Source organism: Streptomyces spiramyceticus (genome assembly GCF_028807635.1).
GTDB classification, from domain to species: domain Bacteria; phylum Actinomycetota; class Actinomycetes; order Streptomycetales; family Streptomycetaceae; genus Streptomyces; species Streptomyces spiramyceticus.
Genome location: NZ_JARBAX010000001.1, coordinates 3,707,501 through 3,820,807 on the forward strand (window position 1 = coordinate 3,707,501; position 113,307 = coordinate 3,820,807).

At 68.4% G+C, this 113,307-nt stretch carries 112 protein-coding genes, 2 rRNA genes and 2 pseudogenes (2 of these 116 only partly in view); 78 read left to right on the top strand and 38 right to left on the bottom strand.

Going from position 1 to position 113,307, the window contains the following annotated elements:
* The 10 genes from PXH83_RS16880 to PXH83_RS16925 form a co-directional block, all read left to right on the top strand.
* Positions 1–1,377 (top strand): 23S ribosomal RNA (locus tag PXH83_RS16880); it begins 1,764 nt to the left of the window's first position.
* Positions 1,378–1,451: 74 nt separating this feature from the next.
* Positions 1,452–1,568: ribosomal RNA gene (gene rrf, locus PXH83_RS16885) — 5S ribosomal RNA — on the top strand.
* A 70-nt stretch (positions 1,569–1,638) separates the two neighbouring features.
* The gene (locus tag PXH83_RS16890; RefSeq protein ID WP_274561227.1) at positions 1,639–2,283 is read left to right on the top strand and encodes an HAD family hydrolase; all 645 of its coding nucleotides are present in this window, start codon (positions 1,639–1,641) and stop codon (positions 2,281–2,283) included.
* A 43-nt stretch (positions 2,284–2,326) separates the two neighbouring features.
* Positions 2,327–3,532, top strand: coding sequence for an MFS transporter (locus tag PXH83_RS16895; protein WP_274561230.1), 1,206 nt, complete (start codon positions 2,327–2,329; stop codon positions 3,530–3,532).
* The gene (locus tag PXH83_RS16900; RefSeq protein WP_274561232.1) at positions 3,501–4,676 is read left to right on the top strand and encodes an acetoin utilization protein AcuC; all 1,176 of its coding nucleotides are present in this window, start codon (positions 3,501–3,503) and stop codon (positions 4,674–4,676) included. Before PXH83_RS16895 ends, PXH83_RS16900 begins: the two co-directional genes overlap by 32 nt.
* A gap of 578 nt (positions 4,677–5,254) precedes the next feature.
* Complete coding sequence (locus tag PXH83_RS16905) at positions 5,255–6,070, top strand: phosphatase (RefSeq protein ID WP_274561234.1); 816 nt, start codon at positions 5,255–5,257, stop codon at positions 6,068–6,070.
* A gap of 128 nt (positions 6,071–6,198) precedes the next feature.
* Positions 6,199–6,408, top strand: a complete 210-nt coding sequence (locus PXH83_RS16910) for a helix-turn-helix domain-containing protein (RefSeq protein WP_051831566.1) — start codon at positions 6,199–6,201, stop codon at positions 6,406–6,408.
* 110 nt (positions 6,409–6,518) lie between these two features.
* Positions 6,519–6,617, top strand: a complete 99-nt coding sequence (locus PXH83_RS16915) for a 30S ribosomal protein bS22 (RefSeq protein ID WP_003948845.1) — start codon at positions 6,519–6,521, stop codon at positions 6,615–6,617.
* A 172-nt stretch (positions 6,618–6,789) separates the two neighbouring features.
* Complete coding sequence (locus PXH83_RS16920; protein ID WP_274561242.1) at positions 6,790–7,830, top strand: NAD-dependent epimerase/dehydratase family protein; 1,041 nt, start codon at positions 6,790–6,792, stop codon at positions 7,828–7,830.
* Position 7,831: 1 nt separating this feature from the next.
* Positions 7,832–8,920 (top strand): lysophospholipid acyltransferase family protein, encoded by a 1,089-nt coding sequence (locus tag PXH83_RS16925; RefSeq protein ID WP_274561244.1) that lies wholly within the window; start codon positions 7,832–7,834, stop codon positions 8,918–8,920.
* Positions 8,921–9,184: 264 nt separating this feature from the next.
* On the opposite strand, the gene PXH83_RS16930 is transcribed toward PXH83_RS16925, so the two are convergent.
* From PXH83_RS16930 to PXH83_RS16940, 3 genes are all read right to left on the bottom strand, one after another.
* A complete protein-coding gene (locus tag PXH83_RS16930) occupies positions 9,185–10,393 on the bottom strand; it encodes a DUF5667 domain-containing protein (protein ID WP_274561247.1) in 1,209 nt (402 codons plus the stop codon).
* A 223-nt stretch (positions 10,394–10,616) separates the two neighbouring features.
* Entirely contained in the window at positions 10,617–11,402 is a 786-nt protein-coding gene (locus PXH83_RS16935; RefSeq protein WP_214920546.1) for an ECF subfamily RNA polymerase sigma factor, BldN family, read from the bottom strand.
* A gap of 363 nt (positions 11,403–11,765) precedes the next feature.
* Positions 11,766–12,728 (bottom strand): HAD family hydrolase, encoded by a 963-nt coding sequence (locus tag PXH83_RS16940; RefSeq protein WP_274561249.1) that lies wholly within the window; start codon positions 12,726–12,728, stop codon positions 11,766–11,768.
* 124 nt (positions 12,729–12,852) lie between these two features.
* On the opposite strand from PXH83_RS16940, the gene PXH83_RS16945 reads away from it, so the two are divergent.
* The 7 genes from PXH83_RS16945 (at position 12,853) to PXH83_RS16975 (ending at position 20,165) form a co-directional block, all read left to right on the top strand.
* A complete protein-coding gene (locus PXH83_RS16945; protein ID WP_274561251.1) occupies positions 12,853–13,128 on the top strand; it encodes a glutaredoxin family protein in 276 nt (91 codons plus the stop codon).
* Positions 13,129–13,400: 272 nt separating this feature from the next.
* Positions 13,401–14,168 (top strand): redox-sensing transcriptional repressor Rex, encoded by a 768-nt coding sequence (locus tag PXH83_RS16950; RefSeq protein ID WP_274561252.1) that lies wholly within the window; start codon positions 13,401–13,403, stop codon positions 14,166–14,168.
* On the top strand, positions 14,165–15,778 hold the full coding sequence (locus PXH83_RS16955; protein WP_274561253.1) for a glutamyl-tRNA reductase: 1,614 nt from the start codon (positions 14,165–14,167) through the stop codon (positions 15,776–15,778). Before PXH83_RS16950 ends, PXH83_RS16955 begins: the two co-directional genes overlap by 4 nt.
* Positions 15,775–16,731 (top strand): hydroxymethylbilane synthase, encoded by a 957-nt coding sequence (gene hemC, locus PXH83_RS16960; RefSeq protein WP_274561255.1) that lies wholly within the window; start codon positions 15,775–15,777, stop codon positions 16,729–16,731. Before PXH83_RS16955 ends, hemC begins: the two co-directional genes overlap by 4 nt.
* Positions 16,728–18,383: a bifunctional uroporphyrinogen-III C-methyltransferase/uroporphyrinogen-III synthase gene (locus PXH83_RS16965; RefSeq protein WP_274561256.1), complete on the top strand. Its 1,656-nt coding sequence runs from the start codon at positions 16,728–16,730 to the stop codon at positions 18,381–18,383. Before hemC ends, PXH83_RS16965 begins: the two co-directional genes overlap by 4 nt.
* A gap of 114 nt (positions 18,384–18,497) precedes the next feature.
* Positions 18,498–19,496, top strand: coding sequence for a porphobilinogen synthase (hemB, locus tag PXH83_RS16970; protein ID WP_274561257.1), 999 nt, complete (start codon positions 18,498–18,500; stop codon positions 19,494–19,496).
* 87 nt (positions 19,497–19,583) lie between these two features.
* On the top strand, positions 19,584–20,165 hold the full coding sequence (locus tag PXH83_RS16975) for a hypothetical protein (protein ID WP_274561258.1): 582 nt from the start codon (positions 19,584–19,586) through the stop codon (positions 20,163–20,165).
* 32 nt (positions 20,166–20,197) lie between these two features.
* Here the strand turns inward: PXH83_RS16975 and PXH83_RS16980 are convergent, their stop codons facing one another.
* The 3 genes from PXH83_RS16980 to PXH83_RS16990 all read right to left on the bottom strand — a co-directional run bounded on the left by PXH83_RS16980 (position 20,198) and on the right by PXH83_RS16990 (position 22,093).
* On the bottom strand, positions 20,198–20,953 hold the full coding sequence (locus PXH83_RS16980; protein ID WP_274561260.1) for an AfsR/SARP family transcriptional regulator: 756 nt from the start codon (positions 20,951–20,953) through the stop codon (positions 20,198–20,200).
* A gap of 82 nt (positions 20,954–21,035) precedes the next feature.
* Entirely contained in the window at positions 21,036–21,272 is a 237-nt protein-coding gene (locus tag PXH83_RS16985) for a DUF397 domain-containing protein (RefSeq protein WP_274561263.1), read from the bottom strand.
* Positions 21,269–22,093: a helix-turn-helix domain-containing protein gene (locus PXH83_RS16990; protein WP_274561265.1), complete on the bottom strand. Its 825-nt coding sequence runs from the start codon at positions 22,091–22,093 to the stop codon at positions 21,269–21,271. The genes PXH83_RS16985 and PXH83_RS16990 overlap by 4 nt, the downstream gene beginning before the upstream one ends.
* A 113-nt stretch (positions 22,094–22,206) precedes the next feature.
* On the opposite strand from PXH83_RS16990, the gene PXH83_RS16995 reads away from it, so the two are divergent.
* Positions 22,207–22,608, top strand: a complete 402-nt coding sequence (locus tag PXH83_RS16995) for an ATP-binding protein (protein ID WP_274561266.1) — start codon at positions 22,207–22,209, stop codon at positions 22,606–22,608.
* Positions 22,609–22,684: 76 nt separating this feature from the next.
* Here PXH83_RS16995 and PXH83_RS32740 read toward each other — a convergent pair.
* Positions 22,685–22,864: pseudogene (locus PXH83_RS32740) on the bottom strand (NAD(P)-dependent oxidoreductase); the annotation flags it as partial.
* A gap of 249 nt (positions 22,865–23,113) precedes the next feature.
* On the opposite strand from PXH83_RS32740, the gene PXH83_RS17005 reads away from it, so the two are divergent.
* A complete protein-coding gene (locus PXH83_RS17005; RefSeq protein ID WP_274561268.1) occupies positions 23,114–23,383 on the top strand; it encodes a DUF1876 domain-containing protein in 270 nt (89 codons plus the stop codon).
* Between the two features lie 98 nt (positions 23,384–23,481).
* Here the strand turns inward: PXH83_RS17005 and argS are convergent, their stop codons facing one another.
* Positions 23,482–25,242: an arginine--tRNA ligase gene (argS, locus tag PXH83_RS17010; protein WP_274561269.1), complete on the bottom strand. Its 1,761-nt coding sequence runs from the start codon at positions 25,240–25,242 to the stop codon at positions 23,482–23,484.
* Between the two features lie 159 nt (positions 25,243–25,401).
* Here argS and lysS point away from each other — a divergent pair, with 159 nt between their 5' ends.
* Positions 25,402–27,141, top strand: a complete 1,740-nt coding sequence (lysS, locus tag PXH83_RS17015; RefSeq protein WP_274561270.1) for a lysine--tRNA ligase — start codon at positions 25,402–25,404, stop codon at positions 27,139–27,141.
* A gap of 70 nt (positions 27,142–27,211) precedes the next feature.
* Here lysS and PXH83_RS17020 read toward each other — a convergent pair whose 3' ends face one another.
* The 3 genes from PXH83_RS17020 to PXH83_RS17030 form a co-directional block, all read right to left on the bottom strand.
* Positions 27,212–28,456 (bottom strand): DUF2637 domain-containing protein, encoded by a 1,245-nt coding sequence (locus PXH83_RS17020; protein ID WP_274561271.1) that lies wholly within the window; start codon positions 28,454–28,456, stop codon positions 27,212–27,214.
* Between the two features lie 159 nt (positions 28,457–28,615).
* Positions 28,616–29,320, bottom strand: a complete 705-nt coding sequence (locus PXH83_RS17025; protein ID WP_274562861.1) for a DUF3558 family protein — start codon at positions 29,318–29,320, stop codon at positions 28,616–28,618.
* Positions 29,321–29,354: 34 nt separating this feature from the next.
* Positions 29,355–30,209 carry a DUF3558 domain-containing protein gene (locus PXH83_RS17030; RefSeq protein WP_274561272.1) on the bottom strand — a complete coding sequence of 285 codons (855 nt, stop codon included), beginning with the start codon at positions 30,207–30,209 and terminating at the stop codon, positions 29,355–29,357.
* Between the two features lie 161 nt (positions 30,210–30,370).
* Between PXH83_RS17030 and PXH83_RS17035 the strand changes: the two genes are divergently transcribed.
* Positions 30,371–31,564 carry an RtcB family protein gene (locus PXH83_RS17035; RefSeq protein WP_274561273.1) on the top strand — a complete coding sequence of 398 codons (1,194 nt, stop codon included), beginning with the start codon at positions 30,371–30,373 and terminating at the stop codon, positions 31,562–31,564.
* Between the two features lie 145 nt (positions 31,565–31,709).
* On the opposite strand, the gene PXH83_RS17040 is transcribed toward PXH83_RS17035, so the two are convergent.
* Positions 31,710–32,048, bottom strand: coding sequence for a hypothetical protein (locus tag PXH83_RS17040; RefSeq protein ID WP_274561274.1), 339 nt, complete (start codon positions 32,046–32,048; stop codon positions 31,710–31,712).
* Positions 32,049–32,294: 246 nt separating this feature from the next.
* On the opposite strand from PXH83_RS17040, the gene PXH83_RS17045 reads away from it, so the two are divergent.
* A complete protein-coding gene (locus PXH83_RS17045; RefSeq protein ID WP_274561275.1) occupies positions 32,295–32,576 on the top strand; it encodes a hypothetical protein in 282 nt (93 codons plus the stop codon).
* Between the two features lie 135 nt (positions 32,577–32,711).
* On the opposite strand, the gene PXH83_RS17050 is transcribed toward PXH83_RS17045, so the two are convergent.
* Together PXH83_RS17050 and PXH83_RS17055 are read right to left on the bottom strand one after the other, a co-directional pair.
* A complete protein-coding gene (locus PXH83_RS17050) occupies positions 32,712–33,470 on the bottom strand; it encodes an SDR family NAD(P)-dependent oxidoreductase (RefSeq protein ID WP_274561276.1) in 759 nt (252 codons plus the stop codon).
* Positions 33,471–33,488: 18 nt separating this feature from the next.
* Positions 33,489–33,842, bottom strand: coding sequence for a YnfA family protein (locus PXH83_RS17055; RefSeq protein ID WP_274561277.1), 354 nt, complete (start codon positions 33,840–33,842; stop codon positions 33,489–33,491).
* A gap of 107 nt (positions 33,843–33,949) precedes the next feature.
* On the opposite strand from PXH83_RS17055, the gene PXH83_RS17060 reads away from it, so the two are divergent.
* Entirely contained in the window at positions 33,950–34,531 is a 582-nt protein-coding gene (locus PXH83_RS17060) for a TetR/AcrR family transcriptional regulator (RefSeq protein WP_274561278.1), read from the top strand.
* 21 nt (positions 34,532–34,552) lie between these two features.
* Here PXH83_RS17060 and PXH83_RS17065 read toward each other — a convergent pair whose 3' ends face one another.
* A complete protein-coding gene (locus tag PXH83_RS17065) occupies positions 34,553–35,296 on the bottom strand; it encodes a Mut7-C RNAse domain-containing protein (RefSeq protein ID WP_274561279.1) in 744 nt (247 codons plus the stop codon).
* Between the two features lie 131 nt (positions 35,297–35,427).
* On the opposite strand from PXH83_RS17065, the gene PXH83_RS17070 reads away from it, so the two are divergent.
* Positions 35,428–35,655: a cold-shock protein gene (locus PXH83_RS17070; RefSeq protein WP_274561280.1), complete on the top strand. Its 228-nt coding sequence runs from the start codon at positions 35,428–35,430 to the stop codon at positions 35,653–35,655.
* A gap of 55 nt (positions 35,656–35,710) precedes the next feature.
* Here PXH83_RS17070 and PXH83_RS17075 read toward each other — a convergent pair whose 3' ends face one another.
* Positions 35,711–36,082, bottom strand: a complete 372-nt coding sequence (locus PXH83_RS17075; protein WP_420803227.1) for a GNAT family N-acetyltransferase — start codon at positions 36,080–36,082, stop codon at positions 35,711–35,713.
* Positions 36,083–36,119: 37 nt separating this feature from the next.
* Between PXH83_RS17075 and PXH83_RS17080 the strand changes: the two genes are divergently transcribed.
* Complete coding sequence (locus PXH83_RS17080; RefSeq protein ID WP_274561281.1) at positions 36,120–36,572, top strand: BlaI/MecI/CopY family transcriptional regulator; 453 nt, start codon at positions 36,120–36,122, stop codon at positions 36,570–36,572.
* Here PXH83_RS17080 and PXH83_RS17085 read toward each other — a convergent pair.
* Positions 36,517–37,173, bottom strand: a complete 657-nt coding sequence (locus PXH83_RS17085; protein ID WP_274562863.1) for a hypothetical protein — start codon at positions 37,171–37,173, stop codon at positions 36,517–36,519. The genes PXH83_RS17080 and PXH83_RS17085 overlap by 56 nt on opposite strands.
* Positions 37,174–37,289: 116 nt before the next feature.
* On the opposite strand from PXH83_RS17085, the gene hemL reads away from it, so the two are divergent.
* From hemL to PXH83_RS17135, 10 genes are all read left to right on the top strand, one after another.
* Complete coding sequence (hemL, locus tag PXH83_RS17090) at positions 37,290–38,612, top strand: glutamate-1-semialdehyde 2,1-aminomutase (RefSeq protein WP_274561282.1); 1,323 nt, start codon at positions 37,290–37,292, stop codon at positions 38,610–38,612.
* Positions 38,609–39,283, top strand: a complete 675-nt coding sequence (locus PXH83_RS17095; protein ID WP_274561283.1) for a histidine phosphatase family protein — start codon at positions 38,609–38,611, stop codon at positions 39,281–39,283. The genes hemL and PXH83_RS17095 overlap by 4 nt, the downstream gene beginning before the upstream one ends.
* A 120-nt stretch (positions 39,284–39,403) precedes the next feature.
* Positions 39,404–40,654, top strand: a complete 1,251-nt coding sequence (locus tag PXH83_RS17100) for a polysaccharide deacetylase family protein (RefSeq protein ID WP_274561284.1) — start codon at positions 39,404–39,406, stop codon at positions 40,652–40,654.
* A 67-nt stretch (positions 40,655–40,721) separates the two neighbouring features.
* Positions 40,722–41,357 carry a TlpA family protein disulfide reductase gene (locus PXH83_RS17105; RefSeq protein WP_274561285.1) on the top strand — a complete coding sequence of 212 codons (636 nt, stop codon included), beginning with the start codon at positions 40,722–40,724 and terminating at the stop codon, positions 41,355–41,357.
* A gap of 4 nt (positions 41,358–41,361) precedes the next feature.
* Positions 41,362–42,129, top strand: coding sequence for a cytochrome c biogenesis CcdA family protein (locus PXH83_RS17110; protein ID WP_274561286.1), 768 nt, complete (start codon positions 41,362–41,364; stop codon positions 42,127–42,129).
* Between the two features lie 5 nt (positions 42,130–42,134).
* Positions 42,135–43,874 (top strand): cytochrome c biogenesis protein ResB, encoded by a 1,740-nt coding sequence (gene resB, locus PXH83_RS17115; RefSeq protein ID WP_274561287.1) that lies wholly within the window; start codon positions 42,135–42,137, stop codon positions 43,872–43,874.
* Positions 43,871–44,953 (top strand): c-type cytochrome biogenesis protein CcsB, encoded by a 1,083-nt coding sequence (gene ccsB / locus PXH83_RS17120; protein ID WP_274561288.1) that lies wholly within the window; start codon positions 43,871–43,873, stop codon positions 44,951–44,953. Before resB ends, ccsB begins: the two co-directional genes overlap by 4 nt.
* A 46-nt stretch (positions 44,954–44,999) precedes the next feature.
* Entirely contained in the window at positions 45,000–45,440 is a 441-nt protein-coding gene (locus tag PXH83_RS17125; RefSeq protein ID WP_274561289.1) for a nucleoside deaminase, read from the top strand.
* Positions 45,441–45,578: 138 nt separating this feature from the next.
* Entirely contained in the window at positions 45,579–47,600 is a 2,022-nt protein-coding gene (locus PXH83_RS17130; RefSeq protein WP_274561290.1) for a hypothetical protein, read from the top strand.
* Positions 47,597–49,144 (top strand): ABC transporter substrate-binding protein, encoded by a 1,548-nt coding sequence (locus PXH83_RS17135; RefSeq protein WP_274561291.1) that lies wholly within the window; start codon positions 47,597–47,599, stop codon positions 49,142–49,144. Before PXH83_RS17130 ends, PXH83_RS17135 begins: the two co-directional genes overlap by 4 nt.
* Here PXH83_RS17135 and PXH83_RS17140 read toward each other — a convergent pair.
* The gene (locus PXH83_RS17140) at positions 49,114–49,638 is read right to left on the bottom strand and encodes an SRPBCC family protein (RefSeq protein WP_274561292.1); all 525 of its coding nucleotides are present in this window, start codon (positions 49,636–49,638) and stop codon (positions 49,114–49,116) included. The genes PXH83_RS17135 and PXH83_RS17140 overlap by 31 nt on opposite strands.
* Before the next feature lie 73 nt (positions 49,639–49,711).
* Complete coding sequence (locus PXH83_RS17145) at positions 49,712–50,125, bottom strand: PLD nuclease N-terminal domain-containing protein (protein WP_274561293.1); 414 nt, start codon at positions 50,123–50,125, stop codon at positions 49,712–49,714.
* An 88-nt stretch (positions 50,126–50,213) separates the two neighbouring features.
* On the opposite strand from PXH83_RS17145, the gene PXH83_RS17150 reads away from it, so the two are divergent.
* From PXH83_RS17150 to asnB, 19 genes are all read left to right on the top strand, one after another.
* Positions 50,214–51,671 (top strand): menaquinone biosynthesis decarboxylase, encoded by a 1,458-nt coding sequence (locus tag PXH83_RS17150; protein ID WP_214920505.1) that lies wholly within the window; start codon positions 50,214–50,216, stop codon positions 51,669–51,671.
* Positions 51,668–52,570 (top strand): menaquinone biosynthesis prenyltransferase MqnP, encoded by a 903-nt coding sequence (gene mqnP / locus PXH83_RS17155; protein WP_274561294.1) that lies wholly within the window; start codon positions 51,668–51,670, stop codon positions 52,568–52,570. Before PXH83_RS17150 ends, mqnP begins: the two co-directional genes overlap by 4 nt.
* A 42-nt stretch (positions 52,571–52,612) precedes the next feature.
* Positions 52,613–53,329 (top strand): UbiX family flavin prenyltransferase, encoded by a 717-nt coding sequence (locus PXH83_RS17160; protein ID WP_420803179.1) that lies wholly within the window; start codon positions 52,613–52,615, stop codon positions 53,327–53,329.
* Between the two features lie 90 nt (positions 53,330–53,419).
* Positions 53,420–53,875, top strand: a complete 456-nt coding sequence (locus PXH83_RS17165; RefSeq protein WP_214920503.1) for an Lrp/AsnC family transcriptional regulator — start codon at positions 53,420–53,422, stop codon at positions 53,873–53,875.
* Between the two features lie 93 nt (positions 53,876–53,968).
* The gene (mqnE, locus tag PXH83_RS17170; protein WP_214920502.1) at positions 53,969–55,132 is read left to right on the top strand and encodes an aminofutalosine synthase MqnE; all 1,164 of its coding nucleotides are present in this window, start codon (positions 53,969–53,971) and stop codon (positions 55,130–55,132) included.
* Positions 55,133–55,180: 48 nt separating this feature from the next.
* Complete coding sequence (locus PXH83_RS17175) at positions 55,181–55,852, top strand: UdgX family uracil-DNA binding protein (RefSeq protein ID WP_274561295.1); 672 nt, start codon at positions 55,181–55,183, stop codon at positions 55,850–55,852.
* 19 nt (positions 55,853–55,871) lie between these two features.
* Positions 55,872–56,396: a GNAT family N-acetyltransferase gene (locus PXH83_RS17180; RefSeq protein ID WP_274561296.1), complete on the top strand. Its 525-nt coding sequence runs from the start codon at positions 55,872–55,874 to the stop codon at positions 56,394–56,396.
* Positions 56,397–56,524: 128 nt separating this feature from the next.
* Positions 56,525–56,779, top strand: a complete 255-nt coding sequence (locus tag PXH83_RS17185; RefSeq protein WP_420803228.1) for a DUF4229 domain-containing protein — start codon at positions 56,525–56,527, stop codon at positions 56,777–56,779.
* A 384-nt stretch (positions 56,780–57,163) separates the two neighbouring features.
* Positions 57,164–58,489 (top strand): dicarboxylate/amino acid:cation symporter, encoded by a 1,326-nt coding sequence (locus tag PXH83_RS17190; protein ID WP_274561298.1) that lies wholly within the window; start codon positions 57,164–57,166, stop codon positions 58,487–58,489.
* A gap of 159 nt (positions 58,490–58,648) precedes the next feature.
* The gene (locus PXH83_RS17195; RefSeq protein ID WP_274561299.1) at positions 58,649–59,296 is read left to right on the top strand and encodes a TetR/AcrR family transcriptional regulator; all 648 of its coding nucleotides are present in this window, start codon (positions 58,649–58,651) and stop codon (positions 59,294–59,296) included.
* A gap of 291 nt (positions 59,297–59,587) precedes the next feature.
* The gene (locus tag PXH83_RS17200) at positions 59,588–60,760 is read left to right on the top strand and encodes a cytochrome P450 (protein ID WP_274561300.1); all 1,173 of its coding nucleotides are present in this window, start codon (positions 59,588–59,590) and stop codon (positions 60,758–60,760) included.
* Complete coding sequence (locus tag PXH83_RS17205) at positions 60,757–61,770, top strand: aspartyl/asparaginyl beta-hydroxylase domain-containing protein (RefSeq protein WP_274561301.1); 1,014 nt, start codon at positions 60,757–60,759, stop codon at positions 61,768–61,770. Before PXH83_RS17200 ends, PXH83_RS17205 begins: the two co-directional genes overlap by 4 nt.
* Positions 61,770–63,020 carry an MFS transporter gene (locus PXH83_RS17210; RefSeq protein ID WP_274561302.1) on the top strand — a complete coding sequence of 417 codons (1,251 nt, stop codon included), beginning with the start codon at positions 61,770–61,772 and terminating at the stop codon, positions 63,018–63,020. Before PXH83_RS17205 ends, PXH83_RS17210 begins: the two co-directional genes overlap by 1 nt.
* A 30-nt stretch (positions 63,021–63,050) precedes the next feature.
* On the top strand, positions 63,051–64,256 hold the full coding sequence (locus PXH83_RS17215; protein WP_274561303.1) for a cytochrome P450: 1,206 nt from the start codon (positions 63,051–63,053) through the stop codon (positions 64,254–64,256).
* A 58-nt stretch (positions 64,257–64,314) separates the two neighbouring features.
* Complete coding sequence (locus PXH83_RS17220) at positions 64,315–65,667, top strand: DUF6002 family protein (RefSeq protein WP_274561304.1); 1,353 nt, start codon at positions 64,315–64,317, stop codon at positions 65,665–65,667.
* The gene (locus PXH83_RS17225; protein ID WP_274561305.1) at positions 65,664–66,815 is read left to right on the top strand and encodes a GNAT family N-acetyltransferase; all 1,152 of its coding nucleotides are present in this window, start codon (positions 65,664–65,666) and stop codon (positions 66,813–66,815) included. Before PXH83_RS17220 ends, PXH83_RS17225 begins: the two co-directional genes overlap by 4 nt.
* Positions 66,816–68,072, top strand: coding sequence for an MFS transporter (locus tag PXH83_RS17230; RefSeq protein WP_274561306.1), 1,257 nt, complete (start codon positions 66,816–66,818; stop codon positions 68,070–68,072).
* The gene (locus tag PXH83_RS17235; RefSeq protein WP_274561307.1) at positions 68,069–68,980 is read left to right on the top strand and encodes an LLM class flavin-dependent oxidoreductase; all 912 of its coding nucleotides are present in this window, start codon (positions 68,069–68,071) and stop codon (positions 68,978–68,980) included. The genes PXH83_RS17230 and PXH83_RS17235 overlap by 4 nt, the downstream gene beginning before the upstream one ends.
* Positions 68,980–70,806: an asparagine synthase (glutamine-hydrolyzing) gene (gene asnB / locus PXH83_RS17240; RefSeq protein WP_274561308.1), complete on the top strand. Its 1,827-nt coding sequence runs from the start codon at positions 68,980–68,982 to the stop codon at positions 70,804–70,806. Before PXH83_RS17235 ends, asnB begins: the two co-directional genes overlap by 1 nt.
* A gap of 74 nt (positions 70,807–70,880) precedes the next feature.
* On the opposite strand, the gene PXH83_RS17245 is transcribed toward asnB, so the two are convergent.
* The 9 genes from PXH83_RS17245 to PXH83_RS17285 all read right to left on the bottom strand — a co-directional run bounded on the left by PXH83_RS17245 (position 70,881) and on the right by PXH83_RS17285 (position 78,669).
* Positions 70,881–71,417, bottom strand: coding sequence for a DUF6817 domain-containing protein (locus PXH83_RS17245; RefSeq protein WP_274561309.1), 537 nt, complete (start codon positions 71,415–71,417; stop codon positions 70,881–70,883).
* 170 nt (positions 71,418–71,587) lie between these two features.
* The gene (locus PXH83_RS17250) at positions 71,588–72,262 is read right to left on the bottom strand and encodes a LuxR C-terminal-related transcriptional regulator (protein WP_274561310.1); all 675 of its coding nucleotides are present in this window, start codon (positions 72,260–72,262) and stop codon (positions 71,588–71,590) included.
* Between the two features lie 295 nt (positions 72,263–72,557).
* Positions 72,558–73,760: a lipase family protein gene (locus PXH83_RS17255; RefSeq protein ID WP_274561311.1), complete on the bottom strand. Its 1,203-nt coding sequence runs from the start codon at positions 73,758–73,760 to the stop codon at positions 72,558–72,560.
* A 170-nt stretch (positions 73,761–73,930) separates the two neighbouring features.
* Complete coding sequence (gene frdD, locus PXH83_RS17260) at positions 73,931–74,281, bottom strand: fumarate reductase subunit FrdD (RefSeq protein WP_274561312.1); 351 nt, start codon at positions 74,279–74,281, stop codon at positions 73,931–73,933.
* Between the two features lie 12 nt (positions 74,282–74,293).
* Positions 74,294–74,704 carry a succinate dehydrogenase/fumarate reductase transmembrane subunit gene (locus tag PXH83_RS17265; RefSeq protein WP_274561313.1) on the bottom strand — a complete coding sequence of 137 codons (411 nt, stop codon included), beginning with the start codon at positions 74,702–74,704 and terminating at the stop codon, positions 74,294–74,296.
* Entirely contained in the window at positions 74,701–75,483 is a 783-nt protein-coding gene (locus PXH83_RS17270) for a succinate dehydrogenase/fumarate reductase iron-sulfur subunit (protein ID WP_274561314.1), read from the bottom strand. Before PXH83_RS17270 ends, PXH83_RS17265 begins: the two co-directional genes overlap by 4 nt.
* Positions 75,480–77,240, bottom strand: coding sequence for a fumarate reductase (quinol) flavoprotein subunit (gene frdA / locus PXH83_RS17275; protein ID WP_274561315.1), 1,761 nt, complete (start codon positions 77,238–77,240; stop codon positions 75,480–75,482). The genes PXH83_RS17270 and frdA overlap by 4 nt, the downstream gene beginning before the upstream one ends.
* A 55-nt stretch (positions 77,241–77,295) precedes the next feature.
* Positions 77,296–77,529, bottom strand: a complete 234-nt coding sequence (locus PXH83_RS17280) for a hypothetical protein (protein WP_214920494.1) — start codon at positions 77,527–77,529, stop codon at positions 77,296–77,298.
* A 108-nt stretch (positions 77,530–77,637) separates the two neighbouring features.
* Complete coding sequence (locus tag PXH83_RS17285) at positions 77,638–78,669, bottom strand: AraC family transcriptional regulator (protein ID WP_274561316.1); 1,032 nt, start codon at positions 78,667–78,669, stop codon at positions 77,638–77,640.
* 95 nt (positions 78,670–78,764) lie between these two features.
* Between PXH83_RS17285 and PXH83_RS17290 the strand changes: the two genes are divergently transcribed.
* Entirely contained in the window at positions 78,765–80,486 is a 1,722-nt protein-coding gene (locus PXH83_RS17290; protein ID WP_274561317.1) for an AMP-dependent synthetase/ligase, read from the top strand.
* A gap of 90 nt (positions 80,487–80,576) precedes the next feature.
* Here the strand turns inward: PXH83_RS17290 and PXH83_RS17295 are convergent, their stop codons facing one another.
* Positions 80,577–80,780 (bottom strand): cold-shock protein, encoded by a 204-nt coding sequence (locus PXH83_RS17295; protein ID WP_214920491.1) that lies wholly within the window; start codon positions 80,778–80,780, stop codon positions 80,577–80,579.
* 338 nt (positions 80,781–81,118) lie between these two features.
* Here PXH83_RS17295 and PXH83_RS17300 point away from each other — a divergent pair, with 338 nt between their 5' ends.
* From PXH83_RS17300 to PXH83_RS17330, 8 genes and pseudogenes are all read left to right on the top strand, one after another.
* Positions 81,119–81,982, top strand: a complete 864-nt coding sequence (locus PXH83_RS17300; protein ID WP_274561318.1) for a menaquinone biosynthetic enzyme MqnA/MqnD family protein — start codon at positions 81,119–81,121, stop codon at positions 81,980–81,982.
* Positions 81,983–82,440: 458 nt separating this feature from the next.
* A complete protein-coding gene (gene mqnC, locus PXH83_RS17305) occupies positions 82,441–83,637 on the top strand; it encodes a cyclic dehypoxanthinyl futalosine synthase (RefSeq protein WP_214920487.1) in 1,197 nt (398 codons plus the stop codon).
* A 7-nt stretch (positions 83,638–83,644) separates the two neighbouring features.
* Positions 83,645–84,226 carry a hypothetical protein gene (locus PXH83_RS17310; RefSeq protein WP_420803180.1) on the top strand — a complete coding sequence of 194 codons (582 nt, stop codon included), beginning with the start codon at positions 83,645–83,647 and terminating at the stop codon, positions 84,224–84,226.
* 93 nt (positions 84,227–84,319) lie between these two features.
* Entirely contained in the window at positions 84,320–85,015 is a 696-nt protein-coding gene (locus tag PXH83_RS17315) for a demethylmenaquinone methyltransferase (protein ID WP_274561319.1), read from the top strand.
* Between the two features lie 15 nt (positions 85,016–85,030).
* A complete protein-coding gene (locus tag PXH83_RS17320) occupies positions 85,031–85,942 on the top strand; it encodes a glutaminase (protein WP_274562866.1) in 912 nt (303 codons plus the stop codon).
* 120 nt (positions 85,943–86,062) lie between these two features.
* Positions 86,063–86,131, top strand: a pseudogene (locus PXH83_RS32490) (zinc-ribbon domain-containing protein); the annotation flags it as partial.
* Positions 86,132–86,185: 54 nt separating this feature from the next.
* The gene (locus tag PXH83_RS17325) at positions 86,186–88,666 is read left to right on the top strand and encodes a hypothetical protein (RefSeq protein WP_274561320.1); all 2,481 of its coding nucleotides are present in this window, start codon (positions 86,186–86,188) and stop codon (positions 88,664–88,666) included.
* Positions 88,667–88,796: 130 nt separating this feature from the next.
* Positions 88,797–90,080, top strand: coding sequence for a geranylgeranyl reductase family protein (locus PXH83_RS17330; RefSeq protein WP_214920484.1), 1,284 nt, complete (start codon positions 88,797–88,799; stop codon positions 90,078–90,080).
* Between the two features lie 42 nt (positions 90,081–90,122).
* Here PXH83_RS17330 and PXH83_RS17335 read toward each other — a convergent pair whose 3' ends face one another.
* The 4 genes from PXH83_RS17335 to PXH83_RS17350 are packed head-to-tail and all read right to left on the bottom strand — an operon-like array spanning position 90,123 to position 91,887.
* Positions 90,123–90,563: a PIN domain-containing protein gene (locus tag PXH83_RS17335; protein WP_274561321.1), complete on the bottom strand. Its 441-nt coding sequence runs from the start codon at positions 90,561–90,563 to the stop codon at positions 90,123–90,125.
* Positions 90,557–90,799, bottom strand: a complete 243-nt coding sequence (locus tag PXH83_RS17340; protein ID WP_274561322.1) for a hypothetical protein — start codon at positions 90,797–90,799, stop codon at positions 90,557–90,559. The genes PXH83_RS17335 and PXH83_RS17340 overlap by 7 nt, the downstream gene beginning before the upstream one ends.
* A 33-nt stretch (positions 90,800–90,832) precedes the next feature.
* The gene (locus PXH83_RS17345; protein ID WP_274561323.1) at positions 90,833–91,051 is read right to left on the bottom strand and encodes a DUF397 domain-containing protein; all 219 of its coding nucleotides are present in this window, start codon (positions 91,049–91,051) and stop codon (positions 90,833–90,835) included.
* Entirely contained in the window at positions 91,048–91,887 is an 840-nt protein-coding gene (locus PXH83_RS17350; RefSeq protein ID WP_274561324.1) for a helix-turn-helix domain-containing protein, read from the bottom strand. The genes PXH83_RS17345 and PXH83_RS17350 overlap by 4 nt, the downstream gene beginning before the upstream one ends.
* Positions 91,888–92,544: 657 nt before the next feature.
* Between PXH83_RS17350 and PXH83_RS17355 the strand changes: the two genes are divergently transcribed.
* A complete protein-coding gene (locus PXH83_RS17355; protein ID WP_274561325.1) occupies positions 92,545–93,291 on the top strand; it encodes a hypothetical protein in 747 nt (248 codons plus the stop codon).
* 268 nt (positions 93,292–93,559) lie between these two features.
* On the opposite strand, the gene PXH83_RS17360 is transcribed toward PXH83_RS17355, so the two are convergent.
* From PXH83_RS17360 to PXH83_RS17380, 5 genes are all read right to left on the bottom strand, one after another.
* Positions 93,560–94,291, bottom strand: a complete 732-nt coding sequence (locus tag PXH83_RS17360; RefSeq protein WP_274561326.1) for an ATP-binding cassette domain-containing protein — start codon at positions 94,289–94,291, stop codon at positions 93,560–93,562.
* Positions 94,288–94,884, bottom strand: a complete 597-nt coding sequence (locus PXH83_RS17365) for a hypothetical protein (protein WP_274561327.1) — start codon at positions 94,882–94,884, stop codon at positions 94,288–94,290. Before PXH83_RS17365 ends, PXH83_RS17360 begins: the two co-directional genes overlap by 4 nt.
* Entirely contained in the window at positions 94,884–96,167 is a 1,284-nt protein-coding gene (locus tag PXH83_RS17370) for a hypothetical protein (RefSeq protein WP_274561328.1), read from the bottom strand. Before PXH83_RS17370 ends, PXH83_RS17365 begins: the two co-directional genes overlap by 1 nt.
* 78 nt (positions 96,168–96,245) lie before the next feature.
* Entirely contained in the window at positions 96,246–96,701 is a 456-nt protein-coding gene (locus PXH83_RS17375; RefSeq protein ID WP_274561329.1) for a molybdopterin-binding domain-containing protein, read from the bottom strand.
* 635 nt (positions 96,702–97,336) lie between these two features.
* Positions 97,337–98,164, bottom strand: coding sequence for a C40 family peptidase (locus PXH83_RS17380; protein ID WP_274561330.1), 828 nt, complete (start codon positions 98,162–98,164; stop codon positions 97,337–97,339).
* 745 nt (positions 98,165–98,909) lie between these two features.
* Here PXH83_RS17380 and PXH83_RS17385 point away from each other — a divergent pair.
* The 14 genes in view from PXH83_RS17385 to nuoN are tightly spaced (at most 32 nt apart) and all read left to right on the top strand, a layout consistent with a single transcriptional unit that may run on beyond the window.
* Positions 98,910–99,269 (top strand): NADH-quinone oxidoreductase subunit A, encoded by a 360-nt coding sequence (locus PXH83_RS17385; RefSeq protein ID WP_003956195.1) that lies wholly within the window; start codon positions 98,910–98,912, stop codon positions 99,267–99,269.
* A gap of 18 nt (positions 99,270–99,287) precedes the next feature.
* Positions 99,288–99,842 (top strand): NuoB/complex I 20 kDa subunit family protein, encoded by a 555-nt coding sequence (locus PXH83_RS17390; protein WP_214920477.1) that lies wholly within the window; start codon positions 99,288–99,290, stop codon positions 99,840–99,842.
* Positions 99,839–100,573 carry an NADH-quinone oxidoreductase subunit C gene (locus PXH83_RS17395; RefSeq protein WP_274561331.1) on the top strand — a complete coding sequence of 245 codons (735 nt, stop codon included), beginning with the start codon at positions 99,839–99,841 and terminating at the stop codon, positions 100,571–100,573. Before PXH83_RS17390 ends, PXH83_RS17395 begins: the two co-directional genes overlap by 4 nt.
* A complete protein-coding gene (locus PXH83_RS17400; protein ID WP_274561332.1) occupies positions 100,570–101,895 on the top strand; it encodes an NADH-quinone oxidoreductase subunit D in 1,326 nt (441 codons plus the stop codon). Before PXH83_RS17395 ends, PXH83_RS17400 begins: the two co-directional genes overlap by 4 nt.
* A 26-nt stretch (positions 101,896–101,921) precedes the next feature.
* On the top strand, positions 101,922–102,737 hold the full coding sequence (nuoE, locus tag PXH83_RS17405) for an NADH-quinone oxidoreductase subunit NuoE (protein WP_274562869.1): 816 nt from the start codon (positions 101,922–101,924) through the stop codon (positions 102,735–102,737).
* Complete coding sequence (gene nuoF / locus PXH83_RS17410) at positions 102,737–104,113, top strand: NADH-quinone oxidoreductase subunit NuoF (RefSeq protein ID WP_274561333.1); 1,377 nt, start codon at positions 102,737–102,739, stop codon at positions 104,111–104,113. The genes nuoE and nuoF overlap by 1 nt, the downstream gene beginning before the upstream one ends.
* Positions 104,110–106,632, top strand: a complete 2,523-nt coding sequence (locus PXH83_RS17415; RefSeq protein ID WP_274561334.1) for an NADH-quinone oxidoreductase subunit G — start codon at positions 104,110–104,112, stop codon at positions 106,630–106,632. The genes nuoF and PXH83_RS17415 overlap by 4 nt, the downstream gene beginning before the upstream one ends.
* Positions 106,633–106,664: 32 nt before the next feature.
* Positions 106,665–107,990 (top strand): NADH-quinone oxidoreductase subunit NuoH, encoded by a 1,326-nt coding sequence (nuoH, locus tag PXH83_RS17420; protein ID WP_274562871.1) that lies wholly within the window; start codon positions 106,665–106,667, stop codon positions 107,988–107,990.
* Entirely contained in the window at positions 107,983–108,633 is a 651-nt protein-coding gene (gene nuoI, locus PXH83_RS17425) for an NADH-quinone oxidoreductase subunit NuoI (protein ID WP_274561335.1), read from the top strand. Before nuoH ends, nuoI begins: the two co-directional genes overlap by 8 nt.
* The gene (locus PXH83_RS17430; protein WP_274561336.1) at positions 108,630–109,451 is read left to right on the top strand and encodes an NADH-quinone oxidoreductase subunit J; all 822 of its coding nucleotides are present in this window, start codon (positions 108,630–108,632) and stop codon (positions 109,449–109,451) included. The genes nuoI and PXH83_RS17430 overlap by 4 nt, the downstream gene beginning before the upstream one ends.
* Positions 109,448–109,747, top strand: a complete 300-nt coding sequence (nuoK, locus tag PXH83_RS17435) for an NADH-quinone oxidoreductase subunit NuoK (RefSeq protein ID WP_214920470.1) — start codon at positions 109,448–109,450, stop codon at positions 109,745–109,747. Before PXH83_RS17430 ends, nuoK begins: the two co-directional genes overlap by 4 nt.
* A 15-nt stretch (positions 109,748–109,762) precedes the next feature.
* Positions 109,763–111,703: an NADH-quinone oxidoreductase subunit L gene (nuoL, locus tag PXH83_RS17440; RefSeq protein WP_274561337.1), complete on the top strand. Its 1,941-nt coding sequence runs from the start codon at positions 109,763–109,765 to the stop codon at positions 111,701–111,703.
* 5 nt (positions 111,704–111,708) lie between these two features.
* Entirely contained in the window at positions 111,709–113,286 is a 1,578-nt protein-coding gene (locus PXH83_RS17445) for an NADH-quinone oxidoreductase subunit M (RefSeq protein ID WP_274561338.1), read from the top strand.
* Positions 113,283–113,307 carry the 5' end (the start) of an NADH-quinone oxidoreductase subunit NuoN gene (gene nuoN, locus PXH83_RS17450; protein WP_274561339.1) on the top strand. Its footprint extends 1,631 nt past the window's final position, so the window shows 25 of its 1,656 coding nt (coding positions 1–25); its start codon is at positions 113,283–113,285; its stop codon lies off the right edge, out of view. Before PXH83_RS17445 ends, nuoN begins: the two co-directional genes overlap by 4 nt.

Sequence of the window (113,307 nt, forward strand, 5' to 3'; positions counted from 1 at the left end):
AGCCGATTGTGGTGAAGTGGATGATCCTATGCTGTCGAGAAAAGCCTCTAGCGAGTTTCATGGCGGCCCGTACCCTAAACCGACTCAGGTGGTCAGGTAGAGAATACCGAGGCGTTCGGGTGAACTATGGTTAAGGAACTCGGCAAAATGCCCCCGTAACTTCGGGAGAAGGGGGGCCATCACTGGTGATCCGTTTTACACGGTGAGCTGGGGGTGGCCGCAGAGACCAGCGAGAAGCGACTGTTTACTAAAAACACAGGTCCGTGCGAAGCCGTAAGGCGATGTATACGGACTGACGCCTGCCCGGTGCTGGAACGTTAAGGGGACCGGTTAGTGCGCTTTCGGGCGTGCGAAGCTGAGAACTTAAGCGCCAGTAAACGGCGGTGGTAACTATAACCATCCTAAGGTAGCGAAATTCCTTGTCGGGTAAGTTCCGACCTGCACGAATGGCGTAACGACTTCTCGACTGTCTCAACCATAGGCCCGGTGAAATTGCACTACGAGTAAAGATGCTCGTTTCGCGCAGAAGGACGGAAAGACCCCGGGACCTTTACTACAGTTTGATATTGGTGTTCGGTTCGGCTTGTGTAGGATAGGTGGGAGACTGTGAAGCATGCACGCCAGTGTGTGTGGAGTCAATCTTGAAATACCACTCTGGTCGTGCTGGATGTCTAACCTCGGTCCGTGATCCGGATCAGGGACAGTGTCTGATGGGTAGTTTAACTGGGGCGGTTGCCTCCTAAAGAGTAACGGAGGCGCCCAAAGGTTCCCTCAGCCTGGTTGGCAATCAGGTGTTGAGTGTAAGTGCACAAGGGAGCTTGACTGTGAGACCGACGGGTCGAGCAGGGACGAAAGTCGGGACTAGTGATCCGGCAGTGGCTTGTGGAAGCGCTGTCGCTCAACGGATAAAAGGTACCCCGGGGATAACAGGCTGATCTTCCCCAAGAGTCCATATCGACGGGATGGTTTGGCACCTCGATGTCGGCTCGTCGCATCCTGGGGCTGGAGTCGGTCCCAAGGGTTGGGCTGTTCGCCCATTAAAGCGGTACGCGAGCTGGGTTTAGAACGTCGTGAGACAGTTCGGTCCCTATCCTCTGCGCGCGTAGGAATATTGAGAAGGGCTGTCCCTAGTACGAGAGGACCGGGACGGACGAACCTCTGGTGTGCCAGTTGTCCTGCCAAGGGCATGGCTGGTTGGCTACGTTCGGAAAGGATAACCGCTGAAAGCATCTAAGCGGGAAGCCTGCTTCGAGATGAGTGTTCCCACCCCCTTTGAGGGGTTAAGGCTCCCAGTAGACGACTGGGTTGATAGGCCAGATGTGGAAGCCCGGTAACGGGTGGAGCTGACTGGTACTAATAGGCCGAGGGCTTGTCCTCAGTTGCTCGCGTCCACTGTGTTAGTTCTGAAGTAACGAACTGTGACGGCACCGGTTTGTTTAACTTCATAGTGTTTCGGTGGTCATAGCGTTAGGGAAACGCCCGGTTACATTCCGAACCCGGAAGCTAAGCCTTTCAGCGCCGATGGTACTGCAGGGGGGACCCTGTGGGAGAGTAGGACGCCGCCGAACAAATATTTATGCCCCGGCCCCTGGACTTATGTCCAGGGGCCGGGGCTTTTTTGCGTTTAAGGTACGGGTCATGCGCTACGACCTCATCATCTTCGACAACGACGGCGTCCTCGTGGACAGCGAGGCGATCTCCAACTCCATCCTCGCCGGCTACCTGAGCGAGCTCGGGCACCCCACCACGTACGAGGACTCTCTCCGCGACTACATGGGTGGTGCCGTGCACCGGATCCACGACCTCGTACTGGAGCGGACCGGGCAGCGGCTCGCCGAGGACTTCGACGACACGCTGCATGCCCGCATCTTCGCCGCGTTCGAGCGGGACCTGAAGCCTGTGCCCGGGGTCGAGGAATTCCTGGGGACGCTGGTTGCGGAAGGGGTTGCGTACTGTGTCGCGTCGTCCGGGAGTCATGAGCGGATCCGGGTCGGGCACCGGGCGACTGGGCTCGACGAGTGGTTCGAGGACAGCTGGATCTTCAGCTCGCAGGACGTCGGGCGGGGGAAGCCGGCGCCGGACCTCTATCTCTACGCCGCGGATCAAATGGGCGTACCGGCGGAGAGGTGTGTCGTCCTGGAGGACAGTCCGCTGGGGATCGAGGCGGCCAGGGCGGTCGGGATGGATGTGTACGCCTTCACGTCGATGATGCCTGTCGACCGGCTCCCCGGGGCGACCGGGTACTTCTCCGACATGGGGCAGCTGCCAGGATTGCTTGCGTGATCTACCTACCCATGGGTAGGTGACGCGCCTACGCTGTGCGGCCATGACAGACGCGCGCCTGCGGCACGGCAGGGCTTCCTTGGGGTTGAGCTTCTTCGCGCAGGGCGTGGCTTTTGCGCTTCTGGTGACTCGGCTGCCTGCCATTCAGGACCGGTACGGGATATCCGACGCATTGCTTCCGGTCTTCCTGGCCGCGGTGCCGATTCTGGCGGGCGTGGGCAGTTTTGGGACCGAGCAGCTGGTGAAGCGGGTCAGGCCCAGCGCGGTCCTGAGGTGGTCCCAGCCGGTGGTGCTGCTGGCGCTGCTCGGGGTCGGGGCCGGCAGCGAGATGTGGCAAGTAGCCGTGGCGCTGGGGGCGTTCGGGCTTTCGGTGGGTGCGCTGGATGCGTCCATGAACATGCTGGGCGTCAGTCTTCAGCGGGCGTACGGGCGCAGCATCATGATCGCGTTTCATGCGGCGTACAGCCTCGGCGGGATCGCGGGGGCCTCGTTCGCTTGGGTCGGGGCGCACTGGGATCTGGCGCTGGTGGTCTCGTATCTGCCGGTGGTGGGGGTGTTGTTGCCGGGCGTGTTCGTCGGTAGTCGGTGGTATGTCGATGGTGGGACTGGGGTCGCTGGGGATGTTGGGGTAGAGGAGCGGGCGGCCCGGGGTGGGTTCAGGCTGCTGTTGCCGTTGTGTCTGGTGATGACGTTTGCGTATATCGGGGACTCGACTGTTTCGAACTGGAGCGCCAAGTATCTGGAGGACGTGCTCGGGTCGTCGGAGCAGACGGCGACCCTTCCGTACAACATTTACATGGTCACAACGCTGGTGGGGCGGGCCGTCGGGGACCTTGGCGTGCGGCGCTTCGGGGCGGTGGGTGTTGTGCGGTGCGGGACGCTTCTTGCTGCTGGTGGGTTTGGTGTGGTGGCAGTGGCGCCGGGGGTCGGGGTGGGGATGCTCGGGTTCACGATGCTCGGTTTCGGGCTTTGTGTGATCGTGCCTCAGACCTTTGCGGCGGCGGGGCGATTGTTCCCGGGGACGCGTGGCAATGCGGCTATTGCTCGGCTCAATGTCTTCAATTACGTGGGGTTCCTGGTCGGAGCGCCCTTGGTGGGGGCGCTCGGGGAGGCCTGGAGCTATCGGGGGGCGATGCTCGTACCGATGGGTCTGGTCTTGGTGACGCTTGTGTACGCCCGGTCGTTCTCGGCGGATGCCGACCGATACGGTGGCGGGCATGAGCGGGCGCGCACTGTTGATGTGGGATGACGCGGTAACCGGATACGACTTCGGGGCGAGTCATCCGATGGATCCCGTCAGACTCGACCTGACCATGGGGCTGATCCGGGCGTACGGGCTCGACCGGGCGGTTGATGTGGTCGCCGCGCCGGCCGCGGGGGACTCGACGCTGCGGCTTGTGCACCGTGAGGAGTACGTGGCGGCGGTGCGGGCGGCTTCGGCGGATCCGCGGGCTGCGGATCAGGCGTATGGGCTGGGGACGGTTGATGACCCTGCGTTTGCCGGGATGCATGAGGCTTCTGCGCTGATCGCCGGGCAGTCGGTGGGGGCGGCGGAGGCGGTCTGGCGGGGCGAGGCGGCCCATGCGGTGAACTTCGCGGGCGGGCTGCACCATGCGATGCCGGGGAGTGCGGCCGGGTTCTGTATTTACAACGACCCGGCGTTGGCGATCGCGCGGCTGCTGGAGCTGGGGGCGGAGCGGGTCGCGTATGTGGACGTGGATGTGCATCACGGGGACGGGGTGCAGGCGGCGTTCTGGGAGGACCCGCGGGTTCTGACGGTGTCGCTCCATGAGCATCCGCAGACGCTGTTTCCGGGAACCGGGTGGCCGGAGGAGACGGGCGCGGCGGGTGCGGGGGAGGGCGGGGCGGTGAATGTGGCGCTGCCTGCGGGGACGGGGGATGCGGGGTGGTTGCGGGCGTTTCATGCGGTTGTGCCGGAGCTGTTGGCGGACTTTCGGCCGCAGGTGCTGGTTACGCAACACGGGGCAGATACGCATTTCGAGGATCCGCTGGCGCATCTGGCTGTTTCGCTGGATGCGCAGCGGGCTGTGCAGGCGGCGTGTCATGAGCTCGCCCATGAGTATGTGGAGGGTGGGCTGTGGGTTGCGCTGGGGGGCGGGGGATATGCCGTCGTGGACGTCGTACCTCGGTCTTGGACGCACCTGGTGGGGATTGCCGCGCATCGGCCAATTGAGCCGGAGTCGGTGATTCCGGCGTCTTGGCGGGACGAGGTGTATGCGCGGACGCGGCAGTTGGGGCCGGCGCGGATGACGGATGGGCGGACGCCGGCGTGGAAGGGCTGGGAGTCGGGGTACGACCCGGCGGACCGTCTCGACCAGGCGGTACGGGCTGCTCGGCGGGCGGCGTTCCCGCTGCGGGGGTTGTTGGCGTAGGGGTGGGGTGCGGGTCGTTGGCTCGGGGGAGCGGGCGGGGCGTGGGTCTGAGCGGTGCAGATGCGCGGTGCGGCGAGCGGCCTGGGCGGTGCGGGAGCGCGGGGCGGTGCGGTTGGGGCCGCTGCGCGGGGCTTCCCCTACCCTTCCCCAAGCTCTCAACTTCGTTCGAGCAGGGGAGACCCCATTCTTCCCGCTGTGACATTTTGCGGCTGCCGCCGCGTGGGGGAGCAAGCCCCCAGGCCCCACGGAGGGGGCCAACGTGGGCTGACGCCCCCACCCCCCGGGTGCGGCGGCTTCGCGCCGTAGGGCCAGGTGGCCCCCTGGATGGGGCAGCTTCGCGCTCGCCGAACCCAGGCCCTGGAGGTGGGGGCGCATTCACGCTGTACGCCGCGCCCAGGCCTCCGGGGAGGGGTGCTTCGCGTCGTACTTCGAGCCTCAGGCCCCGACGTACGGGCGCTTCGCGTGTGCTGCTGCTACGCGTCGCAGGGTGGGGTGCTGATCGGGTGGGGTTACGCCAACTGTGGGGCGTCCTTGGGGTTTTGGTGCGGGGTGGGTGGGGGTGCGGGAGCATCTGGAGGGTGTTGAGTACCGGCGCGCTTCGGGCGCATCTGTTGGCGGCGCGGTTGGCCGGGCCCGTGGCCACCTCCCGGGAGCAGAGCCTGCGGAGCTACCGGCTCTTCGCGGCGCGGGATCCGCGCGTTCTGCTCGGGCTCGATCCCGAACAGGCCTGGGGGGCGCGCGATGTGATGGCGCTTATGGCTGACAAGTGTGGGGTCTCTGGTGATCCGCAATGTGTGTCCGGGGCTGATGTGATCGATCCCGAGCGGACGCTGGCCGGGCTCGATGCGTTCGCGGGGCGGCTGGCCGATGCCGCCGCGCGGCGGGTGCCGGTGTTGTTCGGGACCGGGCATCCGCACCGTTTGCTCGGGTTCTACGCCGGTCTCGCAGACGCCTTGTCGGCGGCGGGGTGCCTTGTCCTCACACCCGCGCAGGGGCGATGTGTCGACATAACGACCCGGTTCGGCGTACGCACGTACAACCTCGACTACGTACGAGGCGTCGCGCTGGTGCGCGAACCCGGCGCGCGAGGTGCCGCGAGTGTGACCGGCGCACATAGCCATTCTCCCCTCCCTGTTCGGGTCGCACTGGCGGCCCTGCGGGAGGGGGAAGGGGCGCTGCCCGGGCTGGTCGTCGGGGACCACGGGTGGGTCTGCGGTGCAGGTCAGTTGGGGTTTGAGGCCATTGGACTGGCCGATACCGATGATCCCGCGCTGTTCGTCGGTGAGGCTGAGGGGCGGGTGTCCGTCGCCGTTCCGCTTGATGACGCCGTGCGGTCTGATTACTACCGCCCGCTTACTCGCTATGTACTCAATCGAGCGTGTCTGTCACGGTAGGCGGCGGATGGTAGCTCCTCTTCCCCACTCGTATCACCCGCCCCTAGTCTGGTGAGTGAGCGCACCGCGACGAAGAGTCACCGGAGGGGAAGCCGGTGGGCGTTGTGGGCGGAAGGTGCAGGTGGGTCATGGCTGCAGAGCAGAGGCCTCTCAATGAGGTCGTGTTCCTGACCGTGGCGGAAGTCGCCACGGTCATGCGAGTGTCGAAGATGACCGTGTACCGCTTGGTGCACAGCGGTCATCTGCCGGCGATCCGGGTGGGCAGGTCATTCCGGGTTCCGGAGCAAGCGGTTCACGACTACCTCCGTGAGTCCTATGTGGGGGTGGAATCGGCCTGACGGCGGCCTCGGATTACGTCCCTCTCTCGGTGGCGGGTAGGCTAGGCCCTCGTAGGTCGTGTGGGCCCAGACGCCCCGCACCGAGTGAAGAGAAGTGAGCGAGGGTAGTCGTGGGCTCTGTTATCAAGAAGCGGCGCAAGCGGATGGCCAAGAAGAAGCACCGCAAGCTGCTCAAGCGCACCCGCGTTCAGCGTCGTAACAAGAAGTAAGCGGCAGCTGTACGTGAAATCGCAGCCCTTCCACCGTCATGGTGGGAGGGCTGCGGTGCGTTCGGGTGGCTCCGTTTGTGTCTGCTGTCACTTCGGGTGCCGTGCGGTCATCACAGCGCAACATCCAACCGCTACGGTGGCGCTAAGGGGTGTCCGAGGGAAGGCGCTGATCTTGGGCAAGGTCGTGCTCGTCACAGGTGTGGCCCGGCAACTGGGAGGCCGGTTCGTACGGCGCGTCCAGCGTGATCCCGACGTGGACCGGGTGGTCGCCGTCGATGCGGTTCCGCCCGAGCATCACCTCGGTGGCGCAGACTTCGTCCAGGCGGACATCCGCCAGCCGGCCATCGCGCGTGTCCTGGCCGAGCACCGTGTCGACACCGTCGTGCACATGGATGTCACGGGTACGCCGCTGGGGACCGGTGGCAGCCGTGCGTCGGTCAAGGAGACCAACGTCATCGGCACCATGCAGCTGCTCGGTGCGTGCCAGAAGTCGCCGACCGTGAAGCGGCTCGTGGGCAAGTCCAGTACGAGTGTGTACGGGTCGGCGCCTCGCGATCCCGCGGTCTTCACCGAGACCACGACGCCCAAGTCACTGCCCAGCGGCGGCTTCGCGAAGGACGCGGTGGAGGTCGAGGGGTATGTACGGGGCTTCGCGCGCCGGCGGCCCGATGTGGCGGTGTGCGTGCTGCGTTTCGCGAACATCCTCGGGCCCAGCGCTGATTCTCCGCTCGCCGAGTACTTCTCGCTGCCGGTGCTGCCGACGGTCTTCGGGTACGACCCGCGGCTGCAGTTCGTGCACGAGGACGACGTCATCGACGTCCTGCGCATCGCCGCGCACGATCCCCGGCGCTCCACGATGAACAGCGGGACCTTCAACATCGCGGGTGACGGCGTCCTACTGCTTTCGCAGTGCTCGCGGCGGCTCGGACGGCCGACCGTGCCGGTGCTGCTGCCCGCTGTGACCTGGGTCGGGACCGCGTTGCGGACCGTCGGGGTGACGGATTTCTCGCCGGAGCAGATTCGGCTGCTCACGCACGGACGGGTCGTCAGGACCTCCCAGATGCGCGAGACCCTGGGTTTTGAGCCGAAGTGCACGACTGCGGAGACGTTCGAGGACTTCGCGCGCAGCCGGGGCGCGGGCCTGCTGCCGCCCGAGGGTATTGCCCGTACCGTCGACCGGCTCTCCACTTTCGTCAGCAAGGAGCGCACCTGACATGGCCGATGCGAAGGTCATTCCCTTCGGTGATGATCCGAGGACGAGGCGGGCCAGGCCCAAGTCCAAGGACGCGGCCGGCCCCGCCAAGGAGCCCAAGGGGAAACGGCCTCCGGGACGCAAGGGGAGCCCGCTGGCGCCCGTACCGGAGCAGCAGTCGGAGGAGCCGGACGTTGCCGTGCCGGCGGAGGCGGGGTCGGCGCCGGAGGGGGCGAAGGTCCGGGAGGGTGTGAGTGCGGCGCGTACGGGCGGCGGGTGGGACCGGCGGATCGCGGGCGGGCTCGCGTTCTTGCGGCGGCGGCTCACCGGGGACTACGAGGTCGACGAGTTCGGGTACGACGAGGAGCTCACCGACAAGGTCCTGATGTCGCTGATCAGGCCCCTGTACGAGAAGTACTTCCGGGTGGAGGTCAAAGGCATCGAGAACATCCCGTCGGAGGGCGGGGCGCTCATCGTCGCCAACCACTCGGGGACGCTGCCGCTGGACGGGCTCATGCTCCAGGCCGCGGTCCACGACAGCCATCCGGCGGGCCGGCATCTTCGGCTGCTCGCCGCTGACCTGGTGTTCATGCTGCCGGTGGTGAACGAGCTGGCCAGGAAGGCGGGGCACACGCTGGCGTGTGCGGAGGACGCGGAGGAGCTACTGGGGCGGGGTGAGCTCGTCGGTGTGATGCCGGAGGGCTTCAAGGGGATCGGGAAGCCGTTCGGCGAGCGGTACAAGCTGCAGCGGTTCGGGCGTGGCGGGTTCGTTTCCACCGCGCTGCGGGCGGGGGCACCGATTGTGCCGTGCTCGATCGTGGGGGCGGAGGAGATCTACCCGATGATCGGCAACGCGAAGACGCTGGCGCGGGTGCTGGGGATTCCGTACTTCCCGATCACGCCTACGTTCCCTTGGCTGGGGCCGTTGGGGGCGGTGCCGCTGCCGACGAAGTGGACGATTCAGTTCGGGGAGCCGATTCCTACGGATGGGTATCCGGCGGAGGCGGCGGAGGACCCGATGCTGATGTTCAACCTGACGGATCAGGTGCGGGAGCAGATCCAGCACACGCTCTACAAGCTGCTGGTGCAGCGGCGGTCCGTGTTCTTCTGACGAAGCCGGGCCGGGGAAGCGGGGGCGGTGGGGCCCGACGGACGGAGTCCGTCGCAGTCGGCCGAAGCCCGCGAGGCCCCTGGGGCCGAGCGGTGCGAGGGTGGCCGGAGGAAGGGGCCAAGCTGCTGGTGCAGCGGCGGTCCGTGTTCTTCTGAGGGCGTTCTTCTGACGGTCTGACACGTCGGCGATCTGACACGTCCGGCAAGGGTGTGGGCCCGGTCTCCGGGGAGAGCGGGCCCACTGTGGTGCGTACTGCGTGCGGTGTTACTGCGCTTCCGTTCCGTCCACGTTCAGGCCCGGGATGATTCCGGGCAGCAGCGGCGGGAGTGTGACGTCGGGAGTCTGGGGATTCAGGGGGTTGTGGTCGGAGGAAGGGGCCGACGGGTGCGCCTCGTGCGACGGCGGGTTCAGCAGGTCGCCTGCGCCGCCGTTCAGGAGGCCGTCGTCCTTGGAGCTGTGGGGTGCGGACGGGCGGGGCTTGCTGTCGCCGCCCGTACGGCCGCCGGAGGACGTTGTCGTGGAGGGGGCGGGGCGGTTCGTGCCCGATGTGCCGCCCGTACGGTCCTGGGTGGAGCCGGGGCGGTCCGTGGTGCTGCGGCCGGACTCCGGTGGGCGGGGGAGCAGCGACTGCAGCGGGGCCACCTCTTGGTCTATGGCGTCGAAGACCGAGCTCACCTGGTTGCCGACGTCGGTCAGTTGGACGGGCAGCCGGCCGCGGAGGCTGCTCCAGGCCTCGCGGTGCGCCTTGGCGAACGACGACAGGGCCTGGATCGGGCCCATCGAGCCGTCTCGTTCGTAGGCCTGGTGGAGAAGGCGGTGGCCCTCGCCGGCGTCGTGCGTCATTCCCCTCAGGGTGCGCCTGACCTCGCCCAGCTGTTCGTGGTCGAGCTCGGACTCGCGGCCGCGTTCCATGAGGCGGCGTGCCTCGTGGAGGCGGGTGGACGCCTGGTCGAGGTAGAGCTCGCCACGGTCGGCGTCGTCGTCGGCCATGCCGCGTTTGACGTCTTCCATGCCGCGCTTCAGCCCGTACAGCGAATCACCCGGCAGCGCGTCGGAACTTGCAGCGGCCACGCCGCTGAAGGCTCCTGCTGCCACACCGACGGTGAGTCCGCCCGCGGCGATGCCCTTCGACCAGCGGGAGCGCGGGCGCAGCTTCCGGAGCGGAGATGCCCGATGGGCGCCACGGCCGTCCGTCCGTTGCTCGGGCACCGTAGGGCCCGCGGACGCACCGCCCTCGGCGACCATTGCTTCCATGGCGGCGATGAGCTGCGCCCGCTGGACGATTTTGACCTCGGGGTCCAACTCCGGTGACGGCAGCTCGCCGAGACCGTTCGCCAGGGCCAGGAGTCTTGTGGACTCTGGCCCTTCGGCCGTTTCTTCGGGCTGATCTGCCGCCGTGCCCTGGGGCGTCTGAGCCTCCAGGGCCTGGGCGAAGGCGTTCGCCCGCCGGTGTGCCGATACGTTCGCGATCACTGGCGGCACCTCCTCTCGTCATGACGATCGACTCCCCTGGGGGTCCGGAAGGTTGCACGCCTTGAGCACATCCACACGATTGAGTGAGTGGCTGCGGACATGGCGTGACCGCAGGGAGCCTGCATCCCGCACAACGAGCGCGTCGGCACTTGGGTTACGCGCGAAAGATGATCCGACCACAGTGTCATGAAGGCGTCACGGACTGTGAGTTGTGGTCGGCCGGTCAGCGGGCATCGTCGGGAAGGAGCCGGGCCAGTGTCCTGACGGCCCGGTACTGGAGGGTCTTGATCGCGCCCTCGTTCTTGCCCATTACGCGGGCGGTCTCGGCGACCGAGAGGCCCTGGAGGAAGCGCAGGGTCACACACTCCTGCTGCTGCGGGTTGAGCTTGCGGACCGCTTCCAGGAGTGCCGCGTTGGAGAGGGATTCGAGGACGGAGTCCTCAGGGCTGCGCTCGACCTCGTTGGCGTCGAGCATTTCGCCGGTGGTCACTTCGAGACGGAACCGGCTCGATTTGAAGTGGTCGGCGACCAGGTTGCGGGCGATAGTGACCAGCCAGGCGCCGAAGTCCCGGCCCTGCCAGGTGAAGGTGGAGATGCGGCGCAGGGCGCGCAGGAACGTCTCGCTTGTGAGGTCTTCCGCGGTCGCCTTTCCGCCGACGCGGTAGTAGATGTAGCGGTAGACCGTGTCGCTGTACTGGTCGTAGAGGCGGCCGAATGCATCGGCCTCGCCGGCCTGAGCGCGTTCGACGAGGTCCATCATGCGGGCGCTGTCGCTGTCGGCGCTGGGCCGGCGGGCGGTGGACGTACCGGTGGCCGAGCCGGCGCCGCGGCTGCGTCTGCCGACTGCCGCACCGCCGTCGGCCAGGGCATAGCAGGGGCCGACAAGTGCAGCAGGGGTGGCAAGGGCGGGGACGGCGTACGCGGTGGGGACGAAGCCGCGCAAGCGGTCGACGACCGTTGCGCGCAGCGTAGCCAGGCCCGAGGCGTCAACCCCGACATGTGGGTACACGGGACTCCCAGAGGCAGAGCTTCCAACACGTTCAGTGCGGGACCGGTCACTCGTCGTGCTGGTGAGTGGGGTCCGGTATGCGTCTGAGGAGAATAACGCTTCGTACAGGCAGTGCTACACCCAGTTGCTCAAATCATCGATTCCGTCGCTTCTGTTACATCTATGCGGCGGATCCGGACACGGATTGTGACCGGTTATTGATCGGATTACTTCGTCTTCTGCTTGAATCCGGGATCTGTTGTGCCCGAGTGGGAGCAACGGGACTGGCGGGAGCCCGGCACGGGTAGGAGCCCAGGATTGCCTGAAGGGGCCCCGCGTGCCTTACGCGTGCCCCTGTGTGTGGCTGATGTTCGAGTTGTGGCCTCAGTGGCGGCGGCGGTGCAGCGCCATCGCGGCCGCCGTGCCGCCGGCGATGGCGCCGAGCCCGGCGGCCGCCGGGATGCCGACCTTGGCGGCCTTGCGGCCGGTCCGGTAGTCGCGCAGGCGCCACTCGCGGGCGCGGGCGTGTTTGCGGAGCTTGGTGTCGGGGTTGATCGCGTACGGGTGTCCGACGAGCGAGAGCATAGGGATGTCGTTGTGCGAATCGCTGTACGCCGCGCAGCGGGCCAGGTCGAGGCCCTCGGCCGCGGCCAGGGCGCGGACCGCCTCGGCCTTGGCGGGCCCGTGCAGCGGCTCGCCCACCAGCTTGCCGGTGTACACGCCGTCGACGGACTCGGCGACCGTGCCCAGCGCGCCGGTCAGGCCCAGGCGTCGGGCGATGATCGTCGCGGTCTCCACCGGGGCGGCCGTGACCAGCCAGACCTTCTGGCCCGCGTCGAGGTGCGCCTCGGCGAGGGCGCGGGTGCCGGGCCAGATGCGCTCGGCCATGTACTCGTCGTAGATCTCCTCGCCGATGGACATCAGCTCGGAGACGCGGTGGCCCTTCACGATGGACAGCGCGCTGTCGCGGGCGTCCTGCATGTGCTCCGGGTCCTCGACGCCGGCCAGCCGGAACCACGCCTGCTGCCAGGCGAAGCGGGCCAGCTCCTGGCGCTGGAAGAACTTCCGCTTGTAGAGGCCGCGGCCGAAGTGGAATATCGCGGCGCCCTGCATCACGGTGTTGTCGAGGTCGAAGAAGGCGGCGGCCCGCTCGTCTCCGACGACCGGGAACTCCGGCTCCCGCTGCCCGCCGTCCTCGTCCTCCCGGCGGTCCTGCCGTTCCAGCTGGTCCAGCTGGTTCTGCTCCTGCGAGGTTTTGCGTGCTGCCTCGGCTGCTGCCTCTCCCGCCAGCACGCTCCGGGCAGTCGCGGAGCGCCTACGGGGGCTGAGCCATCCCAGTGCGGCCATGTCGTGAGCATAGCCAGTTTGTTCGGTACTTCCCGACACGCCGGGATGCGGTGGCGTGAACTCTCGGGGACGCCGGTGTTACACGGGCGAAGGGGGCATGGCCGTACGGGGCCACAATGGCGGGATGAGTCCCTTGCTGCGACGTACTAAGAGGAAGCCCGGCGAGCGGTTGGTCACGCTGGTCGGCAAGCCCGGCTGTCACCTCTGTGACGACGCGCGGGAAGTGATCAGCGAGGTGTGCGGGGAGCTCGGGGTGCCCTGGGAGGAGAAGGACATCACGCAGGACGAGGCGCTGAACCGGGCGTACTGGGAGCAGATCCCGGTCGTCCTGGTCGACGGTGAGCAGCACACCTTCTGGCGCGTGGACGCGGGGAGGCTGCGCAAGGAGCTGGGTGGCTGACCGAAAGACAGCTACCATCATGGGCGATTTGGGCGGTCTCGGGGGCGTGGTCGTGAGGAGTGTGTACGGTTTTGCCCCCTTCGGGTTTTCAACGAGCCCGCGCGGTCCGAGGTTCCGGGATCGAGTGCCCGGTGTGCGTGACCCCGGTCACTTTGCACGGACAAAACGGACACCATCTTTGTGCACGCGTTCACAAAGGCATAGCCTGCTTGCGACGGGGCGGTCCTGGGACATACGGCCGCCTGCAGCCCCGCTCATCCCGCAGGAGCACCGTGGCAACTGGCCGAACACACCGACCGGCGACCCGTAGCCGAGGCATTCCCGAGGCCACCGTCGCCCGCCTTCCGCTGTATCTGCGCGCCCTGACCGCGCTCTCCGAGCGCTCGGTGCCCACGGTCTCCTCCGAGGAGCTCGCGGCCGCCGCCGGGGTCAACTCCGCGAAGCTGCGGAAGGACTTCTCGTACCTCGGGTCCTACGGGACGCGTGGGGTCGGATACGACGTCGAGTACCTCGTGTACCAGATCTCCCGTGAGCTGGGCCTCACTCAGGACTGGCCGGTCGTCATCGTCGGTATCGGTAACCTCGGCGCCGCGCTCGCCAACTACGGCGGCTTCGCCTCCCGTGGTTTCCGTGTCGCCGCGCTGCTCGACGCCGACCCCGCGCTGGCCGGAAAGCCGGTCGCCGGGATGCCGGTGCAGCACACCGACGATCTCGAAAAGATCATCGAGGAGAACGGCGTCTCCATCGGCGTCATCGCGACCCCGGCCGGCGCCGCCCAGCAGGTCAGCGAGCGGCTCATCGCCGCCGGTGTGACCTCGATCCTGAACTTCGCGCCCACCGTGCTGTCCGTGCCGGACGGTGTCGACGTGCGCAAGGTGGACCTGTCCATCGAGCTCCAGATCCTTGCCTTCCACGAGCAGCGCAAGGCCGGCGAGGAAGCCGCGGCCGAGGCGGCGGGCACGCCGCCGGCCATACGTGGTGGTTCGGCCGCGAGCCGGAAGGGACCCGACGGGGACGTCCCCGCCGTGATGCCGGCATGAGTCTTCTGGTTGTCGGGCTGAGTCACCGCAGCGCTCCGGTCAGTGTGCTGGAGCGGGCGTCGCTGGCTGCCGATACGCAGGCCAAGCTCCTGCAGGACACGCTCGCCTCGGAGCCGGCGGTCGAGGCCGCCGTACTCGCGACGTGCAACCGCATCGAGCTGTACGCCGACGTGGACAAGTTCCACGCCGGTGTCGCCGAGCTGTCCACGCTGCTCGCGCAGCACAGCGGCGTCGGGCTCGAAGAGCTCACTCCGTATCTCTATGTGCACTACGAGGACCGGGCCGTCCACCACCTCTTCTCGGTGGCGTGCGGGCTGGACTCGATGGTCGTGGGCGAGGGCCAGATCCTCGGCCAGATCAAGGACGCGCTCGCGCTGGGGCAGGAGCTCCACACCGCGGGCCGGCTCCTCAACGACCTCTTCCAGCAGGCGCTGCGCGTCGGCAAGCGGGCGCACTCCGAGACCGGCATCGACCGGGCCGGGCAGTCGCTCGTCACCTTCGGTCTTGAGCAGCTCGCGGCCGGTGAGCCGGTCGACGAGTGGACGGCGGGCAAGCGCGCGCTGGTGATCGGCGCGGGCTCGATGTCCTCGCTGGCCGCGGCGACGCTCCTACGTACCGGAGTGGCCGAGGTCGTCATCGCCAACCGCACTCAGGCGCGGGCCGAGCGGCTGGCGGAGATCCTCACGGAGTCCGGTGGCGTGGCGCGTGCGGTGCCGATGGCCGATGTGGCACGGGAGCTGACACGAGTCGACATCGCCGTGTCGTGCACCGGTGCGACCGGTCTCGTCCTGACGGCCGAGAGCGTCGCGACGGCGCTCGGCGTGTCGCTCGACGTGGCGACGCGGGATCGTGGCCGGGACCGTGCGGAGACGCCGGTGGCTCATGGTGCTGGTGCGTCGGATGGTGCCGATGTGGCGCCTGGCTGCCCGCTCGACGCCGAGGCCCGGGCCGAGGCCGGTTCCGGTGCCGCCGTGCCGCAGGCCCGGCAGAGCACCGACGCCGGTTCGCTCGAACTGCACGGCGCCTGGGCCGACAACGGCACCGCCGTCATGCAGGGCCGCGTACGCGAGCAGGGCGGCGTACCCCGTCGTGGGCCCACCCGGCTCGCGCTGCTCGACCTCGCCATGCCGCGGGACATCGACGGCGGCGTGCACCGGCTCGACGGTGTACGGCTCGTGGACATCGAGTCGCTGGCCGACGCTTCCGCCGACGCGCCGATGGCCGCCGATGTGGACCAGGTGCGGACCATCGTGTCCGACGAGGTCGCGGCCTTCGGCGCCGCCCAGCGCGCCGCGCAGATCACGCCCACGGTCGTGGCCCTGCGCAGCATGGCCGCCGACGTGGTGACGAACGAGGTCACCCGGCTCGAAGGCCGGCTTCCCGGACTGGACGACAAGCAGCGCGCCGAGATCACGCAGACCGTGCGCCGCGTCGTCGACAAGCTCCTGCACGCGCCCACCGTGCGGGTCAAGCAGCTCGCGAGCGAGCCCGGCGGCGCCGGGTACGCGGACGCGCTGCGCGAACTCTTCGACCTCGACCCGCAGACGGTTGCCGCCGTCAGCCGGGCCGACCTGAACGACACCGACGGTGGGAATCGAGGGCGGGCATGACCAATGCCTTGAAGCTTGGGACCAGGCGCAGCAAGCTCGCCATGGCCCAGTCCGGACACGTCGCCGAGGCGGTGCGCCAGATCACGGGGCGCCCCGTCGAGCTGGTGGAGATCACCACGTTCGGAGACGTCTCGCGCGAGCATCTCGCGCAGATCGGCGGCACCGGTGTGTTCGTCACCGCTCTGCGCGACGCGCTGCTGAGGGGTGAGGTGGACTTCGCCGTGCACTCCCTCAAGGATCTGCCGACCGCGCAGCCGGACGACCTCACGCTGGCCGCCGTGCCGAAGCGGGAGGATCCGCGTGACGTCCTCGTCGCGCGCGACGGGCTCACCTTCACCCAGCTCCCGGCCGGGTCCCGCGTGGGCACCGGATCGCCGCGCCGCATGGCGCAGCTCAATGCGTACGCGCGCAGCCACGGCCTCGACATCGAGACCGTGCCGATCCGCGGCAACATCGACACTCGTGTCGGATTCGTACGGAGCGGGGAACTGGATGCGGTGGTCCTGGCCGCCGCCGGCCTCAACCGCATCGGCAGGGCCGACGAGGTGACCGAGTTCCTCTCGGTCGACATGGTCCTGCCCGCCCCCGGCCAGGGGGCCCTGGCAATCGAGTGCGCCGCCACGAGCGTCGACCTCGCTGCCGCGCTCGCCGAGCTCGACGACCCGCACACGCGGGCCGCCGTGACCGCCGAGCGATCCCTGCTCGCCGCCCTGGAGGCCGGTTGCAGTGCACCTGTGGGTGCACTGGCCGACCTGCTGGCCGACGGACAGGTTGTCAACGAAATGCGCCTGCGGGGTGTCGTCGGCACGACCGACGGTTCCACGCTGGTGCAGCTGTCCACCACCGGTCCCGTACCCACGTCGCACAACGACGCGATCACTCTCGGACGCGAACTCGCGGACGAGATGCTCGCGAAGGGTGCGGCCGGTCTTATGGGGGAGCGAGCACAATGAGCCCCACCTCTGCACCTTCGGCGTTCTCCGTATCAGGACACGTCACATTCCTCGGCGCCGGGCCCGGTGATCCGGGTCTGCTGACCTTGCGTGCCGTCGAGGCGCTGGCGAGCGCGGACGTCCTGATCGCCGAGCCCCATGTGCTCGATGTCGTACGCACTCATGTTAGGGCGGGCGTAAGCACGCCGCAGCTGACGGTGATTGACGATGCGTCAACTGCCGCCGGAATCCCCGCCATCAGGGATGCGGTCAATCTTGTCATGGAGGCCGCGAGGAGCGGCAGGCGGGTCGTCCGTGCGGTCTCCGGCGACCCCGGCCTCGACGGCAACGCCGGCGAGGAGATGCTCGCCTGCGCCGCCGAAGGCATCCCCTTCGAGGTCGTGCCCGGCATCGCGTCGGGCGTCGGCGTGCCCGCGTACGCCGGTGTGCCGCTGCGCGACGGGCGGGGCGCCGATGTGCGCTTCGTGGATGCCCGTACCGCGGACGACAGATGCTGGGCCGAGATCGGGTCCAGCGACGCCACGGCTGTTGTTTCCACGACGCTGGATTCCGTGGCGGCGGCTGCGGGAGAGCTCGTTTCGGCCGGTCGCAAGCCCGATACGCCGATGAGCGTGACGGTGGCCGGTACGACGACCAGGCAGCGCACCTGGAACGCGACCCTCGGCACGGTCGCCCAGGTTCTGAAGCAGGCCAAGGTGCTGCCGTCGCCTGACGGTCACCAGCCCGTCATAGCCGTGGTCGGTGAGCGCAGCGCCGCTGCTCAGCGTGAGCAGTTGTCGTGGTTCGAGTCGAAGCCGCTGTTCGGGTGGCGGGTGCTCGTTCCGCGTACGAAGGAGCAGGCGGCGTCGCTCTCCGACCAGCTCAGGTCTTACGGGGCCGTGCCGCACGAGGTGCCGACGATCGCTGTCGAGCCGCCGCGCACGCCCCAGCAGATGGAGCGGGCAGTCAAGGGGCTCGTCACCGGGCGGTACGAGTGGATCGCTTTCACGAGCGTGAATGCGGTCAAGGCCGTCCGGGAGAAGTTCGAGGAGTACGGGCTCGATGCCCGTGCTTTCGCGGGGATCAAGGTCGCTGCCGTGGGCGAGCAGACGGCCGCCTCGCTGGTCGAGTTCGGTGTGAAGCCGGATCTCGTGCCGAGTGGTGAGCAGTCGGCTGCGGGGCTGCTGGAGGACTGGCCGCCCTACGACCCCGTTTTCGATCCGATCGACCGTGTTTTCCTGCCGCGGGCCGACATCGCGACCGAGACGCTGGTGGCCGGCTTGATCGAGCTCGGGTGGGAGGTCGACGACGTCACCGCCTACCGGACCGTGCGTGCGTCGCCGCCGCCGGCCGATACGCGGGAGGCGATCAAGGGGGGCGGCTTCGATGCGGTGCTGTTCACGTCGTCGAGTACGGTCCGCAACCTCGTGGGCATTGCGGGTAAGCCGCACAACGTGACGGTGATTGCGTGCATTGGTCCTGCGACGGCGAAGACCGCGGAGGAGCACGGGCTCCGGGTCGATGTGCTTTCGCCGGAGCCGTCCGTGCACAAGCTGGCGGAGGCGCTCGCCGAGTTCGGGGCGCAGCGGCGGATGGCGGCGGTTGAGGCGGGGGAGCATGTGACCCGGCCCAGTGAGCGGCGGCCGGGGTCTCGGCGGCGTCGTACTACGTAGGCGTGGTGCGGGTGGGGCGGGGCTGAGGCTCCGCCCCACTGTGCCGACATGTGCCGACGCGTGCCGACGGCGTGACGGTAAAAGGGGTCGCTCCGGCGGCGTAGCGTGTTTGGCATGACTGTGTACGGATCCTTTCCCGGGGCACGGCCCCGTCGGTTGCGCACCACCCCCGCCATGCGGCGCATGGTCGCCGAGACCCGCCTGCATCCGGCCGATCTGATCCTGCCGGCGTTCGTACGTGAGGGGATCAGCGCGCCCGTGGGCATCTCGGCCATGCCGGGCGTCTACCAGCACACCCTCGACACCCTGCGCAAGGCGGCCGTCGAAGCCGTCGAGGCCGGTGTCGCCGGGATCATGCTCTTCGGCGTGCCCGAGGACGCGAAGAAGGACGCCGCGGGGACTGCGGGGACCGATCCCGAGGGGATCCTTCAGGTCGCGCTGCGCGAGGTGCGGGCCGAGGTGGGCGACGACCTGGTCATCATGTCCGACCTCTGCCTCGACGAGTACACCGATCACGGGCACTGCGGTGTCCTGGATGCCGACGGGCGTGTCGACAACGACGCCACCCTGGAGCGGTACGCCGAGATGGCGCAGGTCCAGGCCGACGCGGGCGCGCATGTCGTGGGACCGAGCGGCATGATGGACGGCCAAGTCGGTGTCGTCCGCGATGCGTTGGACACCATCGGCAAGGAGGATGTGGCGATCCTGGCCTATACGGCCAAGTACTCGTCCGCCTTCTACGGGCCCTTCCGCGAGGCGGTCGGTTCCTCGCTGCAGGGTGACCGCAAGACCTACCAGCAGGACCCGGCGAATCTCCGCGAGTCCATGCGCGAGCTCGCGCTGGACCTCGACGAGGGCGCCGACATGGTGATGGTCAAGCCTGCCGGGCCTTACCTGGATGTGCTCGCGAAGGTCGCGGAGGCCGTGGACGTGCCGGTTGCGGCGTACCAGATCAGTGGCGAGTACGCGATGATCGAGGCGGCCGCCGAGCGTGGCTGGATCGACCGCGAGAAGGCGATCATGGAGAGCCTCACCGGGATCAAGCGCGCCGGCGCGAACATGATCCTGACCTACTGGGCGACCGAAGTCGCGCGGGGCCTCGGGCGCGCGTAGACAACGCAAGTACAACGGGCCCACAACAGGCGGCTGCGAGCGTTTCCCGCGTCCTGCACTTCGTAGAGACGTGGGAGGGAAGCTTCTGTGTCACAGCAACGAACTTCCGAGCACCGGGGGACCGCTCGCATCCTCACCGCACTGGTCGGCATCTTCGTCGTCCTCGTCGCGGGTCTGATCAGTGCCAACCCGGCGGCAGCAGTGGCCGGGCCGGACTTCGCGGCCCAGGCGAGGACCGCCGGGCTGAGCGCCGGGCAGACGGAGGGGCTGCAGGCCAGGGTCGATGCGTTCAAGGAGCGTACGGGCGGGGTCCAGACCGCACCCAACAAGATCCTGCTGGGGTCGGGCGCCGAGCTCACGGTCGTCGTGCCGGGTGAGACGTACGCCCGCGATCTGGGCGCGCCCGTGGGTACGCGCGCGCCCTGCGCGTACCTCCGCTTCTGTGCCTACAGCGGCGAGAACTTCACCGGCAGCCAGATCAACATGTACACCTGCCGCAGCTACAACATCCCCTGGACCGGCAATGGTTCGTGGGACAACAACCAGTCGTCCGGTACGCGGGCCAAGATGTACAACGGCTCCGGCAGCCTGATCTACACCACGCCGGGCGCGCGCAGTTACGACAGGTCTGGGAACTGGACCCCCGTCCACTCCGTGCGCAACTGCTAGAAGGGTTCTTTCCCCCGCAGGCCGCCACCTGTTCAGGTGGCGGCCTGTTCGGTTTCGCCTATCAGGATGGAGTGCTGGAGGCGCAGGAGTTCGGGGCACGGCCGCAGCCCCAGTTCCTCGTCCAGGAGCCGGCGGCCGTCGTGGAACACATCGAGTGCCTCGGCCCGGCGGCCCGACCGGCACAGTGCCAGCATGAGCTGGGCGCGGAACCGTTCCTGGAACGGGTTCTCCGCGACCAGCGGACGCAGCCTCGCCACGGCGCTGGTGTCCTGACCGGTCGCGAGGTCGGCGTGCGCCAGCTGCTCACAGGCCGCCAGACGCAGCTCGTGGAGGCGGGTCGCCTCCGTATGGACCATGGGATTGTCGACGTCGCCGTAGGCGGCCGGGCCGTACCAGAGGGAGAGGGCGTCCTGAAGGGCCGCGCCCGCGCGTACGGGGTCGCCTTGCGCGAGCAGGTGCCGTGCGTGTGCGTACGTCGTCTCGAAGCGCTGGGCATCGATCTCGTCCGGGGCTGCGGTCAGGGCGTAGCCGGACGGTGCGGTGGTCAGCCGCTCCTCGCCGAGCGCCTTGCGCAGCTTGTGGACGTGCCAGCGGAGCATGTCGGCGGCGGACGGCGGCGGCTCGGGCGCCCACAGCGCGTCGATGAGCGTGTTCCTCGGCAGCACAGTGTTTGCGCGGCTCAGGAGTACCGCGAGCAGTGCGGCTTGCTTGCCGCCGCACAGCGATATGGGGTGCGGCCCTTCGTGGACGGCGACAGGGCCGAGCACACGGAAGCGCATGGGTCGCATGGGTCCCCCTGTGATGCGGCGGTTTTAGCGTGCCGTGGCGATTCTGCTGCGGCGGGGGGAGCGCTGTCGCGTGCCTTTTGCGTCAGATCAGGGCTTTCGTGAAGGTGGCCCAGGTGGTGGGGGCGAGGGTGAGGGTGGGGCCGTCGGGGATCTTGGAGTCGCGTACGTGGACGGCCGTGGGGTGGGTGGCGACTTCGACGCATGCGCCGCCTTCGTCGCCGCTGTAACTGGACTTGCGCCATGCATAGGCGACTTCAAGGCAGGCGCCGCCTTCGCTGCCGCTGTAGCTGGACTTGAACCACTCAAGTGCGGTGCTCATTGCTCTCCTAGCAGCCGGTCCAACAGGCCCTTCGTTTCCTCGGGGTTGAGGGCCTGCGTTCGCAGCATCGCATATTTCTGCGCCAGGATGCTGACCTCATTTGGGTCAGTGATGAGCTGGCTGCCACGCTGGGTCTCGGTGTAGGCAAGATGCTGATGGTCCGGTGTTTCCAGGAGGATGAACGGGCCGTCGAGTGCGGCATGTGTCTGGCGGCCGAGCGGCATGATCTGGAGCGTGATACCCGGGAGGTCGGCGCACGTGCGGAGGTGGCGGAGGGTTTCCGCGTACACCTCGTCGCCCCCAAGGCGGTCCCGCACGATTGCCTCGGAGATGATGAAGCTGGCAGTCGGGGGGACCGTGCGGTGCAGGATCTCCTGGCGTGCCAGGCGGGCTGTCACCTGGGCATTGATTTCGTCTTCGCACATGATGGGGACCTTGCTGCGGAAGACCGCGCGGGCGTAACTCTGCGTCTGGAGCAGGCCCGGCAGCACCTGGTTCTCGAACCACGAGAGTGCGATCGCCTCGCGCTCCAAGTCCATGTACTGCTCCGCCCACGCCGGAATCAGATCGATCTCCGGCATGTTGTCCACCGCAGTCTCCAGCGCCTGCTTCGTGTCCAGGACCTCGTCCAGCAGCCTGGCCAGATCCGGTTTGAGTGGTCGCCTGCCCTGCTCGACCGAGGCGATCGTCTCCTCGTGGAGGCGGACCCGTTCGGCCAGTCCGCGCTGGGTGAGCCCGGACGCTTCCCGGAAACGGGCCACCAGCGCGCCCACAAGCTTCATCGCCGACGCGTTCTTCCGCTGCCGCTTCCTGGGGTGCATGACTCTCCAACTCCCCATCCCTGTCCGTACGTCACGCCTAAGGAACCCGTACGGAATTGTTGTACGGGTGCGCGAACTACATCACGGTAGTCACAAGGAGTGACGCTCGTACCGTGAACGAGACGAAACAACTTCCCTTGCTGCGCGAGAAGTTCTTCCGGCGAGACCGGCGATCCGTCCCTGCTGCCAGGGCATTCGCACTATGGGCTCTCGAAGACTGGGGCCTCGGTGCCCGCTCGGACGACGTATTGCTGTGCGTGAGCGAGCTCGCCACCAATGCGCTGCTGCATGGGGTTCCGGTGGGGCGAGGCTTCCGGGTGCATCTGCGGTACGGCGACGCTGTGTTGCGTATCGAGGTGCATGACAGCGGGGACGGGTGGCCCCGACTGCGGGAGCCGGACGGGGAGTCGGGGCGGGGGCTGTTGCTCGTCGAGGTGCTGGCCGACAAGTGGGGGGTCGGGGTGCGCGACCCGGGGAAGATCGCCTGGTGCGAGTTCGGGATCAGCTCTGCCTGAGAAGCTCCATGAGGCGCGATAGGCCGTCGGCGGCGTGGCCCTCGGCGACGGAACGGTCGAGCAGGCCCTGGAGGGGCTCGTACAGGGCGGCCAGGCCGGGGTCGGTGCCGACGTACTTGGTGTCGGCCAGGGCGGCGAGGGTTGCCTCGTGGGTTTCGAAGGTGTGCTGCGGGCCGCTGTAGAGGATGTACGCGCCCGGGCCCGCGATCATCTGCGGTACGGCCATGATCCCGCCGTCGAGGTACTCCGCGCCCTGCCCATGAGGCCGAGGCCCAGGACAGAGACCGGGGCGGGGGAGGAAGTGGGCGCGGGCATGGGTGTGCTCCCTGTGGCTGGGTACCAGGATTGGTGTGCCGAGTGGCTCGCTTCCGACTCTTGCCCGGTGCGGAGAAAGCGACAAGTACCTACAATTTTGTGGAGTACACACCTTTTGGTAAGTGACCGGCTGGGAGTGGTGATCAGAGCTCCGGCGGCGCACGCTGGAAGACGTACTGGAGGTGGCGTCATGCACACACTCGTCGGATGGCACGTTGACATGGAGTTCCAGGAGGAGGGTGACAAGACCAGGGCAGCCGCCATGGTGAGGCTCACCGACGGCACGGAATTCCGCGCCCACGGCAACGCCCAGCGTCACCCCTCCGACCCACCGCAGCTGCGGGTCGGTGAAGAGATCGCGGGCGCACGCGCGCTCATGGACCTCGCCTCGCAGATGCTCCGCAAGGCCCACACGGAGATAGACGAAGTCAGGGGCAAACCGTCGAAGCCACTGATCTGAGCTGTTGATCTGAGCCGCTGATCTGAGGCCCGACGCGGAAGGCCCCCGCCGGTACGCACCGGCGGGGGCCTTCCACGTTGTGAATCAGAGGCGCGTGATCAGAGGCGCTCGGGGGTCCGGATGCCGAGGAGTGCCATGCCCTTGTTGAGCGTGCGGGCCGTCAGGTCGCACAGGAAGAGGCGGTTCTCGACCTGCTCCGGAGTCTCGGCCTTGAGGACCGGGCACTCCGAGTAGAACGTCGTGTAGTGCGACGCCAGCTGGTAGAGGTACGCCGCCAGCTTGTGCGGCTCGTACGACGACGCGACCTCGGCCAGCGTCTCCCCGAACTGGTCGAGGTGCAGGCCGAGTGCGCGCTCCGCCGGGGCCAGTTCGAGAGCCGGGTGGGCTGCGGGCTTCCGGTCGCCCGCCTTGCGGAGGATCGACTGGATACGGGCGTACGCGTACTGGAGGTAGACGCTCGTGTCACCGTTCAGGGACACCATCTGGTCCAGATCGAACTTGTAGTCGCGGGACGCCGACGTGGACAGGTCCGCGTACTTGATCGCGCCGATGCCCACCTGCGTGGCGCGCTCGGCGATCTCCTCCTCCGTGAGATCCTGCGCCTTCTCGCGTACAACGGCCGTCGCCCGCTCGATCGCCTCGTCGAGGAGGTCCACCAGGCGCACCGTCTCGCCCTCACGGGTCTTGAACGGCTTGCCGTCCTTGCCGAGGACCGTGCCGAAGGCGAGCTGCACCGCCCGGGTGGTCTCGCCGTTCAGCCAGCCCGCCCGGCGGGCCGTCTCGAAGACCATCCGGAAGTGCAGGGACTGGCGGGCGTCCACGACGTACAGCAGCGTGGTCGCACCGAGGTTCTTGACGCGGTCGCGGACGGCGGAGAGGTCGGTGGCGGCGTAGCCGTAGCCGCCGTTCGACTTCTTCACGATCAGCGGGGTCGGGTTGCCGTCCGGGCCCTTGATGTCGTCGAAGAAGACACACAGCGCGCCCTCGGAGCGGACGGCGACGCCCGACTCCTCCAGGAGGTCGCAGGTCTCGTCGAGCATGTGGTTGTAGCCGGACTCGCCGACGACGTCCTCGTCGTGGATCTCCATGTCGAGCTTGTCGAAGACCGAGTAGAAGTAGATCTTCGACTCGTCGACGAAGCGGTGCCAGAGCTCCAGCGTCTTCTCGTCGCCCGACTGGAGGGCCACGACGCGGTCGCGCGAGCGGGCCTTGAACTCCTCGTCGGAGTCGAAGAGGACACGCGCGGCCTTGTAGAGCCGGTTGAGGTTCGACATGGCCTCCTCGCCGGAGACCTCGCCGCCCTTGTGGTCCAGCTCGTGCGGGTGCTCCATCAGGTACTGGATGAGCATGCCGAACTGGGTGCCCCAGTCGCCGATGTGGTGGCGGCGTACGACCTTCTCGCCCATGAACTCCAGGATCTCGACCACAGCAGCGCCGATCACGGCGGAGCGGAGGTGGCCGACGTGCATCTCCTTGGCGACGTTCGGCTGGGCGTAGTCGATGACGGTCGTGCCGGGCTTCTCGGCCGGGGACACGCCGAGACGGTCGTCGGCGGCGCGGGCCGCGAGGGTCTCGATGATGGCCCGGTCGGTGATCGTGATGTTGAGGAAGCCGGGGCCGGAGACCTCGATGTCCTTGATCACGTCACCGGCGGGGAGCGCGGCGACGACCTGGCCGGCCAGCTCGCGCGGGTTCGCCTTGGCCTTCTTGGCGAGGGCGAGGATCCCGTTGGCCTGGAAGTCGGCCCGGTCGCTTCGGCGCAGCAGCGGGTCGGCGACGCCGGCCTCCGGCAGGGCTGCCGAGAGGGCGTCCGCGACGCGCTGGTTGACGGTCGAAGCGAGGGAATGGACCGAGGCCATGAGCTGCCGTTCCTGTTGAGAGGAAAGTTGATTGGTGGAGTGAGTATTTCATGGGGGGTGGGGGCCAGTCGTCTCGTATAAAGGCAACCCCGGACGTGCTCGTTTCGTCTGGGAGAATGGCTGTTGCCAGCTTTCGGGAATGAAGCAAGAAAGAAGGACGTGCCGACCGTGGCTCAGAGCAGCACCGAGACCGACTGGGTCTCCCGTTTCGCGGACGAGGTCATCGCCGAGTCGGAGCGACGTGCGCCTGGGAAACCGGTCGTCGTCGCGTCCGGTCTTTCCCCGTCGGGCCCCATTCACCTGGGCAATCTCCGCGAGGTCATGACCCCGCACCTCGTCGCGGACGAGGTCAGGCGACGTGGGTACGAGGTCAGGCACCTGATTTCGTGGGACGACTACGACCGGTACCGGAAGGTGCCGGCGGGTGTGCCGGGGATCGACGAGTCGTGGGCCGAGCACATCGGCAAGCCGCTGACGTCGGTGCCCGCACCGGCCGGGTCGGCGTACCCGAACTGGGCCGAGCACTTCAAGGCGGCCATGACGGCGGCGCTCGACGAGCTGGGTGTCGAGTACGACGGGATCAGCCAGACCGAGCAGTACACGAGCGGGGTCTACCGCGAGCAGATCCTGCACGCGATGAAGCACCGTGGCGACATCGACGCCGTGCTCGACCGGTACCGGACGAAGGTCAAGCCCGGCGCCGGCAAGAAGCAGGGGCAGAAGCCGGTCGACGAGGCCGAGCTGGAAGCCGCTGAGGGGTCCGGTGCGGCGGACGAGGACGACGGCAGTGGTGGCGGGGCGGGGTACTTCCCGTACAAGCCGTACTGCAGTGTGTGTGGCAAGGACCTCACTACGGTGACGGCGTACGACGACGAGAGCACTGCTCTGTCGTATGTGTGTGTCTGTGGGCATTCCGAGACCGTGCTGCTGAGCGAGTTCAACGGCGGCAAGCTGGTCTGGAAGGTCGACTGGCCGATGCGCTGGGCGTACGAGGGCGTGATCTTCGAGCCGAGCGGTGTCGACCACTCGTCGCCGGGGTCGTCGTTCGTGGTGGGCGGACAGATCGTGCGCGAGGTCTTCGGCGGTGTGCAGCCGATCGGGCCGATGTATGCGTTCGTGGGGATCAGTGGGATGGCGAAGATGTCTTCGTCGAAGGGCGGTGTGCCTACGCCTGCCGATGCGCTGAAGATCATGGAGGCGCCGCTGCTGCGCTGGCTGTACGCGCGGCGCCGGCCCAACCAGTCCTTCAAGATCGCCTTCGACCAGGAGATCCAGCGGCTGTACGACGAGTGGGACTCACTGGAGAAGAAGGTCGCCGAGGGCACGGTGCTGCCGGCGGACGCTGCGGCGTACTCGCGTGCGGTCAGGACCGCCGCCGGTGAGCTGCCGCGCACGCCGCGGCCGCTGCCGTACCGGACGCTGGCCTCGGTGGCGGACATCACCGCCGGGCACGCGGACCAGGCGCTGCGCATCCTGAGCGAGCTGGACCCGGCGAACCCGGTCTCGTCGCTGGACGAGGTGCGGCCGCGGCTCGACCGTGCGGAGAACTGGATCACCACGCAGGTTCCGGCGGAGCAGCGCACGGTTGTGCGCAGCGAGCCGGACGTCGGGACGCTTGGCTCGCTGGACGAGGCGGGGCGGGAGTCGCTGCGGCTGCTCGTCGAAGGGCTCGACTCGCACTGGTCGCTGGACGGGCTTACGACGCTGGTCTACGGCGTGCCGAAGGTGATGGCGGGACTGGCGCCGGACGCGAAGCCGACGCCGGAGCTGAAGGTTGCGCAGCGGTCGTTCTTTGCGCTGCTGTATCAGCTGCTGGTCGGGCGCGACACCGGGCCACGGCTGCCTACGCTGCTGCTTGCGGTGGGGGCGGAGCGGGTGCGGAAGCTTTTGGGGGCGTAGCTCTTGCGGTGAGGGCCGTCATTCCCGGGTTGCCGGGGTGACGGCCCTTTCGCGTGGTGGGATGCGGGGCTCAGGCAATGTGTTCAGCGTCGAGTTGCTGCTGGTAGCGGACCTGGAAACGCTTGGCGTAGTCGGACAGTTCGTTGAGGGGCGGGGGCTCGGTGCCCAGGTCCTGGATGTACGAGCCGAACGCGCCGGGGGAGGGAACCGTGCCGTAGTCGCCGACGTACCTGCGGAACGCGTCGTAGTACCGCTCCTCGGGCTCGTACTCCTCCTCGTACTGCTCCTCGTACTGTTCCTCCACGGACGCGGCAGGGTTCCGCTCGTGGCGCGGGCCCGGGATGCCGCCCAGCGGACGCGTCCGGCCGGGGCCCGCAGGGACCATCACCGGTGCGGGGTCGGCCTCCGCGTACGGCGGGTCGTACTGCTCCTGCTGCACCTGCGGCGCCGCGAACCAGGGGCTCTCGTGCGCGCCGGGGCCCTCCTGCGGCGGCTCTTCCTGGAGCTCCTGCTCGTGTTGTTCGACGGCCTCCAGCGGTGCTTCCAGCTCCGGCTGCGGGTGCGGCTGGGGCGTCAGTGCCGGTGGGTCCTGTGCCGGCGGTTGCGGAGCGGGCGGCAGTAGTGCCGGTTCTATGCCCGCCGCCGCCAGCCCCGCCGGGGCCGTTTCCGCGAGCGGCACGCCGAAGCGCGCGAGGCGTAGTGGCATCAGCGACTCGACAGGGGCCTTGCGGCGCCAGCCCCGGCCGTACCGGGCCTGTAGCCGCGCCTGATAGATCAGGCGGTCCTGCTCAAGCTTGATGACCTGCTCGTACGAGCGGAGTTCCCACAGCTTCATGCGCCGCCACAGCTTGAACGTCGGCACCGGCGACAGGAGCCAGCGCGTCAGGCGTACGCCCTCCATGTGCCTGTCCGCCGTGATGTCGGCAATCCGGCCGACCGCGTGCCGCGCCGCCTCGACCGAGACCACGAAGAGGATCGGGATGACGGCGTGCATGCCCACGCCCAGCGGGTCCGGCCACGACGCCGCGCCGTTGAAGGCGATCGTCGCGGCCGTCAGCAGCCACGCCGTCTGGCGCAGCAGCGGGAACGGGATCCGCATCCAGGTCAGCAGCAGGTCCAGCGCCAGCAGGACGCAGATGCCCGCGTCGATGCCGATGGGGAAGACGAGCGAGAAGTCGCCGAAGCCCTTCTCCTCCGCGAGTTCGCGGACCGCGGCGTACGAGCCCGCGAAACCGATGGCGGCGATGATCACCGCTCCGGTGACGACAACACCGATCAATATGCGGTGCGTGCGTGTCAACTGCATCGCGGCCACCCGCGATCCCCTCCCGTACGTGGAACCTGGCGGGGGTCAGCCTGGCACATGTGTGCGGGCCGCGTTGCGCGGGTACGGGCGGAGCCCGGCCTTCAAGGGGAAGACCGGGCTCCGGTACGGGCCGGAAATCAGCCGCTACGTACTACTTCCTTCCACGCCCTACTTATTGGCGGCGGCGACCGAGGCCACGACCTCCTTGGCCGCCTTCTGAGCGTCCTTCAGCAGGTCGGCGCCGTCGGGGGACTTGGCGCTCTGGTAGCCGGCGCCGTTGTAGACGAGAGTGGCGACCACGTTCTCGGTACGAGTCACAATCGTGGCGTACTTGAAGTCTGCGTTCGTCTTCCGCAGGTCGTACGTGACGGTCGTCGCCTCGTCGCCGATGCCTGCGGCGGGCGCGTTCTTGACCTTCTTCGCGCCGTCGGTCCCGGTCGTGGCCTCGACCTGCCTCGCGTAGTACTCACCGGCGAGCTTGTCGCCGGAGCCGCGGGTCTGGTCGGAGTCGTACCGCATGAAGGACACGGACAGCCAGCGGTACTGGGACCCCTTCACACCCTTGTTGTCCAGGCCGTTCCAGGAACAGCCGCCGCGCGTGGAGATGTCGTTCGACTTGTCGGCCGTGCCGGACTTGTCCTTCGCCTCCGGCACGAGCGAGTCGACCGTCTTCTGCTTGATCGACTTGCACGGCTGGGGCAGCTTGGAGTAAGCGGCGGGCTTGACGGTCGGCGATGCCGAGGCCGAGGCACTGGCGGACGGGGACGCGTCCTTCTTGCCGTCGGAGTCCGAGGAGCAGCCGGCGGCGACGAGCATCACCGGGACGGCTGCGCAGGCCAGAACGCGAGAGAGTCGCGGGGCTGATCGGTGCATGGTTCCTTCGCTCATGGGGACTGTTCGCTATTCGCTAATCGCTGAACTGCTCGGCGAGGTTGCGGGCCACGGCCTGCGTCTTCTCCTGCAGTTCCTTGCTGTCGGGGACATCGGTGGTGAGCGCGGGGTGTGCGCTGTACTGGACGGTCACGATCACGTTCGAGGTACGGAAGACCACGCTGACGGTACGGCTCTGCGCGGTCGAACCGGAACGGACCAGGACATCATTCAGGAAGGCGGAGTCGCCCAGGCCGGCGAGGGTGCGGGGTTCGAGGCCCTCGGGGGTGGCGGGAGAGCTGCTCGGGGACCCTGATTCGCCCTCTTCGGTCTTCGCGTCGCCGTTTTCGTTGCCCTTCGCGTCGTCCTTTTTGGCCGGCTTGGACGCGGAGGTCGAGGGGGAGGTGCTGGTGCTGGGTGACGAGCCTTCCTCGCCCTCCTCGCTCACTGTGGGGGAGGGAAGGTCGGCCGCCGCCTCCTGCCTCGCGTACACCTCCTTGGCGCGGTCGTCGTCGCTGACGGCGGTGTCGTACGACACGACGCGCTCGAAGTCGACCAGGAGGTGGTGCGTTGCGTCCGGTGAGTCCGCCTTCCAGCGGCATGCGACCCGCCGGTCCGTGTCGTACGTCACGGCGGCCGTACCGGCGTACACCTTCTCGCGCTGCTCCTCGGGCAGCGTCGCGGCGCCGGGGAGCAGGTCGCGCAGCGTGCCCCGGTCGACGGCGCCGCAGGGCTCGCGGAGCGTGCGGTACTTGCCGGGGGCTGCGGCGGCCGTGCTGGTTTCGCCCGCCTTGGAGTCGGCGGTGGAGCCGTCGGTACCGGAGCCGCCGGTGCAGCCGGCGGCGAGCGCCGCGAGGAGCGCGACGCCGGGTACGTACACCTTTCGCTGCACGGTTCCAGGCTCCCTTCGATAGGAAATCGGTTGCCGCTCGATGGCGGCCGGTGGACACAATGTGTATCGCACGCACTGGCAAGAACGCCGGTCCGCTGTCTCTTTCGCGGTCCTTGGTGCCAGATTTGCGGTTCATCGGATTTCGGGGGAATTGAGCAGTTATGTCGTATGTAGAGGTGCCTGGCGCGAAGGTTCCGATCCGGATGTGGGCGGACCCGGCGACGGTCGAGAGCGGCGCGATGGACCAGCTCCGGAACGTGGCCACCCTGCCCTGGATCAAGGGCCTCGCGGTCATGCCGGACGTCCACTACGGCAAGGGCGCGACGGTCGGCTCCGTGATCGCCATGCACGGGGCGGTCTGCCCGGCGGCTGTCGGTGTCGACATCGGCTGCGGCATGTCGGCGGTGAAGACGTCGCTGACGGCGAACGACCTCCCCGGTGATCTTTCGAGGCTGCGGTCGAAGATCGAGCAGGCGATTCCGGTGGGGCGGGGGATGCACGACGACCCGGTCGATCCGGGACGGCTGCACGGCTTCCCGACGGCGGGGTGGGACGACTTCTGGGCACGGTTCGACGGAATCGCGGACGCGGTCAAGTTCCGTCAGGAGCGGGCCGTGAAGCAGATGGGGACGCTCGGATCAGGAAACCACTTCGTCGAGTTCTGTCTCGACGAGTCGGGTTCCGTCTGGCTGATGCTGCACTCCGGCTCCAGGAACATCGGCAAGGAGCTCGCCGACTTCCACATCGGCGAGGCCCAGAAGCTGCCGCACAACCAGGGTCTGATCGACCGTGACCTGGCGGTCTTCATAGCCGACACCCCGCAGATGGCGGCGTACCGGAGCGACCTCTTCTGGGCGCAGGAGTACGCGAAGTACAACCGCTCGATCATGATGGGGCTCTTCCAGGACGTCGTCCGGCGGGAGTTCAGGAAGGCCAAGGTGACCTTCGACTCCGTCATCTCCTGCCACCACAACTACGTGGCGGAGGAGCGGTACGACGGCATGGACCTGCTGGTGACGCGCAAGGGCGCGATCCGGGCGGGCTCCGGCGACTTCGGGATCATTCCGGGGTCCATGGGGACGGGTTCGTACATCGTGAAGGGCCTGGGGAACGAGAAGTCGTTCAACTCGGCCTCGCACGGGGCGGGTCGCAAGATGAGCCGCGGTGCGGCGAAGCGGCGCTTCTCGACGCGGGACCTGGAGGAGCAGACGCGGGGTGTGGAGTGCCGTAAGGACTCGGGCGTCGTGGACGAGATCCCGGGGGCGTACAAGTCGATCGAGAGGGTCATCGACCAGCAGCGGGACCTGGTGGAGGTCGTCGCCAAGCTGAAGCAGGTCATCTGTGTGAAGGGCTGAGAGTCAAGGGCTGAGGCTCTGCTCTTCGTGTGCTGCTCTCCGTGTGATCGTGGCACGCAAACGGCCACCCCTCCACGCGCCCGAGACGGGTGGAGGGGTGGCCGATACCTCTGCGGGCAGGAACTGCCGCGGGTCGGACGAGGTCTCAGCTGACCAGTCCGCCGGTCTTGGCCTGCGTGACCTTGCCGGTGTTGCAGGCCGCGTACTGGTTGCCGATGGTGGCGTGGATGACGCCGCCCATCCAGGGAGCCGCGCAGTTCAGGTCGGCGTATACGAGGGGCGCGCCGTTCTGGTTGATCAGGGCGATCTGCTTGTCGACCTCGACGTCCCCGAACTCACGGCCGAAGTCCTTCGTCTTGCCGTTGCTCTTGCCGTTGCTGTTGCCGTTGCCGTTGCTGCCCCCGTATCCGTCGGCTGCGACGGCAGGGCTGACGGCGCCGAGGATGGCGCCTGCGGCGGCGATGCCAATGAGGAGCTTGCGCATGTGGTGTTCTCTTTCGGTCAGGAGTCGGCCTTGTCGGAAAGAAACCAGGCGTGCCGACGGGTCGCCAGCCTCAACGCGGTGCGCCACCAAACCGTTACTGTCTGTCACTCGGACGGCCCTGTCCTGCGCTTTTCGTCTAGAGCCATCCGAGGGAGATCGCGCCACCGGGCCTGGACAGGCTCGTTGTTGGGGGCAGAGCCGGCTCGAAACCCCGAGGCCTGGCGCTCAATCCAAGGAGAACTCTTCATGCGCAAGCTCCTTATCACCCTCGCCGCCGCCGGCGCCGTGGTCGGCGCCGGTGCCGCCCCGGCCATGGCGGCCAGCGACTTCGGCCGTGAGTTCGGCAACGTCGAAGCGGGGACGCAGTACGCCCTGATCAACCAGAACGGCGCTCCCCTCGTGTACGCCGACCTGAACTGCGCTGCCCCGTGGATGGGCGGCGTCATCCACGGGACCATCGGCAACAACTACGCGGCCTGCAACACCGATGACGTGAAGCAGCTCAAGACCGGCGGTCTGATCAGCTGAAACGCGTCTCATTGATGTGCTCAGCCGTTAGCGGACACGTCCATGCGGCTGACGGTCACTGATCAGATCCAGGACCACATGAAAGTGCGGCGGTGATCATCCACCGCCGCACTTTCGGCTGTTCGGGCTGTTGGGTCAGGTCAGTTCTCGGTGGACCTTTGTGTTGGAGGCCTGGGCGCGTGGGCGGACCACCAGAAGGTCGACGTTGACGTGCGGCGGGCGGGTGACGGCCCAAGCGATGGTCTCCGCCACGTCGTCGGCGGTGAGCGGCTCGGCCACGCCCGCGTAGACCTTCGCGGCCTTCTCGGTGTCGCCGCGGAAGCGCGTCGTCGCGAATTCCTCGGTCTTGACCATGCCGGGGGCGATCTCGATCACGCGGACCGGGGTGCCGACGATCTCCAGGCGGAGCGTCTCGGCGAGGACGTGGGCGCCGTGCTTGGCGGCCACGTAGCCGCCGCCGTTCTCGTACGTGGAGAGGCCCGCCGTGGAGGAGAGGACGACGACCGTGCCGTCGCCGCTCGCGGTGAGGGCTGGGAGCAGGGCCTGGGTGAGGTTGAGGGTGCCGATGACGTTCGTCTCGTACATCTGGCGCCAGTCGGCGGGGTCGCTGGTGGCGACGGGGTCCGCGCCGAGCGCTCCGCCCGCGTTGTTGACGAGTACCGCGAGGGTGCGGAATGCGGTGGCGAATTCGTCGACCGCCGCGCGGTCGGTGACGTCCAGGGCGTACGCCGTCGCCTGATGGCCTGCCGCGGTGAGCTCCGCCTCCAGAGCCTCGATGCGGTCCTTGCGGCGGGCGGTGAGGACGACGCGGTAGCCGGCGGCGGCCAGTTGGCGGGCCGTGGCCGCGCCGATGCCGCTGCTCGCTCCGGTGATGACGGCGATAGGCGTAGACATGGGGCCAGGCTAGCTGGCTCAGCGGGCGCGTGGTGCGTACATGATCAGGGCCATCCCGGCCAGGCAGACCAGGGCTCCGGCGACGTCCCAGCGGTCGGGCCGGTACCCGTCGGCGACCATGCCCCAGGCGATGGAGCCCGCTACGAAGACTCCGCCGTACGCGGCGAGGATGCGGCCGAATTCGCCCTCGGGCTGGAGCGTGGCCACGAATCCGTACGCGCCGAGGGCGGCGACTCCGGCGCCGATCCAGACCCAGCCGCGGCCGTCGTTTCGTGCGTCACCGCCGCGTACGCCTTGCCAGACGAGCCAGGCGCCGCCGATTTCGAGGAGGGCGGCGAGGAGGAAGAGGGCGGCGGAGCGTGCGATGAGCATCCGTTCAGCGTGTCATGGGGTGGTGGGGCGACTGCTGAGCGTTTCTTCCGGCGTTTACTTCTTTCGGGGGGTGGCGCGTCAACGAGTGTTGGCCTACATTTGTTGGCATGACCGATGCTCCCAGCCCGCCCCGCCGCTCCGACGCCACCAAGGCGGCGATCCTCGACGCCGCCCGAGAGCGGTTCGCCGCCGACGGGTACGAGCGTGCCACCATTCGCGCCATCGCGCGCGACGCGGAGATCGACCCCTCGATGGTGATGCGTTACTACGGCAACAAGGAGGGGCTGTTCGCCGCGGCGTCCGAATTCGACCTGCGGATGCCGGACTTGGCGGAGCTGGGCGCGCTGCCGGGCAAGCACGTAGGTGCCGCTCTCGTCAGCCACTTCCTCGACCGCTGGGAAGCGGACGAGGTGCTGACCGCACTGCTGCGTGTCGGGGTCACCAATGCGGCGGGGGCCGAGCGCATGCAGGCGATATTCCGGGAGCAGCTCGGGCCCGTCGCGGCCGGTGTGTGTCCCGATCCCGCCGAGGCGCCGACGCGCGCCGCCCTGGTCGCCTCGCAGATTCTGGGCATGGCGATGGCGCGGTATGTGCTGCGGCTGCCGCCCGCCGTGGAGATGTCGCGGGAAGAGGTGATCTCCTGGCTGGCGCCGACGGTGCAGCGCTATCTGACGGCGGAGCGGCCTTAGGTCGTGTTGCCCTGGCGGGACTCAGCGTGCCTGTGAGGCCGCGTTGCCGAAGGCGCTCACCGCGTCTTCGACGATCTTCTCCAGGTGCGCGTGATGTGCGCCCCGCCAGTACACCCGGTCGCAGGCCGTGCACTGCGCGAAGACGTCGTACGAGCGCTGGGTACCGCCTTCGAGGAAGGCGCTGACGGCTTCCTTGGTCGCGTCCTTGAGGTCGCCGTTGCAGGCGGTGCAGCGCGTCCAGGGGGCCAGTGGGGGTGTGAACCGGCCCAGCACGTCGGCGAGTTGGTCGTCGGGCCGGTCGCTGTAGATGTACGCGCCGGCCCAGAGCTCGCGGCGCCGCAGCAGCCCCCGGTCCCGTGACAGGAGTACGCGCCGGTCGCGTGCGGAGTACGCGGCCAGGGCAGCGTCGCCGACGTCCTCGCTGAAGTACGCCGCGTCGACGCCCAGCAGCCGCAACCGCCGGGCGAGCGTGCCGAGGTGTACGTCGAGGAGGAAGCGCAGCGGGGCGCCCGGCACCTTTTGCGGTCGCTCCTTCGGGCGTACGTCCACGCTCTCGCCGGCCGCCGGGATGTGCGAGAACGGGACCTCGCGGCCGTCGACCACCAGCCGGCCCACCTCGGTGAGCGGGATGCCGAGGGACTCGACGGCGTGGCCGAGCGTCGAGGCCCCGTCGGTGGTCAGCGGCGTACGCCCACCGCGCCGCTCCGCTGCGACGAAGAGGTGCAGTTCGGGGGCGACGCTGAGGTGGATCTCCGGTCCGTTCACGCCGCCAGCATGCCACTGCGGCACCTGCCCCAGCCAGGTCTTTCCGGCGGAGCGGCGGACGAAGGCGGTTGTGTGCCGCTGGTCCGGAAAGGCGCTTGTGCCGACGAGTGGATCTCCGCTCTGATGGCGCCATGGCTACTGGAATCGTGAAGTTCTACAAGGAGGAGAAGGGCTGGGGAGCGATCTCCTCCCCGTCCCTTCCCGACGGCCTCGACGCCTGGGTCCACTTCAGCGCGATAGAGGCCGACGGCTTCCGGGAGCTGAGCGAGGGCGACCGGGTCGAATTCGACTACGAGGAGGCGGAGCAGGACAACTTCCGCTATGTCGCCACGAGGGTGCGCAGGCTCGGGGCCCGCTGACCGGGTTGGCGGCTGACTCGCTGACTCGCTGACCGGCCGGCCGGGAGTTGCGCGGTTACGCGGTCAGGTCGAGTCGCCAGTCGTTGCACCGCATGATGTTGCCTGGCGGAAACTCGAAGTCGCACGGTCCGGCCAGTTCGAAGCCCGCCTTCCCGCACAGCGAGTTCGACGCGGCATTGCCGACCGACGGGAACGCGTGCAGGAACCGGTGCCTGCCCTCCGCCCTCGCCAGCTCGATCGCCGCGGCGGTCGCGCCCGCGGCGATGCCCCGGCCCTGGAACTCGGGCAGCACGCTCCAGCCCGTCTCGTACACCGCCTCGCCGTGCCAGGTCTGATCCCAGAAGCCGATCGTCCCGTTCGGATTCATGGGCGCAATGTAGGCCCCGGGCCGGGCCGCCGGTACGATGCCCCGTCGCCCGAGCGACATGGGCGGCAGTACGGGCAGTACGGGAAGGGGCCGGCGTATGAGCGCGGACAAGGAGACCCCGGGCCGTGAGCCCTGCGAGCCCAGGGAGCCCCGTGCGCGCCGCCGGGCTCAGGGCGCGCTGGAGGCGCAGGTGCTGTCGGTCCTGGGCACGGCGCGGGAACCGGCCACCGCCGCCTGGGTGCAGGCACGCCTCGACGGGGACCTGGCGTACACCACGGTCATCACGATCCTGACCCGCCTCTACGAGAAGGGCGCCGTCACCCGCAGCAGCGCCGGGCGCCCCATCGTGTGGCAGCCGGTGGCGGACAGTGCCGGGCTCACCGCGCTGCGGATGCGACGGCTACTGGACCAGCGGGACGACCGCGACGCGGTGCTGTCCAGCTTCGTGTCCGCGCTGTCGTCGCAGGACGAGGCGCTGCTCAGGTCGCTGCTGCTCAGGGCCACACCAGGCAGTACGGCTGATGCCCCGCCTCGTGCAGTCGGTGGCTGAAGTCCTGCCACTCGTGGAGCAGCTGGTAGACGTTGTACGCGTCCCGCGGCCCTCCGCGGTCCGGGACCGTCGACCAGATGAAGGCCGCGGCGCCCACCGACTCCTCGCCGATGCCGCGCAGCGGATCGACGACCGTCATGGGGAGTTTCACGACGGCGTAGTCGGGGTGGAGTACGACCAGCTCCAGCGGCGGGACCTTGTGGAGAGGTATGCCTTCGATGCCGGTGAGGACCATCGCGGCCACCGTCTCCGGCTTGATTTTGGTGAACATGCCGCCCATGCCGAGCTCGTCACCGCCCAGCTCCTCCGGGCGCATCGAGATGGGCACCTGGGCAGCGGTGGCTCCGTTCGGGGCGCCGAAGTATTTGTAGGTCACCCCCACTCGGCCACTCCTGTTTCCCGTGTCCGACTTCGCCACGTTCGCCACGCGTTCACTCTCGCGCTCGCGTTCGCTCTCGCGTTCCCGCTCACGCCGGTGCCGGCCGCGCTGGGTCCGCTCGGGACCCAGGTCGCGCTGGGTCCGCTCGGAACCCAGGTCGTGCTGGGCCCGCTCGGGACCCAGGTCGTCGGTCCCCTCGCCCAGTCCGCCACCGCGATGCATATCCCCACCCGACCACTCGCGGCACAGGCCGCGCAACCCGATCATCGTGTCAGTGACCTCCCCCACGTCGGCGCCGTGAAACACCAGTCCGCAAGACCGCCCGAGGCTCTGACACCATGGCTTGTGTGAGCTATCCGTACGAATACGACGCCCCAGTTTCGCAGACGCTTTTCGACCGCGCGTCCCTCGTGACCCCTGGGGGTGTGAACTCTCCAGTACGCGCCTTCCGAGCCGTGGGCGGTACGCCCCGGTTCATGGTGTCCGGTGCCGGTCCGTACCTCACCGATGCCGACGGCCGTGAGTACGTCGACCTCGTGTGTTCCTGGGGGCCGATGATTCTCGGCCATTCCCACCCCGAGGTCATCGCCGCCGTCCAGGAGGCCGTCGCGCGCGGCACGTCCTTCGGCACGCCCGGCGAGGGCGAGGTCGCGCTCGCCGAGGAGATCGTCGCCAGGATCGAGCCCGTCGAGCAGGTGCGGCTCGTGTCGAGCGGTACCGAAGCGACGATGTCGGCCATCCGGCTCGCCCGCGGCTTCACCGGCCGGGCGAAGATCGTGAAGTTCGCCGGCTGCTACCACGGGCACGTGGACGCGCTGCTCGCCGCCGCCGGCTCCGGCCTCGCGACCTTCGCGCTGCCCGACACACCCGGCGTGACCGGCGCCCAGGCCGGCGACACGATCGTGCTGCCGTACAACGACATCGAGGCCGTACGCACCGCCTTCGCCGCACACCCCGGCGAGATCGCCTGCGTCATCACCGAGGCGTCGCCGGGCAACATGGGCGTCGTCCCGCCGGCGGACGGCTTCAACGCCGGGCTCAAGGAGGTGTGCGCGGCCAATGGCGCGCTGTACATCTCCGACGAGGTCATGACCGGCTTCCGTACCAGCCGGGCCGGCTGGTACGGCATCGACGGCGTCGCACCCGACCTGATGACTTTCGGCAAGGTCATGGGCGGCGGATTCCCGGCCGCCGCGTTCGGCGGGCGGGCCGACGTCATGGCGTACCTCGCGCCCGTGGGCCCCGTGTACCAGGCCGGAACGCTCTCCGGCAACCCCGTTGCCACAGCCGCCGGTCTCGCTCAGCTGCGTCTCCTCGACGACGCGGCGTACGCGAAGGTCGATGCCGTATCGGCGGAGATCCAGGGGCTCGTCACCGGGGCGCTCACCAAGGAAGGCGTCGCGCACCGGCTCCAGACGGCCGGCAACATGTTCTCCGTCTTCTTCACGGACGACGCCGTGCGGAACTACGACGACGCCAAGAAGCAGGAAGCTTTCCGCTTCACCGCCTTCTTCCACTCGATGCTGGCGAGCGGTGTCTACCTGCCGCCCTCCGCCTTCGAGTCCTGGTTCGTCTCGACCGCCCACGACGAGCAGGCGCTCGCGCGCATCGCCGACGCGCTGCCCGCCGCCGCCCGTGCCGCAGCGGAGGCCACCGCATGAGCGAGATCACCGTCGTCCACCTGATGCGCCACGGCGAGGTGGAGAATCCGGACGGCGTTCTGTACGGGCGCAGGGCCGGGTATCACCTCTCCGAGCTCGGCCGGCAGATGGCCGACCGGGTCGCCGCGCACCTCGAAGGGCGCGACATCACGCACGTCGTCTCGTCCCCGCTGGAGCGCGCCCAGGAGACCGCGGCGCCGATCGCCAAGGCGCACGGGCTCGACATCGTCACCGACGACCGGCTCATCGAGGCGGCCAATGTCTTCGAGGGGAAGACCTTCGGGGTCGGCGACGGCGCGCTGCGCAGGCCCGCCAACTGGAAGCACCTGATGAACCCGTTCCAGCCGTCGTGGGGCGAGCCGTACATCGAGCAGGTCGTACGGATGATGGGCGCCCTCACCGCGGCGCGCGACGCGGCGCGCGGGCACGAGGCCGTGGCCGTCAGCCATCAGCTGCCGATCTGGATCGTGCGGAGCTTCGCCGAGCGCCGGCGGCTGTGGCACGACCCGCGCAGGCGGCAGTGCACGCTCGCCTCGCTCACCAGCTTCACCTTCAAGGACGACAAGATCGTTTCGGTCGGCTATTCGGAGCCCGCCCGTGATCTTGTCCCTGCACATTTGCTCGCCGGTGCGAAGCCCGTGAAGGGTAAAGTCAAGGCATTCGGCGCGTAATTTTCGGCGTACTCCGGGAAAATATGCCGGCTCACCGGAACCTGCGTCTTCGTCACCCCATCTAACCCGTTGCCCATTTGATGTGGGCAACGGGTGTGACGAAATGCGGATGGGGACGGTATGCGCGACATCGGCCGAAGGGGCCTGCTGGGACTGGGACTTGGAGCGGCTGCCGCCGTCGGAATTGCGGGCTGCGGGTCTCCGGGGGCGTCGGACCCCGGGCGTCCGGGTTCCGGCAAGGGCGGCGGTGACGACAACGGCACCCCGCGCCCCAGCAAGACCGGTGACGACATACGACTCATAGGCGACGGCTCCACGGCCGACACCGGCAAGCAGCCGAACCAGCCGGACAAGCCCGTACCGCTGGAGCCCGGTGAGACCCCGCCGCAGTTCGTGATCTTCTCCTGGGACGGGGCGGGCGAGGTCGGCAACGGGCTCTTCCCGCGTTTCCTCAAGCTCGCCAAGGACCACGACGCGGCGATGACCTTCTTCCTCTCCGGGATATATCTGCTCCCCGAGTCGAAGAAGAAGCTCTACAAGCCGCCGAACAACCAGGTCGGCGCCTCCGACATCGGCTATCTCACCGACGGCCACATCAAGGACACGCTCAAGTACGTCCGCCAGGCCTGGCTCGAAGGTCACGAAATAGGCACCCACTTCAACGGGCACTTCTGTGCCGGTTCCGGCACCGTCGGCAACTGGACGCCCGCCCAGTGGGAGAGCGAAGTCGCCCAGGCCAAGTCCTTCGTCACAGAGTGGAAGACGAACAGCGGCTGGACCGACCTCGACCCGCTGCCCTTCGACTACGAGAAGGAACTCGTCGGCGGCCGTACGCCCTGCCTCCTCGGCCAGGACAAGCTGCTCCCGACGGCCAAGAAGCTCGGCTGGCGCTACGACGCGAGCTCGCCCGGCGGCCGTCAGATGTGGCCGGTGAAGCGCAATGGGCTGTGGGATCTGCCACTTCAGGCGGTGCCGTTCCCGGGGCATTCCTTCGAAGTGCTCTCCATGGACTACAACATCCTTGCCAACCAGTCGAAGAATTCGACCAACGGCATGCCGTCGCGATACCCGGGCTGGAAGAAGCAGGCCACCGATGCCTATCTCTCCGGTTTCAAGCGGGCGTACGAAAGCAATCGCGCGCCCTTCTTCATAGGCAATCACTTCGAGCAGTGGAACGGCGGCATCTACATGGACGCCGTCGAGGACGCGTTCAAGGGCATGGCGGGCAAGAAGGACGTACGCCTGGTCTCCTTCCGGCAGTTCTGCGACTGGCTCGACGTGCAGGACCCGAAGGTGCTCGACAAGCTCCGTTCCCTGGAAGTCGGGCAGTCTCCGGCCGGTGGCTGGAAGACGTTCCTTAAGAGCTCTTGACAAGGGGCTTTACGGGCACCAAGGGGGGTGCGGAAGATCCCTGGAACGCTCATGCGAAACTTTTCACATGAGCCTTAGCCGCGCCCCCCGCCGCCGCTCGAACCGCACCCGTCACGCCGCATCGGCAGTCGCCGTCGCGGTCATCGGCGCACTCACGCTTTCGGCGTGCGGAGGCGACGGCAGTCCGTCGTCGGGCTCGGGGTCGGGCTCGGGCGGCGCCAAGTTCGTGACCGGCAGCGGCGGCATCTCCACTGTCGCCAAGGGCGACCGGCGGGACGCCCCGAAGCTCGACGGGAAGACCCTCGAAGGCAAGAAGCTCGACATCGACGACTTCAAGGGCAAGGTCGTCGTCATGAACGTCTGGGGTTCGTGGTGCACGCCCTGCCGGGCCGAGGCGCCGCATTTCGCGAAGGTCGCAAAGGAGACCAAGGACAAGGGAGTCGAGTTCGTCGGGATCAACACCCGCGACGACTCCACGGGTCCCGCGATCAAGTTCGAAGAGGAGTGGGGCGTCGACTATCCCAGCCTCCACGACCCGATCGGCAAGCTGCTTCTCCGCTTTCCCAAGGGCAGTCTGAATCCGCAGCTCGTTCCGTCGACGATTGTGATCGACCGCGATGGCAAGCTCGCGGCGCGCTACGTGGGCGCCGTCAACGCGAAGAGGCTGCACCAGATGATCGACCCGCTGATCGCGGAGAAGTGACCAAGTGAGCGTTCTCGCCGCCGCGATCACCGACCCGAACCCGACGGTTCTGAGCGGTGCCCTGATACTCGCCCTGCCGATCGCCGTCGCCGCCGGCCTCGTCTCGTTCTTCTCGCCGTGCGTGCTGCCGCTCGTGCCCGGCTACCTGTCGTACGTCACCGGAATCAGCGGCACCGACCTGGCGGAGGCCAAGCGCGGCCGTATGGTCGCGGGCGCCTCGCTCTTCGTGCTCGGCTTCACCGCCGTTTTCGTCTCGACCGGGGCGCTGTTCGGCTTCTTCGGCTCGACGCTCCAGGAGCACCAGGAAACGCTCTCCATGGTGCTCGGCGGGCTGATGATTCTCATGGGCGTCTTCTTCATGGGGCTGATGCCCTGGATCACCCAGCGCGAGTTCCGCTTCCACAAGCGGCCGGCGGCCGGTCTGGCGGGAGCGCCCGTACTGGGCGCTCTCTTCGGCATCGGCTGGGCGCCGTGCACCGGCCCGACGCTCGGCGCGGTCCAGACGCTCGCCCTCAACGACGGGAGCGCGGGTCGCGGGGCCATACTGACCGTCGCGTACTGCCTCGGCCTGGGCGTGCCCTTCGTGCTCGCGGCGATGGCGTTCCGGCGGGCGCTCGGTGCGTTCGCCTGGGTCAAGAAGCACTACGTCTGGGTGATGCGCATCGGCGGACTGATGATGATCGCGACCGGCCTCCTGCTCGTCACAGGGGTCTGGAACGGCATCGTCCAGGACATGCAGGGCTGGACCCAAGGCTTCACGGTGGGGATCTGAGTTCCATGAGCAAGACCGAGACGGACCACACGGCCGCCGAGAACGACGAGCGTGAGCTCGGCGAGGCCGGCGCCCAGCTTTCCACCGCCCCCGAGGAGCGGGCGGTCCCCGGCTCCTTCGGCGGCGTGATGCAGCCCGGCGCGGCCGGCCGCATCGCCTGGGCCTGGCGCGAGACGACAGGCTGGGTGCGCTGGTTCTGGCGGCAGCTGACGTCGATGCGGGTCGCGCTGATCCTGCTCTTCCTGCTGTCGCTGGGCGCGATCCCCGGCTCCCTGATCCCGCAGACCGGCGTCGACGAGACGAAGGTCGAGGAGTTCAAGGCGGCGCACGAGACCCTGGCGCCGGTCTACGAAGACCTCGGGCTCTTCGACGTCTACAGCTCGGTGTGGTTCTCCGCGATCTACATCCTGCTGTTCGTCTCGCTCATCGGCTGCATCGTGCCCCGCACCTGGCAGTTCGTCGGCCAGCTCCGCGGCCGCCCGCCGGGCGCCCCGGGCCGCCTGACGCGACTTCCGGCGTACACGACCTGGCGTACGGATGTCGAGCCCGAGCAGGTCCGTGAGGTCGCGCTGGCGATGCTGAAGAAGCGCCGCTTCCGGTCCCACCTGGTCGGTGACGCGGTCGCCGCCGAGAAGGGCTATCTGCGCGAGGCCGGGAACCTGATGTTCCACATCGCGCTCATCGTGATGCTCGTGTCCTTCGCCACCGGGCAGCTCTTCAAGTCCGAGGGCGGCAAGCTGATCGTCCAGGGCAGCGGTTTCGCGAACACCCTCACGCAGTACGACGACTTCAAGTCCGGGTCGCTCTTCGACAGGGACCTCGACCTGGAGCCGTTCAGCTTCACGCTCGACAAGTTCGTCGGGACGTACGAGCGCACCGGCCCCCAGCGGGGCACACCCCGTACCTTCGAGGCCCGGGTGACGTACGCCGAGGGCGCGGACGGCCCGGAGGAGAAGACCACGATCGAGGTGAACCGGCCGCTGGAGGTCGGCGGCTCGAAGGTCTATCTCATCGGGCACGGATACGCGCCGGTCGTCACCGTCAAGGACGGCAGGGGCGAAACGGTCTTCTCGGGCGCGGTGCCTCTGTTGCCCATGGACGCCAACATCACCTCGTCCGGCGCCGTCAAGGTCATGGACGGCTACCGCGACAAGGACGGCAAGAAGGACCAGCTGGGCTTCCAGGCCTTCTTCGTCCCGACGTTCGCGGGTGCGGGCAAGGGCACGATGCTCTCCCAGTACCCGGGTCTGGACTTCCCCGTCCTCGCGCTCAACGCGTACCACGGCAGCCTCGGCGTGAACGCGGGCCTGCCGCAGAACGTGTACCAGCTCGACAAGCGCAAGATGAAGGCGTTCAAGGACGACCAGGGCGTCGACCTCAAGCAGCGGCTGCTGCCCGGCGAGACCATGAAGCTGCCGGACGGCGCGGGCTCCATCACGTTCGAGAAGGACGTGAAGGAGTGGGCGACCTTCCAGATCTCGCAGCAGCCCGGCAACGTACCCGCACTCGTGGGAGCCGTCGCCGCGATCGCGGGCCTGGCCGCATCGCTGTTCATCCAGCGCCGCCGGATCTGGGTCCGGGCCGTACGGGGCAAGGACGGCGTCACCGTCGTCGAGATGGCCGGACTCGGCCGCAGCGAGTCCTCGAAGCTTCCCGAGGAACTGGCCGACCTGGCCGCCACGCTCAATTCACAGGCGCCGACGGCACCTGATCCCGCTGAACCTGTCGAAGGAGTCCGCGCGTGAATCTCGCGGCCGCAACCAACGAGAACCTCGCCCACATCAGCAATGTGCTGATCTATTCGTCGATGGCCGTCTACACGCTGGCCTTCCTCGCCCACATCGCCGAATGGGTCCTCGGCAGCCGCAGCAAGGTCGGCCGTACGGCCGCCGCGCTGACCGCCGACGGTGCGACGGCGAAGGCCGCCCCCGCGGTGACGGTGCGCTCCGGCGGTTCCACGACGGCCCTCGACAAGCCGAAGATCGTCACCCGCTCGGCGGCGGGCACGCGCGATGTGCCCGACGGCCCCGGCGCGGCGGGCGGCACTGAGAAGGGCGACCTCTACGGGCGCATCGCCGTCTCGCTGACCGTCCTCGCCTTCCTGGTCGAGGCGGGCGGTGTGGTGGCCCGCGCCCTGTCGGTGCAGCGCGCGCCGTGGGGCAACATGTACGAGTTCTCGATCACCTTCTCCACGGTGGTCGTCGGCGTGTACCTGGCGATCCTGGCGGCCAAGAAGAACGTCCGCTGGGCGGGCCTGCCGCTGGTCACCACGGTCCTCCTCGACCTCGGTATCGCCACGAAGTGGCTCTACACCGAAAGCGACCAGCTGGTCCCGGCGCTCGACTCGTACTGGCTGTGGATCCACGTCTCCACCGCGATCTTCTGCGGCGCGGTCTTCTACCTCGGCGCCGTCGGCACGCTGCTCTACCTCTTCCGCGACGCGTACGAGGCGAAGCTCGCGGAGGGCCGCGAGCCCGGCAGCTTTGCGACGTCCGTGCTGGAGCGCCTTCCGGCCGCCGCCACGCTCGACAAGTTCTCGTACCGCGTGAACGCCGCCGTCTTCCCGCTGTGGACGTTCACGATCATCGCGGGCGCGATCTGGGCCGGTGACGCGTGGGGCCGCTACTGGGGCTGGGACCCCAAGGAGGTCTGGTCCTTCATCACGTGGGTCGCGTACGCCTGCTACCTGCACGCGCGCGCGACGGCCGGATGGAAGGGCCGCAAGGCGGCCTACCTGGCGCTGTTCGCGTTCGGCTGCTGGCTGTGGAACTACTACGGCGTGAACATCTTCCTGAGCGGCAAGCACTCGTACGCGGGCGTCTGACGCACTGCCCCGGACGATCGCGGACCTCCCTGGCAGGGTGAGACGCATGGATCAGAAGCAGTGGCTGGAGACGGCTCTCGCAGAGGCGCGCGCGGGACTGGCGGAGGGCGGCATCCCGATCGGAGCCGCTCTGTACGGGGCCGACGGCGTGCTTCTGGGCCGTGGGCACAACCGGCGGGTGCAGGACGGGGACCCCTCCATGCACGCGGAGACCGCGGCGTTCCGTGATGCCGGGCGGCAGCGCTCGTACCGGGGTACGACGATGGTGACGACGCTGTCCCCCTGCTGGTACTGCAGCGGCCTGGTGCGGCAGTTCGGGATCTCGCGGGTCGTGATCGGCGAGGCGACGACCTTCCGGGGCGGGCAGGACTGGCTCGCTGAGCACGGGGTGGAGGTCGTGGTGCTCGACGATCCGGAGTGCATCGGCCTGATGCGTGACTTCATCGCGGAGCGGCCCGGTCTGTGGAGCGAGGACATCGGCGACTGAGTCGGGGTTCGCCGACGGCCCCGACCCAAACGTGGTCTCGCCCAAAGAACATTCGAAAGCCCGTGCACGCTTCAACTCACTGTTAGTAAAGTGGTGTTGACGCAGCGACAGCTGTTGATTCGTGGCACGGGAGGTGCTGTGGACAGAGAGCTGTTCGGCCGCGAGGCAGTACTCGACGGTCTCGCGCCACGGCTCATCGGTCTGCCGCCCCGCGGCTTCCAGAAGATCCCCTTCGAGCATCGCGACGACCTCCCGGCCGTCGTTCTCACCGGCGGCCGCGGCATGGGCAAGACCGCTGTCCTGAAACGGCTGCACACCGGATACCGGCAACGTACGCCCGTCGCTCTCATCGACTGCGAAAGGGCCGAGTTCATCGAGCGGCCGCCCGAGCACTCGCTCTCCTGGTCGCCCGTGACCGAGGCCCTGGCCGAGCTGGGCGAGCAGCTCGCGCCCGCCGTGCACGGCGCGGGGGCCGTCGAGTTCCCCCGGCTCGCGGCCGGACTGCTCTCGGTGGCCAGCCTCGGCTGGCGGCCGCACGACGACGAGAACATCCTCGCCGAGGGGCTGCGGCTCGGCCTGCTCGTCGAGCCGGGCTCGCGCTGGCGCAACCAGACCCGCAGCTGGCTGACCAAGGTCGTGTCGAAGTTCGCCGCGATGGCCTCCGGGGTGGGGCCCGGGCTCGACGTGGTCGTGGAGACCACCGTCGAGTCGCTCCTGGACGACCTGTTCAACCGGGGGCAGCGCGCCTCCGCCGACTGGTACAGCAACTACCCCGGCGCCGGCGGCAAGGCCAAGCGCGGCCTCACCCTCCTCGCCCTGCACTTCCGGCGCGGCAGCGAACACCGCATCCGCGCCGAACGCCATCTCCTGGGCGCGCTGCGCGCCGATCTGGACGCCGCGTATCACGGTATGGGACGGCTGCGGAGGGTCGGCCGGCCGCTCGTGCTGCTGGACAACGCACAGGCTCCGCTGGGCCGCCGCCTCGTCGAGCCCGTGCTGCGCGACCGCGCCGACGGCAAGCGCGACCATGTCGTCTTCGTCGCCGCACTGCGCGGGCACGACCACCCCGCCCTGCGCCATGCCGTACGCCGCTCCCTCCCCGAGGTCCGGCACGAGTCGGGGTGGGAGCGCGGCCCGGAGGTCGCGTCGGGCGCACTCGCCGTCGAGCTGACCCCGCTGGAACCCGAGCACGTACGGCAGTTCTTCGACCGCACCGACCCCCGCCAGCTCACACCGCCCCAACTCGCCCGCGCCGTACACCGGCTGACGGGCGGGCGGCCCGTCGGCGTCGATCTGCTGGGGCGCGCGGCCGGGCAGGACGCCCATCCGGAGCGGTTCACCCCGGCGTCCCTGCTCACCGCGCCCGTGACCCTCCGCGAGGACCAGGAAGGGCGCGAAGTGGCCGGTGAGCTCCTCGGGCGGCTCGTGCCCGCCTCCCGCCTGGACTGGCTCACGGTGCTCGCCCCCGCCCACGACGTCCCGTCGGCGGAAGCCCTGGCCGAGTCCCGGCTGCCGGGCGACGAGGGACGTACGGGACTGGCCGCCGTACGCGACATCCGCACCCTCCTCGCCGACGAGCACTGGTCCGCCGCCCCCGGCCGCTTCATAGGCGACCCCTTCCTGCGCACCCTGCTGCTGCACCGGCTCAGATACGGCGACCCCGACTTCGCCCGCTGGCGGGCCGTCCACGAGACGCTGCGCCGCCACTACCGCGACGAGGCCCCCCGCCGCCTCCACCACGAACTGGCCCTCGGGATCACCGAGAACGCGGTGACGTATCTGCGCGAGACCTTCCCGAGCTCCGACGCCCGCGACTGGCTGGACGAGCTGCGCTTCATCGCCTCCGCGCCGCATTTCGACGCCCCGGACGTACGCCGCCCCGTGGCCCTCGGCCGCAGCGAGACAGCGGCCCCGCCGCCGCCCGGCGCGGATGCCGCTCTCCATCTCCGTATCCGCCGGCTGCTGTACGCCGTCTGGCAGCTGACGGATCCACTGGCCCTCCCGGACGACGAGGTGACCGAAAAGATGGGGTACGAGCTGGGCCTCCTGTCGGAGCTGCACAGCTCGGGCAACGAAATCCTCTGGCAGGCCTCCCGCTCCTGGCCGCAGGCCGTGCGCGAGTGGCGTCCCCTGACGACGAGCCCGGGAGGCAGGTCATGAAGGACTGGCTGCGCAGAGTCTTCTGGTTCACACCCCTGCGCAAGGGGCTCACGGTGCTGCTGGTGCTCGCGCTGGCGGCCGTTGCGGCGTACGGCGGCTACCGCATCGCCAACCCCGACCTGACCTGCGCCAAGGGCGTCGAGCGCCCCGAGGAGGGCGCCGAGTGCGTGGGTGTGTCGGGTGACGGGTACGACTTCGGCGTTCCGGCGCTGACGAAGGTCGCGGACGCCATCGACCGCGAGAACAGGACGCTGAAGGCGGGCGAGTACGCGACCGTGGCGGTGCTGCTGCCGCTCACCTCCACCGACGACGGGATGCGCACCAAGATCGTGCACGAGGTGCAGGGCGCCTTCCTGGAGCAGTACCGCGCCAACCACGACTCCAACGACCAGGTCCCCAAGATCCGGCTCGTCCTCGCCAACACCGGCAAGGGCAACGCCCACTGGCGCACGACCGTCGGGCGGCTGAAGACGATGACCGGCGCCCCCGACAACCTCCGCGCCGTCACCGGCGTGGCCACCAGCAGCACCGAGACCAAATCCGCGGTGAAAGAGCTGACCGGCGCCAAGATCCCCGTCGTCGGTACGACCATCACCGCCGACGACATAGCCAACGGGCCCGACGGCGACCCCTATCCCGGCCTCGCCCGCGTCTCCCCGACCAACAGCGACGAGGCGCGCGCCATCGCCCAGTTCGGCAAGGTCGAAGCCGACAAGGCGGTGCTGGTCCAGGACACCCGCTCCGGCGACCACTACACCGTCACCCTCAAGCGCGCCTTCGCGGGCCTCCTCAAGGACGCGCCGTACGAGCCCCAGCTCTTCACCTCACCGCCCGACCCCACCGAGGAAGGCACCACCGCCAACACCTTCCGGCAGATCACCCTGCTGCTCTGCGACACCCGCGCCGAGACCGTCTTCTTCGCCGGACGCCACACCCAGCTCCGCCAGTTCGTGAACGCCCTGGGGCAACGCGGCTGTCAGCACCGGAAGTTCACCGTCCTCACCGGCGACGAGGGCTCCTATCTCGGCGGCGACGACAAGCTCGACAAGAAGGCCCTGGCCCGCAAGGTCACCGTCCGCTACGCCTCACTCGCCCACCCCGACACCTGGCGCCGGTCCGGCGCCCCCACGACGGGCGGCTCCGCCGCGGACTACAGGACCTTCACCGAACTGCTCGACCTTGCAGCCGATCTGGCGGCGGACCCCGCCGTAGGCCCCATCGGCCCGACCTCGCTGACCGACGGGCAGGCGATCATCGCGTACGACGCGATGGCGACGGCCGTGCACGGCATCCGGCAGGCCACGGTGCAGGACGCGAAGCTGCCGGCGATCACCGACGTCGTCACCCAGTGGCCGCAGGTGAAGGGCTCGCTGAAGGTGGCGGGCGCGAGCGGCTGGATCTGCCTGGACAACCACGGGAACCCGTACAACAAGGCGGTCCCGATCGTGGAACTCGCACGCGACGGCAGCCAGCGCTTCGTGGAAATCGCCTGGCCGGAGGGCAAGCCGCCGGCTCAGACCTGCCTGCCGCCCCGGCGCTCGTAGTCGGCGCGCAGTTCCCGCCAGCGGTCCAGGGTCCACGTCGACCAGTTCTTGGGCCGCCCGTCGAGCGCGTCCGCCAGGAACTCGAAGTGGTTGTGCCACCCGGCGAGCGAGTCCAGACGCCGGGCGGCCGGCCCCACGATCTCATTGGTGAACCGGAGGATGGTCGCGTCGGGCGACGGCGCCTCCAGGTGGAAACGGATCCGCCCGTGCAGGATCACCTCGTACTCGGCGACCCGCTCCACGTCCCAGGCGGTGACCTCACCGGCTGCGACGGTGGCGTTGCCTCCTTCGTCGGTGTTCAGCCACCGCAACCGGACCTGGCCCCCGATGTGCGGTTCGAAAACATCAGCGGCGCAGAGCCATTCCTGCAGGCCGGCGGGGCTGGCGACACGGGGCCAGACCTCGGTGACGGGATGCGGCAGCTCAAGCACGAAGCGCAAAACGTGCGTCTCGCCGTGGGTCAGGCTGGTGCCGTGAGCGATCCGGTCGTCCATACCATCCAGCCTCTCGCGCGGCCCGCCCGACCGCACCCGCTACGGGGTCGTCCGGTACGGCCACGCCACCACCTCAGGGCTTCGGAGGCGTCGAGTCCCCGGGACCGCCGGTGCCGTCCTCGCGCCGCTTGAGCTCCTCCTCGCGGCGCCGCAGATCGGCCTCCCAGTCCTTCATCATCGACTCGTCTTTTTCGTTCTCGTCCTTGAGGGACTTGAGGAAGTCGGGGTTGTCGTCGGGCGCGACCCACTCTTGCTTGTGGTTGCGGTGCCATTCGGACGGCGTACTGCCGCCGCGCGCGCCCTTGCGGACCTTGCCGACCGCGAGCCACGCGACTGGGCCGATCAGCACCTCGCCGAAGAGCAGCACGATGATCACCCAGACCACCTTGGGAAGGTGACGCACCTCTTCCTCGGGGGTGTTCAGGCAGTCGATGAAGGCATAGATCCACAACGCCAGAACGAGCAGGAAGGGCAGATACCTGAGCATGAGACGAGCCCCCAGAACGCGTACAGCGGGGGGCCGTACGCGGCCCCGGTGACGGGCCAAGCGTAGTGCGTACCGGATACTGGACCGCATGGCTTACGACGATCTTCGCTCGCTGCTCCGGGCGCTGGAGCGCGAGGGCGACCTCAAGCGCATCAAGGCCGAAGTCGACCCGTACTTGGAGGTCGGGGAGATCGTCGACCGCGTGAACAAGGCGGGCGGCCCGGCGCTTCTCTTCGAGAACGTCAAGGGCTCTTCGATGCCCCTGGCCATGAATGTCTTCGGGACCGACCGCCGCCTCCTCAAGGCGCTGGGGCTGAAGTCGTACGACGACATCAGGGACAAGATCGGCGGCCTGCTGAAGCCGGAACTGCCCCACGGCTTCACCGGCGTACGGGAAGCGTTCGGCAAGCTCGGCTCGATGGCGCACGTACCGCCGAAGAAGGTCAAGTCCGATGCCGCGCCCGTCCAGGAGGTCGTCCTCACCGGCGACGACGTGGACCTCGACAAGCTCCCCGCGCTCTTCACCTGGCCGGAGGACGGCGGTTCCTTCTTCAACCTGGGTCTGACGCACACGAAGGACCCGGAGACCGGCATCAGGAACCTGGGCCTCTACCGGCTCCAGCGCCACGACAGGCGCACGATCGGCATGCACTGGCAGATCCACAAGGACAGCCGCAACCACTACCAGGTGGCCGCCCGCCGGGGCGAGAAGCTGCCGGTCGCGATCGCCTTCGGTGCCCCGCCGGCCGTGACCTACGCGTCGACGGCGCCGCTGCCCGGTGACATCGACGAGTACCTCTTCGCGGGCTTCCTCCAGGGCAAGCGCATCGAGATGGTCGACTGCAAGACGGTGCCGCTCCAGGTCCCGGCGCACGCCGAGGTCGTACTGGAGGGGTGGCTGGAGCCGGGGAAGATGCTCCCGGAGGGCCCCTTCGGCGACCACACCGGTTTCTACACGCCGCAGGAGGACTTCCCGGCGCTGACGATCGACACGGTCACGATGCGGCGGCGGCCGCTGCTCCAGTCGATCGTGGTCGGCCGACCGCCGACCGAGGACGGGCCGCTGGGCCGGGCGACGGAGAGCTTCTTCCTGCCCCTGCTCAAGATCATCGTTCCGGACATCGTGGACTACCACCTGCCCGAGGCGGGCGGCTTCCACAACTGCATCATCGTGGCGATCGACAAGAAGTACCCGAAGCACGCACAGAAGGTCATGCACGCCATCTGGGGCGCGCACATGCTCTCGCTGGAGAAGCTGATCATCGTGGTCGACGCCGACTGCGACGTGCACAACTACCACGAAGTGGCGTGGCGGGCCCTCGGGAACGTCGACTACGCCCGCGACCTGACCGTCGTCGAGGGTCCGGTGGACCACCTCGACCACGCCTCCTACCAGCAGTTCTGGGGCGGCAAGGCGGGCATCGACGCGACGAAGAAGCTGCCCGAGGAGGGCTACACCCGGGACGGGGGCTGGCCGAACATGGTCGAGTCCGACCCGGAGACCTCCGAACGGGTGACCAGGCGCTGGAAGGAGTACGGCCTGTGACCAGTGCCGCCGCCGCAGTCCCGCAGCCCGGCAGGACCAAGGCGTTCCTGCGCCTCGTCATGATCGAGCACTCGGTCTTCGCGCTGCCCTTCGCGTACATCGCCGCGCTCACCGCGATGTTCCAGATGGACCGGAACATTCACTGGGGCAGGCTGCTGCTGGTCACGATCGCCATGGTCGGTCTGCGTACGTTCGCGATGGCGTGCAACCGGATCATCGACCGCGAACTGGACGCCCGTAACCCGCGCACCGCCGGCCGCGAGCTCGTGACCGGCGCCGTCTCGGTGAGGTCGGCCTGGACCGGCGCGCTGATCGCCGTCGTGATCTTCCTCGGCGCCGCAGCGGCGCTCAACCCGCTCTGCCTGGCGCTGGCGCCGATCGCCGTGATCCCGATGGTGGTCTATCCGTACGGGAAGCGCTTCACGAACTTCCCGCACGCGATCCTCGGCTTCGCCCAGGCCATGGGCCCGGTCGGCGCCTGGCTGGCGATCACCGGGGCGTGGTCGTGGGACGCGGTGATCCTCGGCCTCGCGGTCGGCATCTGGATCGGCGGCTTCGACCTGATCTTCGGTAGCCAGGACGTCCAGGCGGACCGCGCCGAGGGCGTGAAGTCGGTCCCGGCCCGGTTCGGAGTCCCTGCCGCGCTGTACGGCGCGCGGGCGTGTCACGCGATGACGACGGTGCTGCTGGTCTGGTACGCGCTGGCGACGGGCGCGGGGATCTTCTTCTGGGTAGGCCTGGTCGTCGTCATCGGCGCCTTCCTCTACGAGCACACGATTGTGACGCCGCACGACCTGTCCCGCCTCAACCGGGCCTTCTTCTCGGTCAACGGCTTCATCGGCATTGCCCTGTTCGTGTGCGCTCTGCTGGATCTCCTGGTTCGCGGGCTGACCGTCTAGGTGACGCAGCCGCTCCCGCGGCGCCCGGATAAGGTCGGGCACGTGGAGTCAGGACATGTACGCGGGCAGCAGCACCAGGAGCAGCGGCAGGAGGCGCCGCGCAGGCCCTGGATTGTCGGTGTTTCCGGCGCGTCGGGTACGCCGTATGCCGCCGCCGTGCTGCGTGGGCTGCTCGATGCGGGGGAGAGCGTCGATCTGGTGGTCAGCCGGGCCTCGCGGCTGACGCTGCTCGACGAGACGGGCATCGCGTTCCGGGACGCGCACTGGCAGGAAGATCTGCGGAACTGGCTGGCGCGGGGCGCGGACGGCAAGCCGGACTCGTTCGACGTCGATGCGGCGTATGTCAGCGACGTGCGGTACTGGGCGGCCGGGGATCTCGCCGCCGGTCCTTCGTCGGGCTCGTACCCGGCCAAGGGCATGCTGATCGTTCCGGCGTCGACGGCGAGTGTGGCCGGGGTGGCGCTGGGGCTGTCGAAGGACCTGCTGCAACGGGTGGCGAGCGTGACGCTCAAGGAGCGGCGCAGGCTCGTGGTCGCGGTGCGGGAGACGCCGCTGAGCGGCCAGACCCTCAAGCACATGGTGGCGCTGGACGAGGCGGGCGCGGTGGTGCTTCCTGCCTCCCCGGCGTTCTACGCGGGCGCGACGCACATCCAGGATCTGGTGGACTTCGTCGCCGGGCGGGTGCTGGACGCGGCGGGGGTGCCGCACGGCCTGTACCGCCGCTGGAAGGGGGAGCTCGGTGGCTCCCGAAAGGACTAATTCTTCGTTTTGCTGGGCGTAAGGCCCTCTGTGCCTTAGATTCTGCATGTAAGCTTGCGCTACTGCTGAACAATGGAATGCTTCAGGCATATGGACGCCGTGGACAGGCAGCTCATCCAGGCCCTCAGGGAGAACGGCAGGGCCTCCTACGCCGAGCTCGGCCGGCTCGTCGGGCTCTCGGGGCCCAGCGTCACCGACCGCATCAACCGTCTGGAGGCGGCCGGAGTCATCACCGGTTACCGCGCGACGGTCGACGCCAAGTCGCTCGGCCTCGGCGTCACCGCACTGATTGGCATCTCGCTCTCGGACGCGGCCGACCACGAGGACGTGGCACGCAGGCTGCGCGACCTCGCGGAGATCGAGGACTGCTGGTTCATCGCGGGCGACGACTCGTACATGCTCAAGGTCCGGGCGGGCGACGTGGACGGCCTGGAGAGGACGATCCGCCGGCTGTCGGGGACGCGGGGCGTGTCGCGCACCCGTACGACGATTGTGCTCTCCACGAAGTGGGAGAACCGGGTCGGGGAATTGCCGGAAGAGGCTTAGCGCGGAGCGCTATGGGGGCCCCACCCGCCCGAAGGGTGGGGGAGTACGGTTGGCGGAGCCTGTTTTACGTAGACATATGGGAGGCGGCCGTACATGGACGCGGGGCTGAAGCGCGAGCTGGAGCAGAAGGTCCGGGGCGGGGAGCGGCTGACCCGCGAGGACGGCATCGCGCTCTACGAGTCCGACGACCTCGCCTGGCTGGGCGGCCTCGCCCACGAGGTGCGTACGCGCAAGAACGGTGACGTCGTCCACTTCAACGTCAACCGCCACCTCAACATGACGAACGTGTGCACCGCGTCGTGCGCGTACTGCTCGTTCCAGCGCAAGCCGGGCGAGAAGGACGCGTACACGATGCGCATCGAGGAGGCCGTCCGGCTGGCCAAGACGATGGAGGGCGAGAACCTCACCGAGCTGCACATCGTCAACGGCCTGCACCCCAACCTGCCCTGGCGCTACTACCCGCGCTCCCTGAGCGAGCTCAAGAAGGCCCTGCCGAACGTCTCCCTCAAGGCGTTCACCGCCACCGAGATCCACCACTTCGAGACCATCTCGGGGCTGTCCGCGTCCGAGATCCTCGACGAGCTGATCGAGGCCGGTCTGGAGTCGCTGACCGGTGGCGGCGCGGAGATCTTCGACTGGGAGGTCCGCCAGCACATCGTCGACCACCGCACCCACTGGGAGGACTGGTCGCGCATCCACCGCCTCGCGCACGAGAAGGGTCTGAAGACCCCGTGCACGATGCTGTACGGACACATCGAGGAGCCGCGCCACCGCGTGGACCACGTGCTCCGGCTGCGTGAACTCCAGGACGAGACCGGCGGATTCCAGGTCTTCATCCCGCTGCGCTACCAGCACGACTTCGAGGACATGAAGGACGGCAAGGTCCGCAACCGCCTCCAGGCGCGTACGACGATGGCGAGCGGCGTCGACGTCCTCAAGACCTTCGCTGTCTCGCGGCTGCTCTTCGACAACGTCCCGCACGTGAAGGTCTTCTGGGTGATGCACGGCGTGCAGACGTCGCAGCTCGCGCTGCAGCACGGCGCCGACGACATGGACGGCTCGGTCGTCGAGTACAAGATCACGCACGACGCGGACAACTACGGCACGCCGAACAAGCTCGGCCGTGACGATCTGCTGGAGCTGATCCGGGACGCGGGCTTCCGCCCGGTCGAGCGGAACACCCGGTACGAGATCATCCGCGAGTACCCGGGGCCGGACGCGGACCGCCGCGAGTCGCCGCAGGCAATGAGGCTCTGACTCCGTTACGGCGTGTTTGCCATGCGGCCCGGGGGGTACCCGCGCCGCATGGCCAGCCGTACCGAGCCTGATGGCGGCCCCGGTACCGCACCCGAGGACGCCTACACCGCCGAGCCCTTCCTCCCCGGCCGCGGCGGTCTCCCCGCACTGCGCAAGGCGGCCGCCGGCTGCCGCGGGTGCCCACTCCACCGCGATGCCACCCAGACCGTCTTCGGCGCCGGAAACGACCACGCCCGGGTCCTGCTCGTCGGCGAGCAGCCGGGCGACCAGGAGGACCGGCAGGGGAAGCCGTTCGTCGGCCCCGCGGGCAAGGTGCTGACCCGGGCACTGGACGAGGCCGGGATCGACCCGGACGACACGTACATCACCAACGCCGTCAAGCACTTCAAGTTCGAGCTCGTCCCTGCACGCGGCAAACGCCGTATCCACAAGGCGCCCAACCTGCGCGAACTGACCGCCTGCCGACCGTGGCTCAACGCCGAAATGCGGCTCGTCGACCCCGACGTCATCATCGCGCTCGGCGCCACCGCCGGGAAGGCGCTGCTCGGCCCCTCGTTCCGGGTGACCAAGCAGCGCGGCATGCTGCTCCCGTACGAGGACCGCGGCGAGAGCGTCGTGGCCACCATCCACCCCTCCGCCGTACTGCGCGCCGACGACCGCGACGCGGTCTACGAGGGCCTGGTGTCCGACCTGCGGATAGCCGCGCAGGCGCTGAGCTGAGCCGTTTATCGTCGAACGCATGCCGCTGACCTTCGAACTCGATCCGCGGATCGAGCCGGCCCTGCGCGACGGCGTCCTCACCCTGTGGACGGACGTGTCCAACGCGGGCGGCGCCGTCGGATTCGTACCGCCCGTGACCGTCGACGACATCCGGCCCGAGTGGGTCGGCCACCTCGCCGCCATGAGCGAGGGCCGTACGCGGCTGCTCGTCGGGTACGACGAGGAGGGCGCCGTCGCCGCCACGACCTTCATCACGCACAACACGCACAGGCTGATGAAGCACTGGGTGTGGCTCTACACGGTGATGGTCCACCCCCGGCATCAGGGCAAGGGATACGGGCAGGACCTGATGGCCGCGACGGAGGCGGCCGTACGCGGCTTCGACGGCATCGAGGCGGTACGGCTGACTTGCCGGGGCGGCACCGGAGTCGACCGTTTCTACGCCTCCTGCGGATACAAGGAGGTCGGCCGCGTGCCCGGCGCGATACGGGTCGCGCCCGGCGACGACCGCGACGACATAGTGATGCTGCTTCCCCTGGGCTGATTCCCTTGGCCTGAGGGCCCTGTGCTTGACTGGTGGTGACCCTTTCGGTTGCCGTTGAGAAGAAGGTCCCCCCTGTGAGCCCCGAGAGCCCCGTGAGCAGCAAGCACGCAACGATTCGCTACACCGCGATGCGCCTGGCCGTCTTCGTCGGCTGCTTCTTCGTCATCTGGGGCCTGGTCCGCTTCGGGATCCTGCCGGCCGGCCTCGGCGACTCCAACCTGCTGTGGGTCCTGATGCTCGCCATCGTCGTCTCCGCGCCGCTGAGTTTCGTGCTGCTGCGCAAGCAGCGTGACGCGATGTCCGAGCGGATCGTCGAGCGCGTGGACCACGCGAAGGCCCGCTTCGAATCGAACCGCAAGCAGGAGGACGGCCTTACGCAGTAGGGCTCCGTAAGGTACGTCACACACTCACGCACACTCAGCGGCACCCCGGTTCCGGACACCCGTCCGTGGCCGGGGTGTTGGCGTTTCCGGGGTGTTTCGTACCCAAGGAAAGCTTTGATGTTCTCAAAGTTCAAGTGTTAACGTGCTCGGCATGAAGACAGCAGCCGCGCACCGCAATCCCATGAGCGTTCCGCTCGTGGCGCGTCTGCATGTCGATCTCTGCCGCTGTGTATCCGCGGCCTGTCGCCGCCACATCTGACAACAGAAGCGACATCACGCAGCGGCGAGGCCACAGCTCGACGTGCAGCTCACGGCCGCCGCACCCCCGTCCCGAATCCCCGTACGCCCTCGTACGCTCGCGTACGTCATCAACGGAGTGTGTCCGTGTCCGCGAACTCCGCGACCACGCCCGCGAAGCAGAACTCTCGCTTCCGGATATCTGAGAAGTTCCCCTTCTGGGCCCAGATCATCACCGGTCTGGTGCTGGGTGTCCTGCTCGGCTGGCTCGCCCGCAGCCAGGACATCAGCTGGCTCAAGACGACGCTGGAGCAGGTCGGCGGCATCTTCGTCCAGCTGCTGAAGCTGGCCGTCGCGCCGCTCGTCTTCTTCGCGATCCTGGTGTCGATCACCAACCTGCGGAAGGTCAACAACGCCGCCAGGCTGGCCTCCCGTACGCTCCTCTGGTTCATGATCACGTCACTCGTCGCGGTCGCCATCGGCCTCGCGATCGGCCTGCTCACCAACCCGGGCGCCGGTACGGGCCTGACGCCGAAGGACGGCAAGAAGCCCGAAGGATCCGGCTCCTGGATCGACTTCCTGACCGGCATCGTGCCGACCGACGTCATCACGCCGTTCACCGAACTGAACGTGCTTCAGATTGTCTTCATGGCCGCCGTCGCCGGTATCGCCGCGCTCCAGCTCGGCGAGAAGGCCGAGCCGATCCTCAAGCTCAGCAACTCCGTTCTGGAGCTGCTCCAGAAGGCCCTGTGGTGGGTCATCCGGCTCGCGCCCATCGGCACGGTCGGCCTCATCGGCTTCGCCATCGCCGACTACGGCTGGAACCTGATCAGCAAGTACGCGACGTTCACCGCCGACGTCTACATCGGCTGCGCCCTGGTGATGTTCGGCGTCTACCCCCTGTTGCTCGCGACCGTCGCCAAGGTCAACCCCGTCCAGTTCTTCAAGGGCGCCTGGCCGGCCATCCAGCTGGCCTTCGTCTCCCGCTCCTCGGTCGGCACCATGCCGGTCACCCAGCGGGTCACCGAGCGCCTCGGTGTGCCGAAGGAGTACGCGTCCTTCGCCGTGCCGTTCGGTGCGACGACCAAGATGGACGGCTGCGCCGCGATCTACCCGGCGCTCGCCGCGATCTTCATCGCGCAGATCTTCGACGTACAGCTCGGCATCCAGGACTACCTGCTGATCGCCTTCGTGTCGGTCATCGGCTCGGCGGCGACCGCCGGTCTGACGGGCGCGACGGTCATGCTGACCCTCACCCTGTCGACGCTCGGCCTTCCGCTGGAGGGCGTGGGTCTGCTGATGGCGATCGACCCGATCCTGGACATGATGCGTACGGCCACGAACGTCGCGGGACAGGCGCTCGTCCCCGTCATCGTCGCGGCCCGCGAGAAGATCCTCGACCACGACGCGTACAACTCGGCCTCGGCTTCCCCCGTCGACGAGAAGACGGCGCCCGTGCCGGTCGCGGCGTAACTGCCTCGCGCTAGCGAGTGCCCCACCCAAGTGCCCCACCGAGTGCCCCCGGACGCCTTGCGTCCGGGGGCACTTCGGCTTCCCCGCGGTGCGCGCACGTAGGCTTAACCGGGTAGTAAGCCGCGTATGCCGCGCGGCGGGGCGGAAGGAACCGGGGACGTGGGTGCGGTGAAGGGCAAGCGGATGCCGCGTGCCGTGCGCGAGCAGCAGATGATGGACGCTGCCGTGCAGACCTTCGGGCAACGGGGTTACCGGGCCGCGTCGATGGACGAGATAGCCGAGCTGGCCGGGGTGTCCAAGCCGCTCGTCTACCTCTACCTGAACTCCAAGGAAGAACTGTTCACGGCCTGCATCCGGCGCGAGGCACGCGCGCTCGTCGAGGCGGTACGGGCCGGGGTCGAGCCGGGCCTGCCCGCCGACCGCCAACTGTGGGACGGCCTAAGGGCGTTCTTCACGCACGCCGCCGAGAACCCGGACGCCTGGTCGGTGCTGCACAACCAGGCACGTACGCACGGAGAGCCGTTCGCCGCCGAGGTCTCGGCGATGCGCGAGGAGATCGTCGCCTTCGTGACGTACCTGATCGGGTCCGCGGCCCGCGAGGCGGCCTGCGATCCCGACCTCGCCGACCGGGAAGTGGCCGGCCTCGCCCATGCGTTGGTGGGCGCCGCGGAGTCGCTGGCCGGCTGGGGCAACGCTACGCCGGGCGTCTCCGCGAAGGAGACGGCCGCGACGCTGATGAACTTCGCCTGGGAGGGCCTTGAGAACCTCATGCGGGGGCAGCGCTGGGCGCCGTCGTCGCGCCCGTAACGTCGTCGTGCCCGTAACGTCGTCGCGCTTGTAACCCGCCCGCGAATCGCACTGATCGAATATCACGGAATCGGTCATCGGCACAAGGGGGGATTCCTCTGCTCCTATCAGCGTTGACTTGATATCGGCAGGATTGCTTCTATGGACGGGTCCTGAAAAGTTGCCTTCTGCCAAAAGGGGAACGTCATGAAGTACTGCTGGTAGCCGTTAGCGGCATCCTGGGGCCGGCTCGAAGAGCCGGCCCCCCTGCCGGTTCCTACGCGTTGAGAACGGCTTGAAAGAAGGCATGGCGTGCTGGAATATGATCCGCTGTCGCCCGCGTTGATAGAAAATCCGTACCCCTTCTATGCAAGACTCCGCGAACGGCAGCCGGTTTTCTGGCACGAGAAGCTCGAATCGTGGGTGTTTACGCGGTACAAGGAATGCGCGGAGATCCTCCGCGACTCCGAGACATTCGCCAGCGACTGGCGACGGGCCGGCTACGAGATGCCGGAAATGGATCACCCGAGCCTGCAGGTGCTTGATCCGCCCGACCATGCGCCGGTCCGCCATCTCTTCATGAGCGCGCTGCACCATCAGGACCTCGACGGCATCGGAGCGCTCGTCGCCGCGGAGTCTGCTGCCTTGTTCGAGAAACTCGCATCGGCCGCGTCTTTCGACTTCGTGGAAGAGGTCGCTCGTCCGGTGACCTTGCACGCTGTGTGCCGCGTCCTCGGGGTGAATGCTCCGGAGACGGATTCGTTCGTCAAGCTCGCCGATGCCGTTGAACGGGGTATGGACGCAGGCCTCGTCCCCGAGGCCCTCCAGCCGGCCATCGCGGCACGTCGGGAGATCGACAACCTGATGGAATCGTGGCTTGTCGATTCCTCGGGCTCCGGCGTACTTGGGCATGCATTACGTGAGAGAAAAGGCCTTGATGTGCCGGAAGGAGTTGTGTGGAGCACGGCCAGGGTGTTGTTCCTGGCCGGTTTCAGTACGACTGTTTCGGCCTCCGTCAATGCCGTGCTGGCTCTGCTGGGGCAGCCGGAATTGTTTGAGCGCATACGCAGTGACCGTCGGCTTCTCGACACCTGCATCGATGAGCTCATCAGGTACGACAGCCCGATCCAGGGGACGAGCAGGGCGTGCGTCGAGGACGTCACCCTCGCAGGCGAACGGATAACGCGCGGCCAGTCGGTGATGGTCCTCATCGGGTCCGCCAACCGTGACCCCGACCAGTTCGCCGCACCGGACGAACTGGTGCCGGACCGTCGGCCCAACCAGCATCTCGCGTTCGGTCGCGGGCCCCATGCGTGTACCGGAAGCATGCTCGCAAAAGTGGTGCTACGAGCGCTGCTCACCAGCCTCCTGGAGCTTCCCGGAACGCCCCGTCCCGCCGGTCCGGTCCATCGCCGGCCCCGGGCAACGCTGCGCTATCCGGAACGGCTTCCCCTCACGTTTCACTCACCAAGGACAGAGACATGAGTGAACTCGAACCCTGGCCGCAGGCCCCCATCCTGGCCTCGCTCCCCGCAACGGCCCAGCTCACACCCCACTTTGATACGGCGGAGCTGCTGGCCGACCTCCAGACGCTGCGCACGACCGAATGGCTGCCGCCACAGATCATCAGCGGCGAAGGACTCCGCCCCGGCGTCGATGTGGACTGGCGGAAGCTCCCGCTGCGCAGCGTGGGGGGAGACCCGGAGCGTACTGATCCGGGCGGTCCTTCACTGGCGGAGTTCGCCGACACCCCATGGCTCGGCAAGGCGCCGCACATGGCCCTGCTGCTGGCGGGCATACCCGCTCCGCTGCGCTGTGTCAGGCTTCAGTCGCTGGGGCCCGGAGCGGAGAGCCCCCTGCACAACGACACCAAGTACGGCCTGCCCTGGGGGATCGTACGGCTGCACGTTCCGCTGATCACGACGCCCGGCGCCACGCTCACCATCGAGCAGGAGACGTACCGATGGCAGCCCGGCGAGTTCTGGTACGCCGACTTCACCCGGCCTCACCTGGTGCGCAATGTCGACGACATCACCCGCGTCCATCTCGTCATCGACTGCGAGCCCACGCCGGAACTGCTGGAGCTCTTCCCTCCCGAGTTCCGTACGCCCGAGGTGCTGGACCACACGCTGCTGTCGCTGCCTGTCCGGCAGGTCACCCCGGCCGGTCTCGCGGCGTACCGCTGCACATTCCCCATGCCTGATTCGTTCACCGAGTTCGACGAGGCCGACGGAGCCTTTCTGACCTCCCCGCGCACCCGGACGGCCGCCGTCGAGGTGCGCGACGGGCAGCTGATTCTGTCTCTCTCCGGAAAGCCCGAGTTCATGCTGGTGCACGTCGGTGCCGGGGAGTTCCGTTTCGCCGGATGGACGACGGAGCGGACGGTCCAGTTCACGAGGGATGCGTACAACAGGCCGAGTGTGACGCTACGTTCGCGTGTGGGCGACCAGATCCGCGCCCTCACCCTGACGGCCGGCCTTCTGGAGTGCATCTGATGTCCACGCGACTCGCCGCACCACGAAGCCTCCTGCACCACCGGGACTTCATGCTGCTGTTCGGAGCCGAGTCGATCAGCGTGGCCGGTACGCAGGTCGGCATGGTGGCCCTGCCTCTCGTGGCGATTCTGACGATGCACGCGGGGGCGTTCGAAGTCGGTCTGCTGACGGCCGCGCAAACGTCCGCGTTCGTACTGATCGGCTTGCCTGCGGGCGTGTGGGTGGACCGGATGCGCCGTCGTCCGGTCCTGATCACCGCCGATCTGGCGCGCGCGGCCCTGCTGTTCACCATTCCGGTCGCCTTCTGGCTCGACGCGCTCACGCTGACTCAGCTGTACGTCGTGGCGCTCGGAGCCAGTATCGGAACAGTGTTCTTCGAGGTGGCGAGCCAGAGCTATCTGCCCACTCTGGTCGACCGGGACCAACTCGTCGACGGCAACGGCAAGCTGGAAACGACACGGGCGGGTGCCCAGGTGGCGGGTCCCAGTGTCGGCGGCTGGCTGGTCGGTCTGGTCACCGCGCCGGTCGCGATCGTCGCCGACGCGATCAGTTACGTGGGGTCCGCGATCTTCCTGAGCCGTATCGGTGCCCAGGAGACGAAGCGTTCGCGCGCGAACCGCCCCGGGCTGTTGCGGGAGATCCGTGACGGGCTCCAGTACGTGTTCGCCGACCGTATTCTCCGGCTGATCGCGCTCCGTTCGGCCGTTGCGAATCTGTCCTATTCGGCCCTCATCGCGGTGCAGGCCCTCTTCCTGGTCAGTGAGGTCGGCCTGTCGCCCAGCGGCTACGGGGCCTCGCTGGCCGCGGGCGCCGTCGGGGGGCTGTGCGGCGGTGCCCTCATCGGGCCGCTGGCCAAGCGGCTCGGTTCTGCCCGGATCATCTGGCTCGGACCTGTGCTGTTCCAGCCGTTCGCCCTGCTGATCCCGCTCACCGACACGGGTGCGAAGGTCGGCTTCTTCATCGTCGGCTCGTTCTTCACCTCGATCGGTGTGGTCATCTACAACGTCAGCCAGATCAGCTTCCGTCAGGCCACCACCGCGGAAGACATGCAGGGCCGGATGAACGCCACCATGCGTTTCCTGGTCTGGGGGACGATGCCGGTCGGCGCCCTGCTCGGCGGCACACTCGGCGAAATGTACGGCGTGCGAGTCGCCCTGTGGTTCGGCGTTCTGGGGCTCGTGCTCTCGATCGTCCCACTGCTCTTCTCTCCTCTGGTCCGCATGCGTGACCTGCCCGCGAGCGCCTCATGACGCATGTACGCAGACGCAGGGAGCCCTGACGTGGCCGATGACCAGGAGCGCTGCCCCGACTTCCCCATGCCCCGGCGATGCCCCCACGCACCTCCTCCCGAGTACGAGGCCCTGCGGGCCGAAGCGCCCCTCGTCCGGGCCCGGTTCCGGCACGGCAGTACGGTCTGGCTGGTGACCCGGCATGCCGAGGCGCAGCAGGTGCTCACCCACCCGCGGATGAGTTCGGACCCCAACAGGCCGGGGCACCCGTTCGCGTCCGTCGCAGGCTCGCCGCGCGGTCAACTGCCCGGCGACTTCATCGACATGGACCCTCCGGAGCACAACCGGTACCGGCGCATGCTCGCCTCGGAGTTCGGTATGCGCCGGACGAGAGACATGCGCCCCGGCATCCGCTCTGTGGTCGACCAGGTTCTGGACACCATGGTGGACGGCGAAGAGGCCGACCTCGTCGAGTCGTTCGCCCTGCCCATCGCGACGCTGGTGATGTGCCAGCTGCTCGGCGTCCCGTACGACGACCGGGATTACTTCCAGGAACAGACCCGCAAGATGGCCAGGGGCTTCGTACACCCCGAAGAGGCCGAGACAGCGTTCAAGGAACTCCGGGGCTACGTAACGGAGTTGGCGTCCAGCGCGGAGCGAGCCCCGGGTGACAATCTCCTTGGCCGGCTTGTCAGGAACCATCAGGAAGCCGGCGACCTGGCCCAGGAGGAACTGGCCGGCATCGCGTTCCTGCTGCTGGTCTCCGGCCATCAGACCACGGCCAACATGCTGCCGCTCGGCGCCTTCACCCTGCTGCGCAACTCCGGTCAGCTCGCCGCGCTGAGAGGCGATCCCACCCTGTGGCCGGGGGCGGTCGAGGAATTGCTGCGCTACCACTCGATCGTCGACTGGGTGGCCCTCGCCCGGGTGGCGACCGACGACGTGGTCATCGGGGACCGGACCGTCCGGGCCGGCGAGGGTGTCTTCGTCCTCGGGGCCTCGGCCAATCACGACGAGCGGGCCTTCGACGAGCCCGGCGCCTTCGATATCCACCGGCAGCGGCGCGGCCATCTGGCATTCGGCTACGGAGTCCACCAGTGCCTGGGCCACAACCTTGCCCGGGCCGAGCTGGAGATCGCGTACCAAGCGCTCTTCGAGAGGCTCCCGGGCCTGCGGATCCTGGGAGACCCCGACGAACTCCCCTTCCGCTACGAGGAGCGGACCTTCGGTCTGTACCGGCTCCCCGTCGCGTGGTGACTGCTCCACCGGCGGCCTCTGCCGCGGCCTTCAATCTCCTACAGCTCCGAGGAGCGGGATGACTACCAGCGTTGCGGACGCGACGATCGCGTCGGTGAATGTCCTCGGCGACCACGGCGAACAGCTCCGGCAGGCGCTGACTGCCACCGCCGGGCTCCGGCCGCCGGGCGCGGGTTTCGAGCCGGCCTTTGCCCTGCCGGAGCCGACGGACCGGCTCGCCGAGTTCTTCGCCGTGACGGACCTTCGGTTTGCCGGACTCGGCACCGTCGGCGACACCCGCCTTGTGCTGCTCGATCTCATGGGCAACCCGGGAACCCGTACGGTCAAGACCCTCGCCTCGCACGTCATCGTGGCCCGCGCGGTACGTCACATCGACAGCACCGGCGAAGCGGTGATGATCCTTACGCCGTCCTCGGCCAACAAGGCCACGGCCCTGCGTGACGCGGTCCTGCGGGCCTACCGCACCGGCCTCGCCACCCCCGGGCAGCTGCGCATTGTGACCGTGGTGCCGGACGCGGCACGCCCGAAGCTCTGGCAGTCCGACCTCGACGACGATCCGTATCTCGCCGCCCGCAACCCCATGTGCGTACTCGACCGGGAGCACCCCGAGCATGTGAAGACGGTCGCCGTCCAGGCGATGGAGGGCCACGAGAGGCTCTTCAACCGGTACGGATTCCGTCTCTGGCACACCCTGGACCTGGACAACTACCGGTGCGCCGATGCCGTCCGGGCCTTCGCGGAAGACGCGGCACTACCGCTGGAGCGTGGTGCCGTCCGGGTCCACGCGCACGCGGTGTCCAGCGCCTTCGGCCTCCTCGGACACCACTTCGGTACGACGCTGTTGCCCGAGCGGCCCGCGCCTCCTCAGTACTTCCTCGTGCAGCATCTGGCCACCCCCGACATGGTGCAGAGCTTGTACGGGACGCCACCGCCGGAGTATCGGGCGGATGCGGCGACCGGGCTGTACCACCAGGACGAGGACCCCCGGTATCCGTACACGACCTTCAGCCCGGCCGAGGAACTGGAGACGACGTTCTACACCCGCACGCCCACCACATCACGCGCCATGAACGAGATCATCCGCGCCAACGGCGGGGGCGGAGTCGTGGTGTCGCTGCACGAATGCCTCACCCGCTACGGCGAGATACGCGCCCTGCTCGCGCGTGGCGGCACCCGGCTGCCTGCGGACCCGAGAGCTCTGCGCGAATGGTCCCTGGCCATGGTGACGGCGGGAGTGCTGAACGGTATCGACCGAGGGCTGATCCGGGCGGACGAGGTCGTCGTCCATGCCTCCGGCTCCTACGGTGAGGGCGACTTCGCACCGCTTCCCGAGCGCTCGGTCCGCGACGTCGGCGGTGCGGAGGATGTGCGCCGCGCTGTCCTCGACGCGGCGGCGGCCGGCACCGGATGAGCGGGCTGACGGCTGAGCCCGGTGCCCTGACAGCGCTGCGCTACCAGTGGACCGCGGGCACCGGGCCGTGGGCCGGTCTGCGGCAGCGTTGGGCCAGTGTTCCCGGGCGCCGGTATCCGCATACCGTGGCCACATCGGCCGACCGGATGCTCACCCTCGCCTACGGGGGCTTCCCGGAAGGGCTCACCTATGTGCTGCCCCATCTGCGTGCTCAGCAGGCGAGTGGCACGGGGAGCGTGAGCACGGCGGACGCGGCGCCGGTCACCTGGAGGCGGATACGCCGCGGCGTGCTCGTACCCGACGCCGACCTCGTGGTTGTCGGCTGCTCCGGGCGGAGGGCGCTCGCGCTGCCCCGCGCCCACTCGGTGGTGCTCCCCTTCCGCGTACACGCGCTGCTGGACGTGGTGAGCGATGCCGACACGATGCGCAGATCCGTATCGCCCAATGAGCGGCGGCAGTTCGCGAACCTGCGGCGCAGGCACGAGTGGACGTGCGAGGCGGGGACACGCGTCGAGGACCTCCGGTTCTTCTACGAGCGGATGCATCTGCCGACCATGGCGACGCGGCACGGCGAGGAGAGCCGCAGTACCGACTGGACGCTCGCTCTGCGCGCCCTCTTCCGGCACGGCGTGCTCCTGTTCATCAACGAGGCGGGCAAACGTGTGGCCGGCGTGCTGTGCCGGACCGAGGACGGGGGCAGGACGCTGCGGATGCGGCTGCTCGGCGTACTGGACGGCGACGAGACGCACTACCGCAGTGGCGCGGCGAAGGCGGTCTACTACCTGACCATCGAGTGGGCGGCGCGGCACGGCGTACGGCGGATCGACTTCGCCGGCGGCGACCCCTTCCCGGGCACGGGCGTCTTCCAGTTCAAACGCCGCTTCCACCCGACGATCGCGCATCCCCAGGACCACTACCGCGACCGTCGCGTGTACGTCCGTGCCGTGCGGGACACCGATGCGATACGTGACTTCCTGGTCGCCACACCGATGCTGACCGTCGACGAGGCCGGCCGGATCGCCGCCACGTACTTCCATGACGCCACGCGCCCCGCCCGGCTTGACGTCCGTGCGGACTGCCCCGGACTCGGCCGCTCGCGCACCGTCGATCTCGACGAGTTCCTCGACCGGCTGCCCGGGGGAGGCTGAGTGCGCCGCGTGCCGTCCAGGCCCGAGTGGGCGACCCTGGCGTGGTGGCGCCGGCCGCTCGGCCCCCTCTACTTCGCCGCGCTGGTCCTGTCCCTGGGGCGGGGCGCCTGGTTCACCTGCTGGGCGATGTTCTTCATCAAGTCGGTCGGCCTGAGCACTGCGCAGTTCGGCTTCGGCATCACCCTGGCCGGCGCGGCGGGCCTGGCTCTCGGTGCCCCGCTCGGCTACCTCGCCGACCGATGGGGGACGCGCGAGACGCTGATGGCGCTCGGGGTCGTGCAGGGACTCGCGATCCTCTCGTACGCGTATGTACGGGACTTCTGGGCGATCGTGGCGGTCACCTGCATCGTGATCGCCGCGGAACGGTCCACGCCCGGCATTCGGATCGCGGTCGTCTCCGGCCTCACCACCGGAGCCGACCGCCTGAACAGCATCTCGACGACCAGGGTGATGACCCAGAGCGGCATCGTGGTCGGCGCGCTCTTCGGCGCACTCGTACTGTCGGCCGACAGCCGGGCCGGTTATCTGGCGCTGATCGTCCTGTACGGGACGGTCAATCTGTTCTCGTCGGCGCTGCTGCTGCGTGTTCCGCATGTGCGGTCGCTGGCCGACCGCAAGGTCAGACGCGGTGTGCTCGTGCTGCGCGACGGGCCGTTCCTGGCCATCACGCTGTTCAACGGCCTGCTCGCCCTGAGCTGGGGAATGCTCGACTCCGGTGTACCGCTGTGGATCACCGCGCACACGGAAGCCCCGACCTGGGTGATGGGCGTGCTCATGGGGTTCAACGCCGTGGTGATCGTGGCGTTCCAGAACCGTGTGAGCCGGGCCGGTGCGACGGTGACGGGGGCCGGGCGGCTCGGGCTGTGGTCGGGCGTGCTGCTGGCGGGCTCCTGTGCGGTCTTCGCCGCCAGTTATCACGGCTCCGGATATTACGTGCTGGTGGTGCTGTTCGTCGCAGCCGCCGTGCATGTCGTCGGCGAGCTGTTCTTCGTGAGCAGCGGTCTCGGGCTCTCCGTCGGGCTGACACCGGACGAGGCACACGGTGAGTACCAGGGCATGTTCGCCAGCGGTCAGGCCGCCGCCATGATGCTCGCTCCCGGGGTGATGGCCGTTGTGCTCGTCGAATGGGGGACGCTCGGCTGGCTCGTTCTCGCGGTGGTCTACCTCGTCGGCGGCGTCGGCACGGTCACCGTCGCCCGGTGGGTCGTGCGCAGCCGGGCGCGGAGCGGCGCCGGAAGCGAACTGGAGGCGGTGTGACGGCACTGGGGATACTCATCCTGCCGGAGCACACGGGCCGGGAGGCCGCCCGGATCTGGAGCGGGGCCGAACAGCTCGGTTTCGACCACGCGTGGACTCCCGACCACCTGTCCTGGCGTTCGCTGAGGGACCGGCCGTGGTTCGACGCCATGACCACCCTGGCCGCCGCTGCCTGCCACACCAGCACCATGGTCCTGGGCACTCTGGTCACCACACCCAACTTCCGCCACCCCGTTCTCACGGCCAAGCAGGCCATGGCCCTGGACCGGATGAGCGAGGGACGGTTCCTGCTCGGCGTGGGGGCGGGCGCGGCAGGGCCCGACGCTGTCGCGCTCGGCGAAGCGGTGCCGGCGCCCGCTCAACGAGCCGCCAGGTTCGCGGAGTTCGTCACGCTGGTCGATCTGCTGCTCCGCCGCCGGGCGACGACCTTCGGCGGCCGGTTCTACCGGGCTGACGATGTGCGGATGGTGCCGGGCTGTGTCCAGCGGCCGAGGCTGCCGCTCGCGGTGGCGGCGACGGGCCCGCGCGGCATGAGGCTGGCAGCGCACCTGGCCGACATGTGGGTGACCATCGGAGACCCCCGGGCGCCGGGGAGTGAGCCGGAGGCCGAGGCATTCGCCACGCTGCGGCGGCAGACGCGCCGGCTCACAGAGGTGTGCGACGAAGCCCAACGCGTGCAGCCGCTCCGCAGAACAGTCAACCTCAGCCGGGTGGTTGCCGATCCGTACGCATCCCCCGAGCGTCTGGCCGATCTGGTCGGGCGCTGCGCCGAACTGGGCTTCACCGACGTGGTGCTGGCCCGCCCGCGGGCAGAGGGCGTCTTCGCGGGTGATCCGCGCGCATTCGAGAGGGCCGTACTGCACGTAAGGGGACTCGAAGACCTGATGGAACAGCGGAGGCGTGCCTGATGTGCGGATTTGTGGGATGGCTCGACTTTGCCCGGGACCTGCGCGGCGAGCAGCACGTGCTCGACGTCATGACCGACACCATGAGCGACCGCGGCCCCGACGGCCGCGGCACCTGGCTGGGACCGCACGCGGCCCTGGGACACCGCCGCCTGGCGGTGATCGACGTGGCGGGCGGGGCACAGCCGATGACCGCCCGCGGCCCCGGCGGGGTCCCGGTGGTGCTGGTGTACGCGGGCGAGATCTACAACTTCCGTGAGTTACGAGCCCAACTCATCGGCAGCGGACACCGGTTCACGACCAGGTCGGACACCGAAGTGCTGCTGCACGCCTATCAGGAATGGGGCGCCGGCTGCGTCGAGCGGCTGCACGGGATGTTCGCCTTCGCGGTGTGGGACGCGGTGCGTGAGGAAATGGTGCTCGCTCGCGACCGATTGGGCATCAAGCCGCTCTACTACGCTCCCCGGTCGCACGGGGTGCTGTTCGCCTCCGAGCCCAAGGGGCTGCTGGCCCACCCCGGCTTCGCGCCGTCCCTGTCCGCCGACGCGCTGCCGGTCCTGCTCAATCCGAGGCTCGCCCTGCCCGGCGAGACGCCCTTCGGAGGGATGCGTGAAGTCAAACCCGGGCATGTCGTACGGATCGACCGGCGGGGATGCCATGAGTATCCGTACTGGCGGCTCGTCAGCCAGGAGCACCCCCACGACCTCGACATGACCGTACGTCACGTCCGTGATCAGCTGGTGGACATCGTCGAGCAGCAGCTGGTCGCCGATGTGCCCAGGTCGGCCATGCTCTCCGGAGGCCTCGACTCCAGCGCTCTGGCGGCGCTGGCCGCGCGCAGCCTGGACCGCGCGGACCAGGGGCCGCTCACCACGTGCTCCGTGCGGTTCGAGGGGGAGGAGCGGGACTTCCGGCCGACCCGGCTGCGGCCCGAGCGCGACGCGCCGTACGCGGCACTCGCGGCTGAGCACATCGGGACGGCCCATACCGACGTCGTGCTGAGCGCGGAACAGTTGGCTGATGCGCTTCCGTACGCCCGCAGGGCACGCGATCTGCCCAGCCTCGGGCAGTTCGACACCTCGATGTACCAGATGTTCGCGGCGATGCGTGAGCACTCGACGGTGGCACTGTCCGGGGAGGCGGCCGACGAGGTGTTCGGCGGCTATCCCTGGTTTCACGACCCCGCCACGGTGTGGGGCGACACCTTCCCCTGGCTCGGCGACGCTCCCCGGCTGGCGGACTGTCTGGCCCCCGAGGTGCGCAAGGCGGTCCGGCCCGCAGAGCTGGAAGCGGACCGGTACGCCACCTTGCGCGCCCAGGTTCCCCGGCTGGCCGGCGAGGGCGGGCTGGAAGCGCGGATGCGGGAAGTGCTGTTCTTCAGCCTGCAGGGTCCCCTCGCGATGCTGCTGGACCGCAAGGACCGTATGAGCATGGCGGTGGGTCTGGAGGTCAGGGTGCCGTTCTGCGACCACCGGCTGCTGGAGTACATGTGGAATGTGCCCTGGTCGATGAAGACCGCGGACGGCAGGGAGAAGGGCGTGTTGCGGATGGCCGTGGCGGACCTGCTCCCGGAGCGGGTGCTCATGCGTCCCAAGTCCGCCTATCCGGCGGTGCACGACCCTGTGCAGGAGGCCGCGGTGCGTGGGGCGGTGAGCGCGCTGCTGCGCGACCCGTCGTCGCCGCTGGCTGAACTGCTCGATGCGGAAAGGGTGTCGGAGCTGGCTGGGCGCAACGGCCGGACGATGACCCATGCGAGTACCGCGCACCTGTTGATTCCGCTGCTGGAGACGGACGCCTGGATGCGGGAGCACCGCCTCCGGGTGTCCTGACCGGAATCGACACCGCCCTGCAGTTTCCCGCAGGGCGGTGTCGATTGCGGTCAGGCGGTCAGGCGGTCAGGCGATCAGGCCAGAACGTTCTGGACTTCGCTCCAGGCGTCTTCGCTGATGGTCGAGCGCATGCGAGTGAAGAGCACCAGGAACTCGGGTCCGTACTTCGCGTGGAACTCCGGATTGTGGCTCGCGATGTCGCATTCGTTCGCGACGCTGATCTCCATCAAGTCCCGGATCTCCTGCTGCGACAGCGTCCGTATCTCACCGGTGAACCGATCGCGCCAGTGGTCCGAGTCGTCGTTGAGATGCGGGTACGTGTACTTGCGGTCCATCGCGCCGTAAAGATAAACGAGCCCTTCGGCAGGCTCACCGATCACCTCGGCAACCCGGGGGCGCTGGTCGAGTTCGAGCATGGAGTACATCGGATCGGGAGACCCGTCGGGCGCGAAGAGCGCGTGCAGAAGTCCCGCCTCCCGGACATCCTCGCGCGCGCCCCATTCTTCGAGTTTCCGCTCAACCCGCAGCAGATGCGACAGAAGTGTGCCCCCGGGATGCTTTACCTCCCCGGCACCGACACTCTCAAGAAGATCGACCGAAGCCTTGCTCATTTCCCCTCCAAGGAGATTGCCTCCAGGGCGGCCGGTGCCTCCTATGGGTGGTCCTGCCGCTCAGCACGCCTGGAACGCTATCCCGTACCGGAGCGGAGGCACGATGCGGGAAAACCCTGAGAGCCAGGGGATTGACAAAGGACTGTCGCGTACGCATTTGCGCGGGTGGACTACGTCCGTCCGATTTCCGCGCTACGGGACCTGCCCACCATCTCGGCGATCTGAGCGCGTGAGCAGATCCCGAGCTTGCCGAAAATGCGCGTCAGATGGGACTCGATCGTCTTGGGGCTGACGGACAGCTCCCGGGCGATCTGCTGGTTCGTGCGGCCGCCGCTCACCAGGTCGGCGATCTGCCGTTCGCGAACGGTGAGCGAGGCGAGTTCCGTGTGGTCGACCGGCCCGGCTTCCTGCTGGTCGACGGCGTTGTTCTTCAATGCTGCGATCGCCCGTGCCGAGTTGGCGAACGTGCCGGCCACCAGACCCTGCTCATTCAGCTTGTCCAGCAGCAGGCCCAGCATCCGCTCCTCCAAGCCCTGCACGGCAGCCTGGGAGCGGAACTGCGAAAGCAGTTTGGGGTCGAGGCCCGGATCCTCCCACTGCCGCCCCAGGGCGTAGATCCACGACAGGCGATCCGACACCGCGAAGGCAGCCTGCTGGTCTGTGAGATCTTCCGCCATTTGGAATATGGATACCAAAGCTAACGAGCCCAGCATCCACTGTCGCGAGACGGGCGTCACGAACACGGCGCGCTCCTCGCCGGAAAGCAGCGCCTCAAGACGATCGCGAACAACCACGGGAAACGGTTTTGATTGATCGTTGTACTGAATTTTTACTGCACGCGCCACATCGTCTGTCGGACATGGCCACAAGTGCGGAGCCATAGAACATCCCCCTACCCCGTTTTGCGGCCGGGATAAGGTCAACCGCCCGCAATTCGAGGAATCCTGACAGACGCTCGGCCAAAATTCAATCCAATATTCAATATCATGCCGAGCCGGGTGTCGGCCTGTGCCGGCGGCTATTTCCTCCTCGTTACGGCTGCGGCTGATTCCCTTCTTGATCACTTAATCCGGAGCGGTGCATTCAGGAGCGAAGGGCGCCCGCGATGCGGGGCCCCTCGCTCCTGTTGCTGGTGACGGGTCAGCAGTTGCCCTGGGTCGGTTTGCCGGCGAAGCGGTCGTTCAGCCAGTCCATTGCCGGGAACGCACCCACCGTCACGCCCCCGATGTGACCGAGCAGCGGATGCGAGCGCCACTGGACCTTTGCGCCCCTGTCGCACCAGTCCGCGCGCAGCTGCTTGCCGACCGCGTACGGGATCAGCTCGTCGATGCCGCCGTGGTAGAGGTAAACGGGGTGGTCAGGGGTGTGCGTGCCGAGCTTCGACTCGCCCAGACGCTGCTGCCAGTCGGGCTCGTCGAGCGGGTTCTTCACGGTGACGTCGGAGATGCTCTGGAAGAGGCCTGCGACGGTGTCGATGGCGACGCAGTTCTTCTTCATGAAGTCGACGTAACCGCGCCCCTTGTCATTGAGGTACTTGTCGAGCTCCAGCTCGGGGAAGGCCGCGTCCTGACCGGTGGCCGCCATGAGGATCAGACCGGCCCCGATGTTGCCGTCGTTGAAGTCCGCGACCTTCATCAGGTCGGCCGGTACGCCGCCGGTCGCCGTCCCCTTGACCTTGAGCTCGGGGGCGTACGAGTCGTGCAGTTCGGCGGCCCAGCTGGAGGCCTGTCCGCCCTGCGAGTAGCCCATGATGCCGACCGGCGAATCCTTGCTGAGCCCCGCCTCCGGGTGGCGGATCGCGGCGCGGGCCGCGTCGAGGACGGCCCGCCCCTCGGCGCGGCCGACCGTGTAGGTGTGGTCGCCGGGGGTGCCGAGGCCCTCGTAGTCGGTGACGGCGACGGCCCAGCCGCGCTGGACGGCCTGGTTGATCAGGCTGGCCTCGACGGTGGTGCCCTTGGGGAAGCCGGCGCTCGGCGCGCACTGGTCCCCGAGCCCGACTGTCCCGACGGCGTACGTGACGAGCGGACGCGGCCCGGTCCTGCCGTCATTGGGCACGATGACGGTGCCGGATACGACGTTGGGGACGCCGTTGGCAGTGGTGGAGCGGTAAGTGATGTGCCACGACTTGGTGTTGGTGGGCTGGCCGGGGAGAGGGTGGAAGGAGGCGGGCGCGGAGCTGACGATGTCGCCCGGGGCGGTGGTGCTGGTGGTGGCGGTCGCGGTCGCGGTTGGGGCGGCGACAGTGGTGAAGGCGAGTGCGGCCAGGGCGGTGAGGGTGGTTAGGGCGGTGAGGCTTGCGGTCAGTCTGTTCCGGTGGTGCTGCTTGCGGCTCATGCGGCTCATGCGGCTCTCCCAATGTGCCAATGGGGGGCTGGGGTCGTTGCCGCGACGGTAGTGACTGACCGGTAGGTATGGGGCTGACCGGGAAGCTCAGCTTTGCTGACCCGGGGTATCAACGCCGGGCGCGGGAGAGGGAACGAAGCAGTCAACGCCCCGGGACGGGGTGAGAGGTCTCAGACGCCGAACAGGACCCACCCCGCCGCGACCGATCCCAGTACCGCGCCTCCGTAGCAGAACACGTTGATCAGCCTGCTCAGCCGTTTGAGCTGCAGGCCGTCGTACAGCGTGTAGCGGAAGCGATGAGCCCAGTGGAAGAGACACAGCACGCACAGCCCGAACAGCACGATTTTGGTGACGGGGTGCCGCAGCACCGACAGGAGGTGCGCATGGTCGGGGAACGAGAGCCAGCCCAGGGGGAAGGCGATGCCGAACAGGAACAGCAGGACGGGGACCAGCAGTGCCGCGGCCATCCCGCCTGCGCTGAACAGCAGCCACAGCAGCGGTTCCGGTGATTTCCTGGCCATCGCGCTACCTCCTCACCCGCTCAGGACCAGCCATGTCACGGCCGCCGTCAGCAGCGCCCACAGCACGTAGTGCAGCCCCACGATGGACCTCGGCCGGACGCGTCGGCCGCGCAGCCGTACGACCATGGCCCGCGGCGCCAGGCCGAACCAGGTCACGGTGTGCAGCAGGACGAAGAGCAGGGCGATCGCGTTCAGCCCGGTCACCCACCCATTGGCGCTCCAGTCCTGGAAGCGCTCGTACGCGTCGCCGCCGTCGGCGACCGCCCCCACCATGAGCAGCAGGAACACCACGAACCAGGCGATGAAGACGCTGCTGAGCTCCCGCAGGACAAAGACGAGGTAGGCGCGGCGATGGAGCCACCAGAAGATGGGGACCGGCTTGCGGTAGAGAGCGGGCCGAGTGGTCCGAGTGGTCCGGTTCATCGCGCACCCCTTGGCCACAGAAGGTCTTTGAGCGACTGCGTGGCGGCCGTCAGCTTGTAGCGCTGGATGGCGCCGGCCGGGTCGACGCCTTTGGGGCAGGCCGTGGTGCATTCGCCGACCAGGGTGCAGGACCAGACGCCCTCGGCGGAGTTCAGCACATCGCGCCGGTCTGCGGCTCCCTCGTCACGCGAATCCAGGTTGTAGCGCTGGGCGAGAGCGATGGCCGCAGGTCCCACGAAGTCGGGGTCGAGCGCGTACACCGGGCAGGCCGCGTAACAGAGCATGCAGTTGATGCACATGCTGTACTGCTTGTACTCGTCCATCTCGTCCGGGGTCTGCAGATACTCGCCCTCGTCGAGCGGCTTTTCCTCGTGCTCGCCCCGGATGATCCAGGGTTTGACCTCGGTCAGCTTGTTCATGAAGTCGCCGATCTCTACGACGAGATCGCGGACGACGGGGAAGTTGGCGAGTGGCTCGACCCGCACCGGCCCGGGCGCGGAGTCGGTCAGGAAGGCCGAGCAGGTCAGCTGGGGCTCGCCGTTGACGGTCATGCCGCAGCTGCCGCAGATGCCCATGCGGCAGGACCAGCGGTAGGAGAGCGTGCCGTCCAGGTGGTCCTTGATGTGGTTGAGCCCGTCGAGGACCGTCCACTCCTTGCGCAGCGGGACCTCGTAGGACTGCCAGGTCGGTTCGCTCTCCTGCTCCGGCCGGTAGCGGGCGACCTGGAGGGTTATCCGGTCGGTCAGGTCGGTCCGGTCCGTCCGGTCGGTGTCCGTCATGGCTCCTGCCTCCCGTACACGCGTTTCCCGGGGGTCCAGCGGTCGATGGTCACCGGGCGGTACTCCACCCGTGGGGTGCCGTCGGGTTCACGGTGGACCAGCGAATGGGCCAGGTACCGCTGGTCGTCCCGCGCGGGGAAGTCGGTGCGCTGGTGCGCGCCACGCGACTCCTCGCGCAGCGTCGCGCTGTGCACGATGGTCCCGGCCACGTCCAGCATGAACGACAGCTCCAGCAGGGCGATCACGTCGGTGTTGAACGTACGGCTGTGATCGTCGACGGCCGCCCCGCCGAACCGCTCCCGCAGTTCCAGCAGTGTCCCGGCCGCCGTGGCCAGGGATCCCGCGTCCCGGTAGATCCCGGCGCCGCGCTCCATCGTGTCCTGCATCGCGGTACGGATGTCCGCGACGCGCTCCCGGCCCTTGCCCTCGGCGTGGTGCGCGACGAGGCGCTCCAGTCGGCGATGCTCGTCGCCGGCCTGTGCGAGAGTCGCGGCGCCGGGGCCGGAACCCGCCGACGCGGCGGCGTACTCGGCGGCCGCCCGCCCGGCGCGGGCACCGAAGACCAGCAGTTCCGGGAGCGAGTTGGAGCCCAGCCGGTTCGCGCCGTTGATGCTGACGCAGGCCACCTCTCCGGCGGCGTACAGGCCGTCGAGACCGGCCGCGCCGTCGATATCGGTGTGGATGCCACCCATCATGTAGTGGACCACGGGCCGCACCGGGATCAACTCCCGGACCGGGTCGATGTTCTGGTACTTCAGGCACAGCTCCCGTACGAAGGGCAGCTTGGCGTCGATGAGTTCCGCGCCGAGATGGCGCAGGTCCAGGTGGACGATCGGCCCGTGCGGCGTGGGGGTGGTTCTCCCCTTGTCGAGCTCGTGCACGAACGCCTGCGACAACCGGTCGCGCGGCCCCAGCTCCATACTGCGCAGCACCGGCCCCGGTTCAGGTTTGCCGAGGTCGTAGTCCTGCAGATAGCGGTAGCCGTCCTTGTTGAGCAGCCTGCCGCCCTCGGCGCGCGCTGCCTCCGTGATGAGGATTCCGGTGAAGGGCAGACCGGTGGGGTGGTACTGGACGAACTCCATGTCTTTCAGCGGTGCGCCGGCCCGGTAGGCCAGCGCCATGCCGTCGCCGGTCTTGATGTTGGCGTTGGTGGTGAACGGGTAGACCCGGCCGCATCCCCCGGTGGACATGATGACGGCGTTGGCGGTGATGGTCTCGACCCTGCCGGTGGCCAGCTCGATCGCCACCACGCCGCGCGCCTTCCCGTCGTCGACGAGCAGGGTGCTGACGAACCACTCGTCGTACCGCACGATGTCCCGGTACGACAGCGCAGTCTGGAACAGGGTGTGCAGGAGGTGGAAGCCGGTCTTGTCGGCGGCGAACCAGGTGCGCATCTTCTTCATGCCGCCGAACGCCCGTACCGCGATGTGCCCGTCCGCCCGGCGGCTCCACGGGCAGCCCCAGTGCTCCAGCCGCCGCAGTTCGAGTGGTGCTTCGCGGACGAAGGCCTCGACGGCGTCCTGATCGCACAGCCAGTCCCCGCCGGACACGGTGTCGTGGGCGTGTTCGTCGAGGGTGTCGTCCGCGCCGGCGACAGCGGCGGCCCCGCCCTCGGCGGAGACCGTGTGGCTGCGCATCGGGTAGACCTTGGAAATGACCGCCACACTGAGCCGTGGATCGGTCTCGGCGACGGCGATGGCCGCGCGCAGCCCGGCGCCTCCGCCGCCGACCACGAGGACGTCATAGGAAGCGGTCATGTCACCACCTTGATGTGCGCGCCCCTGATGTGCACGCCGTGATGCGCGCGCCGGGTCAGCCCTCGTGCTCGCCGCTGTGCTCGTCGTGCACGACCGTGCCGTCGTGGCGGACGGTCCTGATGCGCACGCTGCCGTCATGGAATTCGTGCCGGACCCGACGGCACCCGCACGCGTACGTCACCTCGTCGATGACGAGCCCCGCGGTGTCGTCCTCCTGGTAGCGCAGACCGTCTACGATCCGGCCGCACGGAGCCCGCTCTTCGGTGAAGTCGATGGTGTTGCCGACCATCGCCCACCTCCTCGACGGCTGCGGCCCACGCCGCCTGCGCCTCTTAGCGAGCGTAACGCGGGCAGACTGCCCCCGCAGGGCGGGCGGGCACAGCCCGCAGTGGGCTGGTCACGTCTCCGCAGGCGGACCGACCCCGCCGATCCGGTACGCCCCCGGGGTCGTCCCCGTCCAGCGGCGGAAGGCGCGGTGGAAGGACGTGTCCTCCGAGAAGCCGAGCCTGGCCGCCAGCTCCGCGATCGGTTCGCGGCCCTCCGCCAGGCCCGCTATCGCCGCGTCCCGGCGGACCGCGTCCTTGAGCTGCTGGAACGACGTGGCCTCCTCCTGCAGGCGGCGGCGCAGGGTCGCCGGGCTGACCGCGAGGCGGCCGGCGGTTTCGCCCAGCGAGGGGAGGCGGGGGGAGTTGCGCAGGGACTGGGCCAGGGCGTGGCGGACCTGTTCGGCCACTGTCGTGCCGTACTCGCGGCGGCTGAGCAGCTCGAAGGGGGCGCCGCCCAGCATCGCTTCGAGTGCCGCCTCGTCCCGTATCAGCGGGGCCGTGAGCCAGTGCGCGTCGAAACCGGCGCCCGTGCGGTCGGTGCCGAAGCGGACGGGGCAGCCGAAGAGGGTGCTGTACTCGTCCTTGTGCGGGGGCGGCGGATAGTCGAAGTCGGCCCACCGCAGGGGGATACGGCGGCCGATCAGCCAGCTGCACAGGCGGTGCCAGATGATGACCAGGCACTCGGCCAGGAAACGGTCCTCGTCGCGGTCCAGGTTGTTGCGGACGGTGAACACCGCCTCCGCGCCGCCCGGTTCGCGGTCCAGTGCCAGGTCCGGGCCGCCGGGGAACAGGCCGTAGAACGTGGTGCCGCGCTCGATCGCCGCGCCCAGGTCGCGGCAGCCCAGAGTGGCGTAACACATCATCGCGAAGGTGCCCGGCCTGCTCGGCGCCGAGCCCAGGCCCAGGAACTCGTCCTGCGTGGCCCGGTACAGCGCCCGGAAAAGGCCCGCGAACTGGGCGGCAGTGATGCGTGCGCGGTCGTCGCCCAGCAGCAGCGGCGGGATGTGGCCCGCCTGGAGCAGCGGCACGGTGTCGATGCCACGGCGCTCGGCGCCGCGCAGCACAGCCCGCACATGGTGCACGGTGATCGTCCGCTTCGCCATGGTCAACGACGGTAGCGGGGATGAGCGGCAAGGTCAGTGGTGGTGACGTTTCCCGTCATCCCGCGCGCAGCCCGGTCGTACCTACCTTCGGTCGTATGACTCGACGACGGCCAGAGACGCTCGCGGTGTTCACCGAGTGGGCGGCGGAGCGGTACGGGGATCATCCGGCACTGCGCGCGAAGGGGGCGCCGGCCGTCTCCTACACCCAATTGCGAGACGTGGTCAGAGAGATCGGGTGCGGGCTGATCGGTGCCGGTAGGGGTGTCCGGGCGGGGGACCGGGTGGCGGTTCTGTCCGAGACCCGCATCGAGTGGACGTACGCGCACTTCGCGATCCTCGCCGTGGGCGCCGTCGTCGTGCCCGTCTATCCGACGGCGGGTGACGACGAGCTCGCCTGGGTGCTCGGGGACTCCGGTGCCACGGTCGTCATCTGCGAGAACGCCGACCGGGCGGCGCGCGTGGAGGGCGTGCGCGGCAAGCTGCCGGCCCTGCGGCACGTGCTGCTGATGGACGGGCTGCGGGCGCTGCCGGGGGCTGCGGCTCCGGTGGAGGAGTTCCTGCGGCGGGCCGCGGCCGTCGTGGACGGCGATCTGTCGTCGATCGTCTACACCTCGGGGACCACGGGGCCGCCCAAGGGCTGCCGGCTCACCCACGGCAACCTCGGGGCCGTGCTCGAAGTCAATGCCGGTCTGATCCGGGGCGGGCCGGGGGACCGCACGTATCTCTATCTTCCGCTCGCCCATCTCCTCGCCCAGCTGATCGAGTTCACGACCCTGATGTACGGCGGTGAGCTCTGCTATTTCGGCGGGCGCATCGAGGATGTGCTGAGCGAGCTGGCCGAGGTGCGGCCGACGCACTTGCCGTCCGTACCCCGGCTGTTCGAGAAGATCCACTCCGTGGTGCTGTCGCTCGCCGAATCGCAGGAAGGGGGCCGCGAGCGGTTCGAGGAGGCGGTACGGATCGGGGTCCTGGCGGCGGACGGCGAGCTGCCGGAGGAGTTGCGGGGCGCGTACAAGGAAGCCGACCAGCGGCTGTACGGCCTGGTCAGGGCGGCCTTCGGCGGCGAGCTGCGCTGGGCCCTCACCGGCGCTGCCCCGATCGCCCCGCAGACCATGGACTTCCTGCGGGCCTGCGGCATCCAGGTCTTCGAGGGCTACGGAATGACCGAGTCCGGCGGCGTCATCTCGCTCAACCACCCGGGCGCGGTCCGGTACGGGACGGTCGGGCGCCCCGTAGCGGGATGCGAAGTGCGGATCGGGGACGACGGCGAGGTGCTGGCACGCGGCCCGATGATCTTCCCCGGCTATTACGCGAACGAGGCCGCGACGCGCGAGACGGTCGATTCGCACGGCTGGCTGCACACCGGGGACCTCGGCGCGCTGGACGACGACGGCTACCTCACGATCACCGGCCGCAAGAAGGACCTGATCATCACGTCCTCCGGCAAGAACCTCACGCCGTCGCAGGTGGAACTGGCGATACAGCAGTCACGCTTCGTCTCGCACGCGGTGATGGTGGGTGACCACCGTCCGTATCCCGTCGCGCTGATCACCGTCGACGCCGAGGAAGTCGCGGGATGGGCGGTCCGCGAGGGCCACGACGCCGATGATCACGAGGCGGTGCGCGGCCTCGTTCAGGAGGCGGTCGACGCGGCGAACGCGCAGGTGTCGCGGCCCGCGCGGATACGCGCCTTCGCGGTGCTCGACGAGGATTTCACCGTGGACAGCGGCGTGCTGACGCCGACGCTCAAGGTGCGCCGGAAGGCGGTCGTCGAGCGGTACGCCGCCGAGATCGAGGCGCTGTACGAGGCCGGGTAGGCGTGCGCCGGAAAGGCAGGAGCCCCGTTCCTTGCGGAACGGGGCTCCTTGGGTACTGCTACTTCGACCGCGATCGGTCGTCCCGGGCAACTAGGACGGGACGACGTTCTCCGCCTGCGGGCCCTTCGGGCCCTGCGTGACGTCGAAGGTCACGACCTGGTTCTCCTCAAGCGAGCGGAAACCAGACGCATTGATCGCGGAGTAGTGGACGAAGACATCCGGGCCGCCGCCGTCCTGGGCGATGAAGCCGAAGCCCTTTTCAGCGTTGAACCACTTGACGGTTCCGGTAGCCATAAGCCCTCCTTGGGCCAAAGGGTTGCCCTGCTCCAGAACCTGCTAAGAAGTCTGAAAACTACAAAAGCCTGCGGGGTCACATGCTCCGCAGGCTCTGTACTGCAAGGGAAACCAAACTGCAACTTGCGGCGAGCGTAGCACGCAGTCTCAGGCGAGCGGTAGAGGGAAAGATCACGTCGCCGTGATGTTTCCGGAGGTCTTCCTGGAGGCTTCTCGGACGTCTCCGGGGAGACCCGGGAAAGGGCCAGGGAAGACGCGGGAAGGGGCCCGGGGAGACGCGGGAAGGGCGCGGGCGCCCCGGCGTCGGGCGGCGGCGCCGACAGGTCTAGCCTCACGATGTGGACAATTCAACTGCTGCCGACCACCGTCGCAGCCGGCCACGTGTGGGCCACATCCAGTTCCTGAACTGCCTGCCCCTCTACTGGGGGCTGGCCCGTACCGGAGCTCTCCTCGATTTCGAGCTGTCGAAGGACACCCCTGAGCGGCTCAGCGAGCAGTTGGTACGCGGCGATCTTGACATCGCGCCGGTCACCCTCGTGGAGTTCCTGCGCAATGCCGACGATCTCGTCGCCTTCCCCGACCTCGCGGTCGGCTGCGACGGCCCCGTCATGTCGTGCGTGATCGTGTCCCAGGTGCCGCTGGACCGGCTCGACAAGGCTCGGGTCGCGCTCGGTTCGACGTCCCGTACGTCGGTGCGCCTGGCGCAGCTGCTGCTGGCCGAGCAGTACGGCGTACAGCCCGACTACTACACGTGTCCGCCGGACCTCGGCGTGATGATGCAGGAGGCGGACGCGGCCGTACTGATCGGCGACGCGGCGCTGCGGGCCGCGCTGCACGACGCGCCCCGGCTCGGACTCCAGGTCCATGATCTGGGGCAGATGTGGAAGGACTGGACGGGGTTGCCGTTCGTCTTCGCGGTGTGGGCGGCGCGCAAGGACTACCTCGCGCGGGAGCCGGTCGTCGTGCAGAAGGTCCACGAGGCGTTCCTGGCCTCCCGCGACCTGTCCCTGCTGGAGGTCGCCAAGGTCGCCAAGCAGGCCGCCCGCTGGGAGGTCTTCGACGCGGAGCTGCTGGAGCGCTACTTCACGACGCTGGACTTCCGCTTCGGGGCGGACCAGCTCGCGGGCGTGCGGGAGTTCGCACGGCGGACCGGGCCCACGACCGGATATCCGGCGGACGTCATGGTCGAACTGCTCGCCTGAACCCCGACTCGGCCCGGTCCGGGCGCCCGCCGAGGCGGGGGCTCGTTCCCCCACCGTCCCCACTCGCCCCTACTGTTGACTGCCGCGAGTGCCCGACAGCACTCGACCGCACCCGGCAGTCTGAAACGCGCCGCAAGATCATCTAGCGTCAACATCGAGGAGCTGCGCCAGCAGTCCGCCGAGCTGAAGGCCAAGGCCACCGCCTTGAGCACGAAGGCGAGTACGCAGCGGCCGGCCGCGCCCGCGCCGAGGCGGCCGCGATCGACCGCAGGATCAAGGCGTACATCGACGCCGAGAACAACATGTGCCCCACACCATGTGATCCGTTCCACCGCACGTCGGCGCCGCCCCGGTACGCACCGGAGCGGGCGTTGTGCGTTTCGCCCGGCCGCAGATCGCCCGGGGCCCTGGCGTAGGCTGGCTCGGTCCGCCAGAACCCCGCCGAAAGGGACAACCCGGTGACCGAGAACGCCGACCTGATGTCTGTCCTCGACCGTGCCGCGGAGGGTGGGCGGATCACCCCCGAGGAAGCGCTCGACCTCTACCGGTCCGCGCCCCTGCACGCGCTCGGCCAGGCCGCCGACGCCGTGCGGCGCAGGCGGTACGCCGGTACGGAGCACATCGCGACGTACATCATCGAGCGCAACATCAACTACACGAACTCGTGCGTCACCGCATGCAAGTTCTGCGCGTTCTACGCCGCGCCCAAGAGCGACAAGGTCTGGACCCGCGACCTCGACGACATCCTGCGCCGCTGCGCCGAGACCGTCGAACTGGGCGGCACGCAGATCATGTTCCAGGGCGGCCACCACCCGGACTACGGCGTGGAGTACTACGAAGAGCACTTCGCCGCGATCAAGAAGGCCTTCCCGCAGCTGGTGATCCACTCGCTCGGCGCGTCCGAGGTCGAGCACATGGCGCGGATCTCGGGCGTGAGCGCGGAGGAAGCGATCCGCCGCATCCACGCGGCCGGGCTCGACTCCTTCGCCGGCGCGGGCGCCGAACTGCTGCCCGAGCGGCCGCGCAAGGCCATCGCGCCGCTCAAGGAGTCCGGCGAGCGGTGGCTGGAGATCATGGAGCTGGCGCACCGGCTCGGTGTCGAGTCGACGTCGACCATGCTCATGGGTACGGGCGAGACCAACGCCGAGCGCATCGAGCACCTGCGGATGATCCGCGACGTACAGGACCGGACGGGTGGCTTCCGGGCCTTCATCCCGTACACCTACCAGCCGCAGAACAACGCACTGAAGGGCCGCACGCAGGCCACGCTCTTCGAGTACCTGCGGCTGCTCGCCGTCGCCCGGCTCTTCTTCGACAACATCGCCCACATCCAGGGCTCCTGGCTGACGGTCGGCAAGGAGGTCGGCCAGCTGTCGCTGCACTACGGCGCGGACGACCTCGGGTCGATCATGCTGGAGGAGAACGTCGTCTCGTCCGCCGGGGCCAAGCACCGGTCCAACCGGATGGAGATCATGGATCTCATCCGGAAGTCGGGGCGCGTGCCCGCACAGCGCACCACGACGTACGAGCACATCGTCGTGCACGACGACCCGGCGAACGACCCGGTCGACGACCACGCCGTCTCGCACCTGTCGTCCACGGCGATCGAGGGCGGTACGGCCCACCCCGAGCTGAAGATCCTCAGCGCCAACTGACACGCCTGTGCTGACCATTCACCGGCCGGCGAGCGGGGTCCGCCTCCTCGCGGACCATCCGGACGAGGACGTGACGGACGCCGGGCACGCGGTGGTCGTCGACGGGCGCCGCTTCGCGGCCATCGGTCCGTACGAGGAGCTGTACGCCGCGTACGGCGACCGCGCCCGCATCCGCGAGTGGGACGGCGTGCTCACCCCCGGACGGTACGAACCGGACGCCGTCGCGCTGCTCGAAGCCGCGTACTGGCCCGATCCGCGAGAGGCCGGCGAACTCGGCACCGAGCGTCTGACAGGAACCGCGCTCGACGCCCTCGGCATGACCGGCCCCCGGTGGGGCGCGAGTGCCCGGCGCGGGGTGCAGCGGCTCCTCGCCCGCGGCACCACGGTGCTCGCCGGGCCCTTCACCCGGCCCGAGGTCCGTACGGCCGTCGAGCGCTCCGGCATTCGCTGGTACGAGCCGGCCCCGCGCACACCGCGCCCCAGGGCGCTGACGCCCTCCGGCGTCGCCGACTTCGCGGTCTTCGCCGACGACGGCATGTGCCTGGTCACGGCGCTGGACGGGCGGCTGGTGTACCGGGGGCGGGCGTAGGGGCGGTGCGTCCGGCAGGCGGTACGTCCCACAGGTGGTGCGTCCCGTAGGCGGGACGTACCGCTTCCGGGACGTACTGCTTGAATACGGAGCATGACCCGCGCATCCCTGGACAAGCAGCCGCACGAAGTCGCCTCGATGTTCGACGACGTCGCGGCGAACTACGACCTCACCAACGACGTGCTCTCGCTCGGCCAGAGCCGGCTGTGGCGCAAGGCGGTCGCCGTCGCCGTGGATGCCCGCCCCGGCCAGAAGGTGCTCGATCTGGCCGCCGGTACGGCCACGTCGTCGCTGCCCTTCGCGGCGACCGGGGCGTACGTCGTGCCGTGCGACTTCTCCATCGGCATGCTGAAGGAGGGCAAGAAGCGCCACCCCCACTTCCCCTTTACGGCGGGCGACGCGACGAAGCTGCCCTTCCGCGACGACACCTTCGACGCCGTGACGATCTCCTTCGGGCTGCGGAACGTACAGGACACGGATGCGGCGCTGCGCGAGCTGTACCGGGTGACGAAGCCGGGCGGACGGGTCGTGATCTGCGAGTTCTCGCAGCCGACGTGGGCGCCGTTCCGGACGGTGTACATGGAGTACCTGATGCGGGCGCTGCCGCCGGTCGCGACGGCGGTGTCCTCGAACCCCGACGCGTACGTCTATCTTGCCGAGTCGATCCGCGAGTGGCCCGACCAGCCGGCCCTGGCGGCCCGCCTCCAGCGGGCGGGCTGGTCGAAGGTCGCGTGGCGGAACCTGACGGGCGGCGTGGTGGCGCTGCACCGCGGCACGAAGCCCCAGTAACCCGCCCTCATGGCCATGGACTACCAGGCGCTCCTGGAACAGATCGCGCAGGACGTCTCGCAGCTGATCGGCAGCGGCAGGACGGCCGAGTACATCCCGGCGCTCGCCAAAGTCGACCCGCGCCGCTTCGGCATGGCCGTCGCGGACCTCGACGGCAGTGTGTACGGAGTGGGGGACTGGCAGCGCCCCTTCTCCACCCAGTCGATCACCAAGGTCTTCGCCCTCGCGCTGGCCCTGGCCTCCGGCGGCGACAGCCTCTGGAAGCACGTCGGCCGTGAGCCCTCCGGCAACCCCTTCAACTCGCTCGTCCAGCTGGAGTACGAGAACGGCATCCCGCGCAACCCCTTCATCAACGCGGGCGCGCTCGTCGTCACCGACCGCCTCCAGAGCCTGACCGGCGACGCGAGCAGCGAACTCCTGGACTTCCTGCGGCAGGAGAGCGGCAACCCCGACCTGGCCTTCGACCCGCAGGTCGCCGAGTCGGAGTCCGCGCACGGCGACCGCAATGCGGCCCTGGCCCACTTCATGGCGTCGTACGGCAACATCACCAACCCCGTGCCCACCCTCCTCGACCACTATTTCTGGCAGTGCGCGATCGAGATGAGCTGCGCCGACCTGGCACTCGCGGCCCGTTTCCTGGCCCGCCACGGACTGCGCGCCGACGGCTCCCGGCTGCTGACCCGCAGCGAAGCCAAGCAGATCAATGCCGTGATGCTGACCTGCGGTACGTACGACGCGGCCGGCGAGTTCGCCCACCGGGTCGGGCTGCCGGGCAAGAGCGGAGTGGGCGGCGGGATCGTCGCGGTCGTGCCGGGGCGGTGCACGCTGTGCGTCTGGAGCCCGGGCCTGGACCGGCGCGGGAACTCGGTGGCGGGGGTGGCGGCGCTGGACCGGTTCACGACGCTGACGGGCCTGTCGGTCTTTTAGCTGCGGTGCGCGGTAAGGGAGTTGACGGGAACCGACGGGCAGGGAAGATGAGTCAGTTCACAAGGGAACCGCTCTTCCCACTGACCTTCCCCTCCCCGCTCACCCGCTTCTGGAGCCCCCATGCCGTTGCACTGCCCGAACTGCGGGACGCAGACCCCTGACGAGGCCCGCTTCTGCATGAGTTGCGGGCACGAACGGCCGCAGGCCGGGGCGCCGTTGCCGCCCCCTCCGCCCCCGCCGCCTGTGTACGCTCCGGGGCCCGCGCAGCCTTCTCCCGTCGGGCAGTTCTTCGGGCGTGCGTTCCGGGGCGACTGGGCGTCCGCGGCCAGGGCCGCCGCCTGGCCCGTCGGGATGCTGCTCGTCATGGCGGTGGCGCTGGCCGTCCCGTCGTACGGCCAGGAGGACGGCGAAGTGGTCGTCGGCTGGAGCGACCGGCTGCGCATCGCGCTGGCCCTGCTGCTCCAGGCGTTCGGCGGCGGCTTCGAGGTGGGGGCGGCGGCGTCGTCGCAGTACGGCGGCAGTGGCGGCAGTGGTGGTGGCGACGGCTTCGGCCCCGGTTCTTCTTCCGACATCGCGGCGGCGGGCGGGGCGACGCTCTCCCTGGTACCGCTGACCATCACCGTCCTGTGGGTCGGCGCGGTCCTCATCGGCGCGCGGATGCTGCGCACGCGGATGACGGCGCAGGAGCAGGGGCGTACCGCAGGGCTGGAAGCGGCCGTACGCATCACCGTGCTCGCCACGGCCGGGGTCCTGGTCCTGGGCCTGTTCGCCCAACCGTCGATCGCGGGCGTCGTCGAAGTCTCCTCCTCACCTCTCCTGGCCACCCTCGGCGCGCTGGCGCTCTCGCTCGCGGTCACCGCCGGGGTGCTCCAGCGCGACGACCTCACGCAGTGGATCGCGCAGCGACCGGCGGCGGGTGCGGCCGTAGGCGCGCTCGGAACGGCGGTACGGGCGCTCGGCGCGATCCTCGCGCTCTGCACGCTGGTCGGCTTCATCGTGTACGCGACGGCCGAGGACGTGGACGGCCAGGCGCTGCTGATCGCGCTCCCGATCCTGCCGAACATCGGGCTGATGGTGCTCGGGCTGAGCTGGGGCGTACCGGTGGAGTACGACGTCCAGGGCCGCGTCAGCTACTTCGGCGACGGCATCCAGCACGGCAACTTCGGCCTCTCCGAGCTGGGCGACGTACAGGGCGGCTGGGCGGTGACGGGCGTGCTGGCGCTGGGCGTGGTGTGCGCACTCACACTGGCCCTGTTGACGGCACGACGCTCGGCGGACCGCCGCGAACAGGTGCTGACGGCGGCCTTCTTCCTCGCCATGTACCTGCTCTTCACCGGCTTCACAGGGGTGTCCGCCGATGTCTCGGGAGAGGTGGCGGACCTCGGCGGAGCGGCTGGCGTGGCAGAGGTGTCCCCGAGCGTGCCGGACGCGCTGCTGTTCGGACTGCTGTGGACGGCGGGCGCGGTGCTGGCGGCGCGGTATCTGGGCAGGTGGGTGCGGGTGCCGGGACACCCGGGCGAGCGGGGGCACTTGCTCCTGGCCGGCTATGCCCCGCTGCCGGGCCAGGTTCCGGCGCCGGGCCAGGGCGCGCTGCAGGGCCAGGCTCCGGTCGCCCCCGGCCAGTTCCCGGTCCTGGGCCAGGCTTCGGTGCCCGGCCATGGCACGCTGCCCGGTCAGGCTCCGGCACCCGGTCGGGTCCCCGGTGAGGCTCCGGTCCCCGGTCAGGTGCCGATGCCGGTGCCGGGTGACGTCTCGGCGCCCGGTGAGGCCCCGCTTTTTTCCGGTCAGGCTCCGGCACCCGGTGAAGCTCCGTTTTCAGGTCAGGCTCCGGCCCCCGGTCAGGTTCCGGCCCCTGGTGAGGCCCCGCTCCCCGGTCAGCACGCGCAGCCCGGGCCCGGGTCCGTGCCACTGGAGGCCATGGCGACCGCTACCGCCGCATCCGGGCCGTACACGATGAACCCCGCCGCCGCCCCGGTCCCCGCTCCCGCTCCCGCGCCCGAGCGCAAGAGTCGCGTGCTCCTCTGGGTCGGGACGCTTGCCGCCGCCTTCCTCATCGGGGGCGGCGCCACCGCCGGTGTCCTGGTGCTCCAGGGCGGCGACGCCGAGGACACGTCACGGCAGGCGGCGCGTGACGACAAGCCCGCTGTGGCCGAGAGCAACCGTCCTACCGGCGGCGCGAGCCAGTCCGGTAGTTCGCCGTCCCCCACCCCGTCCGCCTCCCCGTCCGAGCCGTCCGAGTCGCCTTCGGCGCCCGAAACCTCCGCTTCCTCCGGGGGCGTCCCCAAGGGCTTCCGGCAAGTGACGGACAGCGCCGGTTTCTCCCTCGCCATCCCCGAGCTCTGGTCCCGCCAGACCGCCGAAGGCGGGCAGATCACGTACGCCGGTTCCACCGGCATGGAGCACCTGCTCATCGGTGTCGTACCGGACCCTCCGTACGCGTCCTCGTACGAGAATTTCCTCGCCCTGGAGAAGAACGCCAAGGCGAACCAGAAGGACTTCAAGCGCCTGCGCCTGGAGCGGAACACCTTCCAGGGCCGCGCCGGCGCCATCTGGGAGTACACGTACACGGACAAGCAGACCGGCGAGACGCTCCACGCGATCGACCAGGGCTACATCGCCGAGAACGGCACCGACTACTCGATCTACACCAAGGCAAGGGACCGGGACTGGCAGTACGCGCGAAAGACCTTCGACGCGGCCGTGGCCACCTGGTCCCTGAACTGACCGGCCGCGCTCGCGCCACGCACGCACCCCCGCTCGCACCCTTCGGTCCGGTGATCAAAACGTCCCCATAGACTGCCCATGACCTGTGCCGCCACGGCACGCGACGCCGAGTCTTACGGGAGATCCCGCCGTGACCGAGCCCCTCTCCGAGCACACCGCAGATGTGATCGTCGTCGGGGCCGGACCCGCCGGCTCCACCACCGCGTATTACCTGGCGAAGGCCGGACTCGACGTCCTGCTCCTCGAAAAGACCGCGTTCCCGCGCGAGAAGGTCTGCGGCGACGGCCTGACGCCGCGCGCCACCAAGCAGTTGGTCTCCATGGGCATCGACATCTCCGAAGAGGCGGGCTGGCTCCGCAACAAGGGCCTGCGCATCATCGGCGGCGGCGTCCGTCTCCAGCTCGACTGGCCGGACTTGGCCTCGTACCCCGACTACGGCCTCGTCCGCAAGCGCGACGACTTCGACGAGCAGCTCGCCCGCCAGGCGCAGAAGGCGGGCGCCCGCCTGCACGAGCGCTGCAATGTGGGTGAGCCGATCATCGACGCCCGTACGGGCCGGATCACCGGCGTCAACGCCAAGCTGGGCGAGGAGAAGACCCCGGTCACCTTCCACGCCCCGCTGGTCGTCGCGGCCGACGGCAACTCGACCCGCCTCTCCCTCGCGATGGGCCTGCACCGCCGCGAGGACCGCCCGATGGGCGTCGCGGTCCGTACGTACTTCACCTCACCCCGCCACGACGACGACTACCTGGAGTCGTGGCTGGAACTGTGGGACCGGCGGGGCCCGCAGGACCGCCTCCTGCCGGGCTACGGCTGGATCTTCGGCATGGGCGACGGCACGTCCAACGTGGGCCTCGGCATCCTGAACTCCTCCAAGGCGTTCAGGGAGCTGGACTGGCGCGAGGTCCTCAAGGCGTGGTGCGCGTCGATGCCGGAGGACTGGGGTTACACCCCGGAGAACATGACGATGCCGATCCGCGGCGCGGCGCTCCCGATGGCCTTCAACCGCCAGCCGCACTACACCAAGGGCCTGCTGCTGGTGGGTGACGCGGGCGGCCTGGTGAACCCGTTCAACGGCGAGGGCATCGCGTACGCCATGGAGTCGGGCCAGATCGCCGCGGACGTCATCGTCCAGGCAAACGCCCGCGCCACCCCCGCCCAGCGCGAACTCGCCCTCCACAACTACCCGAAGATCCTCAAGGACACGTACGGCGGCTACTACACGCTGGGCCGCGCCTTCGTGAAGCTCATCGGCAACCCGAAGGTCATGAAGATCGCCACCCAGCGCGGCCTGACGCACCCGGTGCTGATGAAGTTCACGCTGAAGATGCTGGCCAACCTGACGGACCCGACGGGCGGCGACGCGATGGACCGCATCATCAATGGCTTGGCGAAGGTCGCGCCGAACTCCTGAGCCGGGCGGCGGCCGGCGGCCCGGCGTACGACTGCTGAGCTCTCAGACGTACACCCTCGGCGAGCCGGGAAGCTCCTCGGCAGCCTTGCACAGCGCCGGGATGTGCGACTTGTCGGATGTAACGAGCAGTACTGGGGGTGTGCAGAGCGCGGCCGTGGCCACCACTAGTGCGTCCACGAGGCATTCGTGTCCGTCAAGGCCCGAGACGTCCAGCAGCTTTGCCGCGGCGTCCGTCACTGCGTCGCTGACCGGCTTCACGTCGAACCGGGACAGCAGGAACTGGAGCCGCTTGGCGGCATCCCCGCTTCGGCGTACCTCCAAGGGCGTCAGGGCGGACAGCGCCACTCGTCTGCCGCTCTGCTGAGCGACCTCGATGCGCGCCCGCATCCCCTCGTCACCGTCGACGTGCAGCGAAAGCCCTTGGGCGTCCAGGACGAGCGTGCCCTCACTCTTGGCCTTGATCTTGAGGCGCTTGCTTACCACTCCTGTTCCGCCTGCCGCCGCGCTTCGGCGGATGCGGGGCCGAACGCCTTGCGGTCAGCGGCCACGACCTCGCGGAGCTTCTGCGCGGCGAGCCACTCCTCCAGGGCTTCGGCCACAACGGAGGAGAAGCCGTTCTTGCCGGTGCGCTCCTCCACTTCCTTGATCAACGATTGCGCCAGCGACACGGATCTCTTGCCGGCCCGCTCGGGGGCCTGGTGGGCTGCGTGGCTGCTCATACCTAAAACGTAACACCGCCGGTAGGAAAAATCTCAGGTGCGACGGACCAGCCGGTCGCCCTTCACCGCGGTCACGAACGACGACCAGGCGGTTGCGTCGAATGCGAGGGCGGGGCCGTGGGGAACCTTGCTGTCGCGGACGGGCGTGACTCCGGGCAGGCCGTCGGCCACCTCGACGCAGCTGCCGCCTTCGGCGTTGCTGTAGCTGGACTTGCGCCACGTGGCGCCGCTCAAGTCGTGCGCGATGCTCATGGTGTGTAGTCCTCCGCCGCCGCCTCGATCAGGGCCAGGGACGCCTCCGGCGACAGCGCGGCGGCCCGGATCAGATCGTATGACCGCTGGTACTTGGCTACCAGCGCGGGGATGTCCAGAAGCTGTCCCGAGTGCTGCCCCTCCGAGTACGCGACGGGCGGCGCGTCCTCGAACGTCATCACGGCGAACATGCCGCCGCTCGCGGCATGGGAACCAGCGGTGAACGGAAGGACCTGGACGAGAATGCGTCCGCGTCGGACCAGGGCGGCGATGTGTGTGAGTTGGCGAGCTATGGCCGCCGGGCCGCCCACCGGCACACGGAGCACGGTTTCGTGGAGAACTGCCCACAACACGGGCTTTGTTGGGTCGTCGAGCAGTCCGGCCCGCGCCGCACGGGCTCGGGCCCACACATCCATGTCCTGGTCGAGGACGAGCGCCGCAGCGGGAGCCATCAGCGCTCGTACGTACTCCTCGGTCTGCAGCAGCCCCGGCACCAGGGTCGGGGCGTACTCGCTGATGGTGAGAGCTTCGGCCTCCAAGGCGGCAGCATCCGCGAAGTAGGCCGGATGCGGACTGCTGTCGATCAACTCCTTGCACATACGAGTAAGGAGCCCGTCCGTCCCCAGCTCGGCGTCGAAGCGCTGGGCGAGGTCCAGTTGGGGCTTGCGGATCGCGGACTCGATCTGGCCGACGTACGTCCCCGAGACGTAGACCCGTTCTCCGAGCTGCTGCTGTGTGAGCGGTACCGCCTCTCGCTGGCGCTTGAGTTCGGAGCCGAAGAACGGCCATCCGACCTTGCCCTGCGAGAAACTCACGCCTTTGTTGGGCTTGTTCACCACTGAACTCCCATGCGTTTCAACGCCGTTGTTGTCCGCTTCCCCCTGTCCATCGTATGCACGCAGCGCAACGATCGGACACGGAAAGCGACATGTTGAACCACGCGCAAGGGACGGCGATGAACGCACCTCGCAGGAGCGAAGCACGGGCGCAGCTCGCGGAGTTGATGGAGGACTACGGAACGGATGGCGTGCTCAGACTCGACGCTACGGGTGAGCCGATGGAGGGGGCCGAGCTGCCGCCCGGGTCGATGGCCTATCCGCCGTGCCGGTGCCCTCGGTGCCGGGGCGGCGCTTGAGCTTCGGGGGGCGAGGGTCGAGACCCTTTTGCTAGGAATGGTGGGTGGGGATCCTTCCCGCCCACCCACCCCTGTGGCGCGCGAACTGGGCTGCGTACCAGCGGAGATGACATCTCGTGATCAGGTCGCGACGCAGTGCTGTTGCCGTGTAGCGTGCGGCACAACGAAACGACCCCCATGCGGTGTTCTCAGCACCACACAGGGGTCTGACCAACAAGATCGAAGTCGAGGCGATCCCGTGGCTGTTCAGCAGCTTAGTCCCGCCGTGCACGCGCCTGCCCACCCGATGGCCAAGCCCGGGTTCGGGAAACGGTCTGCGCCCGATCAGGAACCCCGTCGTGGGCGGGACTTCGCACACTTGCCCAAGCGTGAAGCCGCCATCGCCGGGTACATCGACCGCCTCCCCGACGGCGCCGACATCTCCATCAAGGCGCTGGCCAGGGAGATGGAAGGCTTTGGGCAGTGCGCCATCAGCACCGTTCTGCGGCGGCTTTCCGAGGCCGGGCACCTGCGGCGCGTACGCCGGGACGTGCAGGATGCCGAGGGTGCGCGGTGGGTGTACCGGACGTACTTCACCCGCACCGCCCGGCCCGACGCCTGGTGGGCCGCGTTCCTGTGCGGGGACGTTCCGCAGTCCGGGATGGCCGACCCCTCGCCCGTACAAGAGCCGGAAGCGCGCGGGTACGACGCCCTCGCCCGGCTCGTCCACCGGGATCCGCAACTCGCGCTGTCCGCAGTGGAGTGCGAGGCGCTGGCGGAGCTGGCGGGGGAGTGGTTTCGGCGGGGTGCGACCGAGACGCAGCTCGTGCGCGCCGTCCGCACGATGCTGCCCGACCCCGTCCGGCACCCCTTCGGGTTCGTACAGAACCGGCTGATCAAGCGACTGCCGCCGGAGCTCCCGGCTCCCGTCCAGGGGCAGTACGTCATGGAGTGCACCGATTGCCATGCCCCCGGTACGCCGGAATCGCTGCCGGGCGGCGTGTGCCGCATCTGCCGGGGCGAGCCGTGCGTACCGGCTGACGGCCTTCCGGCGGATGTCGTACGGGGGAGGGCGGCGCGGCTGCGGGACACGCTCCGTACGTACAAGTTCCGCCCGCCGCGCTAGCCCCCGGTTGTCAGACCGCCTCCAGCAGCGCCGTGTAGGCGCCCTCGGCGCTCCTCTTCGCTTCCGGAAGAACTGTCCACAGGCATCAAACCGGTGGATCCGGGTTCAGTGGTCGAGCGGGGCCCGAAACGACCGATGCGGGCCGAGATGATCTCGGTCCGCATCAGAGGGAGGTGAGTGTCCGAGGGGTGAGTTGCCCGCCAACGATACGCTCGTGGTCGCCCAAGGGCGTCTCGACCTTAGCTATGACCGGGCTCGCCCGAACGGGTCAGGCCGACTCGAGTAGGGTCGTATAAGCCCCTTCGGCAGCCCGGCCTTGCACCGTACCGGGCGGAGTGTGGGCGAGGAACTCGCTGGTTGACCCGCTCTGCACGAGACGTCCGCCAACCAGAACAGACACGTGATCGGCCTCTTCGGCGAGGTCGGTCACGTCGTGCGTGGACAGCAGGATGCGGACCTCGTCCTTGACCGCGGCAAGGAGATCGCGGAAAACCCGTCGCTGACGTGGGTCCATGCCGGCCGTGGGTTCATCCAGGAGGAGCACCCGTGCATCGTGGACCAGGGCACAGGCCACACCCACACGCCTCAGTTGGCCGCCCGAGAGCTGGCTGGTGCGGGTGTCGGCGTGCTTCGACATCTCGACGCGGGACAGCGCTCGAGGAGCGTTATCCCAGGCATCGTCCCTGCTCATTCCCTTCAGCCAGCCCACATAAGCGACGTACTCCCGTGCCGTGAGTGAGGGCAGGGGCGTGATGTTCTGCGGCATCCAGGCCACCGTCCGCCGGTAGTCCTTGCTCTTCGCGTCAAGTCCATCCCACGTCACGGTTCCCCGCTGGGGCGCGGTGACGGCAGCGGCCAGCTGCAACATCGTGGACTTGCCGGCCCCGTTCGGTCCGAGAAGGATGGTCAGTCCGTCCGGAAGGCGGTAGTTGAAGTCCTTCAGCACGGCAGCCCGCCGTCGGCCGTAGGCGAAGGTGCAGGAATTGAGAACAAGGGTCATGCGGCTCTCCGTGCGAAGCGGTTCGGTGAAAGGAGGTGGGCACCAACGCCGACGGTGAGCATCAAGAGGGCTCCCACGGAGGCGTACCAGGTGCCAGGCGGTTCGAGGAGTACGGTCCACGGGTAGGGATCGCCGGCCGCCCTCATGCCGAAAAGTACGCCGATCAGCGGCCACAGTGCGGGAACGAGGACTGCGGATCTCCCGAAGAGAGCCCCGCACAACAGGGTGAGGCCGGCGAGGAAGGCTGTGTTGCGGCCCAGTGTCTCGGCCGATGCGGCCCCGGTGGCCATGGCGATCACCTCGCCCACGGCAAGTGCGAGTACCACCACGCCGAGTGTGAGCAGGACGTCGAAGAACCTGACGGGTCGGATTCCGGTGGTCTCGGCAGCGTCCAGCCGAGTGTGCAGACAGTCGAAGAGGACCGAGGTCAGCACGAGCGGAACAAGTGTGACAGCCTGCACGAGCTCAGAGCCGCCGGCCCAGATGGACGGCAGGAAGAGGGGGGTGTCCTGAACAATCGCCGCCAGAAGCGTGAACATCAGGAAGCCCAGGGGCAGCCGAGTGTGGGCGCGGCGGGCACGCAGCCACCACATCACGTTGTATTCCGGTCTTCCTCGCAGGCCTCCGCCACGGTCGTCTCGTACCAGTCCATTTGTTGTGCCCTGCTCAACTGCAGAACCTTTCCTACTTGGTCTTGGAGACGGCTACGTTCCTGGGCCGTGAAATCGGGTTCGGAGCTGAGCCGTATCAAGTAGGTGTCCGCCTGTCCGACTTTGGAGGACACCCAGTAGTACACCAGTCGGGCGGGACCGGTGGCGGGAGGGAAGCACTCGAACCGCACCGCTTCGCGGGCGATCTGGTAGCGAACGGTGCCGGTCGCCTCGCCCACACCGAGTGGGACAGTCCAGTCATCCTCCGTGGTCGGTTCGGGATACCGGAGGCTGAGAGAAGTGTCTGTAATGGAAGTTGGCTCGGCAGGCAGACCGGCGCGACGCAGGGTTTTCAGCGTCGCCTCCGCTTCCTCGGTGAGAGCGGAGATGTGCTCGGCGCTCGCCTCAGGCAGACAGATGCGGGGGGACTGCCCTGCACAGGCGAGTGTGCCATGACCGGTGCTCCGTGGGCCTATGTAGCTCCAGTTGCTGACCAAGGAGAACGATCCGAACGCGCAGGCGAAGACGAGCGCTCCCGCGATGGCTCCTCGTAGCCAGCGAGAAACAGGTGCCCAGAGCAGAGCCATGGCGCAGGCGGTGCCGACGGCGAGCAGGAGGGGAGCCGCGAGGGCGGCGGGGGTGGGCAGTTCGCCGAACATCATCTTTCCGGCGAAGAGGCCGGTGAGGTGCCGGGGCCACGGTGTCTCCAGTCCGGTGGACCAGCCGACGGCCAGGAAGTCGGTGACCGCGATGATCGGCACTACGGCGATGTGCCGAATGGCGGCTCCGACGGCGAATCCGACGATGCCGTGGGCGACGCAGAGCACCAGTGCGAAGGCCATCAGCGTGAGGCCGGGCAGGTCGGGCGCAACCTGCTCTTGGACAAGGGCGCACAGCGTGGGAAGGGTCAGGACCAACCAGGCCAGGGCGACAACGGGAGACAGATGCTGTGCGGCGATGGTGTAGCGGGATCGCACCGCCCCCAGCCTCCAGATTTCGGAGACCCCCAGCTTCCGCGCCTCCCACGCGGCGAGACCCGAGGCAACCGCGAAGGCCACGGGCAGCAGGTTGCGCAGCACCGCGTCGACCACAGTGGCGGAGTAGCCCAGCGGATCGACGCGGAGGTCGTCACCGAGATCGGTGGCGTAGTAGGCGAACACGAGAAGCAGGGCGACAGGCGCGACCCGAAGCGCACTGCTGGATCTGATGAGTGTGAGGGCTTTCACTTCTTGGCTTCCTGGAGCGGTCCGAACAGGGGGCGTGGTGCCTCGCCGACAGCGAGACACCACGCTGCAGAACACTGATCAGGAGTCGGCGAGAGTGGTGTCAACCCCCACGTAGGACGCCCACAGCAGGCAGCAGCTGCTCCCGCCGCCGACGTTGTCGGCCTGGAAGAAGTAGTCCGATTCCTGAGGCAGACCGGTGTACGTGCCCCGGCTCGCGTAGGTCGAGCCGTTGAAGCAGTTGGTGAAGGTCTTCTCACCGTAGAAGTCGTTAGACGACAGCGCGTCGTAGTCCCACAACTCGACACCGGTGGTGTCACTGCCGTACTGCTGGCCGCAACCCTTGAAGATGATCTCCGTGTAGCTCTCGTCCGCCCAGTAGCGGGACTGCCCGTTAGACCCGCCACCGTCCGTCCACGGATCACTGCTGGGGATGCTGCTCGACCAGTTGGCCCAGGCACCAGAGGACAACGCAAGGACGAAGGCTGACGCCATCGCGACCACGGCGGATACACGCTGGGAAGATCTGCCCGACATGCGGGAACTCCGAATCTCCCGCCCGATGCGGCCCCCCACGAGGCCTGTCTTCATCAGGCAAGGCGTGGAAGCTATCGAACAGTTGATCTTGCAGTCAATGCAAAGTAAACATTTAATGTCGAGTGCTCTTCGGGTCAATCTCACCTGGGCTTGGCCTGTTCGTTGCCCCGCAAAGCGGAAGGGGCGGCATTCCGGACTCATCCGGAAAGCTGCCCCTTCGCGCGATCGAGTGCCTCTCGGACGCCGAATCCGAGTGCACGAAGCTGCTCGCGTCCCGTCGACGACATGTCGAGGGTGGCGACGCCGGCTTCGGGTCTTCCTCCCCGTGCTGGGCCAACTCCCCTTATTCCGCTGGGCGTTCATGATCGAACGGAGGCGGTCGTGGAGGAAGCGACCGCGTCAACGGTGACCGTACGGGCGCCCCATCGATCTGGCGGAGGGCCGGACTGGGGATCTCCTGGAGCGACTGCGTGGCCTGACGGATATGTGGAGCCCGGGTCAAGAGATGTCAAGCATCAGGCGCAGTTGCGTGGGACTGGTGAAAATTGCCGACGTACCGGATCAACGCACGACTGAGGGCCGTCGTTCCGGCATTCGGAACGACGGCCCTCAGTCTCAAAGACAGAAAAGACAGATCAGAGAACGCGGACCGCGCCGCTCGCCGGGTAGCCCGACAGGTCCTGGATGACGACGCCCTTGCTGGGGTTGGCGGCATCGAGGTACTGGCCGTCGCCGATGTAGACGCCGACGTGGTACGCGGAACCGGCGCCGCCCCAGTACAGGATGTCGCCGACCTGGAGGTTGGACGTACCCACCTGGGTACCGGCCACCGACTGGTCCTGCGAGACGCGCGGGAGGTCGACGCCGACCGTCCGGTACGCGGCCTGGACGAGGCTGGAGCAGTCCCAGGCGTTGGGGCCGGAGGCGCCCATGACGTACGCGTCGCCGAGCTGTGCCTTGAGGAAGGCGACGACGGTCGCGGCGCTGCCGGTGCCCGTCGAGGAGCCGACGGAGACGCCGGAGTCGTTGGAGGAGGCGCTGAGCGTCGTACGCTCCGCGGCACGCGAGGCGCGCTCCTTCTCGGCCGCTGCTTCAGCGGCCTTCTTCTTGGCGGCCTCTTCGGCCTTCCTCTTGGCTTCGGCCTTGCGCTCGGCCTCCGCCTTTTCCTTCTTGGCGATCTTCGCGGCCTGGGCGGCGGCCTCGTCCTGCTGGGCCTGGAGGTCGTAGGCGTGCGCGACCTGCTGGGTGGCCTCGGCGGAGACGGCGACGGTGTTCGCCAGGTCTGCGGTGAGCGTGGGCATTTCGATCGTGGCGGTCACCGGCTCGGCATTCGCCGGCCCGGCAGCACCGGCCACCGCGATCGTGCTGAGGACGCCACCGGCAACTCCGGCTCGGAGCGCGACCTTCGATGCGCTGCGAGGGCGGGGCTTCCGGTGGCTGGGTATGTGAGCGGTGAGGGACATGGGACAACCGCTATCAGGGGTTTGCGGTTCCCTTCAAGAAAGGTGTGCTGCGCCACAGTTGCGCCGCGTCGGCCCGAATCGGGCTTCTGCCGGGCTTTATTGACGCCGTAACGGGCAATACGGGCATCGGTGATCAAGCCTGTGATCATGGGCTTTCCGCAATACGCCCCAATTGCCCGACGCCTACCACCCGTTCACACCGATGGCCAAGCCCGCTTTTACCGGAGCCGGAATCGAGTGGCGCAGGTCACAGATCGGCAACCTTCTCGATCATGAGGGCTCGTGAAGGCGTGCACGCGTCCACATTCGTCCGCGGACCTCCCCCGGGTAGGTGAGTGGCAGGTGAGTGGCAGGTGAGTGGCAGGTGAATGCGGGTGCCTTTATCACCTCACGGCCGTCCATTGCCAATTTGCTCGTACGTGCCATGGCTTGATAGCGCGGCACCCCCTGCGACCAGCGGTAACGCCTTCGCTTGTCACGTCTCGTAGCCACTCGTGCACTTCGCGTATGAAGATCACCGCTCACCCGACTTAATGATCGTTCGTCGGGTGGTGGAGATCACAAAGGCGTTGTCGCACCCCGTGTCGCAGATCACAGACCGGCAGGCATAGGATGCGAGGCAGCCGGGCTTGTGAACTGCCTCACATATACATGATCTTCGCGTGGCGAAGATCATGGAGGCGGGGTGAGGTGCAGGCCCGGGGTGCGGTCCAACGGTCAAGGACGACTGGAAGGAGCGAGGAGCGTGAATGCCTACGCGCCCATCCTCGTGCTCGGCGCCCTCGGGGCAGGGTTTGCGATCTTTTCCGTGGTCATGGCCACGCTTATCGGCCCAAAGCGCTACAACCGGGCAAAGCTTGAAGCGTACGAGTGCGGCATCGAGCCGACACCCACACCCGCCGGAGGCGGCCGCTTCCCCATCAAGTACTACCTGACGGCGATGCTCTTCATCGTCTTCGACATCGAGATCGTCTTCCTCTATCCCTGGGCCGTCTCTTTCGACGCCCTGGGGCTTTTCGGGCTCGTCGAGATGCTGCTCTTCGTGCTCACCGTGTTCGTTGCCTACGCGTACGTATGGCGGCGCGGCGGCCTGGAATGGGACTGAGGGGCTGAGGGGTCACCAATGGGACTCGAAGAGAAGCTGCCCAGCGGCTTTCTGCTGACCACCGTCGAACAGGCCGCGGGCTGGGTACGGAAGTCCTCCGTCTTCCCCGCGACCTTCGGCCTCGCCTGCTGCGCCATCGAGATGATGACGACCGGGGCCGGCCGCTACGACCTGGCCCGGTTCGGCATGGAGGTCTTCCGCGGCTCACCGCGCCAGGCCGACCTGATGATCGTGGCCGGCCGGGTCAGCCAGAAGATGGCGCCGGTGCTGCGGCAGGTCTACGACCAGATGCCGAACCCCAAGTGGGTTATCTCCATGGGTGTTTGCGCCTCTTCAGGCGGAATGTTCAACAATTACGCAATTGTGCAGGGTGTTGATCACATTGTTCCCGTTGACATCTATTTGCCTGGTTGCCCACCCCGCCCCGAGATGCTGATGGACGCGATTCTCAAGCTCCATCACAAGATCCAGAACTCCAAGCTCGGGGTGAACCAGGAAGAGGCGGCCCGCGAGGCGGAGGAAGCGGCCCTCAAGGCGCTCCCCACCATTGAGATGAAGGGGCTGCTGCGGTGAGCGAGATCAACGAGCCGAACCCCGACAAGGAACTCAGCGCGCAGAATCTGCCCGGCCAGCGCGGTGAACACGGTGAGGAGATTCGCGTCCAGCGGGGCATGTTCGGCGCGAGGAACGGCGGCGACACCTCGGGCTACGGCGGTCTCGTCCGTTCCGTACGCCTGCCGGGGCCCGCGACCCGGCCCTACGGGGGCTGGTTCGACGAGGTCGCCGACGAGCTCGAAGGCGCCCTGGAGGAGCAGGACCTCCTCCCGGCGAACGCCATCGAGAAGACCGTCGTCGACCGCGGCGAGCTCACCTTCCACATCGCGCGCGAACACCTGGTGCAGGTGGCGAAGACGCTGCGCGACGACCCGGCCCTGCGCTTCGAGCTGTGCACGGGCGTCAGCGGCGTCCACTACCTGGGGGACAACGGCCGGGAGCTGCACGCCGTCTACCACCTGCGCTCGATCACCCACAACCGGCTGATCCGCCTCGAAGTGAGCGCCCCGGACAGCGATCCGCACGTCCCCTCGCTGGTCGCGGTCTACCCGACCAACGACTGGCACGAGCGCGAGACGTACGACTTCTTCGGCCTCATCTTCGACGGGCACCCCGCCCTCACCCGGATCATGATGCCGGACGACTGGCAGGGCTTCCCGCAGCGCAAGGACTACCCCCTCGGCGGCATTCCCGTCGAGTACAAGGGCGCCCAGATCCCGGCTCCGGACCAGCGGAGGTCGTACTCGTGACTACCCCATCTGCATCTGCACGCGAGACCACCGAGGGTCCCGTATATACAGTCACCGGCGGCGACTGGGACGAGGTCGTCCAGTCCGCGGCCAAGGCCGACGACGAGCGCATCGTCGTCAACATGGGTCCCCAGCACCCGTCCACGCACGGCGTGCTCCGGCTCATCCTCGAAATCGACGGCGAGACGGTCACCGAGGCCCGCTGTGGCATCGGCTACCTGCACACCGGCATCGAGAAGAACATCGAATTCCGGAACTGGACGCAGGGTACGACCTTCGTCACGCGCATGGATTACCTCATGCCGTTCTTCAACGAGACGGCGTACTGCCTGGGCGTCGAGAAGCTGCTCGGCATCGAGGAGCAGATCCCGGACCGGGCGACGATCACCCGCGTCATGCTGATGGAGCTCAACCGGCTCGCTTCCCACCTGGTGGCCATCGCCACCGGCGGCATGGAGCTCGGCGCCACGACGATCATGATTTACGGATTCCGTGATCGTGAACTCATTCTCGATGCCTTCGAGCTGATCACCGGCCTGCGCATGAACCACGCGTACATCCGCCCCGGCGGCCTCGCCCAGGACCTGCCACCGGGGGCGATGGACCAGCTGCGCGAGCTTGTGAAAACCATGAAGAAGAACCTGCCGGAGTACGACAAGCTCGCCACCGGCAACCCCATCTTCAAGGGCCGCATGCAGGACGTCGGCTACCTCGACCTCACCGGCTGCATGGCGCTGGGCGCGACCGGCCCGATCCTGCGCTCGGCCGGGCTGCCGCACGACCTGCGCAAGAGCAACCCCTACTGCGGTTACGAGACGTACGAGTTCGACGTACCGACCGCCGACACCTGCGACGCCTACGGCCGCTTCCTGATCCGCCTCGAAGAGATGCGGCAGTCGCTGCGCATCGTCGAGCAGTGCCTGGACCGGCTCAGGGAGCCGGGCCCGGTGATGGTCGCCGACAAGAAGATCGCCTGGCCCGCCCAGCTCGCGCTCGGCCCGGACGGCCTCGGCAACTCGCTCGACCACATCAAGAAGATCATGGGCACCTCCATGGAGGCCCTGATCCACCACTTCAAGCTGGTGACCGAGGGCTTCCGGGTCCCGGCCGGCCAGGCGTACACGGCCGTCGAGTCGCCCAAGGGCGAGCTCGGCGTCCATGTCGTGAGCGACGGGGGCACCCGCCCCTACCGGGTCCACTTCCGCGACCCGTCCTTCACCAACCTGCAGGCCATGGCGGCGATGTGCGAGGGCGGCATGTTCGCCGACGTCATCGTTGCCGTCGCGTCCATCGACCCTGTGATGGGAGGCGTCGACCGGTGACAGACGTAACTCGGACGAGTCTCGGCATGCCCCAGCTCCCCGCCCCCGACTACCCCGCCGACGTACGCGCCAGGCTCGACGCGGACGCGCAGGAGGTGATCTCCCGCTACCCCGACAGCCGGTCAGCCCTGCTGCCGCTGCTGCACCTCGTACAGGCGGAGGAGGGGCATGTCACCCGTACCGGCATCCGGTTCTGCGCCGAGTCGCTCGGCCTGACCACCGCCGAGGTCACCGCCGTCTCGACCTTCTACTCGATGTACCGGCGCAAGCCGTCCGGGGACTACCAGGTGGGCGTCTGCACCAACACGCTGTGCGCGGTGATGGGCGGCGACGCCATCTTCGACGAGCTGAAGCAGCACCTGGGCGTCGGCAACAACGAGACGACCGACGACGGCAAGGTCACCCTCGAACACATCGAGTGCAACGCGGCCTGCGACTTCGCCCCCGTGGTGATGGTCAACTGGGAGTTCTTCGACAACCAGACGCCCGAGTCCGCCAAGCGCCTCGTCGACGACCTGCGTGCGGGCCGCCCCGTCGAACCCACCCGCGGCGCCCCCCTGTGTACGTACAAGGACACCGCCCGCATCCTGGCCGGCTTCCCCGACGAGCGCCCCGGCGCCGTCGAGGCGACCGGCGGCGCGGGCCCCGCCTCCCTCATCGGCCTCAGGCTCGCCAAGGGCGAGGGCCCGCAGCACCGTGTGGTGCACCCGCGCGGCGAGGCACCGCAGGACAAGCCGCCCCAGCCCGGCGCCGAGCACCTCAGCTCGCACGACGCACCGCAGCCGACCTCGGCATCCGACCCGGAGCACCCGGCCGGACCGGTCACCGAGGAGGGGGAGTGATGACCTTGTCCACCGAATACGGGAACACCTCCCAGCCGGAGACCGGCGGAGAGATCAGCCCGGAGAAGGTACTCACACCCGTCCTGTCGGCCTTCTGGGACCAGCCCGAATCCTGGACCCTGGAGACCTACCGGCGCCACGAAGGGTACGAAGGCCTGCGCAAGGCCCTCGCCATGTCGCCGGACGACCTCATCGCGTACGTCAAGGACTCCGGGCTGCGCGGCCGTGGCGGCGCGGGCTTCCCCACCGGTATGAAGTGGCAGTTCATTCCGCAGGGCGACGGCAAGCCGCACTATCTCGTTGTCAACGCGGACGAGTCGGAGCCCGGGACCTGCAAGGACATCCCGCTCCTCTTCGCCAACCCGCATTCCCTCATCGAGGGAATGATCATCGCCTGCTACGCGATCCGCTCGCAGCACGCCTTCATCTACCTGCGCGGCGAGGTTGTGCCGGTCCTGCGGCGCCTGCACGAGGCGGTGCGTGAGGCGTACGAGGCCGGATACCTCGGCAAGGACATCCTGGGCAGCGGGCTCGACCTGGAGATCACCGTGCACGCGGGCGCGGGCGCGTACATCTGCGGTGAAGAGACCGCGCTGCTCGACTCGCTCGAAGGCCGGCGCGGCCAGCCCCGGCTTCGTCCCCCCTTCCCTGCGGTCGCGGGTCTTTACGCATGTCCGACTGTTGTTAATAACGTCGAGTCCATCGCGTCCGTTCCCGCGATTCTCAACAAGGGCAAAGACTGGTTCCGTTCGATGGGCAGCGAGAAGTCCCCGGGCTTCACGCTCTACTCGCTGAGCGGCCATGTCACCAACCCCGGCCAGTACGAGGCACCGCTCGGCATCACACTGCGCCAGCTGCTCGACATGAGCGGCGGTATGCGGTCCGGCCACCGGCTCAAGTTCTGGACGCCGGGCGGCTCTTCGACACCGATGTTCACCGACGAGCACCTCGACGTCCCGCTGGACTACGAGGCCGTGGGCGCCGCCGGATCGATGCTCGGCACCAAGGCGCTCCAGTGCTTCGACGAGACGACGTGCGTGGTGCGGGCCGTGACCCGTTGGACCGAGTTCTACGCCCATGAGTCCTGCGGCAAGTGCACACCCTGCCGCGAAGGGACGTACTGGCTGGTCCAGTTGCTCCGCGACATCGAGGCCGGCAAGGGACAGATGTCCGACCTCGACAAGCTCAACGACATCGCCGACAACATCAACGGCAAGTCCTTCTGCGCGCTCGGCGACGGCGCCGCGTCCCCGATCTTCTCCTCGCTCAAGTACTTCCGCGCGGAGTACGAGCAGCACATCACCGGCAAGGGCTGCCCCTTCGACCCGTCCAAGTCGACCGTCTGGGCCGACAGCAATCTGGAGGTGAACGCATGACCGTCACGACAAGTTCTTCCTCCGGGGGCGGCGAGGCGGCAGTGCCGCCCGAAGATCTCGTATCGCTGACGATCGACGGCATCGAGATCTCCGTCCCCAAGGGGACGCTGGTCATCCGTGCCGCCGAGCTGCTCGGCATCGAGATCCCGCGCTTCTGCGACCACCCGCTCCTCGACCCCGCCGGCGCCTGCCGCCAGTGCATCGTCGAGGTCGAGGGCCAGCGCAAGCCGATGGCGTCGTGCACCATCACCTGCACCGACGGCATGGTCGTCAAGTCCCAGCTCACCTCGCCGGTCGCCGAGAAGGCGCAGCGCGGAGTGATGGAACTGCTGCTGATCAACCACCCGCTGGACTGCCCGGTCTGCGACAAGGGCGGCGAGTGCCCCCTGCAGAACCAGGCGATGTCCCACGGCGACGCGGACTCCCGCTTCGACGGCAAGAAGCGGACCTTCGAGAAGCCCGTCCCCCTCTCCACCCAAGTGCTGCTGGACCGGGAGCGGTGCGTGCTGTGTGCGCGCTGCACCCGCTTCTCCCAGCAGATCGCGGGCGACCCGATGATCGAGCTGGTCGAGCGCGGCGCGCTCCAGCAGGTCGGTACGGGCGAGGGCGACCCCTTCGAGTCGTACTTCTCCGGCAACACCATCCAGATCTGCCCGGTGGGCGCGCTGACTTCGGCGGCGTACCGGTTCCGGGCGCGGCCCTTCGACCTGGTGTCCTCGCCGTCCGTCTGCGAGCACTGCGCGGGCGGCTGTGCGACCCGTACGGACAACCGGCGCGGCAAGGTCATGCGGCGTATGGCGGCCGACGACCCCGAGGTCAACGAGGAGTGGATCTGCGACAAGGGGCGCTTCGCCTTCCGCTACGCGCAGCGTCCCGACCGGCTCACCACTCCGCTCGTACGCAGCGAGGCGGGCGTACTCGAACCGGCGAGCTGGCCCGAGGCTCTCGAAGCGGCGGCGAAGGGGCTTTCGGCGGCGCGCGGGCGGGCCGGTGTCCTGACCGGCGGCCGGCTGACCGTCGAAGACGCCTACGCGTATGCCAAGTTCGCCCGTATCGCACTCGACACCAACGACATCGACTTCCGCGCGCGCGTGCACAGCAGCGAGGAGGCCGACTTCCTGGCGTCCCGGGTGGCCGGGCGCGGACGCGACCTCGACAGTACGGGGATGACGTACACGGCGCTGGAGAAGGCGCCCGCCGTCCTGCTCGTCGGCATCGAGTCCGAGGAGGAGGCGCCCGGAGTCTTCCTGCGGCTGCGCAAGGCCAACCGCAAGCACGGCCAGCGCACCTTCGCCATCGCCACCCACGCCACCCGGGGCCTGACGAAGGCGGGCGGCACGCTGCTTCCCGCCGCCCCCGGGACCGAAACCGAGTGGCTGGGCGGGATCGCGGACCGGGCCGGGCTCGACGCCGACGGGACCGCGGCCGCCGAGGCACTGCGCGGCGCGGGCTCCGTGATCGTCGTCGGCGAGCGGCTGGCCGCCGTTCCCGGCGCGTACACCGCCGCCGTACGGGCCGCCACCGCGACCGGCGCCACCCTGGTGTGGATCCCGCGCCGGGCCGGAGAGCGCGGCGCCGTCGAGGCGGGCGCGCTCCCTTCGCTGCTGCCCGGCGGACGCCCCGCAACCGACCCGCGCGCGCGGGAAGAGGTGGCGGCGGCCTGGGGTGTGGCCGAACTGCCGCACCGCTACGGGCGCGACACCGGCCAGATCATCGAGGCCGCGGCCACCGGTGAACTGGCCGCACTGCTCGTCGCGGGCGTCGAGGTCGCGGACCTTCCGGACCCGGCACGGGCGCGTGAAGCACTCGACCAGGCCGGATTCCTGGTCTCCCTGGAGCTTCGGCCCAGCGAGGTCACGGACCGGGCGGACGTTGTCCTTCCGGTCGCCGCCGTCGCCGAGAAGCCCGGCACCTTCCTCAACTGGGAGGGCAGGGCGCGGATGTTCGAGGCCGCGCTCAAGCCGGACCAGATGACGCGCAGCCTCGCCCCCGCCGACCTGCGCGTGCTGCACATGCTGGCCGACGCACTCGCCCGCGCCGGAGGCGCTGACAAGCACAGCCGTCTGGCGCTGCCCGATGTACGGGCCGCACGCCGCGAGATGGACCGCCTCGGTGCCTGGGCCGGACCGTACGCCACCGACCCGGCCGAGTCGGCCCAGCCGCTGCCGCGGCCCGGCGACGGCGAGGCCGTACTCGCGGGCCACCGGCTGCTGCTCGACCAGGGCCGTCTCCAGGACGGCGACGAGGCCCTCGCCGGCACCCGGCACGCGGCGGTCGCCCGGCTCTCCGAGACCACCGCGGCCGACACGGGCGTGAAGGACGGCGACCTGCTCGCCGTCACCGGCCCTGCCGGGACGGTCCAACTGCCGCTCCAGGTCACACCGATGCCGGACCGGGTCGTGTGGCTGCCGCTGAACTCGACGGGCGGTGGCGTCGCCACCGACACCGGCGCGGTCCCCGGACAGCTCGTAAGCATCGGCCCGGCGGCCGAGGCGCCTTCGCGAGGTGAATCCCTGTGAATCAGACGCTCCTCGCTGCCGAGGACCTCTCCATGTTCGGGCGCGACCCGTGGTGGCTCATCGCCATCAAGGCCGTCTTCTGCTTCGCCTTCCTGATGATCACGGTGCTTTTCTCCATCGTGTGGGAGCGCAAGGTCGTCGCCTGGATGCAGCTGCGCATCGGTCCCAACCGGCACGGTCCGTGGGGTCTGCTCCAGTCGCTCGCCGACGGCATCAAGCTGATGCTGAAGGAGGACGTGATCGTCAAGCGCGCGGACAAGGTCGTCTACATCCTGGCGCCGGTCGTCGCGGCGATCCCGGCCTTCATGGCCATCGCGGTCATCCCGTTCGGCCCGGCGGGCAACGAAGTCTCGATCTTCGGCCAGCGCACCACGATGCAGCTCACCGACCTGCCGATCGCGATGCTCTACATCCTCGCGGTCGCCTCCGTCGGCATCTACGGCATCGTGCTCGCCGGCTGGTCGTCCGGATCGACGTACCCGCTGCTCGGCGGCCTCCGCTCCTGCGCGCAGATGATCTCGTACGAGATCGCGATGGGCGCCGCCTTCGCCTCGGTCTTCCTCTACTCCGGGTCGATGTCGACCTCGGCGATCGTGGAGGCGCAGGAGGACCGCTGGTTCATCATCCTGCTGCCGGTGTCCTTCATCATCTACGTCGTCACGATGGTGGGCGAGACGAACCGCGCCCCGTTCGACATGCCGGAGTCCGAGGGCGACCTGGTCGGCGGCTTCAACACCGAGTACTCGTCGATCAAGTTCGCGCTGTTCATGCTGGCCGAGTACGTCAACATGGTCACCGTCTCGGCGGTCTCGGTCACCCTCTTCCTGGGCGGCTGGCGGGCCCCGTACCCCATCTCGGCGTTCTGGGAGGGCGCGAACCACGGCTGGTGGCCGATGCTCTGGTTCGTCGTCAAGGTCCAGTTGCTGCTCTTCTTCTTCATCTGGCTGCGTGGCACGCTGCCACGCGTCCGCTACGACCAGCTGATGAAGCTGGGCTGGAAGGTCCTGATCCCGGTCTCGGTGGTCTGGCTGATGCTGGTCGCCACGGTGCGCGCGATGCGCAACGAGAACATGGAATTCCAGAACATCGTGCTGTACGTCGCCGGGGCGATCATCGCGATCCTGCTCCTCTCCTTCGTCGCCGACATCTTCCGCGACAAGAAGGAGAAGGAGAAGGCGGCGCTGGAGGGCGAGGAACCACCGGCCTTCGACCCCATGGCGGGCGGATTCCCCGTGCCACCACTGCCCGGGCAGTCCTTGCCGCCGGTGCCGCGCAGGCCCTCGCGCCTGGACCGCGAACTGATTGTCAGTGGTGGGCCCGACACTAAGAGTGACGGAAAGGAGGCCGACGATGTCTGACACCTCGACCCCGGGGGAAGCCCCCAGGACCCCCTGGCAGAACCCTGTGGCCGGCTTCGGCGTGACCTTCAAGGCCATGTTCAAGAAGCGGCTGACCGAGCAGTACCCGGAGCAGCAGAAGACCACGGCGCCGCGCTTCCACGGCAGGCACCAGCTCAACCGGCATCCGGACGGTCTTGAGAAGTGCATCGGATGCGAGCTGTGCGCCTGGGCCTGCCCGGCCGACGCGATCTATGTGGAGGGCGCGGACAACACGGAGGAGGAGCGTTACTCCCCGGGCGAGCGGTACGGCCGCGTCTACCAGATCAATTACGCACGCTGCATTCTGTGCGGCCTGTGCATCGAGGCGTGCCCCACCCGCGCGCTGACGATGACCAATGAATTCGAACTGGCCGACAGCAGCCGCGAGTCGCTGATCTATACGAAGGAGCAGCTGCTGGCCGGCCTGGAGGAAGGCATGGTCGACACACCGCACTCGATCTTCCCCGGCATGGACGAGCAGGACTACTACCGGGGCCTGGTGACGGAAGCCGCGCCGGGCACGGAGCGGCAGGTCGCACTGAGCAAGGGCGAGCGGCCGCAGGAAGCGGCGTCGACCTTCGGTGAGGACGAACCGGCGTCGAAGAAGGTGATCGGGGCATGAACGCTCTTGCCGCCTCCGCCACTTCGACCGGCGAGGCCGTTCAGTTCTGGATCCTGGGCACGATCGCCGTCATCGGCGCCCTGGGCACCGTCCTGATGCGGAAGGCCGTGCACAGTGCGCTGTGCCTGGCCGGGACCATGATCGTCCTGGCGGTGTTCTACCTCGCAAACGGTGCGTACTTCCTGGGCGTCGTCCAGATCATCGTCTACACCGGCGCGATCATGATGCTGTTCCTCTTCGTGGTCATGCTCGTCGGCGTCACGGCGGCCGACTCCCTCAAGGAGACGATCAAGGGCCAGCGCTGGATGGCCGTGGGCTGCGGCCTCGGTTTCGGTGTCCTGCTGATCGCGGGAATCGGCCAAGCCTCGCTGTCCACCTTCAACGGACTGGCCAAGGCCAACGCCGCAGGCGGCGGCAATGTCGAGGGGATCGCCGAGCTCCTCTTCACCAAGTACGTATTCGCCTTCGAGCTCACCGGCGCGCTGCTCATCACGGCCACCGTCGGCGCGATGGTGCTCACGCACCGCGAGCGCACCGAACGCGCCAAGACACAGCGGGAGATGTCCGAGGCGCGCGTACGCGGCAAGCACCTGCCGCCGCTGCCCGCACCCGGGGTGTACGCGCGGCACAACGCGGTGGACATCGCGGGCCTGCTGCCGGACGGGACACCGGCCGAGCTCACGGTCATGAAGACCCTGCGCGAGCGCGGCCAGATCCGTGACGTGTCCCGCGAGGCGCTGGCCGACCTCAAGGCGCTGGAGCAGCGCTCCGAGGAGCGGCTCGGCCGTGACCAGGACGAATCGGAGGTCGCGAAGTGAACCCGGTCAACTACCTCTATCTGGCGGCGCTGTTGTTCACCATCGGCGCTTCCGGGGTGCTGATCAGGCGGAACGCGATCGTCGTCTTCATGTGCGTCGAGCTGATGCTCAATGCGTGCAACCTCGCCTTCGTCGCCTTCTCCCGGATGCACGGCAATCTCGACGGCCAGATCGTCGCGTTCTTCACGATGGTCGTCGCTGCCGCCGAGGTCGTGGTGGGGCTCGCGATCATCGTGTCGCTGTTCCGGTCCCGTCACTCGGCCTCGGTCGACGACGCCAGCCTGATGAAGCTGTAAGGGGTCGCAAGAATCGTGGAGAACTTGATTGCGCTGCTCGTCGCAGCGCCTTTGCTCGGAGCCGCGGTACTGCTGTGCGGCGGGCCGCGCCTCGACCGCGTCGGACACTGGCTCGGGACGCTGCTCGCGGGTGCGTCGTTCGTGATCGGCGTGGTGCTGTTCGGCGCCATGCTGGGGTACGACGTCGAAGCGCGGACCATGCGCCAGCATCTGTTCAGCTGGATCCCGGTGGAGGGCTTCCAGGCGGATGTCGCCTTCCAGCTCGACCAGTTGTCGATGACTTTCGTGCTGCTGATCACCGGTGTGGGCTCGCTGATCCACATCTACTCGATCGGCTACATGGAGCACGACGAGCGCCGGCGCCGCTTCTTCGGCTACCTGAACCTCTTCCTCGCGGCGATGCTGCTCCTCGTCGTCGCCGACAACTACCTGCTGCTGTACGTCGGGTGGGAGGGCGTCGGTCTGGCGTCGTACCTGCTCATCGGCTTCTGGCAGCACAAGCCGAGCGCGGCGACGGCGGCCAAGAAGGCCTTCATCGTCAACCGCGTGGGCGACATGGGCCTGTCCATCGCGATCATGCTGATGTTCACCACCTTCGGAACCTTCGCCTTCGGGCCGGTGCTCGAAGCGACGGGGGACACGGGCGAGGGCAAGCTCACCGCCATCGGCCTGATGCTGCTGCTGGCGGCCTGCGGAAAGTCCGCCCAGGTGCCGCTGCAGTCCTGGCTGGGCGACGCGATGGAGGGCCCGACCCCGGTCTCGGCCCTCATCCACGCCGCCACCATGGTGACCGCGGGCGTGTACCTCATCACCCGCTCCGGCGCGATCTTCAACGCCGCGCCCGACGCGCAGTTGGCGGTCGTGGTCGTCGGTGCGGTCACGCTCCTCTTCGGTGCGATCGTCGGTTGTGCGAAGGACGACATCAAGAAGGCGCTGGCCGGTTCGACGATGTCGCAGATCGGCTACATGATCCTGGCGGCGGGCCTCGGCCCCATCGGATACGCCTTCGCGATCATGCACCTCGTGACGCACGGCTTCTTCAAGGCCGGGCTCTTCCTCGGCGCCGGATCGGTCATGCACGGCATGAACGACGAGGTCGACATGAGGAAGTACGGGGGCCTGCGGAAGTACATGCCCATCACCTTCGTGACCTTCGGCCTCGGCTACCTCGCGATCATCGGCTTCCCGGGTCTGTCCGGCTTCTTCTCCAAGGACAAGATCATCGAGGCGGCCTTCGCCAAGGGCGGCACGGAGGGCTGGATCCTCGGCGCGGTGGCCCTGCTGGGCGCGGCCATCACGGCGTTCTACATGACCCGCGTGATGATCCTGACCTTCTTCGGCGAGAAGCGCTGGCAGCCCGCCCCCGACCCGGACAAGGTGCCCGGCGTCGAGCCCGGCATCGAGGCGAAGCCCGGTGAGATGCCGCACCCGCACGAGTCGCCCAAGTCGATGACGATCCCGATGATCGTGCTCGCCTTCGGATCGGTCTTCGCCGGAGGGTTCTTCAGCATCGGCGACCGGTTCGTGACGTGGCTGAAGCCGGTCACCGAGTTCGAGCACGGGCATCCGCCGATCAGCGCCGGGGCGATCACCTCGGCGACCGTCGCGGTGATGGTCATCGGCGTCGCGATCGCGTATCTCCAGTACGGCCGCAGGCCCGTCCCGGTCGTCGCCCCACGCGGCTCCCTGCTCACCCGCGCCGCCCGGCGCGATCTCCTCCAGGACGACTTCAACCATGTCGTGCTGGTCCGAGGCGGCGAGCACCTGACCCGCTCCCTGGTGTACGTCGACCACACCCTGGTCGACGGGGTCGTCAACGGTACGGCGGCCTCGTTCGGCGGGCTCTCCGGCCGGCTGCGCAAGCTGCAGAACGGCTATGCCCGCTCGTACGCGGTCTCGATGTTCGGCGGTACGGCGATCCTCATTGCCGTGACCCTGCTGATGAGGGCGGTCTGATTCCGATGTCTTTTCCTCTTCTGACGGTTACGGCGGCGCTCCCGGCGGTCGGTGCGGTCCTGACCGCCGCCGTCCCTGCCGCCCGCCGCACCGCCGCCAAATGGCTGGCGCTGCTCTTCTCGCTTGCCACGCTGGTACTGGCCGCGATCGTGGTCGTACGGTTCGAGCCGGGCGGCGACCGGTACCAGCTCAATGAATCCCATGCCTGGATCAAGGACTTCGGCGTCAGGTACGAGCTGGGCGTGGACGGCATCGCCGTCGCACTGATCGCGCTGACAGCTGTGCTGATCCCCTTCGTGATCCTGGCCGGCTGGAACGACGCCGATCCTCTGGAGACTAAGAGCTCCCGGTGGCGGCCTACTCAGCGCTTCTTCGCGCTGATCCTGATGGTCGAAGCGATGGTGATCATCTCCTTCGAGGCCACCGACGTCTTCCTCTTCTACATCTTCTTCGAAGCCATGCTCATTCCGATGTACTTCCTCATCGGCGGCTTCGGGGACCGGGCACACGCAGGCGGCGACGAGGCGGCCGCGACCCAGCGGTCGTACGCCGCCGTCAAGTTCCTCCTCTACAACCTGGTCGGCGGGCTCATCATGCTGGCCGCCGTCATCGGGCTGCACGTGGTGGCCGGGACCTTCTCGCTCGCGGAGATCGCCGAGGCGCGCGCCAATGGGTCGCTGGAGATGGCGACCAATACCGAACGGCTGCTCTTCCTCGGTTTCTTCTTCGCCTTCGCGGTGAAGGCGCCGCTGTGGCCGCTGCACACCTGGCTGCCGAACGCCATGGGCGAGGCGACCGCCCCGGTCGCCGTGCTGATCACGGCGGTCGTCGACAAGGTCGGCACCTTCGCGATGCTGCGCTTCTGCCTCCAGCTCTTCCCGGAGGCCAGCAAGTGGGCGACGCCCGTCATCATCGTGCTGGCGCTGATCAGCATCATCTACGGCGCGTTGCTCGCCGTCGGCCAGCGCGACATCAAACGCCTTGTCGCGTACGCCTCGATCTCGCACTTCGGCTTCATCGTCCTGGGCATCTTCGCGATGACGTCCCAGGGCCAGTCGGGTGCGACGCTCTACATGGTCAACCACGGGCTCTCGACCGCCGCACTGATGCTGGTGGCCGGGTTCCTGATCTCGCGGCGCGGATCGCGGCTCATCGCCGACTACGGCGGCGTACAGAAAGTCGCCCCGGTGCTGGCCGGCACCTTCCTGGTCGGCGGCCTGGCGACACTGTCGCTTCCGGGACTCGCTCCCTTCGTCAGTGAATTCCTGGTATTGGTCGGCACGTTCGCCGCGTATCCGGTGGCCGGGATCATCGCGACCCTGGGCATCGTCCTCGCCGCGCTCTACACGCTCGTGCTGTACCAGCGGACGATGACGGGCCCCGTGAAGGCCGAGGTGCACGGCATGCCCGACCTCAAGGCCCGTGAACTCGTGGTCGTCGCCCCGCTGATCGCGCTGCTGCTGTTCCTCGGAGTCTTTCCCAAGCCGCTGACGGACATCGTCAACCCGGCCGTGAAGCACACCATGTCCGACGTCCGGAAGACGGACCCCACCCCCGAGATTGAGGCGGAGGCGGCCAAGTGAGCGCATCAGCTGTCCACAGCC

Bases quoted from the DNA above. Each gene is read 5' to 3' on its own strand.
- PXH83_RS16890 (WP_274561227.1), top strand. From the start codon at position 1,639: ATGCGCTACGACCTCATCATCTTCGACAACGACGGCGTCCTCGTGGAC.
- PXH83_RS17315 (WP_274561319.1), top strand. From the start codon at position 84,320: ATGACCCGCGCATCCCTGGACAAGCAGCCGCACGAAGTCGCCTCGATG.
- PXH83_RS17180 (WP_274561296.1), top strand. From the start codon at position 55,872: ATGCCGCTGACCTTCGAACTCGATCCGCGGATCGAGCCGGCCCTGCGC.
- PXH83_RS17150 (WP_214920505.1), top strand. From the start codon at position 50,214: ATGGCTTACGACGATCTTCGCTCGCTGCTCCGGGCGCTGGAGCGCGAG.
- frdA (WP_274561315.1), bottom strand. From the start codon at position 77,240: ATGACCGCTTCCTATGACGTCCTCGTGGTCGGCGGCGGAGGCGCCGGG.
- hemC (WP_274561255.1), top strand. From the start codon at position 15,775: ATGACCAATGCCTTGAAGCTTGGGACCAGGCGCAGCAAGCTCGCCATG.
- PXH83_RS17080 (WP_274561281.1), top strand. From the start codon at position 36,120: ATGAGCGCGGACAAGGAGACCCCGGGCCGTGAGCCCTGCGAGCCCAGG.
- PXH83_RS17140 (WP_274561292.1), bottom strand. From the start codon at position 49,638: ATGGACGACCGGATCGCTCACGGCACCAGCCTGACCCACGGCGAGACG.
- PXH83_RS17005 (WP_274561268.1), top strand. From the start codon at position 23,114: ATGCACACACTCGTCGGATGGCACGTTGACATGGAGTTCCAGGAGGAG.
- PXH83_RS17145 (WP_274561293.1), bottom strand. From the start codon at position 50,125: ATGCTCAGGTATCTGCCCTTCCTGCTCGTTCTGGCGTTGTGGATCTAT.
- PXH83_RS16965 (WP_274561256.1), top strand. From the start codon at position 16,728: ATGAGCCCCACCTCTGCACCTTCGGCGTTCTCCGTATCAGGACACGTC.
- PXH83_RS16910 (WP_051831566.1), top strand. From the start codon at position 6,199: ATGGCTGCAGAGCAGAGGCCTCTCAATGAGGTCGTGTTCCTGACCGTG.
- PXH83_RS17220 (WP_274561304.1), top strand. From the start codon at position 64,315: ATGACTACCAGCGTTGCGGACGCGACGATCGCGTCGGTGAATGTCCTC.
- PXH83_RS17210 (WP_274561302.1), top strand. From the start codon at position 61,770: ATGTCCACGCGACTCGCCGCACCACGAAGCCTCCTGCACCACCGGGAC.
- PXH83_RS17050 (WP_274561276.1), bottom strand. From the start codon at position 33,470: ATGTCTACGCCTATCGCCGTCATCACCGGAGCGAGCAGCGGCATCGGC.
- PXH83_RS17415 (WP_274561334.1), top strand. From the start codon at position 104,110: ATGACCGTCACGACAAGTTCTTCCTCCGGGGGCGGCGAGGCGGCAGTG.
- resB (WP_274561287.1), top strand. From the start codon at position 42,135: ATGAGCAAGACCGAGACGGACCACACGGCCGCCGAGAACGACGAGCGT.
- PXH83_RS17085 (WP_274562863.1), bottom strand. From the start codon at position 37,173: ATGCATCGCGGTGGCGGACTGGGCGAGGGGACCGACGACCTGGGTCCC.
- nuoH (WP_274562871.1), top strand. From the start codon at position 106,665: ATGTTCGGGCGCGACCCGTGGTGGCTCATCGCCATCAAGGCCGTCTTC.
- PXH83_RS17060 (WP_274561278.1), top strand. From the start codon at position 33,950: ATGACCGATGCTCCCAGCCCGCCCCGCCGCTCCGACGCCACCAAGGCG.
- PXH83_RS17070 (WP_274561280.1), top strand. From the start codon at position 35,428: ATGGCTACTGGAATCGTGAAGTTCTACAAGGAGGAGAAGGGCTGGGGA.
- PXH83_RS17280 (WP_214920494.1), bottom strand. From the start codon at position 77,529: ATGGTCGGCAACACCATCGACTTCACCGAAGAGCGGGCTCCGTGCGGC.
- argS (WP_274561269.1), bottom strand. From the start codon at position 25,242: ATGGCCTCGGTCCATTCCCTCGCTTCGACCGTCAACCAGCGCGTCGCG.
- PXH83_RS17445 (WP_274561338.1), top strand. From the start codon at position 111,709: ATGTCTTTTCCTCTTCTGACGGTTACGGCGGCGCTCCCGGCGGTCGGT.
- PXH83_RS17135 (WP_274561291.1), top strand. From the start codon at position 47,597: ATGAAGGACTGGCTGCGCAGAGTCTTCTGGTTCACACCCCTGCGCAAG.
- PXH83_RS17270 (WP_274561314.1), bottom strand. From the start codon at position 75,483: ATGACGGACACCGACCGGACGGACCGGACCGACCTGACCGACCGGATA.
- PXH83_RS17105 (WP_274561285.1), top strand. From the start codon at position 40,722: ATGAGCCTTAGCCGCGCCCCCCGCCGCCGCTCGAACCGCACCCGTCAC.
- PXH83_RS17245 (WP_274561309.1), bottom strand. From the start codon at position 71,417: ATGAGCAAGGCTTCGGTCGATCTTCTTGAGAGTGTCGGTGCCGGGGAG.
- asnB (WP_274561308.1), top strand. From the start codon at position 68,980: ATGTGCGGATTTGTGGGATGGCTCGACTTTGCCCGGGACCTGCGCGGC.
- PXH83_RS17430 (WP_274561336.1), top strand. From the start codon at position 108,630: ATGAACGCTCTTGCCGCCTCCGCCACTTCGACCGGCGAGGCCGTTCAG.
- PXH83_RS17380 (WP_274561330.1), bottom strand. From the start codon at position 98,164: ATGTCCCTCACCGCTCACATACCCAGCCACCGGAAGCCCCGCCCTCGC.
- PXH83_RS17025 (WP_274562861.1), bottom strand. From the start codon at position 29,320: ATGCACCGATCAGCCCCGCGACTCTCTCGCGTTCTGGCCTGCGCAGCC.
- PXH83_RS17290 (WP_274561317.1), top strand. From the start codon at position 78,765: ATGACTCGACGACGGCCAGAGACGCTCGCGGTGTTCACCGAGTGGGCG.
- PXH83_RS16980 (WP_274561260.1), bottom strand. From the start codon at position 20,953: ATGCGACCCATGCGCTTCCGTGTGCTCGGCCCTGTCGCCGTCCACGAA.
- PXH83_RS17375 (WP_274561329.1), bottom strand. From the start codon at position 96,701: ATGTCGGGCAGATCTTCCCAGCGTGTATCCGCCGTGGTCGCGATGGCG.
- PXH83_RS17320 (WP_274562866.1), top strand. From the start codon at position 85,031: ATGGACTACCAGGCGCTCCTGGAACAGATCGCGCAGGACGTCTCGCAG.
- PXH83_RS17225 (WP_274561305.1), top strand. From the start codon at position 65,664: ATGAGCGGGCTGACGGCTGAGCCCGGTGCCCTGACAGCGCTGCGCTAC.
- PXH83_RS16895 (WP_274561230.1), top strand. From the start codon at position 2,327: ATGACAGACGCGCGCCTGCGGCACGGCAGGGCTTCCTTGGGGTTGAGC.
- PXH83_RS16990 (WP_274561265.1), bottom strand. From the start codon at position 22,093: ATGCACCCCAGGAAGCGGCAGCGGAAGAACGCGTCGGCGATGAAGCTT.
- PXH83_RS17265 (WP_274561313.1), bottom strand. From the start codon at position 74,704: ATGAACCGGACCACTCGGACCACTCGGCCCGCTCTCTACCGCAAGCCG.
- PXH83_RS16900 (WP_274561232.1), top strand. From the start codon at position 3,501: ATGAGCGGGCGCGCACTGTTGATGTGGGATGACGCGGTAACCGGATAC.
- PXH83_RS17295 (WP_214920491.1), bottom strand. From the start codon at position 80,780: ATGGCTACCGGAACCGTCAAGTGGTTCAACGCTGAAAAGGGCTTCGGC.
- nuoE (WP_274562869.1), top strand. From the start codon at position 101,922: ATGCCCCAGCTCCCCGCCCCCGACTACCCCGCCGACGTACGCGCCAGG.
- hemB (WP_274561257.1), top strand. From the start codon at position 18,498: ATGACTGTGTACGGATCCTTTCCCGGGGCACGGCCCCGTCGGTTGCGC.
- PXH83_RS17175 (WP_274561295.1), top strand. From the start codon at position 55,181: ATGGCCAGCCGTACCGAGCCTGATGGCGGCCCCGGTACCGCACCCGAG.
- PXH83_RS17165 (WP_214920503.1), top strand. From the start codon at position 53,420: ATGGACGCCGTGGACAGGCAGCTCATCCAGGCCCTCAGGGAGAACGGC.
- PXH83_RS17360 (WP_274561326.1), bottom strand. From the start codon at position 94,291: ATGACCCTTGTTCTCAATTCCTGCACCTTCGCCTACGGCCGACGGCGG.
- PXH83_RS17185 (WP_420803228.1), top strand. From the start codon at position 56,525: ATGCGCCTGGCCGTCTTCGTCGGCTGCTTCTTCGTCATCTGGGGCCTG.
- PXH83_RS17075 (WP_420803227.1), bottom strand. From the start codon at position 36,082: ATGTCGCTCGGGCGACGGGGCATCGTACCGGCGGCCCGGCCCGGGGCC.
- nuoI (WP_274561335.1), top strand. From the start codon at position 107,983: ATGTCTGACACCTCGACCCCGGGGGAAGCCCCCAGGACCCCCTGGCAG.
- PXH83_RS17340 (WP_274561322.1), bottom strand. From the start codon at position 90,799: ATGAGCAGCCACGCAGCCCACCAGGCCCCCGAGCGGGCCGGCAAGAGA.
- PXH83_RS17345 (WP_274561323.1), bottom strand. From the start codon at position 91,051: ATGAGCATCGCGCACGACTTGAGCGGCGCCACGTGGCGCAAGTCCAGC.
- hemL (WP_274561282.1), top strand. From the start codon at position 37,290: ATGGCTTGTGTGAGCTATCCGTACGAATACGACGCCCCAGTTTCGCAG.
- PXH83_RS17095 (WP_274561283.1), top strand. From the start codon at position 38,609: ATGAGCGAGATCACCGTCGTCCACCTGATGCGCCACGGCGAGGTGGAG.
- PXH83_RS17055 (WP_274561277.1), bottom strand. From the start codon at position 33,842: ATGCTCATCGCACGCTCCGCCGCCCTCTTCCTCCTCGCCGCCCTCCTC.
- PXH83_RS16940 (WP_274561249.1), bottom strand. From the start codon at position 12,728: ATGGCCGCACTGGGATGGCTCAGCCCCCGTAGGCGCTCCGCGACTGCC.
- PXH83_RS17255 (WP_274561311.1), bottom strand. From the start codon at position 73,760: ATGAGCCGCATGAGCCGCAAGCAGCACCACCGGAACAGACTGACCGCA.
- frdD (WP_274561312.1), bottom strand. From the start codon at position 74,281: ATGGCCAGGAAATCACCGGAACCGCTGCTGTGGCTGCTGTTCAGCGCA.
- PXH83_RS17365 (WP_274561327.1), bottom strand. From the start codon at position 94,884: ATGTGGTGGCTGCGTGCCCGCCGCGCCCACACTCGGCTGCCCCTGGGC.
- PXH83_RS17285 (WP_274561316.1), bottom strand. From the start codon at position 78,669: ATGGCGAAGCGGACGATCACCGTGCACCATGTGCGGGCTGTGCTGCGC.
- PXH83_RS17205 (WP_274561301.1), top strand. From the start codon at position 60,757: ATGAGTGAACTCGAACCCTGGCCGCAGGCCCCCATCCTGGCCTCGCTC.
- PXH83_RS17125 (WP_274561289.1), top strand. From the start codon at position 45,000: ATGGATCAGAAGCAGTGGCTGGAGACGGCTCTCGCAGAGGCGCGCGCG.
- PXH83_RS17100 (WP_274561284.1), top strand. From the start codon at position 39,404: ATGCGCGACATCGGCCGAAGGGGCCTGCTGGGACTGGGACTTGGAGCG.
- nuoF (WP_274561333.1), top strand. From the start codon at position 102,737: ATGACCTTGTCCACCGAATACGGGAACACCTCCCAGCCGGAGACCGGC.
- PXH83_RS16985 (WP_274561263.1), bottom strand. From the start codon at position 21,272: ATGAGCACCGCACTTGAGTGGTTCAAGTCCAGCTACAGCGGCAGCGAA.
- PXH83_RS16925 (WP_274561244.1), top strand. From the start codon at position 7,832: ATGGCCGATGCGAAGGTCATTCCCTTCGGTGATGATCCGAGGACGAGG.
- mqnE (WP_214920502.1), top strand. From the start codon at position 53,969: ATGGACGCGGGGCTGAAGCGCGAGCTGGAGCAGAAGGTCCGGGGCGGG.
- PXH83_RS17035 (WP_274561273.1), top strand. From the start codon at position 30,371: ATGTCGTATGTAGAGGTGCCTGGCGCGAAGGTTCCGATCCGGATGTGG.
- PXH83_RS17390 (WP_214920477.1), top strand. From the start codon at position 99,288: ATGGGACTCGAAGAGAAGCTGCCCAGCGGCTTTCTGCTGACCACCGTC.
- PXH83_RS16955 (WP_274561253.1), top strand. From the start codon at position 14,165: ATGAGTCTTCTGGTTGTCGGGCTGAGTCACCGCAGCGCTCCGGTCAGT.
- PXH83_RS16945 (WP_274561251.1), top strand. From the start codon at position 12,853: ATGAGTCCCTTGCTGCGACGTACTAAGAGGAAGCCCGGCGAGCGGTTG.
- PXH83_RS17045 (WP_274561275.1), top strand. From the start codon at position 32,295: ATGCGCAAGCTCCTTATCACCCTCGCCGCCGCCGGCGCCGTGGTCGGC.
- PXH83_RS17040 (WP_274561274.1), bottom strand. From the start codon at position 32,048: ATGCGCAAGCTCCTCATTGGCATCGCCGCCGCAGGCGCCATCCTCGGC.